The organism is Heliobacterium mobile, from assembly GCF_009720735.1.
Taxonomy (GTDB): Bacteria; Bacillota; Desulfitobacteriia; order Heliobacteriales; family Heliobacteriaceae; genus Heliobacterium; species Heliobacterium mobile.
The window spans coordinates 1-115,343 of the sequence record NZ_WNKU01000005.1; the positions used below are offsets into that span (position 1 = coordinate 1).

At 49.7% G+C, this 115,343-nt stretch carries 112 protein-coding genes, 2 tRNA genes, 1 rRNA gene, 1 other RNA gene and 1 pseudogene (1 of these 117 running past the window's edge); 77 read left to right on the forward strand and 40 right to left on the reverse strand.

All coding sequences use genetic code 11. The features are described 5' to 3' along the window. Both GJ688_RS06030 and GJ688_RS06035 read left to right on the forward strand, forming a co-directional pair. A 23S ribosomal RNA gene (locus tag GJ688_RS06030) occupies nucleotides 1-181 on the forward strand; the annotation flags it as partial. Between the two features lie 4 nt (nucleotides 182-185). Beyond that, nucleotides 186-326 carry a hypothetical protein gene (locus tag GJ688_RS06035; protein ID WP_155475656.1) on the forward strand — a complete coding sequence of 47 codons (141 nt, stop codon included), beginning with the start codon at nucleotides 186-188 and terminating at the stop codon, nucleotides 324-326. A gap of 116 nt (nucleotides 327-442) precedes the next feature. On the opposite strand, the gene uvsE is transcribed toward GJ688_RS06035, so the two are convergent. Then, a complete protein-coding gene (gene uvsE, locus GJ688_RS06040; RefSeq protein WP_155475657.1) occupies nucleotides 443-1,375 on the reverse strand; it encodes a UV DNA damage repair endonuclease UvsE in 933 nt (310 codons plus the stop codon). 289 nt (nucleotides 1,376-1,664) lie between these two features. Between uvsE and GJ688_RS06045 the strand changes: the two genes are divergently transcribed. The 3 genes from GJ688_RS06045 (at nucleotide 1,665) to GJ688_RS06055 (ending at nucleotide 5,691) form a co-directional block, all read left to right on the forward strand. Beyond that, nucleotides 1,665-2,084 carry a type II toxin-antitoxin system PemK/MazF family toxin gene (locus tag GJ688_RS06045; protein ID WP_155475658.1) on the forward strand — a complete coding sequence of 140 codons (420 nt, stop codon included), beginning with the start codon at nucleotides 1,665-1,667 and terminating at the stop codon, nucleotides 2,082-2,084. A 200-nt stretch (nucleotides 2,085-2,284) separates the two neighbouring features. After that, nucleotides 2,285-3,667 carry a sensor domain-containing diguanylate cyclase gene (locus GJ688_RS06050; RefSeq protein WP_155475659.1) on the forward strand — a complete coding sequence of 461 codons (1,383 nt, stop codon included), beginning with the start codon at nucleotides 2,285-2,287 and terminating at the stop codon, nucleotides 3,665-3,667. Nucleotides 3,668-4,038: 371 nt separating this feature from the next. Continuing rightward, entirely contained in the window at nucleotides 4,039-5,691 is a 1,653-nt protein-coding gene (locus GJ688_RS06055; RefSeq protein ID WP_155475660.1) for a YcdB/YcdC domain-containing protein, read from the forward strand. Between the two features lie 199 nt (nucleotides 5,692-5,890). Here the strand turns inward: GJ688_RS06055 and GJ688_RS21290 are convergent, their stop codons facing one another. Next, on the reverse strand, nucleotides 5,891-6,727 hold the full coding sequence (locus tag GJ688_RS21290; protein ID WP_155475661.1) for a methyl-accepting chemotaxis protein: 837 nt from the start codon (nucleotides 6,725-6,727) through the stop codon (nucleotides 5,891-5,893). A gap of 581 nt (nucleotides 6,728-7,308) precedes the next feature. Here GJ688_RS21290 and GJ688_RS06065 point away from each other — a divergent pair. The 3 genes from GJ688_RS06065 (at nucleotide 7,309) to GJ688_RS06075 (ending at nucleotide 9,475) form a co-directional block, all read left to right on the forward strand. Then, nucleotides 7,309-7,596 (forward strand): SpoVG family protein, encoded by a 288-nt coding sequence (locus GJ688_RS06065; RefSeq protein ID WP_170291723.1) that lies wholly within the window; start codon nucleotides 7,309-7,311, stop codon nucleotides 7,594-7,596. Continuing rightward, nucleotides 7,571-7,855 carry a SpoVG family protein gene (locus GJ688_RS06070; protein ID WP_155475663.1) on the forward strand — a complete coding sequence of 95 codons (285 nt, stop codon included), beginning with the start codon at nucleotides 7,571-7,573 and terminating at the stop codon, nucleotides 7,853-7,855. The genes GJ688_RS06065 and GJ688_RS06070 overlap by 26 nt, the downstream gene beginning before the upstream one ends. Before the next feature lie 93 nt (nucleotides 7,856-7,948). Next, the gene (locus GJ688_RS06075; RefSeq protein ID WP_170291724.1) at nucleotides 7,949-9,475 is read left to right on the forward strand and encodes an aldo/keto reductase; all 1,527 of its coding nucleotides are present in this window, start codon (nucleotides 7,949-7,951) and stop codon (nucleotides 9,473-9,475) included. 131 nt (nucleotides 9,476-9,606) lie between these two features. Here GJ688_RS06075 and GJ688_RS06080 read toward each other — a convergent pair whose 3' ends face one another. Continuing rightward, nucleotides 9,607-10,029: a hypothetical protein gene (locus GJ688_RS06080; RefSeq protein ID WP_155475665.1), complete on the reverse strand. Its 423-nt coding sequence runs from the start codon at nucleotides 10,027-10,029 to the stop codon at nucleotides 9,607-9,609. Between the two features lie 322 nt (nucleotides 10,030-10,351). On the opposite strand from GJ688_RS06080, the gene GJ688_RS06085 reads away from it, so the two are divergent. From GJ688_RS06085 to GJ688_RS06095, 3 genes are all read left to right on the forward strand, one after another. Beyond that, nucleotides 10,352-11,134: a carbon-nitrogen family hydrolase gene (locus tag GJ688_RS06085; protein WP_155475666.1), complete on the forward strand. Its 783-nt coding sequence runs from the start codon at nucleotides 10,352-10,354 to the stop codon at nucleotides 11,132-11,134. Nucleotides 11,135-11,224: 90 nt separating this feature from the next. Then, nucleotides 11,225-12,181: a phosphodiester glycosidase family protein gene (locus GJ688_RS06090; RefSeq protein ID WP_328597328.1), complete on the forward strand. Its 957-nt coding sequence runs from the start codon at nucleotides 11,225-11,227 to the stop codon at nucleotides 12,179-12,181. Nucleotides 12,182-12,195: 14 nt separating this feature from the next. Further along, nucleotides 12,196-13,359 (forward strand): hypothetical protein, encoded by a 1,164-nt coding sequence (locus tag GJ688_RS06095; RefSeq protein WP_155475668.1) that lies wholly within the window; start codon nucleotides 12,196-12,198, stop codon nucleotides 13,357-13,359. Here GJ688_RS06095 and GJ688_RS06100 read toward each other — a convergent pair. Beyond that, entirely contained in the window at nucleotides 13,309-14,139 is an 831-nt protein-coding gene (locus tag GJ688_RS06100) for a type III pantothenate kinase (RefSeq protein WP_155475669.1), read from the reverse strand. The two genes, GJ688_RS06095 and GJ688_RS06100, sit on opposite strands and share 51 nt — an antisense overlap. A gap of 162 nt (nucleotides 14,140-14,301) precedes the next feature. On the opposite strand from GJ688_RS06100, the gene GJ688_RS06105 reads away from it, so the two are divergent. The 9 genes from GJ688_RS06105 (at nucleotide 14,302) to GJ688_RS06145 (ending at nucleotide 23,320) form a co-directional block, all read left to right on the forward strand. Then, complete coding sequence (locus GJ688_RS06105; protein WP_155475670.1) at nucleotides 14,302-15,078, forward strand: MBL fold metallo-hydrolase; 777 nt, start codon at nucleotides 14,302-14,304, stop codon at nucleotides 15,076-15,078. Between the two features lie 232 nt (nucleotides 15,079-15,310). Continuing rightward, a complete protein-coding gene (locus GJ688_RS06110) occupies nucleotides 15,311-16,222 on the forward strand; it encodes a copper amine oxidase N-terminal domain-containing protein (RefSeq protein WP_155475671.1) in 912 nt (303 codons plus the stop codon). Between the two features lie 267 nt (nucleotides 16,223-16,489). Continuing rightward, on the forward strand, nucleotides 16,490-17,635 hold the full coding sequence (locus GJ688_RS06115; RefSeq protein WP_235910816.1) for an ABC transporter permease: 1,146 nt from the start codon (nucleotides 16,490-16,492) through the stop codon (nucleotides 17,633-17,635). Between the two features lie 71 nt (nucleotides 17,636-17,706). After that, on the forward strand, nucleotides 17,707-17,913 hold the full coding sequence (locus tag GJ688_RS06120; RefSeq protein ID WP_155475672.1) for a 4Fe-4S binding protein: 207 nt from the start codon (nucleotides 17,707-17,709) through the stop codon (nucleotides 17,911-17,913). A 31-nt stretch (nucleotides 17,914-17,944) separates the two neighbouring features. Continuing rightward, on the forward strand, nucleotides 17,945-19,042 hold the full coding sequence (locus GJ688_RS06125) for a 3-methyl-2-oxobutanoate dehydrogenase subunit VorB (protein ID WP_155475673.1): 1,098 nt from the start codon (nucleotides 17,945-17,947) through the stop codon (nucleotides 19,040-19,042). Further along, nucleotides 19,043-19,792, forward strand: coding sequence for a thiamine pyrophosphate-dependent enzyme (locus GJ688_RS06130; RefSeq protein ID WP_155475674.1), 750 nt, complete (start codon nucleotides 19,043-19,045; stop codon nucleotides 19,790-19,792). Nucleotide 19,793: 1 nt separating this feature from the next. Continuing rightward, on the forward strand, nucleotides 19,794-20,348 hold the full coding sequence (locus tag GJ688_RS06135; protein WP_155475675.1) for a 2-oxoacid:acceptor oxidoreductase family protein: 555 nt from the start codon (nucleotides 19,794-19,796) through the stop codon (nucleotides 20,346-20,348). Between the two features lie 482 nt (nucleotides 20,349-20,830). Further along, nucleotides 20,831-22,612, forward strand: a complete 1,782-nt coding sequence (locus GJ688_RS06140) for an L-lactate permease (RefSeq protein WP_155475676.1) — start codon at nucleotides 20,831-20,833, stop codon at nucleotides 22,610-22,612. A gap of 21 nt (nucleotides 22,613-22,633) precedes the next feature. Further along, nucleotides 22,634-23,320: a FadR/GntR family transcriptional regulator gene (locus GJ688_RS06145; RefSeq protein ID WP_155475677.1), complete on the forward strand. Its 687-nt coding sequence runs from the start codon at nucleotides 22,634-22,636 to the stop codon at nucleotides 23,318-23,320. 133 nt (nucleotides 23,321-23,453) lie between these two features. Here the strand turns inward: GJ688_RS06145 and GJ688_RS06150 are convergent, their stop codons facing one another. Next, nucleotides 23,454-23,612 (reverse strand): hypothetical protein, encoded by a 159-nt coding sequence (locus GJ688_RS06150; RefSeq protein ID WP_155475678.1) that lies wholly within the window; start codon nucleotides 23,610-23,612, stop codon nucleotides 23,454-23,456. 17 nt (nucleotides 23,613-23,629) lie between these two features. Continuing rightward, nucleotides 23,630-24,985: an MFS transporter gene (locus GJ688_RS06155; protein WP_155475679.1), complete on the reverse strand. Its 1,356-nt coding sequence runs from the start codon at nucleotides 24,983-24,985 to the stop codon at nucleotides 23,630-23,632. Nucleotides 24,986-25,263: 278 nt separating this feature from the next. On the opposite strand from GJ688_RS06155, the gene GJ688_RS06160 reads away from it, so the two are divergent. Genes GJ688_RS06160 through GJ688_RS06175 form a run of 4 tightly spaced genes read left to right on the forward strand, consistent with a single transcriptional unit; the run spans nucleotide 25,264 to nucleotide 30,707 of the window. After that, nucleotides 25,264-25,824, forward strand: coding sequence for a LutC/YkgG family protein (locus GJ688_RS06160; RefSeq protein WP_170291726.1), 561 nt, complete (start codon nucleotides 25,264-25,266; stop codon nucleotides 25,822-25,824). Between the two features lies 1 nt (nucleotide 25,825). After that, nucleotides 25,826-27,991: an L-lactate dehydrogenase (quinone) large subunit LdhH gene (gene ldhH, locus GJ688_RS06165; RefSeq protein ID WP_155475681.1), complete on the forward strand. Its 2,166-nt coding sequence runs from the start codon at nucleotides 25,826-25,828 to the stop codon at nucleotides 27,989-27,991. Between the two features lie 18 nt (nucleotides 27,992-28,009). Further along, on the forward strand, nucleotides 28,010-29,398 hold the full coding sequence (locus tag GJ688_RS06170) for an FAD-binding oxidoreductase (protein WP_155475682.1): 1,389 nt from the start codon (nucleotides 28,010-28,012) through the stop codon (nucleotides 29,396-29,398). Nucleotide 29,399: 1 nt separating this feature from the next. Next, a complete protein-coding gene (locus GJ688_RS06175; RefSeq protein WP_155475683.1) occupies nucleotides 29,400-30,707 on the forward strand; it encodes a (Fe-S)-binding protein in 1,308 nt (435 codons plus the stop codon). A gap of 172 nt (nucleotides 30,708-30,879) precedes the next feature. On the opposite strand, the gene GJ688_RS06180 is transcribed toward GJ688_RS06175, so the two are convergent. From GJ688_RS06180 to GJ688_RS06190, 3 genes are all read right to left on the reverse strand, one after another. Next, complete coding sequence (locus tag GJ688_RS06180) at nucleotides 30,880-31,512, reverse strand: peroxiredoxin family protein (RefSeq protein ID WP_155475684.1); 633 nt, start codon at nucleotides 31,510-31,512, stop codon at nucleotides 30,880-30,882. 262 nt (nucleotides 31,513-31,774) lie between these two features. Then, nucleotides 31,775-33,535, reverse strand: coding sequence for an L-lactate permease (locus GJ688_RS06185; RefSeq protein WP_155475685.1), 1,761 nt, complete (start codon nucleotides 33,533-33,535; stop codon nucleotides 31,775-31,777). Between the two features lie 462 nt (nucleotides 33,536-33,997). Then, nucleotides 33,998-34,903, reverse strand: coding sequence for an NAD(P)/FAD-dependent oxidoreductase (locus GJ688_RS06190; protein ID WP_170291727.1), 906 nt, complete (start codon nucleotides 34,901-34,903; stop codon nucleotides 33,998-34,000). Nucleotides 34,904-35,111: 208 nt separating this feature from the next. On the opposite strand from GJ688_RS06190, the gene GJ688_RS06195 reads away from it, so the two are divergent. The 13 genes from GJ688_RS06195 (at nucleotide 35,112) to GJ688_RS06255 (ending at nucleotide 49,113) form a co-directional block, all read left to right on the forward strand. Continuing rightward, nucleotides 35,112-35,480 carry a hypothetical protein gene (locus GJ688_RS06195; RefSeq protein WP_170291728.1) on the forward strand — a complete coding sequence of 123 codons (369 nt, stop codon included), beginning with the start codon at nucleotides 35,112-35,114 and terminating at the stop codon, nucleotides 35,478-35,480. 480 nt (nucleotides 35,481-35,960) lie between these two features. Beyond that, a complete protein-coding gene (locus GJ688_RS06200; RefSeq protein WP_155475687.1) occupies nucleotides 35,961-36,578 on the forward strand; it encodes a succinate dehydrogenase in 618 nt (205 codons plus the stop codon). A gap of 21 nt (nucleotides 36,579-36,599) precedes the next feature. Further along, complete coding sequence (gene sdhA, locus GJ688_RS06205; RefSeq protein WP_155475688.1) at nucleotides 36,600-38,351, forward strand: succinate dehydrogenase flavoprotein subunit; 1,752 nt, start codon at nucleotides 36,600-36,602, stop codon at nucleotides 38,349-38,351. Nucleotides 38,352-38,353: 2 nt separating this feature from the next. After that, nucleotides 38,354-39,100 (forward strand): succinate dehydrogenase iron-sulfur subunit, encoded by a 747-nt coding sequence (sdhB, locus tag GJ688_RS06210; protein WP_155475689.1) that lies wholly within the window; start codon nucleotides 38,354-38,356, stop codon nucleotides 39,098-39,100. 313 nt (nucleotides 39,101-39,413) lie between these two features. Further along, on the forward strand, nucleotides 39,414-40,541 hold the full coding sequence (gene sucC / locus GJ688_RS06215) for an ADP-forming succinate--CoA ligase subunit beta (protein ID WP_170291729.1): 1,128 nt from the start codon (nucleotides 39,414-39,416) through the stop codon (nucleotides 40,539-40,541). 2 nt (nucleotides 40,542-40,543) lie between these two features. Then, nucleotides 40,544-41,413, forward strand: coding sequence for a succinate--CoA ligase subunit alpha (gene sucD, locus GJ688_RS06220; protein WP_155475690.1), 870 nt, complete (start codon nucleotides 40,544-40,546; stop codon nucleotides 41,411-41,413). A 137-nt stretch (nucleotides 41,414-41,550) separates the two neighbouring features. After that, a complete protein-coding gene (locus GJ688_RS06225; protein ID WP_170291730.1) occupies nucleotides 41,551-43,224 on the forward strand; it encodes an acyl-CoA mutase large subunit family protein in 1,674 nt (557 codons plus the stop codon). Nucleotides 43,225-43,244: 20 nt separating this feature from the next. After that, entirely contained in the window at nucleotides 43,245-43,649 is a 405-nt protein-coding gene (locus tag GJ688_RS06230) for a cobalamin B12-binding domain-containing protein (protein ID WP_155475692.1), read from the forward strand. Nucleotide 43,650: 1 nt separating this feature from the next. After that, on the forward strand, nucleotides 43,651-44,070 hold the full coding sequence (mce, locus tag GJ688_RS06235) for a methylmalonyl-CoA epimerase (RefSeq protein ID WP_155475693.1): 420 nt from the start codon (nucleotides 43,651-43,653) through the stop codon (nucleotides 44,068-44,070). A 66-nt stretch (nucleotides 44,071-44,136) separates the two neighbouring features. Beyond that, entirely contained in the window at nucleotides 44,137-45,672 is a 1,536-nt protein-coding gene (locus tag GJ688_RS06240) for an acyl-CoA carboxylase subunit beta (RefSeq protein ID WP_155475694.1), read from the forward strand. Between the two features lie 317 nt (nucleotides 45,673-45,989). Beyond that, nucleotides 45,990-46,400, forward strand: coding sequence for a biotin/lipoyl-containing protein (locus GJ688_RS06245; RefSeq protein ID WP_170291754.1), 411 nt, complete (start codon nucleotides 45,990-45,992; stop codon nucleotides 46,398-46,400). A 49-nt stretch (nucleotides 46,401-46,449) separates the two neighbouring features. Beyond that, nucleotides 46,450-47,862 carry a pyruvate carboxylase subunit B gene (locus GJ688_RS06250; RefSeq protein ID WP_155475695.1) on the forward strand — a complete coding sequence of 471 codons (1,413 nt, stop codon included), beginning with the start codon at nucleotides 46,450-46,452 and terminating at the stop codon, nucleotides 47,860-47,862. A 330-nt stretch (nucleotides 47,863-48,192) separates the two neighbouring features. Next, the gene (locus GJ688_RS06255; protein WP_155475696.1) at nucleotides 48,193-49,113 is read left to right on the forward strand and encodes a L,D-transpeptidase; all 921 of its coding nucleotides are present in this window, start codon (nucleotides 48,193-48,195) and stop codon (nucleotides 49,111-49,113) included. A 391-nt stretch (nucleotides 49,114-49,504) separates the two neighbouring features. Here GJ688_RS06255 and GJ688_RS06260 read toward each other — a convergent pair whose 3' ends face one another. Then, the gene (locus GJ688_RS06260) at nucleotides 49,505-49,642 is read right to left on the reverse strand and encodes a hypothetical protein (RefSeq protein WP_155475697.1); all 138 of its coding nucleotides are present in this window, start codon (nucleotides 49,640-49,642) and stop codon (nucleotides 49,505-49,507) included. Here GJ688_RS06260 and GJ688_RS06265 point away from each other — a divergent pair. The 8 genes from GJ688_RS06265 to GJ688_RS06300 all read left to right on the forward strand — a co-directional run bounded on the left by GJ688_RS06265 (nucleotide 49,617) and on the right by GJ688_RS06300 (nucleotide 58,625). Further along, nucleotides 49,617-50,096: a cytochrome-c peroxidase gene (locus GJ688_RS06265; RefSeq protein ID WP_407928939.1), complete on the forward strand. Its 480-nt coding sequence runs from the start codon at nucleotides 49,617-49,619 to the stop codon at nucleotides 50,094-50,096. The two genes, GJ688_RS06260 and GJ688_RS06265, sit on opposite strands and share 26 nt — an antisense overlap. A gap of 26 nt (nucleotides 50,097-50,122) precedes the next feature. Continuing rightward, entirely contained in the window at nucleotides 50,123-51,862 is a 1,740-nt protein-coding gene (locus GJ688_RS06270) for a methyl-accepting chemotaxis protein (protein WP_155475698.1), read from the forward strand. A 252-nt stretch (nucleotides 51,863-52,114) separates the two neighbouring features. Next, the gene (locus GJ688_RS06275) at nucleotides 52,115-53,533 is read left to right on the forward strand and encodes a circularly permuted type 2 ATP-grasp protein (RefSeq protein ID WP_155475699.1); all 1,419 of its coding nucleotides are present in this window, start codon (nucleotides 52,115-52,117) and stop codon (nucleotides 53,531-53,533) included. Between the two features lie 46 nt (nucleotides 53,534-53,579). After that, on the forward strand, nucleotides 53,580-54,497 hold the full coding sequence (locus GJ688_RS06280; protein WP_155475700.1) for an alpha-E domain-containing protein: 918 nt from the start codon (nucleotides 53,580-53,582) through the stop codon (nucleotides 54,495-54,497). Further along, entirely contained in the window at nucleotides 54,494-55,342 is an 849-nt protein-coding gene (locus GJ688_RS06285) for a transglutaminase family protein (protein ID WP_155475701.1), read from the forward strand. The genes GJ688_RS06280 and GJ688_RS06285 overlap by 4 nt, the downstream gene beginning before the upstream one ends. Before the next feature lie 2 nt (nucleotides 55,343-55,344). Continuing rightward, nucleotides 55,345-56,352 (forward strand): M14 family metallopeptidase, encoded by a 1,008-nt coding sequence (locus tag GJ688_RS06290; RefSeq protein WP_155475702.1) that lies wholly within the window; start codon nucleotides 55,345-55,347, stop codon nucleotides 56,350-56,352. Next, complete coding sequence (locus GJ688_RS06295; protein ID WP_170291731.1) at nucleotides 56,345-57,328, forward strand: M14 family metallopeptidase; 984 nt, start codon at nucleotides 56,345-56,347, stop codon at nucleotides 57,326-57,328. The genes GJ688_RS06290 and GJ688_RS06295 overlap by 8 nt, the downstream gene beginning before the upstream one ends. Nucleotides 57,329-57,458: 130 nt before the next feature. Continuing rightward, a complete protein-coding gene (locus tag GJ688_RS06300; protein WP_155475809.1) occupies nucleotides 57,459-58,625 on the forward strand; it encodes a THUMP domain-containing class I SAM-dependent RNA methyltransferase in 1,167 nt (388 codons plus the stop codon). An 86-nt stretch (nucleotides 58,626-58,711) separates the two neighbouring features. Here the strand turns inward: GJ688_RS06300 and GJ688_RS06305 are convergent, their stop codons facing one another. Both GJ688_RS06305 and GJ688_RS20265 read right to left on the reverse strand, forming a co-directional pair. Then, complete coding sequence (locus GJ688_RS06305) at nucleotides 58,712-60,646, reverse strand: SLC13 family permease (RefSeq protein ID WP_155475704.1); 1,935 nt, start codon at nucleotides 60,644-60,646, stop codon at nucleotides 58,712-58,714. A 186-nt stretch (nucleotides 60,647-60,832) separates the two neighbouring features. Further along, on the reverse strand, nucleotides 60,833-60,991 hold the full coding sequence (locus tag GJ688_RS20265; protein WP_170291732.1) for a hypothetical protein: 159 nt from the start codon (nucleotides 60,989-60,991) through the stop codon (nucleotides 60,833-60,835). A 183-nt stretch (nucleotides 60,992-61,174) separates the two neighbouring features. Between GJ688_RS20265 and GJ688_RS20270 the strand changes: the two genes are divergently transcribed. The 4 genes from GJ688_RS20270 (at nucleotide 61,175) to GJ688_RS06320 (ending at nucleotide 65,446) form a co-directional block, all read left to right on the forward strand. Then, a complete protein-coding gene (locus GJ688_RS20270) occupies nucleotides 61,175-61,351 on the forward strand; it encodes a hypothetical protein (protein ID WP_170291733.1) in 177 nt (58 codons plus the stop codon). Nucleotides 61,352-61,417: 66 nt separating this feature from the next. Next, nucleotides 61,418-63,577, forward strand: coding sequence for a Tex family protein (locus GJ688_RS06310; protein WP_155475705.1), 2,160 nt, complete (start codon nucleotides 61,418-61,420; stop codon nucleotides 63,575-63,577). Nucleotides 63,578-64,084: 507 nt separating this feature from the next. Beyond that, the gene (locus GJ688_RS06315) at nucleotides 64,085-64,450 is read left to right on the forward strand and encodes a methylglyoxal synthase (RefSeq protein WP_155475706.1); all 366 of its coding nucleotides are present in this window, start codon (nucleotides 64,085-64,087) and stop codon (nucleotides 64,448-64,450) included. Nucleotides 64,451-64,630: 180 nt separating this feature from the next. Further along, on the forward strand, nucleotides 64,631-65,446 hold the full coding sequence (locus GJ688_RS06320) for a methyl-accepting chemotaxis protein (RefSeq protein WP_155475707.1): 816 nt from the start codon (nucleotides 64,631-64,633) through the stop codon (nucleotides 65,444-65,446). Between the two features lie 69 nt (nucleotides 65,447-65,515). On the opposite strand, the gene sfsA is transcribed toward GJ688_RS06320, so the two are convergent. Further along, nucleotides 65,516-66,670: a DNA/RNA nuclease SfsA gene (gene sfsA, locus GJ688_RS06325; RefSeq protein ID WP_155475708.1), complete on the reverse strand. Its 1,155-nt coding sequence runs from the start codon at nucleotides 66,668-66,670 to the stop codon at nucleotides 65,516-65,518. A gap of 231 nt (nucleotides 66,671-66,901) precedes the next feature. On the opposite strand from sfsA, the pseudogene GJ688_RS06330 reads away from it, so the two are divergent. Then, nucleotides 66,902-67,024, forward strand: a pseudogene (locus GJ688_RS06330) (methylglyoxal synthase); the annotation flags it as partial. A 262-nt stretch (nucleotides 67,025-67,286) separates the two neighbouring features. Here GJ688_RS06330 and GJ688_RS06335 read toward each other — a convergent pair. The 4 genes from GJ688_RS06335 to GJ688_RS06350 form a co-directional block, all read right to left on the reverse strand. Then, nucleotides 67,287-67,625: a hypothetical protein gene (locus GJ688_RS06335; RefSeq protein WP_155475709.1), complete on the reverse strand. Its 339-nt coding sequence runs from the start codon at nucleotides 67,623-67,625 to the stop codon at nucleotides 67,287-67,289. 209 nt (nucleotides 67,626-67,834) lie between these two features. Next, complete coding sequence (locus GJ688_RS06340; protein WP_155475710.1) at nucleotides 67,835-68,689, reverse strand: ATP-binding protein; 855 nt, start codon at nucleotides 68,687-68,689, stop codon at nucleotides 67,835-67,837. Nucleotides 68,690-69,562: 873 nt separating this feature from the next. Further along, nucleotides 69,563-69,648, reverse strand: a tRNA-Tyr gene (locus tag GJ688_RS06345). Between the two features lies 1 nt (nucleotide 69,649). After that, nucleotides 69,650-69,726: transfer RNA gene (locus GJ688_RS06350), tRNA-Pro, on the reverse strand. Between the two features lie 136 nt (nucleotides 69,727-69,862). On the opposite strand from GJ688_RS06350, the gene GJ688_RS06355 reads away from it, so the two are divergent. Both GJ688_RS06355 and GJ688_RS06360 read left to right on the forward strand, forming a co-directional pair. Then, nucleotides 69,863-70,060, forward strand: a complete 198-nt coding sequence (locus tag GJ688_RS06355) for a hypothetical protein (RefSeq protein ID WP_155475711.1) — start codon at nucleotides 69,863-69,865, stop codon at nucleotides 70,058-70,060. Between the two features lie 650 nt (nucleotides 70,061-70,710). Then, complete coding sequence (locus GJ688_RS06360) at nucleotides 70,711-72,372, forward strand: sigma-54-dependent transcriptional regulator (protein WP_170291734.1); 1,662 nt, start codon at nucleotides 70,711-70,713, stop codon at nucleotides 72,370-72,372. Here the strand turns inward: GJ688_RS06360 and GJ688_RS06365 are convergent. The 8 genes from GJ688_RS06365 to GJ688_RS06395 form a co-directional block, all read right to left on the reverse strand. Beyond that, nucleotides 72,369-72,920: an isoprenylcysteine carboxyl methyltransferase family protein gene (locus GJ688_RS06365; protein ID WP_155475713.1), complete on the reverse strand. Its 552-nt coding sequence runs from the start codon at nucleotides 72,918-72,920 to the stop codon at nucleotides 72,369-72,371. The genes GJ688_RS06360 and GJ688_RS06365 overlap by 4 nt on opposite strands. A 25-nt stretch (nucleotides 72,921-72,945) precedes the next feature. Continuing rightward, nucleotides 72,946-74,025 (reverse strand): type III polyketide synthase, encoded by a 1,080-nt coding sequence (locus tag GJ688_RS06370; protein ID WP_155475714.1) that lies wholly within the window; start codon nucleotides 74,023-74,025, stop codon nucleotides 72,946-72,948. Between the two features lie 125 nt (nucleotides 74,026-74,150). Beyond that, an RNA gene (gene rnpB / locus GJ688_RS06375) (RNase P RNA component class B) lies at nucleotides 74,151-74,511 on the reverse strand. Between the two features lie 118 nt (nucleotides 74,512-74,629). Then, entirely contained in the window at nucleotides 74,630-75,907 is a 1,278-nt protein-coding gene (locus GJ688_RS06380) for a metallophosphoesterase (RefSeq protein ID WP_155475715.1), read from the reverse strand. 112 nt (nucleotides 75,908-76,019) lie between these two features. Continuing rightward, a complete protein-coding gene (locus tag GJ688_RS06385; protein WP_155475716.1) occupies nucleotides 76,020-76,727 on the reverse strand; it encodes a 3'-5' exonuclease in 708 nt (235 codons plus the stop codon). 31 nt (nucleotides 76,728-76,758) lie between these two features. Continuing rightward, the gene (locus GJ688_RS06390; RefSeq protein WP_155475717.1) at nucleotides 76,759-78,654 is read right to left on the reverse strand and encodes a DUF294 nucleotidyltransferase-like domain-containing protein; all 1,896 of its coding nucleotides are present in this window, start codon (nucleotides 78,652-78,654) and stop codon (nucleotides 76,759-76,761) included. A gap of 138 nt (nucleotides 78,655-78,792) precedes the next feature. Beyond that, a complete protein-coding gene (locus GJ688_RS20275) occupies nucleotides 78,793-78,969 on the reverse strand; it encodes a hypothetical protein (RefSeq protein ID WP_170291735.1) in 177 nt (58 codons plus the stop codon). A 68-nt stretch (nucleotides 78,970-79,037) separates the two neighbouring features. Next, a complete protein-coding gene (locus GJ688_RS06395) occupies nucleotides 79,038-79,916 on the reverse strand; it encodes a GerMN domain-containing protein (protein WP_155475718.1) in 879 nt (292 codons plus the stop codon). Nucleotides 79,917-80,029: 113 nt separating this feature from the next. Between GJ688_RS06395 and GJ688_RS06400 the strand changes: the two genes are divergently transcribed. From GJ688_RS06400 to GJ688_RS06410, 3 genes are all read left to right on the forward strand, one after another. Continuing rightward, nucleotides 80,030-80,806, forward strand: a complete 777-nt coding sequence (locus GJ688_RS06400; protein ID WP_155475719.1) for an epoxyqueuosine reductase — start codon at nucleotides 80,030-80,032, stop codon at nucleotides 80,804-80,806. 72 nt (nucleotides 80,807-80,878) lie between these two features. Beyond that, nucleotides 80,879-82,174, forward strand: coding sequence for a globin-coupled sensor protein (locus tag GJ688_RS06405; RefSeq protein ID WP_155475720.1), 1,296 nt, complete (start codon nucleotides 80,879-80,881; stop codon nucleotides 82,172-82,174). 260 nt (nucleotides 82,175-82,434) lie between these two features. Next, on the forward strand, nucleotides 82,435-83,658 hold the full coding sequence (locus GJ688_RS06410; protein ID WP_170291736.1) for a CapA family protein: 1,224 nt from the start codon (nucleotides 82,435-82,437) through the stop codon (nucleotides 83,656-83,658). Here GJ688_RS06410 and GJ688_RS06415 read toward each other — a convergent pair. Then, nucleotides 83,655-84,590, reverse strand: coding sequence for a hypothetical protein (locus tag GJ688_RS06415; RefSeq protein ID WP_155475722.1), 936 nt, complete (start codon nucleotides 84,588-84,590; stop codon nucleotides 83,655-83,657). The two genes, GJ688_RS06410 and GJ688_RS06415, sit on opposite strands and share 4 nt — an antisense overlap. 32 nt (nucleotides 84,591-84,622) lie before the next feature. Continuing rightward, nucleotides 84,623-86,566 (reverse strand): M1 family metallopeptidase, encoded by a 1,944-nt coding sequence (locus tag GJ688_RS06420; protein WP_155475723.1) that lies wholly within the window; start codon nucleotides 86,564-86,566, stop codon nucleotides 84,623-84,625. Between the two features lie 160 nt (nucleotides 86,567-86,726). On the opposite strand from GJ688_RS06420, the gene GJ688_RS20975 reads away from it, so the two are divergent. Both GJ688_RS20975 and GJ688_RS06425 read left to right on the forward strand, forming a co-directional pair. After that, on the forward strand, nucleotides 86,727-86,849 hold the full coding sequence (locus tag GJ688_RS20975; RefSeq protein WP_268892036.1) for a hypothetical protein: 123 nt from the start codon (nucleotides 86,727-86,729) through the stop codon (nucleotides 86,847-86,849). Between the two features lie 223 nt (nucleotides 86,850-87,072). Then, a complete protein-coding gene (locus GJ688_RS06425) occupies nucleotides 87,073-87,372 on the forward strand; it encodes a hypothetical protein (RefSeq protein ID WP_155475724.1) in 300 nt (99 codons plus the stop codon). Nucleotides 87,373-87,709: 337 nt separating this feature from the next. On the opposite strand, the gene GJ688_RS06430 is transcribed toward GJ688_RS06425, so the two are convergent. After that, entirely contained in the window at nucleotides 87,710-87,934 is a 225-nt protein-coding gene (locus GJ688_RS06430) for a hypothetical protein (protein WP_155475725.1), read from the reverse strand. Between the two features lie 262 nt (nucleotides 87,935-88,196). Between GJ688_RS06430 and GJ688_RS06435 the strand changes: the two genes are divergently transcribed. Then, a complete protein-coding gene (locus GJ688_RS06435) occupies nucleotides 88,197-88,394 on the forward strand; it encodes a hypothetical protein (RefSeq protein WP_155475726.1) in 198 nt (65 codons plus the stop codon). A 179-nt stretch (nucleotides 88,395-88,573) separates the two neighbouring features. On the opposite strand, the gene GJ688_RS06440 is transcribed toward GJ688_RS06435, so the two are convergent. From GJ688_RS06440 to GJ688_RS06465, 6 genes are all read right to left on the reverse strand, one after another. Continuing rightward, the gene (locus GJ688_RS06440) at nucleotides 88,574-89,722 is read right to left on the reverse strand and encodes an ABC transporter permease (protein ID WP_155475727.1); all 1,149 of its coding nucleotides are present in this window, start codon (nucleotides 89,720-89,722) and stop codon (nucleotides 88,574-88,576) included. Then, a complete protein-coding gene (locus GJ688_RS06445) occupies nucleotides 89,722-90,408 on the reverse strand; it encodes an ABC transporter ATP-binding protein (RefSeq protein ID WP_328597325.1) in 687 nt (228 codons plus the stop codon). The genes GJ688_RS06440 and GJ688_RS06445 overlap by 1 nt, the downstream gene beginning before the upstream one ends. A gap of 31 nt (nucleotides 90,409-90,439) precedes the next feature. Then, nucleotides 90,440-91,594, reverse strand: a complete 1,155-nt coding sequence (locus GJ688_RS06450) for an ABC transporter permease (protein WP_170291737.1) — start codon at nucleotides 91,592-91,594, stop codon at nucleotides 90,440-90,442. 63 nt (nucleotides 91,595-91,657) lie between these two features. Continuing rightward, nucleotides 91,658-92,236, reverse strand: a complete 579-nt coding sequence (locus GJ688_RS06455; protein ID WP_155475729.1) for a DUF2318 domain-containing protein — start codon at nucleotides 92,234-92,236, stop codon at nucleotides 91,658-91,660. 104 nt (nucleotides 92,237-92,340) lie between these two features. Next, nucleotides 92,341-93,696 (reverse strand): sensor histidine kinase, encoded by a 1,356-nt coding sequence (locus GJ688_RS06460; protein ID WP_155475730.1) that lies wholly within the window; start codon nucleotides 93,694-93,696, stop codon nucleotides 92,341-92,343. Further along, nucleotides 93,693-94,400 (reverse strand): response regulator transcription factor, encoded by a 708-nt coding sequence (locus tag GJ688_RS06465; protein WP_155475731.1) that lies wholly within the window; start codon nucleotides 94,398-94,400, stop codon nucleotides 93,693-93,695. The genes GJ688_RS06460 and GJ688_RS06465 overlap by 4 nt, the downstream gene beginning before the upstream one ends. Before the next feature lie 103 nt (nucleotides 94,401-94,503). On the opposite strand from GJ688_RS06465, the gene GJ688_RS06470 reads away from it, so the two are divergent. The 5 genes from GJ688_RS06470 to GJ688_RS06490 all read left to right on the forward strand — a co-directional run bounded on the left by GJ688_RS06470 (nucleotide 94,504) and on the right by GJ688_RS06490 (nucleotide 100,755). Beyond that, nucleotides 94,504-94,962, forward strand: coding sequence for a hypothetical protein (locus GJ688_RS06470; RefSeq protein WP_155475732.1), 459 nt, complete (start codon nucleotides 94,504-94,506; stop codon nucleotides 94,960-94,962). 74 nt (nucleotides 94,963-95,036) lie between these two features. After that, on the forward strand, nucleotides 95,037-95,909 hold the full coding sequence (locus GJ688_RS06475; protein WP_155475733.1) for a YitT family protein: 873 nt from the start codon (nucleotides 95,037-95,039) through the stop codon (nucleotides 95,907-95,909). Nucleotides 95,910-96,087: 178 nt separating this feature from the next. Then, complete coding sequence (locus tag GJ688_RS06480; protein ID WP_155475734.1) at nucleotides 96,088-97,320, forward strand: HD-GYP domain-containing protein; 1,233 nt, start codon at nucleotides 96,088-96,090, stop codon at nucleotides 97,318-97,320. Between the two features lie 167 nt (nucleotides 97,321-97,487). Then, nucleotides 97,488-98,537: a hypothetical protein gene (locus tag GJ688_RS06485; RefSeq protein WP_170291738.1), complete on the forward strand. Its 1,050-nt coding sequence runs from the start codon at nucleotides 97,488-97,490 to the stop codon at nucleotides 98,535-98,537. A gap of 223 nt (nucleotides 98,538-98,760) precedes the next feature. After that, on the forward strand, nucleotides 98,761-100,755 hold the full coding sequence (locus GJ688_RS06490; protein WP_170291739.1) for a methyl-accepting chemotaxis protein: 1,995 nt from the start codon (nucleotides 98,761-98,763) through the stop codon (nucleotides 100,753-100,755). Between the two features lie 16 nt (nucleotides 100,756-100,771). On the opposite strand, the gene GJ688_RS06495 is transcribed toward GJ688_RS06490, so the two are convergent. The 6 genes from GJ688_RS06495 to GJ688_RS06520 form a co-directional block, all read right to left on the reverse strand. Beyond that, nucleotides 100,772-100,939, reverse strand: coding sequence for a hypothetical protein (locus GJ688_RS06495; protein ID WP_155475737.1), 168 nt, complete (start codon nucleotides 100,937-100,939; stop codon nucleotides 100,772-100,774). 39 nt (nucleotides 100,940-100,978) lie between these two features. Further along, nucleotides 100,979-101,239 (reverse strand): hypothetical protein, encoded by a 261-nt coding sequence (locus tag GJ688_RS06500; protein ID WP_207708767.1) that lies wholly within the window; start codon nucleotides 101,237-101,239, stop codon nucleotides 100,979-100,981. Nucleotides 101,240-101,249: 10 nt separating this feature from the next. Beyond that, complete coding sequence (locus GJ688_RS06505; RefSeq protein ID WP_155475739.1) at nucleotides 101,250-102,455, reverse strand: ABC transporter permease; 1,206 nt, start codon at nucleotides 102,453-102,455, stop codon at nucleotides 101,250-101,252. Then, a complete protein-coding gene (locus GJ688_RS06510) occupies nucleotides 102,452-103,123 on the reverse strand; it encodes an ABC transporter ATP-binding protein (protein ID WP_328597326.1) in 672 nt (223 codons plus the stop codon). Before GJ688_RS06510 ends, GJ688_RS06505 begins: the two co-directional genes overlap by 4 nt. Before the next feature lie 65 nt (nucleotides 103,124-103,188). After that, on the reverse strand, nucleotides 103,189-104,076 hold the full coding sequence (locus tag GJ688_RS06515) for an efflux RND transporter periplasmic adaptor subunit (RefSeq protein ID WP_170291740.1): 888 nt from the start codon (nucleotides 104,074-104,076) through the stop codon (nucleotides 103,189-103,191). A gap of 90 nt (nucleotides 104,077-104,166) precedes the next feature. Continuing rightward, complete coding sequence (locus tag GJ688_RS06520) at nucleotides 104,167-105,345, reverse strand: class I SAM-dependent methyltransferase (RefSeq protein WP_170291741.1); 1,179 nt, start codon at nucleotides 105,343-105,345, stop codon at nucleotides 104,167-104,169. Between the two features lie 188 nt (nucleotides 105,346-105,533). Between GJ688_RS06520 and rd the strand changes: the two genes are divergently transcribed. The 14 genes from rd to GJ688_RS06590 all read left to right on the forward strand — a co-directional run. Continuing rightward, nucleotides 105,534-105,692, forward strand: a complete 159-nt coding sequence (gene rd / locus GJ688_RS06525) for a rubredoxin (protein WP_155475811.1) — start codon at nucleotides 105,534-105,536, stop codon at nucleotides 105,690-105,692. 215 nt (nucleotides 105,693-105,907) lie between these two features. Further along, nucleotides 105,908-106,327 (forward strand): ferritin-like domain-containing protein, encoded by a 420-nt coding sequence (locus tag GJ688_RS06530; protein WP_155475743.1) that lies wholly within the window; start codon nucleotides 105,908-105,910, stop codon nucleotides 106,325-106,327. A 318-nt stretch (nucleotides 106,328-106,645) separates the two neighbouring features. Continuing rightward, nucleotides 106,646-107,497, forward strand: a complete 852-nt coding sequence (locus GJ688_RS06535) for a PHP domain-containing protein (protein ID WP_155475744.1) — start codon at nucleotides 106,646-106,648, stop codon at nucleotides 107,495-107,497. Continuing rightward, the gene (gene queD / locus GJ688_RS06540) at nucleotides 107,490-107,882 is read left to right on the forward strand and encodes a 6-carboxytetrahydropterin synthase QueD (protein ID WP_155475745.1); all 393 of its coding nucleotides are present in this window, start codon (nucleotides 107,490-107,492) and stop codon (nucleotides 107,880-107,882) included. Before GJ688_RS06535 ends, queD begins: the two co-directional genes overlap by 8 nt. A 21-nt stretch (nucleotides 107,883-107,903) precedes the next feature. After that, nucleotides 107,904-108,491, forward strand: a complete 588-nt coding sequence (locus GJ688_RS06545; RefSeq protein ID WP_155475746.1) for a hypothetical protein — start codon at nucleotides 107,904-107,906, stop codon at nucleotides 108,489-108,491. Then, on the forward strand, nucleotides 108,491-109,198 hold the full coding sequence (locus tag GJ688_RS06550) for a YkgJ family cysteine cluster protein (RefSeq protein ID WP_155475747.1): 708 nt from the start codon (nucleotides 108,491-108,493) through the stop codon (nucleotides 109,196-109,198). The genes GJ688_RS06545 and GJ688_RS06550 overlap by 1 nt, the downstream gene beginning before the upstream one ends. Before the next feature lie 80 nt (nucleotides 109,199-109,278). Then, complete coding sequence (locus GJ688_RS06555; protein WP_170291742.1) at nucleotides 109,279-109,629, forward strand: STAS domain-containing protein; 351 nt, start codon at nucleotides 109,279-109,281, stop codon at nucleotides 109,627-109,629. Between the two features lie 9 nt (nucleotides 109,630-109,638). Continuing rightward, nucleotides 109,639-110,250, forward strand: a complete 612-nt coding sequence (locus GJ688_RS06560; protein ID WP_155475749.1) for a chemotaxis protein CheC — start codon at nucleotides 109,639-109,641, stop codon at nucleotides 110,248-110,250. A 192-nt stretch (nucleotides 110,251-110,442) separates the two neighbouring features. Beyond that, the gene (locus tag GJ688_RS06565; RefSeq protein ID WP_170291743.1) at nucleotides 110,443-110,778 is read left to right on the forward strand and encodes an STAS domain-containing protein; all 336 of its coding nucleotides are present in this window, start codon (nucleotides 110,443-110,445) and stop codon (nucleotides 110,776-110,778) included. Between the two features lie 13 nt (nucleotides 110,779-110,791). Continuing rightward, entirely contained in the window at nucleotides 110,792-112,495 is a 1,704-nt protein-coding gene (locus tag GJ688_RS06570; protein ID WP_155475751.1) for a methyl-accepting chemotaxis protein, read from the forward strand. Between the two features lie 52 nt (nucleotides 112,496-112,547). Next, on the forward strand, nucleotides 112,548-112,781 hold the full coding sequence (locus GJ688_RS06575) for a DUF1858 domain-containing protein (RefSeq protein WP_155475752.1): 234 nt from the start codon (nucleotides 112,548-112,550) through the stop codon (nucleotides 112,779-112,781). 192 nt (nucleotides 112,782-112,973) lie between these two features. Then, nucleotides 112,974-113,630 carry a phosphate propanoyltransferase gene (pduL, locus tag GJ688_RS06580; protein ID WP_155475753.1) on the forward strand — a complete coding sequence of 219 codons (657 nt, stop codon included), beginning with the start codon at nucleotides 112,974-112,976 and terminating at the stop codon, nucleotides 113,628-113,630. 137 nt (nucleotides 113,631-113,767) lie between these two features. Then, a complete protein-coding gene (locus GJ688_RS06585; protein ID WP_155475812.1) occupies nucleotides 113,768-114,817 on the forward strand; it encodes an HD-GYP domain-containing protein in 1,050 nt (349 codons plus the stop codon). A 71-nt stretch (nucleotides 114,818-114,888) separates the two neighbouring features. Then, nucleotides 114,889-115,343, forward strand: the 5' portion of a protein-coding gene (locus tag GJ688_RS06590; RefSeq protein WP_155475754.1) for a YitT family protein. 397 nt of this gene lie beyond the right edge of the window; only the first 455 of its 852 coding nucleotides appear in the window; it begins with the start codon at nucleotides 114,889-114,891; the stop codon falls past the right edge of the window.

Below are 115,343 nucleotides of genomic sequence, written 5' to 3' on the forward strand. Positions count from 1 at the left end.
GTAGCTATGTCGGGAGCGGATAAGCGCTGAAAGCATCTAAGCGCGAAACCGACCCAAAGATGAGACTTCCCACTACGGAAGTAGGTAAGACCCCAGGAAGATGACCTGGTCGATCGGCCCGAGATGTACACGCCGTGAGGCGTTCAGTCGACGGGTACGAATCGGTCGAGGACTTGACCTTAACCATGCGCAAATACTATGTTCCAGAAAAATTTATTTTGATGCAGCGGGACTGGGTGACCTCAGTCGTCGGCGGCTTGGCCGCTGGTAATGACGTGGGAACCGTCCGTAGCTGGAAGCAAAATAAATCTTTCGCCTCTGTGTAGTTTTGATGGAATACAAAAGCCTACTGTATGAAAAACATACGGTAGGCTTTTTTTGTTAACGTTTAAGACAATGTGCCCCCGACAATTGAAAGTCTACTTTTGGATATAAAAAGTGATTAGCTGCAAAGCTGTTTTAAAAGTTGGAGAACCGCCAGATCCTTAGCTTTTGATTCTACCATAATATCGCAAGCGGTTCCCTGCGAAAGTTCAAGGGCAGTCTGAAAATCTATCAGCGAAAGATAATCTGCATGGTTACGATCAGTTTCACCAGTTCTCCCGGTACTCACGTGGATTTTTGGTCTTTTGTCGCCCCATGTGCCCAGGGCTGTCTGAAAAGCTTCTGTCATTCCATTTTCCTTCCACTCCGAGGTGCCAGCCAGGTTATGGCATCGGTGGTGGTGGAGATCGAACACCACGGGTATACCTAGCGAATTGGCCACATCGAACGCATCTTGGGCATGAAAGGTCTTGTCGTCGTTTTCAATGCGAAGTAGTTTCTGTGCCAATGGAGAGAGGCGGGAAAAGTTCTGGACAAAGCGCTCCTTTGCCGACCTTTTATCTCCGTAAACTCCGCCAATATGCAAGATTATATCGGTGATGCCGCTGAGTTCACAGAGGAGCCCATGATACTCCAATTCTGCCAACGCAGCCATTACGACCGTCTCGTTGGGGGAGTTAAGAACAGTATATTGCCCGGGATGGACGCTAAGTCGAATCTGATGTTTTTGGGATAGCCGTCGCAACTCCTGCAGTTCTCTCAATATCGCCAGATCTTGATGCCACTCTGTTGACCAAGGAAGGTCAATACAACCAGCTAGAGGGATAGTGTCACTAGAGATGCGCAGGAGGCCAATGCCCATCTCCTCATGCCAGGGCAACAAACGCTGGTACCCTCGAATATTACCCAAGGAAACGGCTTTCGCTGCAGCGAAGGCTTCCTTTTCATCGGATTGAAGCAGTGACAGGTACTTTGTTTTTGTAAGCTTACGTTGTTTTACTGGGAGGGTTAAGTTCACACAAGCGTAACCAATTCGTGTATTATTAAGCATTAAAGCGCTCCTGTTTAAAATAATCAAAAAATCATTGAAAGCTGCCGAAATAATAGAACGAACCGACCTTATTCTCTGTGATGAATTATATCAACTATAAAGGCGCCTTGCAAAAAGAGATCGCTTACACAAAAACGACAGCCCTTATAAGCCGTTTTGTCGCGGATACAGCAGCAACAAACAATGGAGATGGTGCTGTAATGAATAAAGCAATACGCTATTTGGCAAGATTAATACAGAGGACCAGAAAATATATAGAAAAGAATCTTAAAAGAAAAGTAAATTTATCATGGAAAAGAAACAATTTGATCGATATGACGTATGTTATGTGAATTTTCCCCAGGATTCTAGTACATCGGTCACAATCTTTGGCGTACATAGAGCTGTGATATTATCTGGTGGAAAATATTTATATAGCGTTGTACCTGTTACCTCGTTATTCGATAAGACAAACAAACGAAAACAGTTACTGGATTTCGATATTGTGTTGTTAAAAGAACAGTACCAAGATATTACCGTAGTAAAGGATAGCATAATTCGCCTTAGCCAAATAAAGACTGTCGATAAGGAGTTTATCATCGGTAAAGTTGGTCGGTTAAAAGAGGAAGACCAGATTGGAGTGGAATTGAATTTAGTAGAAATGTTTGGATTAAGCGGTGTGCTGAACGCATTAATTGATCTGAATTGGAAATTTGAAAGGGTATCGTAGAAAAGGGTTTTGTTTCTGGAATCGTTTCGTAGAAGAAAAGATTTTTATTCACACGGGAAAAAGCGGAAGAAATTTGATTATGTGAGGGAAAAGAGGTAATTCGATTTAATGTTGCAAATTAGGACTATATCAATAAATAAACTATGTTAAAATGGTATTAATCACTTGACTAGTTTAGGATTAGTTTGGGGGTCCGGTAAATGGACTATTCGCTTTTATCTAAAGACGAATTAGTTATACGACTTAAAAGAACCAAAGCGGAGCTAAGCCGATCCAAAGCTCTAATAGATATTTATTGTCATATCATTGATAGACTAAATTGTGGCATTGTTGTCCATGATTTAGATTCAACGATAAGGTTTTGCAACCCTGCAGCCTCTGATATGCTTGGATTAACAAAAGAAGACATCCGTTCTAAAAGAGTATCCGAACTAAGCTGGGAGTTTATCACAACAGATGGAAAAACAATGAATATAGCTGACTACCCGGTCAGCATCGTATTAGAGCAGAAAAGAGCCATTGAAAATATAGTTGTCGGATTATGTTGTAAAAGTAAGAATAATCCAAAATGGCTATTGATAAATGCCTTTCCGATTCTCCATAACCATGACCTGATTCATGTTATGGTGACCTTCGTAGATATAACCGAGTACCGGCGTTTATTGGAGGAAATACGTGAAACTGAAAGCAAGCTTAGCAAAATAATCAATTCGACACCTGTTGGTATCTGCATTACCAACGAACATGGGGTCTATGAAGAAGTAAACCCAGCTTACTGTTTGATTTATGGTTATAACAAAGAAGAATTGATAGGGAGAAGCGTTACCATTGTTTGCCCAGAGGATATTCGTGAAACGGTTATATTAGCACATGATGATATCATATCGAGTAAAAGTGAACTAGCAAGCGAATGGGAAGTGGTAAGAAAAGGCGGAAGGGTAATTTCCATTTACTCCCACACTACTTCAATTTGTGGCACAGACGGGAGACCCAAAAATGTAACTTTTGTAATTGACATAACCGCTAGAAAGAAATTCGAAGAAGAACTAAAGCTAAAAAACCGTTTATTACAAAAGCAAGCCATTACGGATAGTCTTACCGGATTTTTAAATCATGGGGCCATATTTAATGCCCTTGAAGTAGAGAGCCTTCGAGCTCTGGATAGTCAAAAAAGCCTTTGTATATTGATGTTAAATATCGATAACTTAATGAAGATCAACGATGAATACGGTCATATTGCTGGCGACAGTATCTTAATGAGCGTTTCACAAGTTCTCAATTCAGTAGTACGGAAAGATGACCTCATCGGTCGATATGATGGAAAACAGTTTTTAATCATTTTTCCGAACACCAGCTTAGAGGAAGCTGTATTCTTTTCGGAAAGGATACAGTTAAAAGTCCAGGAATTGGATATCGAATATGATATTGGCGTTTCAGTTAGTGGAGGACTAGTTCAACTGACTGACGAATCATCCTTAGAACTGGTTAGAAAAGCAGAAGATTTGTTACATAAGGCTAAAAAAGCAGGAAATAGTCAAATCCTCTGTTTGACAGAAAACGTTTACAAGTCGGTGTCATTATAAACGGATTAAAGCAGTTCGGTCTAAAAGGCCGAATTGCTATTTTTTTAACGAGATATTAAATGTTCTCTACAAATTCAAAGGATCGACACATTACATCTTTAAGATAAATCATGGGTGATGGCAAGCCGTTTATCCAAGAAAATATGGATACCTTTTTGGAGCACTAAGGCAGTCCTTGGTTCGGTTGAGTGGAAATTCAGGGAATATAGGGTTTAAATTACGTTAATTTACAATAAACAAGGAATTTTAAAAAAACCCGCGAAGTATTATGCGTATTACTTATGGCTTTATCCGCAAGTCGGGACGTTATTCCGCGTTTCACTGTTAAATTTTTCCTAGATTGTAGTTAAACATAATAAGGAGTTGGTTTAGTGAAAATCCCAGGAAGCCTGAAAATCGCATCCTTAGTATTAGCCGCAAATCTTTGTTTTGTTCCAATTTGTCTAGCCAATGACGGAGTCAATACTCCACCGAAAAGTCAAGAAGCGGTGGAGCTTAAAAACTATAGAGTATCCCAAGAAATTGAATCCAAAGCTGAAAAAGTGATTAGTGAAGTACGAAAATTCATTCCGGAGATGAAACAGCTAAATCTGTCTTATAAAGGTGTCATCGCCTTACCCGAGGACTACAGTACACATCAAGAAAGTACAATCCTTGCCTACGTGTTTACGAACAGAAAATCGGCAACTTTTTCTGAAATAAATGAGTTAGGAACGGAACTCGGTATCGGTTTGACATTCGATGTAAACACAGGTTCTTTGATTAACATTCGTGTTCTGAATCCTGGTTGGACCTCGAATAAGGTTCCCTCTGAAAAAGTGGCAAAGAATATAGCCTCCGATTTCCTAAAAGTCATAATGGGAGACTGGACAAAAGATTATCGCATGAACAATGAAGTCAGCTACATGGATAATACAATTTCCATATCTTTTAACGCGCTTTACAAAGGTATTCCCGTTCAAAGATGCGGAATACAAATAAGTATGGACGCAGAAGGTCATATCTACGATTACACAAATTCAGCTATGCCAGTCACTGCTGTTTTCCCGGAACCATCCAAAGCAATTTCGCTAAAACAGGCCGAAGACATACACAAAAAAATACAATCGATGAGACTTGTTTACGATACAATTATTTCTTACCGTCCTAATGAGTCTCCAACGAAGTCGAAACCACAACTACTATATGTGCCTCAATATTACGGAGCAATTGATGCCTTAAGTGGATTACCATTTAATCTTGACGGGACGGAGCCTATTGAAAATCCGAATGTTACGATAATAGACGAAGGTACTCCAATAATTGTAAAAAATGAAGAAGATGCTGCACAGCTACTGGGAAAATGGGGGATAGATTTATCGGGTCTAGAAATAAGAAAGCCATCTATAAGTCGTCAGCAAAATAACCAAGAAATTATAAGTTACACTGGGGTACCTGTAGCCCAAAGTGAAGTCACTTCGGGACGTTGGGTACATCTTGATGTAATATCGAGTACAGGGCAGGTAGTCGGATTCGGTATTCAGAATGACGAACAACGGAATCGCCCCTTTGTAATTGCCGAGGAAGAAGCAAGAAAAAAGGCGCTACAATTTTTTACTGATTTGAAACCAGAAATAGGCGAGTTTCAAGTAACGGGATTCATTGATTCTCAACAACCCGATTGGGTGGATAACAAAAAACTTGATCCTATGATGGAACCAAAATACCGTTACGATTTCACGGTATTAAAAGATGGGATACCCCTTCTCTTCCATTCCTATTTCGTTGAAATAGATGGAATCACCGGTAATGTTAGCGGCTTTTCTAATCCGGATTCGTCACCTACAGCATTACCTAACCTAACCGGAATTATTACGCCAGAAAAAGCGAAGGCGGAATTCATCAAACATACTTCACTTAATTTAACGTATTTCTGGCCCCGATACTATAATTTATTTGCACCGAATCCAAAACTAGTATACATGCAGGAAAGAACAGAAGGCCTAATTGGGATAGATGCAAAAACCGGAGAGCCTGTCAAATAAACATAAGAAAGAACAGCCTAGGACTTTACATCCTGGGCTGTTTTTTTATATGAGACTCTTTACCGAGGGCTATCCCAGGTAGAAATGTAATTTAATTATCTTCACGATATACTCTAACGGTCGAGCTAAGACTAGCTTTTTGTTGTATCGGTTATTTCTTTTTCGACATAGCCTACGTTTTGGGGCGTTTGAATTTTTTTCAATCGACAAGCTTCTTTGTTGCTTCGGCTATTTTATCGGTGCTTTCCTGAATAGTACAAATCGTAGCTGATAATTCTTCGATCGAAGCAGTTTGTTTATGTGTAAAGTCTCCAAGCTCCTCTAATCGGGTAGCTACCTCTTGTAATGAGCTAATCATCTTTGTCAACCCAGTGGACATTTCTGACACGCTAGTATTTGTATTGTGGGCGAGTTTCCGTACTTCTTCTGCAACTACGGAAAAGCCTTTTCCTGCGTCACCAGCTCTGGCAGCCTCGATCGCGGCGTTAAGAGCGAGTAAATTTGTTTGGTCTGAAATTTTTTTTATTAACGAGATTACGTCACGTACTGTCCCTAAATCATTTTTTATTTTTACGGTTTGATCTACCATTTCACTCATGGCCTCGTTAAATTTAACTGCACCAGAAGCGATAAGGTCGCTTGAGTATGTTGTATGTATTAAAGCTGAATATAACTTTTCAGTGTTTTCTTTTAGTTCTTCGTAGGCAACAATGGGAGCGGTCATCCCGATAGCTCCGACTACGGTATTATTCTGGTCAAATAGGGGCAATCCAATCGAAGTATAAGGAACACCGAATGGAGACTGCTCCTTAGAAAAGGATTTCTTAACCCTTGATTTTTTTATAATTGCCTCTCTTAATACTGTTGTATCGGGGAAATTTTGACCAGGCTGAATACTCATTTTTATGGAACCTTCAAATTTTCCCACGATAGCTTCCAAATCAGAAACTAAAATAGATGTAGAAGAGTTAAACATCTTGAATATTATTTCAGCGGATTTAATCGCATCTTGTAAGGCACAAGACAACTCCGACATTTCTCTTCAACCTCCAAATAGGACGATCTACTATTTGCTTATCCTGAGGTAAAATAAAAACCAATAAACACCATGATAAATTATACCATGATTCTGCGGAGAAGCGAACAAATTGAGTTATATCCAAACTTTTTTTCGTAACCCTGTGCTTAACTGAGTACAAGAGATAAGTTGCAATCGGGGGAGAATAACTGACGTCGCTTGGCGTTGCGTATTTATTCTTTGGAACAAATTGACTTAAATTATGTTATAATAAAAAATAAGAAAAATGTAAAAATATGCATAAATTCATTGAGCAGGTGTATCTTTAAGTGGACATGAACCTTGTCTGCTACAGCATAGCGGAACGACATAATGCCAGAATCGAAGTTGAGACAAGCTCTGAAGGGACAACGTTCTATGTGAAATTTCCAATAAAAATCGATACAAGGAATACACAGTGAACGAATGCAGCCTGAGAACCTTTATATGAAAATACGCTGTATAATCTTTGTTTAATAAGTAAATTTAATTAACTGTTGACACATTATTGCAATTGTAATTACAATGATTTACGTAGGATGATACCGGGGGGCTGGTCGATGAATATAACCGATATTCAAATTACGCAGATGCAGTTAGATCGAATTCGGGCTATCGTATCGATCACATTAGATGATGCGTTAGTGATAAACGGGATCAGGATTATCGAGGGTTCGAAGGGACTGGATGTAGAGATGCCCCGCCGTAAGCCCTCGGGAGATGGAATACGTTATGTCGCCCATCCCATAACGAATAAAGCATGGGACGAATTGACAAAGAGTATTATCCATGAGTTTGAAAAGACTTCAAGAGGTGAGTTCTTTGAAGGTCACAGATGTAACGATTAGAAAATCTTTTGAGGACAGCGACCTAGAAGCCATAGTTTCCGTTACCTTTAACGATTATTTTGTTGTCCACGATATAAAAATAATAAAAGAACAAAACAATTATTATATTGAAATGCCGAAGCATAAGAGAGCCGATGGACAGTTAGTGAATATTGCCTCGCCGACCAATCCAACGGTAATGCAAGAGATTACAAAGGCAATAATCCGGGCATACCAAGAAAATGCTGTAAGCGAAGATAGCATGGCGAAACAAGATTAACAGGAAAATGAAAAGGGGTTAACACAGTCGGTGTGGTAAAATAAGGACGTAGAAATGATCGAAGTCCTGAACCGTCTGAAGAGAGGAATACCTATGCAAAAAGGAGCGGCAACTTCGGAAGGCACAAGTCGGTACGCCCACCGCCATCCATCCCTTACATACCGGACGCTGGGAGCGACGGGGCTATTGGTCAGTGAGGCCGGTGTTGGTGCCTATCGCATCGACAATTCTGATGAAGAACATAAAAAGGCGCTCTATAAAGCCCTGCTATCAGGAATAAATCTGATTGACACGAGCAGTAACTACGGTGATGGTTGTTCGGAGGAGCTCATTGGTGAAGTGTTGAACCGTTTAGAGCAGGAAAATCGCTTGCACCGCGATGAAGTCCTCATTGTCACCAAGGCGGGCTACTTGCAGGGGAAGAATTTACGCCTTAGCCGGCAACGAGAAGCTCAAGGCCGCTCTTTTGCCGAATTAGTTCCCTTTGATCCCGATTTAGCCCATTGTATCCATCCCGAATTTCTCGAGGAACAATTGACAGGCAGCTTGAACCGGCTTCAGGTCTCAACGGTCGATCTGTTCTTGTTGCACAACCCCGAGTATTACTTAAAATGGGCAAGGCATGAGGGAATTCCTTTTGGTGAGGCCCGCCGGGAATATCTGCGGCGAATCAAGACCGCTTTTCGGTACCTAGAGGATGAATTCAAGCGAGGCCGCATCGGAGCTTACGGAATTAGTTCCAATTCCTTTCCGCTGCCGGCGTCCGATTATGAACATACGCCTTTAGAGGAGATATGGCATAGCGCTTGCGCGATTTCCTTGGACCATCATTTTCGGGTCATTCAATTTCCCCTCAACTTGATTGAGCGGGGCGGTGTAACTGAGAAAAACCAGTCCGGAAGGAGCAGCGTTCTTTGCTTCGCTCGAGAAAAGGGACTAGCTGTGCTAACGAATCGACCTCTCAACGCTTTTATCGGCAACCAACTGCTGCGTTTAGCTGAAGTGGATATAGAAGAGGAAAAAACCGCCGATGACGTGAAACGCTGTCTGGCTCACTTGGGTCGTCTGGAGGAGTATTTGGCTCTTCAGATATTATCGGTGCATAAAATGGCCATTGGGAAAGCCAACGATATTCAAGCCAAACTGTCCGCCAGTGAAATGCTGGATGAACAATGGCTTCGATTTACGAATCCTATCCAATGGGAAGAGGCACAAGTGCGCTATATCGTCCCGACGATCCAAGACGGCATGGATCTGCTTTTAACCCATAAGTGGCACCGCCGCCCGCCGGAAATTGTGGATTGGGCCAATGAATATGCCGAAGCGCTAAACCAGGCTTTTGAGACGATTACCGCTGTCCTTCAAGCGAGGACAGCTGAAAAAACGACGAAGATCAAAAAGCGCCTGGAAGCGGTGGAGCCTGATTGGACTGGAACAGATACCATCAGCCAGGCTGCCTTGCGGGTTCTTCGGTCTACGGAAGGCGTCACAACGGTGCTCGTAGGTATGCGAAGACGGGAGTATGTCGATGATGTGCTTACAGAACTGAACCGTCCCATAACCGTAAAGGACCGGGGAGCCTCTTGGAAACATCTTGACTCATTATCGGAACTGGCCTAATGCGGTTTCGGGCAGAAATAAAGCAAGGATCCATGGTAAAAACATCTCCATGGATTCTTGCTTCTTTTTAAAGGACCTATCACATAGTAGAGCTAACGCTCGCTAACCGAGTGCTGTTTTTGTTCTATCTGTCAGACAATCTCCATGGTCTGCGCAAAGACCTTGGGCAGACACTGGCATTCTCTATGGAGAGGAGGCAGGGATTCAATTATGTATAGTAGCTTTTGGCAGTCTGGCTTTTTGAGATTCAGTGCGTTGCCGGTTTCATTGAAGTGGTGGCCTACAGCGTCTACGGCCGGCCTGGGGAAACGAGTCGAGAAGAAAAAGTGTTCATTGTATATCCAAGTTCCCAGTTCCATCGTAAAGGCATGATCGGAAGAGGATTCGATATGAAAGGTGACATGGGCGAGGTAGCCGTTTGGGAAGCGAAGAAAGACGGCCTCATAGCAGGGATAGACGTGGTTTTGCTCGATATAGCCATAATACCTTTCCGGCAACATGTCCCGAAGAACAGAAGGTTTCTCGCGGCATAAGCGCTTCCAAAACTCGACCATGCATATCCCTCCTTGTGAGAATGTTCATATTTAGTGTACCTTTTGATGAAGGAAAATACAATAAGTGATAGTCCTCAAATACACATTTTTTTGAGAACTTCAGAGTTGGGGAACTATTATAAATGTTATTACCTTAGTTTTTGTTTTCCCCATCAACGATCAAATTTGATATGGAGGGCGCCGTGGTATAATGGGGGAAATGTCCTCGATAAGAGCAGACGATATGACAGGAAAGACCAATTCGCAGTAGATAAGCAACCAAAACTGGAAAATTTTGTTGATAAGTCTGTGGGTATTGTGGATAAGTAGCGAGGGGGATGGCATGAAAGTCGGACTATTGCAGTTTAATGTCTTGGCCGGAAACCGAAAGTCGAATGAAGAGACCGTATCTCGTTATATGGTGGAAGCGATAGAACATAAACCGGATGTTTTATTGTTACCGGAGATGTGGACCGGTGGCTACGATCTGCCGAATCTGGCTGCTTTCGCCGATGACACTCAGGGAGAACCGACGGGGGCTTTCTTGCGCCACTGGGCCCAACAGGTGGGTGCCACCATCGTCGGCGGTTCGACACCAGTTGCCAGTGGGGAGCGTTTTACTAACGCTATGTTTGCCTATAACGCCATGGGCGAACGCTTGTTGAGCTACGAGAAAGTACATCTCTTCGGGCTGATGGGGGAAGATCGCTACATGGCTGCCGGGCAGCAGGCAGGGAACTTTCAGATCGACAGTGTCCCCTGTGCTGCCATCATCTGCTATGATCTACGCTTTCCTGAATGGATTCGCAAGACGGTCCTCCATGGATGCCACATCCTTTTTGTACCGGCCCAGTGGCCCATGTCTCGTCTCGATCATTGGCGCATCCTCCTGCAAGCCCGGGCCATTGAAAACCAGTGCTACGTCATCGCATGCAACCGGACGGGCAGGGACGAAAAAGGCGTCCTTTTTGCCGGTCACTCCATGGTCGTCGATCCCTGGGGCAAAGTCCTAGCCGATGCTGGTGAACCGGAAGGCTGGCTTTGGGTAGAGATCGATCTGGCTCAAGTGGAAAAAGTGCGGAACAAAATCCCCGTTTTTAGGGACAGAAGACCGAATTTATACTAAAATTTCCGTTGCCCGTCCTGCTTGCGCACCGTATAATCTAAAATGGATGGATCATGCGTAGAATTAGCGGGGGGGACCTCATTGAAGTTTGTGAAGATGCTTGCCCTCTTTATCGGAGTCAATCTGATGGTGGGTATTTTTTTTGGACCGTTGATGATTTTTTACGGCCCCATTCCTTCATTGCGGCAGATGGCCCTGGGCTCACTGATGGTATCGCGCCATGACTTTATCGCCCAGTGGTTTCTATCGCCCGAGAAAATCCAGGAGATACTCGGTCAACCATTGGAGGATCTTCGTTCTAACCCCAATATGGGGGTTCAATTGGCTTTTGCCAACGGCAAGGGGTCTGACCGGATCGATGTTGAGGACATCCAGGGCAAACGTTTCACGGGCAAGGTCATGATCATCCACGATCCGAAACGGGTGAAGGTGGCCCTTTCCTCGAAGATGGGAGAAGCCGGGGAGACGGTGCCTGAAATCGCCACTCATGAAGGGGCGGTAGCCGCGATCAACGGCGGTGGCTTTATCGATCCCAACGGTCAAGGCAACGGTGCCTATCCGGACGGTGTTACCGTCAGCAAGGGGCAGTTTATTTCCGTCATCCAAGAAGATCAAAAGGAAAACATCGTAGGCCTAACGAAAAAAGGCATTCTTATCGTGGGACGCTATTCGGCCCGGGAACTGCGCAACATGGACGTGTCTGACGTGGTAACCTTCGGACCGGCACTAGTCATCAATAGCAAACCGACGATCACCCAAGGGGACGGGGGCTACGGGATTGCTCCTCGTACCGCTATCGGACAAAAAGCGGACGGCTCGATCATCTTCATGACGATCGACGGGCGGCAAGTCGGTTCTATCGGCGCCACATTACGGGAAGTACAGGATCTGATGATTCAGTACGGCGCGGTTACAGCAGGCAACTTAGACGGTGGGGCGTCGACGACAATGGTCTATAACGGCAAGGTCATCAACCAGCCATCGAGTGTCTTTGGGATTCGCTACATTCCCACGGCCTTTGTGGTCATGCCCAGTAAACGGATCTAGGGAGGAACGTGGGGATGAAAAAAACCATCGGCGTTATGGCCTTGTCAGCCCTTTTGCTTCAAGGCGGTATTCTTTTTGGTCTTGAATACTGGACTGCTTCCGCCTATAACACGACCGATCATGCCTCGACACCAGCGAAAAGCCAATGGCGTAAGCTCCACATCGATACGTCTTTGAATGATGCGAAGCAGGTTAGCCTGTCCTACCAAGGGGAATATGTCGCTTGGAATTCGGAAGACAGCTTTACCGTCTGGGATATTCATCAGGAAAGACCTATATACCAAGAAAAGATGCCTCCAGGGCAAAAAATTGACTATATTCAATGGCTGACTGATCGAAATCGCCTCTTGCTGGTGACGGAACAATCGGCGGCTCCTGTAAACCTTCCTGCGGCAACACAGTCAAAGGGCAAGTCGGCCAATCAAGTTTTGGCTGACGCGATGGATACGGTGGATAAACGACCCCTCCCAAAAGCTCCTTCGGTGAAACAGTTGGAAATCTCCTTTCTGAACTGTGACGGCACTCAGCGCATGATCTCCACACGCATCCGTGGACTGACCATGGGCGAAGAGGTCAAAGAAGCTACCGTATCGAGTCAGTCCAATTTGCTCTACCTTACGCTGGGAAACGATCGAATGACCACAGGGCTTTATCGGGTCGATATTCAACATGACGCCATGAAAGTCAACCAGCGGCAGTATACTAACATCGAGCGGTTGACCGTAAACCCGGCGCTGGGTCATATTTTCGCCGAGTTTTGGAATGAAACGACGAATAAACCCTTGGTGCAGGGAATCAAAGGCATGCAGTTGATCAACCCGGCCCAACAGCCCTTAAACTATTTGCTGGTTGGTGTTGACCGCAAAAATAACCTCTACCTTGGCGAAGGCAACGGTCATCAGGTAGAAAACATTTGGCTTTGGAACGGCAAAAAACTGGACAAAGAACGGCAATTGCCCGAAACAGTACACCGTGACAGGATTGTCATCGGGCCCGACGGGCAATTGGCTATCATCGATGAGCCTGCTTCGGTGCTAAAAGTCTACCCGAACGGTTCTGACTCACCTTCGACCTATTCTTTTGATGCCGGTGCCAAACTGATTCACAGCGACAACCACTTCGTGGGCTTACTCAAGACCGGCGCCAATGGCGGGGACTTGTGGTTGCTTAGCTTTTAAGGCATTGGGCCGGTTGCGCTCGTACAAAATCCGCAAACCTTCTAAAGTGAGAGCGGGATGAATATGATCGACATGGGCGCAGCCGCGGCCGATTAATTCGCCGAAGCCGCCTGTAGCAACGACTTGAACTGGGGGATCTGTATCCCCCAGTTCTTCTTTAAATCGGCAGACCAGTCCGTCGACCATTCCCACATACCCATAATAGATGCCCGACTGCATCCCTTCGACGGTGTTTTTCCCGATGGCTTGATGCGGTTGGGCGATTTCAACCCGGGGGAGCTTGGCTGCTTGAGCCACCAGCGCTTCCACCGATATACCGATGCCTGGGCAGATGACACCGCCGAGAAAATCGCCCTTTCCGTTGACGGCGCAAACTGTCGTCGCCGTCCCTAGGTCCACGATAATCACGGGACCCCCGTAGATGTGATAGGCACCGACCGCGTTGACGATGCGGTCTGGTCCCAGGCCACGAGGATCGTCGATCTTGATATTTAATCCAGTTTTGATACCAGGCTGAACAAGCAAAGGATGGATGCCCCAATACTTTCGGAACATATTGACGAGGATCGGGTTGACTGGGGGCACGACAGAGGAAATGGCCACATGAGAAATGGAGTTAGGCGAGATTTCTCTCGCTTCCATCGCTTCGACCATAAGGATGCGGTATTCATCGACTGTTTTGCGGCGGTCTGTCGTCAGGCGCCATGTATCTGTCCGGTCATCACCGTTATAGATGGCGGCCACGATGTTCGTATTTCCAATATCTAAAACAAGCAGCAATGAAAAGTCCTCCTAGTGAAAATCTCGATCATGGATTTGTCCAAGAACTAGTCTACAGGGATTTTTTTTTTATGGCAATGCTTCTGTACCAGGGCAGGATTCTGCAGAAGTTTTCACGAAAATGGGAAAACTACCGTTACTGAGTGAAAGGAGTCTCAAAACATGTTTCGGATCACCTTTTTCGGTACGGGCAACGGGTTAAGTTATCCTAATCGGGAAAACACCTTTTTTCTAGTGCAACATTTACCTGGCGGGACGAGTTATCTGATCGACTGTGGCGGGTCTCCTTGGGCAAAACTTGTCAAAACAGGGGTGCGCCCAGAAGAACTAGGTGCCCTCTTGATCACCCATGCTCACCCCGACCACATCTACGGGTTACCTGCCTTGATTCAAAGCCTCTGGTTGGCTGGCAGAACGAAACCGCTGCCCATCTACTGCCCAGCCGGCGCGAAAAAAACGGTCGTTGGTTTGCTCGAACTTTTTGATCTTCCGCAAAAGCCCAACATGTTTGACATTCAAATCACTGAACAGCCACTGGACGGGGAGGTGCAAGCCTTTACGCAAGGATCGCTGACGGTAAAAACTTTTCCCGCCCTACACGGTATCCCTACCATGGGGACCGCCTTTTATGAGGCTACAAACAAGGGGCAAGTAAAGGTCATCTATTCAGCAGACACTGTCTACAATCCCCTTTTGGAAAGCCTTGCGAAAGACGCCACTTGCCTCATTCATGAATGCAACGGCGCCGACCAGGCGCAAGGGAAGCATTCTTCCCTTCATGATGTGATCCGTTTGAAGGAACAAGCCCAACCCCATCAGGTGGTGCTTGTTCACCTGACCGAGGGGGAGAACTACGAGCAACTGATGAGACAATATGAACTCAAGCAACCTTACTTTATGCTGGCCGAAGACGGCATGAGTCTCCGCGTTTCTCTATAAACTTTTGTTTCCCGGGAATGACCGCTTTTGCTATACTACGTTGGAATTAAGAAAAGATGAATTAATAGGTACATTCAATTGTAACGACGCTGAGTATGACCGGATCTTTAAAAAATCCGGTTTTTTTACGGACCAAATGGAATTTAATGGAATAATATCCCTTATAAATGTGTATTAATAGAAAGGGAATTGGTAGCGTTGAGATTTTGAGTATGTCTTTTGGAGGCTTCACATGAGAAGAGCGATTGCAAGATATACTTTGGGAGTAGCTGCTATGGCGTTGTTATGTACAATAGCCCTTTCTTCCAGTGAGGCCCGGAATGCCACATTTCTAGATAAAAAGACCTCGATTTATGAGCCGATTATCATCTTGAATGGACTGCCGATGATCTTTGAGCCTGCCGTTCAACTGGAACGAGGATATATCCTCGCGCCGCTGCGACCCTTGGCTGAGGCCTTAGGCGCCGAAGTGACTTATGAAAAGGAAAAACGCAGAGCCATCGTTCGCCGGGAGAACCTATGCCTGGAAGTTCAAGCGAACTCGCCTGAAGAAAAATGGCGGCCCCGGGAGAAAGGGTTGCGTGTCTCTGGGACTATCGTCGATGATCGTATGCTTGTTCCTGTACAATGGTTGGCGAGCCACCTGGCAGATGGTTGGCTCTACGATGAGAAGAACCAAAGGGCTCTCTTGCGGGGCGGAACCCCTTGGCGTGATGAGGATTATATCGCCTTTGCACGCTGGGCCGAGATTCTTCGCCTAAGGGTGAAAGCGTCCGAGGAGCGGGCATCCTTATCCCAACGGGGCCTAGAACCATCGCCGCCGATAAAAAAGGAAAAAGACCTGGAACGTTTTCTCGGTGCCTATTGGTCTTCAGAAGAGATCAAAAAAATGTGGGAAAATAGCCATGAAGCACCTTCAATGGTGTCAGACGAGAAGACGGAGCCCGAGTTCGATCCCACAAATGTACTGCGTTGGCGGGTAATCAGCCGCTCTCCCGAAGAAGTGCAGGTAGAGACGGTTTTCCCGCTGCAAGGGGGATTTGTGTCGAGGGAACAAAAAGTGCTCTACATCATACAGCCTGACGAAAAGGGTGCCTTCAAGATCAAAGAGCGCCAAATGAGCGGAACTGTCGATTCGGTATAATGCTGTCCCTAAATAGAGTTGAACATCAAAATTAAAAGAGGAAAAGAAGCGTCCGCCGAAAGTGTAGCCGGGACGCTTCTTTTCTTTTTTAAAGGCATCTTAATGAACGATTATCCGAAATCCAAAGTAATCACCAAGTCCACAAACTATCACTAAATTCACAATGAAATAGGCAAGATACCTATAGAACATTAAGGTTAAAAACCACTTATTATTTCAATCACCCGAAGCCTTTGATTAATAGGAAGGGAAGGGGAACATCTAGATTTGGAACGAAAAGTTTTTGCTTGGACCCCTTTTTGGTCAATCCTGCGCAAGGAATTTGTCCATCTTCGACGGGACCGGATGAGTTTAGCCATGGCAGTAGGTATCCCCTTGTTGATGCTTTTCCTTTTCGGCTACGGTATCAACACGGACATTCGCCATCTCCCGACGATTGTTTGGGATCAATCTTTCAGCGAAGAGAGCCAAAATGTGATACAATGTTTTATAAACTCTACTTATTTCTCTATACAAGGTCAAGCCCAAAGCTACGATGACATACGGAAAGCTTTGGCAACAGGTCGAAGCCGCGTAGCTATCGTCATCCCGCCTGATTATTCCCTGAGACTGCAGAATGGACAAAGAGCGGCTGTTGAGGTTCTCATTGACGGGTCAGAACCACAGTCGACACAGCAAGCCATGCATGTGGCCCAAGGGGTGATACACTCCCGGGGAGCTTCGCTGTTTGGCCGGAAGTTGGGGAAAGAAGTCGCTCTCGATGAAGTTTTACCCTTGGAAGCCGAGGTAGGTGTTTGGTATAATCCGGAATTGAAAACTCATCTTTTTACCATCCCTGCACTGATCGGACTTATTATGCAAAATGTGACCATGACGTTGACCGCTTTTGCCCTCGTCAGAGAAAAAGAACGAGGAACGATGGAACAGCTGATTTGCACCCCGATACGCCCGGCTGAACTGATTCTGGGCAAGCTCATCCCTTACGTGGTCGTTGGAATGGTCACCTTTGCTCTCGTACTTGCCGCCGGTACCTATTGGTTTGCTGTCCCTGTCCGGGGAAGCCTTTCCTTGCTTGTTTCCCTGGCCTTTCTATTTATTCTTACTTCTTTGAGCATCGGAATGCTCATGTCTACCTTCAGTGAAAATCAATTACAGGCGATGCAGATGGCCTTTGCCTTTATCCTTCCCAGTATACTGCTGTCCGGTTTTGTTTTTCCGAGGGAGACCATGCCACCATTTATCCGAATTTTGGGAAACTTTATTCCCTTAACCGATTTTTTGGTTATCTTACGAGGGATTTTCTTAAAAGAAGTTGGCTTCGATTATCTCTACGGAGAAGTGCTGACCTTGACAGGGTTCACAGCACTGCTCTTTACCTTAGCCCTTTTGCGATTTCGAAAACGGGTGAGCTAGGATAGTTCTTTTCAAAAACAAGCAATCCTCATGTCGATAAACTATAGCAGAATTGGGAGGTGTACTCACTGATGGCAAGAGCAATATTTCAGGAAGACCGCTGTAAAGGCTGTGGCCTATGTACGGCGGCCTGTCCGACGGGAATTGTCGTCCTCGATGCATCGCGGTTGAATTCGAAAGGATTCCAACCGGCTATCGTTACGGACAAGGAAAAATGCAATGGCTGTGCCTTATGCGCCCGTATGTGTCCCGATCTGGTGATCCAAGTCGAGAGATAATCGGCAACATTCGTAAAGAAAGGTGAACAAGATGACTCAAAAAGTATTGATGAAGGGGAATGAGGCTATCGCCGAAGCGGCTATCCGCGCTGGTTGCCGATTCTTCTTCGGATATCCCATTACGCCTCAGAACGAACTGTTAGAATATATGGCTCGTAACTTGCCCAAAGTGGACGGTGTCTTCCTGCAATCGGAAAGTGAGATTGGTGCTATCAATATGGTCATGGGTGCGGCTTGCACCGGTGCCCGCGTGATGACGTCTTCTTCGGGACCCGGCATCAGCCTTAAACAAGAAGGGATCTCTTACATAGCCGGTTCAGAACTTCCCGCTGTCATCGTCAATATCATGCGCACCGGCCCTGGACTTGGAGGAATTGCGCCGACACAAAGCGATTACTACCAAGCGGCCAAAGGGGGCGGCCATGGCGACTACCGTCTTATGGTGCTCGCTCCTTCTTCAGTACAGGAGATGGCCGACCTCATGTTCCTCGCCTTTGACAAGGCTGATGAATACCGGAACCCCGTCATGGTCCTCGGCGACGGCGTTCTCGGCCAAATGATGGAGCCTGTCATCTTGCCTGAACCGAAGGAAGGCAACGCTGTAGAAAAAGCATGGGCTACCACTGGGAAAGGAAACAACCCGGAGTCAAAACTGATTACTTCATTATATATTAAGCCGGAAGAGGCGGAGAAGTTCTGCGAACATCTGGCGGCGAAGTACAGGACTATGGCAGAAAAGGACACCCGTTGGGAGTCCTACCGGGCAGAAGATGCCGAGATCATCACCGTTGCCTACGGCACGGCGGCTCGCCTTTGCATGGCGGCTGTCGATATGGCCCGTGATAAAGGGATTCGTGCCGGCTTGATTCGGCCTATCACCTTGTTTCCATTCCCTTCAGCACCGATTTACGCAGCAGCTGAAAAAGGTGCTCGTTTCTTGACGGTGGAACTCAGCACAGGCCAGATGGTGGACGATGTTCGATTGGCCGTCAACGGCAAATCGACGGTAGGCTTTTACGGCCGTTCCGGCGGTATGGTGCCCGATCCCCGCGACATCCTTTCTCAGATTGAGCAGATCGAGAGCGAAAAGACCGGTACCACGGCCGCGACTGAGGGAGGAGCAGCGTAAATGGCTAAAATCGTCTTCACCAGACCGAAGAGCATGAAAGATGTGGTCACTCACTATTGTCCCGGTTGCCATCACGGCATCATTCACCGGCTCGTAGGGGAAGCCCTCGATGAATTGGAATTGGCGCCGAAAACGATAGGAGTGGCGCCAGTAGGATGCTCTGTCTTTATCTATGACTATATCGATACCGATTTCATTCAAGCATCCCATGGACGGGCTCCGGCTGTAGCGACCGGCGTCAAACGAGCTTTACCGGATAAATTTGTCTTTACCTACCAGGGAGACGGCGATCTGGCGGCTATCGGGACGGCTGAAATCATTCATGCCGCCGCACGGGGCGAGAACATCACGGTCATCTTCGTCAATAACGCCATCTATGGCATGACTGGCGGCCAGTCGGCTCCGACGACCCTCGTGGGACAATCATCGACGACGACCCCCAAAGGACGGACCTCTCAAAATGACGGCTTTCCGATTCAAGTCTGTGAGATGTTAAATACCCTGCAAGGCCCTTCTATGATCAGCCGTGTCGCCGTCCAAACGCCGGCCCAGGTGATACGGGCCAAAAAAGCGATTCGCCGAGCCTTTCAGTGCCAAGTGGAAGGACGAGGATTCTCTTTTGTCGAGGTTCTTTCCGCTTGTCCTACCAACTGGGGAATGACACCGCTCGATGCAGGCAAATGGCTGGAAGACGAAATGATTCCCTATTATCCGCTCAAAGATTTTCGGGTTCCCGAGGGGGTGCAGTGACATGGAACATCGCATGATATTCGCTGGCTTCGGCGGCCAAGGAGTTATGCTCATGGGTCAGTTGGTGGCCTATGCCGGTATGTTAGAAGGAAAACATGTGGCTTGGATTCCTTCGTACGGACCGGAAATGCGCGGCGGTACTGCCAACTGCGCTGTCACCGTGTCGGACAAACCGATCGCTTCTCCAATCGTCTATGAACCGACGGCAGCTATCGTCCTAAATCAGCCTTCACTGGAAAAGTTCGCCCCCCAACTTACTCCCGGCGGGCAATTGTTGATCAACTCATCTCTGATCAGCGGTATCAGCCCGCGGGTCGACATCAATCAGGTTTGTATGAAAGCGAACGATCTGGCCAACCAATTGGGTAACCTAAAAGTGGCCAATATGTTCCTCTTAGGGGCACTGATCGGATTGACAGGGTTTATTCATATAGAATCTGTCGTCGGGGCGTTGAAAAAAGTGTTACCTCCGCACCGTCACAACCTCTTGGAGGTAAACCGTCAGGCCTTGCAAAAAGGTTTGGAATATGTGACCTCTTGTTCCCAAGGGGCGTAATTTTATGTAAAAGATCATAAATACGAGTAAAAGATCATACATCAGAGAAGAACACGCTACCGCCTGTCGGGTAGCGTGTTCTTTTTATAGAATACGAATCAAATATTTCTAAATGAACCAACTAAGTTATCACCTTTCTAAAAATATTGAAGAATAACAAAGAAGGATCTAAAGATATCCCGTCGAAAATATATCCGTGGACAAGTGGTCTGACAACCGAGCCGATCACTGAGTAATCGTACAAGGAGGGATTAGGAAAAAGGATTACCATCTTCTGTTACCGGACGATTTCATGGACCGCTTGCCCCGTTCTTCAGGAGTCGAACCAATCCATTCTTCCGTTTCTAGATTTTTTGCGTCCCTAAAGAGAAAGAAAGACAGATAAGTATCAAGAAATTAGAGAAAGATACCACTATATTTAATGTTTTGCACACTATTGATTTATGCACACTATTTGATTAGGACGCGGAGGTAAATAGAAAATGGCATGGACACAAAATTTTAACCCCATGGGAAACCTGGGGCTATCAGCTCTTGTTGCCCTGATTCCTATTATTTTCTACGCCTGGGCGTTGGCTGTAAAGCGGATGAAAGGGCACATGGCGGGCCTTTTCACCGTGGCCATCGCTGTCGCCGTAGCGGTGCTGGGCTTTGGCATGCCCCTACAGACGACCATACTGACCACCCTCTTCGGCGCTCTCTATGGTCTTTTTCCTATCGGGTTTATTGTTGTAGCCGCAGTCTTCATGTATAACCTGATCGTTAAGTCCGGTCAATTCGAAGTGATCAAGGCGTCCATCGCATCGATCACCGATGATCGCCGTCTGCAAGTCCTCTTGATCGCCTTTTGTTTTGGTGCCTTTTTGGAAGGCGCTGCCGGCTTTGGTACACCCGTGGCCATCGCCGGGGCTATGCTGGTCGGTCTGGGCTTTAGTCCCTTGATGGCGGCCGGTTTGTCGCTCGTAGCCAATACAGCTCCTGTCGCTTACGGTGGTATCGGTATTCCCGTAATCGCCGGCGCCGGTGTAGCTGGTCTGGATCCCCTGCCGGTCAGCCAAATGATCGCGCTGCAACTGCCCGTTCTTTCGATTTTCGTTCCTTTCCTTCTCGTCTGGATATTGTCCGGATGGAAGGGCATGATCGAGGTATGGCCTGCCATCACCGTCGTCAGTATCACCTTTACCCTCGGGCAGTGGTCGGCGGCGACCTTTACCGGTCCCATGCTGGCCGATATCGTTGCTTCCATGCTTTCCCTCGTATCGCTCATCGTCTTTCTGCGCGTATGGAAACCGAAAAACATCTGGCGTTTTCCTGGGGAAAAAGCAGCTGGCCGCGCTGTTCGTAAGCTCAGCGCCGGCTCTATCATCGCTGCTTGGTCGCCCTTTGTCATCCTTACCGCCCTCATCGGCGACTGGGGCGTAAACAGCGTCAAAGCAGTCCTGGAAACGGCTACGGTTAAATTTAATTTTCCTGGCCTGACTGGCGCTATCATCGACCCGACGACCCAGAAAGCCATGGATGTTTTGTTTAAATTCAACTGGCTTTCCTCCGCTGGTACGGCAATCCTGATCGCCGCCTTTCTCACCGTGATCGTCTTACGGATGAAACTGAGTGACGGAGTGGCGGTCTTCAAAGATACGTTATACAGCCTCCGCTTCTCCCTCTTGTCGGTAGCCTCTGTCTTGGGATTTGCCTATATCGCTAACTACTCTGGCCTTTCCACGACTTTAGGCTTGGCTCTCACGGTAACGGGCCAATACTTCCCGATCTTTTCCCCCATGTTAGGCTGGATCGGCGTCTTTATCACCGGCTCAGATACCTCGGCCAACGCTCTCTTTTGCAAACTGCAAGAGGTCACAGCTATGGGGATCAACATCAACCCCATTTTGACCGTAGCGGCCAACACATCGGGCGGCGGTACCGCGAAAATGATCTCACCGCAGTCGATTGCGGTGGCCTGCGGCTCCGTCGGTATGATCGGCCGTGAATCGGAACTGTTCCGCTTCACTCTAAAGTACAGTCTCATCTTCGTAGCCGCTATGGGTGCACTGACCTATACGCAAGCTTACTTCGTTCCCGCTATGATCCCCGATGTCGTCCGTGCCGGTGCTGCCGTCGCAACGACGGCTTCTGCCGCTGTGCTGCAGCAAGGAATTATCGTACTCGCCGTAACGGCGGTTGTTCTCTTTGCTCTAGGAGCCTATGTGCTAGGCCAAACAGCCAAAAAGACAGTCGTCGAAGCAGCGAATCCTAACCATCGGTAAAAAAAGGCGGTGTAATTGAATATGGATGTCCGGTCGGTACAACCCCGAAGAATCCAGCATGAGGTCGTTGATCACATCAAAGACCTGATTGAAGAGCGTGCCCTTCAGCCTGGCGACAAGTTACCTTCGGAACGAGAACTGGCCGAGATGTTCAAAGTAAGCCGAACGGCTGTTCGCGAGGCCTCCAGTGCGCTGCAGGTATTGGGAATCGTTGAAGTGCGACGCGGCGAAGGAACATTTGTTTCAAAGCCTCGGGACTTTGGAAAAGCGGAAGCCTTGGCTCGCATCTTAGCCGCTGACCATGGTACGGAAAAAGATTTACAGGAAATGCGCATGATTGTCGAAGTGGCGGCAGCCGCTCTTGCCGCGAAGCGATGCGGAACGACCGAATTAGATCTGATCAACCATTCCATTCGGGAACTCCGCCGAGCCGTCTGGCGAAATCAATCCGGTGTTGAAGCCGATTTTCAGTTCCACTTTACCGTCATCATGGCGGCCCAAAACCCCTACCTGTTTCGCTTTATGGATTATTTCTCAGATATTATCCGTGCGAGCATTGAGAATCACTGGAAGAACAATATGACTACACGAGACGATTGCGAAGCTGTACTGAATGCACATCAGGCCATTTGCGACGCAATTCAACAAGGAGATTCCTTGAAAGCCCGTCAACTGATGCATGATCATCTCAAAAGCCCGCTAGAATAAGCACTTCTCAGAAATGACAAGGGGAAGACCGATTCAGGTCTTCCCCGGTTTACTTTTATAGTAGCTTTTTATACAGATTTAGATGATCACACTTGCTTGAAAATTGCGATGGTCTTCGCTTATACCTTTTTATCTATTGCGGCAGGTCTTTAACGGGGCTATTTGCTGGCACGGAGACCTTGGAGTCAGGCGTCAACTGAACAGTCTTCATGTTTTTCTTTGCTTGTACATTGCTATGACTTTCCGCCTGCACCGTATTGGTTGTATGAGGATCTCCTTGGATTCCTTTCACCTTCAACACCTCCGTCCTTAGTGTTCTCCCTTGTCTTCGGATTCATTAGTTGTTTCATGACGTTGACGATCATCGGGACGAAAAGCCGGAGCGAGACGAGGTCGACCGATGTTGGCTTCATTAGCGTCCAACTTACGGGGATCAGGAAGCCTCATCGCCATCATCACTGCCAAAATCTCTATGAAGGCAATCGTCCAGAAAATCCAGTTCATCGGGATAAGCTTGAGAAAAGCACCGGCTGCGATCGGGAGCAGTCCTACGGGAGAGGCGAAGAGGTTCGATAAACTGACATAGATGGGACGCTTCGCCGTAGGCGTCGTCTCCATCAGGTAATTGACGAAACCGAGCCAACCGCCTAAAACCATGCCCACACCGAGAAAACCAAGCCCCGTCCCAATAAAAGCAGCCAACCCAGCTAATCGCTGCGAAAAGAGAATCACCAGAGGGACGAGAAGATTGATAACGGTGGTTACGATGATCGTCTTACGGTTACCGACCCGATCGCTGAAATACCCGAGCAGCAATCCACCGCTCACTTGGCCGAGCACTTGGATCGTCAGCAGGATAGCAGCGGCCCATCTAGGTAAAACCCCTGCCTGCTGGACAAAAAGAATATAAAAAGGAAAGCCTAACACGTTAAATCCGGTCAATACCTGAACGACCAGCATGCGGGTGAAGAGTCGATGATCCCGTAGGTACTGCGGGATATGGCTGATCACATGGCTTACAGACAATTCCCGGGCGTTGCGACTCTGTTTCGCCGGATCCTTGGCAAAGCGGATGGCAAAAGCAGAAGCAAGCAAAAAAGTGACGGCCAATAAGAAGAGCAAGGAAAAATCGGTAGGGAATTCCCATCGCGGTGAACCCAAGATGCGTTGCACCAACAGGGTGCCGCCGAAAGCACCGAGCCCTCCGAGGGACTGCATGATCCCCATCATCTTTCCGCGATGGGACTCATCGATGGTTCGGCCGAATATATCCATCCAGGGCACTTGGCCGACGCCTTCGCCGAAAGCAAAGATGGTGAAGGAGATGAGAAATAGGGTAGCCGTCACTGAAGCAGGCCAGCTGAACCAGATGGCCAGGACCGGGATCAGCAACTGGGACCGGGTGAAGAAATGCGTTCGAAAGATAAACCGGTTTAAGTGTTCCGCTCCCGTGACCCACCCTGCCAGGAGAATTTGGGGGAGGAAAAAGCCGACGGAGCGAACTGTTGCGGCTAATCCCACGAGCAGGGGGGAGTGAGTCAGGTTGTTTAAAAAAAGAGGCACGATGATGTTGCTATCGATAAAGGCCAGTGCTGTAAAGTAAAGCGCCCCGTTGGCGGTCATAAAATAAAAGTTTCGCCGGTCAACTGCATCCCGCCATTTCAACAGGAATCGTACCCCTCTCTGATTAAAGCTCCCTCTTATGATGAATCATTCAATACCTCTTTCATTCTCCTGATTATCATGTAAAAAGGGGGACAAGAAGAGACATTTTCCTTTTGAAAAAAGCAGGATTCCTCAGGGGATCGTCGAATGTGTACCTATTAGAATGTTGGTCTGGCCATCTGAATTCTTATTTGTACTTTTTTTAACAAATGTGTATGCTTTGTAGTGGTCTGACCACCTGTCCACTATGAACATGGCAGTAAAAGGAGTTGGCAACATTGTCCACGGAAAAGCTTTTTTCCGTTTTCCAGGCTAAAGCGGAAAGCATGAGTGCGCAAGTCCACCGTGTAGGCACTTACGCAGCAGCCGGGGAACTCATCGCCGCAAAAGTGAAAGAAATGAAGGCAGAAAAAGTGCATCTCTTTCCAAGCCCGCAGTTGGAGAAAACCAACTGCCGTGCAACCTTAGCAGGAACCGGAGTAAACATCTCTGAGAAACTGGATCGGGCCGAGCTGGACGTAACAGACGTCGGTATCACTTTCGTGCCGTATGCGGTTGCGGAGACAGGATCAATTTTTCATCCTGAAGAAAATCCTCTGGGCCGAATGGTGACCATGCTGCCCCCAACCCATATTGCCATCGTTCCAACCTCAAAAATTCTCCCGACGGTAGCCGATGCGCTGGTGACCGTTGTCGCTGATTATGGGAAAGTTCCCGGATACATGTCTTTCATTTCCGGTCCTAGCCGTACTGCCGATATTGAACGGGTCTTGACGATTGGCGTTCATGGGCCCAGCCGACTGATTGTCATTCTGGTCGACGAAGGGATGGAAAAGTAAGATGTCCAACCAGGAAAAAAACCAAGACTTCAAAGCATCCATTCAGAAGGCTTTACAAGACCAGGTCATGCGGGGCGCCTTAAGCCGCTTTGCCGACGCCTATCCCACGGCCAGGAAGAATGCCTACCAAGGGGTGGACATCGAAGCACTGCGCGGCGAGATCGCCTGTTCGAAGGCAAAAAACGGCGATGACTTGGATCAATTGATTAAAATGTTCACCGAAAATGCTACCAAACGGGGAGCTAAGGTCTATTTTGCCAAAACAGCTGACGATGCCAATCGCTACATCGCCAACCTGGCTGTAGACCGAGGCGTCAAACGAATCGTAAAATCCAAGTCCATGGCCTCCGAAGAGATTCATTTGAACGATCACCTGAAAAAAGCCGGCATGATCGTCAATGAAACAGATTTAGGTGAATGGATCATCCAGTTGGCCGGCCAAAAGCCAAGCCACATGGTGATGCCCGCAATTCACCTTTCTAAAGAGCAGGTTGCCGGCTATTTCAGCAAAGAGATGAAATCGGATATTCCTCCAGATATTCCCTTGATGGTGCAAAAAGCCCGTGTCGAGTTGCGGACTAAATTCATCGAAGCCGATATGGGTATCTCCGGCGCAAACATGGCCGTTGCAGAGACAGGCTCTATCGCCACAGTGACGAATGAAGGGAACGCCCGTCTGACGACGACGCTGCCTCGAATTCACGTCGCACTTGTCGGTATTGAGAAAATCATCCGCAACATGCAAGAAGCGGCCAATATCATCAAAGCGCTGCCCAAAAGCGCTACCGGTCAGCTCATCACCAGTTACGTCACTTTCGTCACCGGTGTCACCCCTACGGAAGTAGACGGTCAGGTACAAGATAAAGAACTGCACATCGTCCTCATGGACAATGGCCGCAGTGATATGCTCAAAGATCCCGAATTCAAACAAGCCTGGCAGTGTATCCGCTGCGCCTCTTGCTTAAACGTATGTCCGGCCTACCAGATGGTTGGCGGTCACGTCTACGGTCACATCTATGCCGGCGGCATCGGTGCCATTTTAACCTTCTTCTTCAATGATCCAGAAGACGCCGAGAAACCGCAAAACCTCTGCTTGGGCTGTGGTCGCTGTACGGAAGTCTGCCCCGGTAAAATCCCTATCCCCGATCTGATCCTGAAGATGCGCCGCCGCATGGCCGAAAAGAACGGCCTGAAGATGATCCCGAAAGCTATCTTCAGTGTCGTTGCCAACCGGAAACTAATGCACAGCCTACTGCGGGTCGCTTCCATCGGCCAGTTTCCCCTGACCGGCGGCAAGCCCTATATCCGCCACTTACCTTTCTTTTTTTCAGAATTGACGAAAGAGCGCAGCTTGCCGGCCGTGGCTCCGCAGCCATTCCGTGATTTCGCCAAAGAACATGAGAAAAAGAACACCGGCAAGAAAAAGCGGGTGAACTTCTACGGCGGATGTCTCATCGACTTCTGCTACCCCCATATCGGCAAAGCCGTTTATGAAGTGTTGGAACACGCCGGATGTGAAGTTTACTTCCCCTGGGAGCAAGCTTGCTGCGGCGCCCCGGCTAAATATATGGGCGATGGAGAGACCCAAATCCGCCTGGCGAAACAAAACGTCGCCGCCATGGAAGAAGGAAACCCTGATTATATCGTTTCTGCCTGCCCCACATGTACCGTCGCACTGCTCGAAGACATCGTCGATGTACTCAAAGAGGAACCTCAGTGGCATGAACGGGCAAAAAAGGTAGCTGCCAAGGTTCGCGACTTCTCCGACCTCGTCGCTGAGCTCGGTGTCAAGACAGGTAAGAAGTCCAAGCCCTTGGCCCGGAAAAAATTCACCTATCACGACTCCTGCCACTACCGCCGCCATCTCCATCTCTCCGACGTCCCCCGCAAGCTGCTGACGGAAGTGGCCGGCATGGATCTCATCGAGATGAAAGACTGTGATCAATGCTGTGGCATGGCTGGCTCCTATCTGGTGAAATTCCCTGAGATCTCGGCGCCGATTCTCCAGAAAAAGCTGGATAACATCACGGCGACCGGCGCTGAAATGGTATGTGTCGACTGCCCCGGATGCGTCATGCAAATTGCCGGTGGTCTCGATAAAAAACGCAGCTCCGTCCAGGTAAAGCATACCGCCGAAATCTTGGCTGAGTCCCTGCGCAAAGGATAATTAAGGAGGCAGTATTATATGTCCGTTCAACAAGCGATCCGTGAGATGGAAACTCTTTTAGGCAAAGAACGGGTTCTGACCACGATCGAGGATTTGGCCTGCTACGCTTTTGATGCCACAGCAGATATGCCTTCTCATCGACCCGATGCGATCGTTCTCCCCCAAACGACGGAAGAAGTTCAAGCGATCATGCGCATCGCCAGCAAGCACAAAACGCCGATCTATCCTCGGGGAGCCGGCACCAACCTCTCCGGTGGAACGATCCCCCTCAAAGGCGGCGTCGTCGTCACCTTCCAACGGATGAACAAGATTCTCGAAATCGACGCGGAAAACTTGACGGCTACGGTCCAGCCGGGCGTGGTCATTCAATCGCTAAACACAGCCGTAGCCCCTTATGGCCTCATCTACCCTCCCGATCCGGGTACTGTCTCTACGGCAACGATGGCCGGCTCTACGGCGGAGTGCTCCGGCGGTCTGCGTGGCTTAAAATACGGCGTGACCAAGCACTATATCATGGGCCTGGAAGTTGTCCTCGCCAACGGTGAAAAATTCCGCTGCGGCGGTAAGACTGTTAAGAATGTCACCGCCTATGATCTGGTCAAGCTCTTCACCGGCTCCGAAGGTACTCTGGGCATCATCACCGAACTTATCGTCAAATTGATTCCTGCTCCCGAGTCCCGTAAGTCCATGTTGGCCATTTTTAGCGATCTTGATGATGCGGGCAAGGCCATCGCTGGGATCATTTCGGCTAAAGTCATCCCCGCCACATTGGAGATTATGGATAAAACGACGATTCAGACGGTAGAATCCTTCTCCCATGCCGGTTTGCCGACCGATGCAGAAGCGGTACTGCTCATCGAAGTGGACGGAATCCCGGAAGTCGTCGCCAAAGAAGCCGAGTCTGTGGAAGAAGTCTGCAAACGATTTAAGGGCAATGTTCGCGTCGCCGAGACTGATAAAGAGCGCGATCAGCTATGGGCCGCCCGCCGCGCCGCTCTGCCGGCGTTGGCTCAAAAATCGCCGACGACCGTTCTGGAAGATGCCACCGTGCCTCGATCCCGCATCCCTGAAATGCTGCGAGCCATCCGCCAAATCGCGAAGAAATATGACCTGCTCATTGGCACCTTCGGTCACGCCGGCGACGGTAACCTTCATCCCACCATCCTCTGTGACGAGCGCAATGAAGAACAGATGAAGCGGGTCCATAAAGCCGTCGACGAGATCTTCCGCGTTGCTGTCGACTTAGGTGGTACCCTTTCCGGTGAACACGGCATCGGTATGGCCAAAATGAAGTACCTCGAATGGGAACTGGGTGCAACTGGGGTGGACGTACTGCGTCGCATCAAAGAAGCCCTCGATCCGGAATATCTCTTGAACCCCGGAAAAATGGTAGCGGGGAGGAACTAAGATGGCTGACTACAAAACCCTGAAAAAAGCAGGGGAATTGATGCAGCAGTGTATGAAGTGCGGCAACTGCCAAGCTGTCTGCCCACTGTATATGGAAACGATGCATGAAGGCGCTGTAGCACGGGGGAAAATTCGCCTCGCTGTCGATGTGCTCGAAGGTAGATTGCAGCCGACCCATGGCCTCTTGGATAAGTTTGCTCTTTGTCTGACCTGTAAAGCTTGTGAGGCAAACTGTCCCTGTGGCGTACACTGCGTAGACATCATCCTTGCCGCCCGGGCTCAAATGGCCGAAACGGTCGGCTTGCCGATGATCAAACAATCCATTTTCAAAGGGCTCAAACTACGCCGGATGTTTAACTTCGGCTTAAAAACGGGCGCGTTGTTCCAAGGCGTTGCCCTGAAGCGTCGCAGTGAAGGTAAAGGACGGACTATGCGTGTTTCCGTCATGGGTATGGATGTCCGCCGGGTCATCCCCGACTTGGCGACCACACCGGCTCGGGACATGTTTGAAGAATATAATCCGGCCCACAGCGGTAAAGGGAAAATGCGGGCAGCCTTTTTCACAGGTTGTGTAAACAACTTTATCTATACGGATACCTGCAAAGCGATTGTGGAAGTGCTCCGGGCGAATGACGTTGATGTCATCATCCCGAAGGCGCAGCACTGTTGCGGAGCTCCCGTCTTCATCAACGGTGAACGTAATATTGGCCGTGAAATGGCCCGTCACAACATCGATGTGTTCACTGCAGCCGATCAAAAGTATAATCTCGATCATATCTTCATGGCTTGCGGGACCTGTGTCTGCTCTTTTGCAGAGCACTATCCCCATCTGTTAGAGAATGATCCTGAATACCAGCGCAAGGCCCAAGTGCTTGCTAAGAAGACGATCGACGCTAACCCCTTAGTCATCAAAGCAGGCGGCCTTGAGAAGCCTATGGGCACTATCGAAAGATCCGTCACTTATCACGACTCCTGCCACTTGGCCAGGGGTATGAAGGTGACCGCGGAGCCGCGCCAGATTCTACGATCCATTCCTGGTGTCAAGTTCTATGAGATGACCAACCCGGCCCGCTGCTGCGGCGGAGCTGGTTCCTTCAGCCTGACCCATTACGACCTGTCTAAACAGGTCACCGCGAAAAAAGCTGCTGACATCAGCCAGACGGGAGCTCAAACGGCTACCACCGGATGTCCCGGTTGCCGTATGACCATCGAGGACGGTTTGGCCCAAGCCAACTTAGCCGTCGATACGGTGCACCCGATCAAGCTGTTATACGAATCCTATAAGCTCAGTGGCGTGATCCGGGATTAAATCAAAACCGGCAATATACCATAGGATGATCTAAAAAAGATGGACTGCTAAGTAAAAGCAGTCCATCTTTTTATTTTAAGCATTTTGAGGTTTCACGTAGACGTGAGCGATGTTGGTCGAAGGGTATTGAGATTAAGCGTTTGGAGACAGAAGATGACCCAGAAGAATGCCTTTATTTTAAAAGAGCATTTAACTGTTGCGCGAAATTTTCCTTTTCCTTGGCGCCGATAAAGACCTCTCGGATAATCCCGTCTTTATCGATGAAAAATGTGGTTGGTTTAAAGTAAATTCGGTATGCTTTCGAAACGGATTGATTCGGGTCGCTATCGAGCAGCATGGGGAATTTAAGCTTTGCCTTTTCGAAGTATTTAACGCCGTCGTCAGCCTTTCGTTCCTCTTGGGTAAGGTTAACCCCTATGACGACAGCTTTGTCCTTGTATTCGGCCGCTAGAACGTCGATATCGGGCATTTCCTGACGACAGGGGGGGCACCAACTGGCCCAGAAATTAAGCATGACCGGTTTTCCCTTAAAGTCGGCTAAGGAGACTTCCTTGCCGTCGGCTGTCTTCAGCGTAAAGGCTGGAGCAGCCTTGCCGACCATGCCCATCGCAGCGTAGGGAGAGAGGGTGGAGGTGTCTTCCTCGGCGGCTTTCGAGGTAACTTCTGTCGGAGCACTCTTTTTTGAATTCTCTGAATCGGTCAGTGACGCAGCTGCTGAGCCTTCTTTAGAATTGCAGCCGCTCAGGAGCAGAGTGGAAGAGCTTAACGCGGCAAGTAGAATCCATGTCGATATTTTTTTATGCATATCGATTCAATACCTCCTGGAAAATTGGGATATTTACCGTTGTTTAAGTAGCTATTCGATCGATTACCCCTACGGGTATGATATAAGGATATAGTACTGTCTTTTTGATAACCAAGCAAGACTAAAGAACCAACTTCACGTTCTCTGCCTAAACCTATACAGAAGCAAAAAAATTCCCGCACCGTTTCCGGTGCGGGCACACACTATATTGATTTAGACGCGGGCGATACGATGAGGCTTGTCCCGCGACGGGGACCGTTAGTTAGCGCTTCGAATAAGCGCGATTGTCTTCGGTGCGGCCCATGACGGAGAAGCCGAGAATCGCAACGATGACAGCAGTGATACCGAGGAGCATCCAACCATCGGACATATTGACCGCGGCTGCAGCAACGGCGGCAGCACCTTTTTGGTACACGGGAATCATCCAATAGAGGACGGTCGACTGTAAGAATGTAATCACACACACTACCGCAAGGAAGAAGAGAGAGTGCTTTACGGTGAAACGGAAGAGATCCGATTCCTTGCCGACGAGTCCCGTAGCAGCACAAGCGACGGCGATGGACTGAGGAGAAATCATCTTACCGGTAACCCCGCCAGAGGAGTTAGCTGCGACTGTCAAGACTGGGTCGACACCGATCTTATCAGCGGTGATGCCTTGCAGCTTGCCGAAGACAGCGTTAGCGGAAGTGTCAGAGCCGGTGATGAAGACACCCAGCCAGCCGAGAATCGGTGAGAAGAAGGGGAAGAGAGCGCCGGTAGTGGCCAGAGCCATCCCCATGGTGTAAGTCATACCGGAAGAGTTACCGATGTATGCATAACCGAGAACGGAAGCGATGGTGACCATGGGGAACTTGAGTGACTTGACCGTATCCCAGAAGATACCCATCGTTTGACCGAGAGGCATCCGGACAATGAGCATGGTGATGAAGCAGGAAATCAAGATGGCCGTACCGGCGGCAGAGAGCCAGTTGAACTTGAAGACAGCAGCGATGGGTTGATTGGTAGCAGGATTGATGACAGCGTTGTGGATGACCGGGAAGGCAAACTTAATCGTGAGAGATTCCAATACGGCGTTCACCGACTTCATGCCCCAGTCACCGACCATGATGGTCAGGATGATGAATGGGCTCCAGGCTTTCAGCACTTTTTTGAAGGTCAGGCTGCTGGTGGCCTTATAAGTAGCAGCGGGCTCATCGGCAAAACGCCAAATGTTTTTAGGTTTCCAAACTTTCAGGAAAGTAACAAGGCCGATGATGGAGCAAAGGGAGGAGATGATATCGGGAAGCATGGCGCCCAGGTAGTTAGCGGACCACCATTGTCCGATAGCAAAAGCACCACCGGCGACAAGGGCTGCCGGCCAAACTTCTTTGATACCTTTCCATCCAGACATGATGTAGACAAGCCAGAAGGGAACGAAGACAGACAGGAAGGGAAGCTGGCGGCCGACCATCTGGGAGATGGCAAAATCATCAATACCAGAGACCTGACCGGCGACGATGATGGGAATCCCGATACCGCCGAAAGCGACAGGGGCTGTGTTAGCGATTAAGCAGAGACCGGCAGCATAGAGAGGATTGAAGCCGAGGCCGACGAGCATACCGGCGGAGATAGCGACGGGAGTACCGAAACCGGCTGCACCTTCTAGGAAGGCTCCGAAGGAGAAGGCGATGAGCAGCGCTTGCAGGCGGCGGTCATCGGTGATGGAGGCGATGGAGTCTTTGATGACTTCAAACTGCCCCGACTTAACGGTTAGGTTATATAGAAATACGGCAGTGATGACGATCCAGCAAATGGGGAAGAGACCGTATAAAGCACCTTGAAGGGTGGAGGCAATAGCCACTTGGGCCGGCATGCCATAGACCAGGATAGCGATGAAAACTGCGATGGTGGTGGTAGTCAGACCGGCGATATAGCCTTTCATCTTTTGAATTGCCAACGCCCAGAATAGATAGAGGATGGGAATTACAGCGATGGCAGCCGAGAGAAAGATGTTACCCATGGGATCATAAACTTGAGTCCACATGAGGAGGCCCCCTTTCAATTTTGCGAAAGTGATTGCAACAATTATCACAATCATGAGTGCACTGAAACCGGATGATAATTAATTGTGATGGCTAGATATCTTTCCGGGCCAGAGGGGTTAGGTTTGCTTATCACCTCCATCTTTCTTTCGGCTGCTGATTTTTCTACTAAGGTATTGATTTTCTAACCAGCAAACCGTAAGGTGGTCAGACCGCTTACGTTATTACTTATTCTCTGACACTTCCCAAAATCCTGCTGCACATAAGCAAAAAATTTAATTTTGTCGAAAAAAATCGAAAAAACAGCCTCTCCTCTCGTGGGATCAGCTGTTTCTCATGGTATGACCAGCAAGGATTACTCGAAAATTACGTAAATCCATTTTATATTATAATAGGAAGGGAAAAAGAGATGATTCACAAATATTCAGAGTTGACCTTTTTGTTTGACTAATAAGAGAATATAATCACAACCCTTTTGCTGGTGTGCGCTGCTGCTCATCGAGAAAACTGACGGCACTTAAGGCAGCGATCGCCCCTTGGCCGACCGCCTTGGCCAACTGATAGGGTTTACCGGTGCAATCACCGCCAGCAAAGACGCCGGGCATGTTTGTTCTCATGTGGGCATCGACGATAATGGCCCCATCTCGCGTTTCTAGACCGGGCAGAAGATTTTCTGCTTTCATCGTTTCCCGTAAAATAAAGACGCCGTCGATAGGGATTTCCTGATCGTCGGTCTGCAGCGATGCAATGCTTTCATTCCCTTTGAGTGCCAGGACCTTTCCTAGGGGGAATTCCATGTTTTTAGGATTCGTCGAAGGGGTAAAGGCCTTTGCTTCGTTCTGACCGGTTGCAGAGAGATAATACACCTTTGCTGCCAGTTCACTGAGGAACAGGGCTTCATCCCAAGCCTCCCCCTGAGTATAGTCGATCAGTGCCACCTTTTTGCCTTTATATAAGGGGCCGTCACAAGTAGCACAATAGGATACACCACGACCAAGCAACTCGTTTTCGCCGGGCAAGAGACGTTCAACGTGCACCCCCGTTGCCACAATGACTGTCCTTGACTGATAAGTGTCCCGTCCAGCCATCAATGAAAAAGTACCTTCTCCCCCGTAGATAGCACTTACCCGCGCATCCATCTGTTCAATACCCTGCTGGTGGATATGATCGAAAAAGCGATCCCTCAGTTCGCTTCCGCTGATGGCCGGAAAGCCTAAATAATTATCGACCCGTTCCGCCTTAGCTAACCACTGGCTACAGTCTTTCGTCCCCAGTATGATAAAAGACTTGTTGCGGATCTTAAGATTTAAAGCGGCGGAGAGACCGGCAGGGCCACAACCGACGATGATGCAGTCATATACCTGTGCCACGAGAAGACCTCCTTGTCAAAAGACTTATCGTTATTCTCTCCGGCAGAAGGATTCTCTTTACCTGATTTTTTGGAAATAATTCAAGCAGGGCTGAATAGGATGACGTTAAGGAAAAAGAACATTTTCTACATTGTCCCCTGCCGTTGACCGGCACCCAATGCTTCGTTATAATATTCATAAAATTTAGTCTATTGCGAGGTGAGCCCCATTGCTTCCAAGGGAAGAGACGGTTCTCCAACAGGAACTACTCATGATGCCCATAGAAGATCTCAAAGCTGAAGCTGCACGCTTGCGAGAGGAATATGCGGCCACCAAGGATATGGAGACTCAAGTTCGCCTTTCCGTAGCGATGGCAGCTCTTTATTATCGCGATCGCCAGAGTGAATACGAAAAAGAGCGAAAACTAGCAGAAACTTTTGCCAAGGTAAAGGGTACGTCAGGAAAGACATGGTTCGTTCCTCCGAAAAGTGAAACCCACCGAACTCGTGTCTACTATATCGGACGAAGCGGTAAAATGAACTCTACGTCTATCGATGAAATGCGCAACGATTTAGGTGGAACCTGGATGTCCCCCTAAAAAGGAGGCCCTCATCGAAGTTATGATGGGGGCCTTTCCTGTGAGATTTACCCGAACGTATATATTTTTTGTACCGTGTGCAGAAGTGTTTACACTTTGAAGAAATAATGTTCAATCGTTTATACATTTAATGAGCTTAGAAAAAGGGAGATAAATGCACAGAGATTAAGAAAAATGGGGGTAATTCGGTATAAATGGGCTTGTACATACGGTTGACGCAAATTGTTTACAATGCTAAACTACGCAATGAGAACAGGGACAGCCCAATTCATAACTATTTACGGGTTGGAAGGAGGAAGATTGAGAAAAAAAGTGCAAACGGTTGGTGAGAGCCTGGATGCCTTTGTGTGACCCAAGCAGAGGCGGAACCGCGGGATTTTTTTTTGGGTAGAATTTAGAATTTTGTGAATTGGGCGAAAAGGTAGAAGAAAAGAGATAATTTGTTCTTAAATACCCACGGGGGCGGAAAGGAGCAGCGGAATGTCAAACAGTAATCATTTTTTGATCCGTAAAGTTCACTCCCTGCTTGGCATCATTCCGATCGGATTGTTTTTTGCCGAGCACACAGCGATGAACTCTATGGCTATCGTCGATGGCGGCATTTGGTCGGCATGGACGAGCTTTCTCCATCACATGCCGTTTAAGATCTTCTTGGAACTGGGCTTTATCTTCTTGCCCATTGCGTTCCACGCGATCTACGGCGCCTATATTGTCTATGTTGCGAAGAACAACACCCTCCAGTACAACTACTTCCGTAACTGGATGTTCTACATTCAACGGATAACAGCCATTATTACCGTACTCTTCGTCGTATGGCACGTTTGGTCACTGAAGACGATGAACTTCTGGAGCACTGGGAGTTATATCAACTCTTTTGGCGCATACCTCTCAAGTCATCCGATCGCCTTTGTGGCTTACGTCATCGGTTTTCTCGCTGCTGCTTTTCACTTCTGCAACGGTATCTGGAGCTTCCTCGTTGCATGGGGTATCACGATTGGTCCGAAGGCTCAAAATGTGGCCTTTATCATCTGCATGGGTCTCATGGGTGTACTCTCCATCGGCGGTCTCGGAGCCCTTTACTCCTTGATGCTGCACTAATGACATTAGAGGTGGGATGAAATGGAAACGCGTATCATCGTAGTTGGTGGCGGTTTGGCGGGTCTGATGGCCGCTATCAAAATCTGCGAAGCTGGAGGGAAAGTTGACCTCTTTTCCCTTGTATCGGTGAAGCGGTCCCACTCGGTCTGCGCGCAAGGCGGGATCAACGGGGCTGTCAACACTAAAGGTGAAGGCGACTCTACCTGGGAACACACGGATGACACCATTTATGGCGGTGACTTCCTGGCGAACCAGCCTCCTGTTAAAGCCATGTGTGACGCAGCCCCCGGGATCATCTACATGATGGACCGCATGGGCGTTATGTTTAACCGTACTCCGGAAGGTCTGCTCGACTTCCGCCGCTTTGGTGGCACCAAGCACCACCGTACGGCCTTCGCAGGCGCTACCACCGGTCAGCAATTGCTCTATGCGCTGGACGAACAAGTCCGGAAGTGGGAAGCTGCCGGCCGTGTGACCAAATATGAAAACTGGGACTACCTTTCCTCGGTCATCGATGACGAAGGCATCTGCCGTGGTATCGTAGCTCAAAACATGGCTACCATGGAGATCAAAGCCTTCCGCGCTGAGGCTACCATCCTGGCCAGCGGCGGTATCGGCATGATCTTCGGTCGCTCCACGAACTCGACAATTAACACCGGTTCCCCTCAAGCCTCGGCTTATCAGCAAGGCGCGTTTTACGCCAACGGTGAAATGATTCAGGTTCACCCCACAGCTATCCCTGGTGAAGATAAACTGCGCCTCATGTCTGAGTCGGCCCGCGGTGAAGGTGGACGGGTATGGACGTATAAAGACGGCAAACCTTGGTACTTCCTCGAAGAGTGGTATCCGGCCTACGGCAACCTGGTTCCCCGGGACGTAGCGACCCGTGCCATCCACAAAGTAGTCTATGAACTGGGCCTCGGTGTCGATGGAAAAGCTCAAGTCTATCTGGACCTGTCCCACATCGATGCGAAAACGCTGGACCGCAAGCTCGGCGGCATTCTCGAAATCTACGAGAAATTCGTCGGCGACGATCCGCGCAAAGTGCCCATGAAGATCTTCCCCGGCATGCACTACACCATGGGTGGTCTCTGGACCAACTATGACGGCATGACGAACATCCCCGGACTTTTCGCATCCGGTGAAGCGGAGTACCAATATCATGGAGCTAACCGTTTGGGTGCGAACTCGCTGCTTTCGGCTATCTTCGGTGGTATGGTCTCTGGTCCGGCAACGATGAAATATGCCAAAGGGCTGAAAAAGTCCGCTGCCGATATCGCTCAATCTGTCTTCGACCGTGAGCTGAAAAAGCAACAGGCCAAGATGGACGAAATCTATCGCCTCAACGGTACCGAAAACCCCTACGTTATTCAAGCTGAGTTGGGCGATATGATGCTGCAGCACGTGACTATCGTCCGGATCAACAAAGACCTCAAAGCGACAGACAACAAGATCCAAGAGCTCATGGCTCGCTGGAAGAAGATCGGTCTGCCCGATACCGGCAAATATGCTAACCAATCGGCCATCTTCACCCGCCACGTCTGGAATATGCTTGAACTGGCCCGGGTCATTACCATCGGCGCATTGAACCGGAACGAAAGCCGCGGTGCTCACTTCAAGCCTGAATTCCCTGATCGTGACGATGCCAACTGGCTGAAGACGACCAAAGCCAAATGGACGGCTCAAGGTCCCGCCTTCGAATACGAAGACGTAGATACATCGATCATCAAACCGCGGCCTCGCCGCTATGATGTCGACAAGGGGGCGAATTAATCATGGCGGAAATGATTCGTCTGCGTGTAAAAAGACAAGACGGCCCGAACGCCGCTTCCCGCTGGGAAGAGTTTAACATCCCTTATACCAAAAACCTCAACGTCATCGCGATGTTGATGCATATTCAGAAAAACCCGGTCATGGCCAACGGTCAAAAGACCACACCCGTCGTATTCGAGTGCAACTGTCTGGAAGAGGTTTGCGGCGCTTGCAGCATGGTTGTCAACGGCAAACCTCGCCAAGCCTGCTCCTCCCTCGTCGATCAGCTTAGCCAGCCGATCACCTTGGAGCCTCTCTCCAAGTTCACTCTCATCCGCGACCTGCAAGTGGACCGGACGAGAATGTTCGAAAACCTGAAAAAAGTAAAAGCATGGATCGACATCGACGGCACCTATGACTTAGGCGCTGGTCCCCGCATGGCCGCTCGGGATCAAGAGTGGGCCTATCCTCTCTCCCGTTGCATGACTTGCGGCTGCTGTGCCGAGTCCTGCCCGAACTATAACCAGAAGTCGGCTTTCATTGGACCGGCGGCCATCTCTCAGGTTCGCCTGTTCAACGCCCATCCTACCGGAGAAATGCAGTCCCATGATCGCCTCGATGCTATCATGGGTGAGGGCGGCGTCACTGACTGCGGCAACGCGCAAAACTGCGTCCGCGTCTGCCCGAAAGAAATCCCCTTGACGACATCGATCGCCGACATGGGCCGTCAAACCGTCAAGCGCTGGATAGACCGTGCGCTCCGTTCCTAATCAACTTCTCCAAAAACTGGCCTAGTTGGGGTAATACCCCCAGCTAGGTCTTCCCTGCGCCTTTGACAAGTTAACTCCAACATATATTTCCACCAACTATTCGATTCATGCTTGCCTACAAAGTCCGTACATAATGATACAGTCAGAAATATCTCCGCCATCGCACAGATGCAGCTCTTTTCACAACCTAGACCTAGCACGTAACGCGGCAAGCTCCAAATGTCCACTGTTGTCCTTAAGGGAACGCCCTACATGAAGGGTGTATCCTTTTGGTTAATATATCAACAGCGAACTAAGGAGGGCTTATTTTACCGTGAAGTGTTTTGAGTACACGGGGAAAGAGATCTTTGCCCAATTCGGCATCCCGGTGCCGCAAGGCCGTATGGTCATGACAGCGGAAGAGGCCGAACAAGTGGCCGCAGAGATCGGTAAACCGGTGGTTATCAAATCCCAAGTTCTTTCCGGAAAACGGGGGAAAGCGGGAGGGATCAAATTCGCCGATACACCGGAAGAAGCCAAAACGGCTGCGGCTGACGTTTTGGCGATGACCGTTCAAGGACACCCAGTTCAACGGATTTTGGTGGAAGAGAAGCTAAAAATCGAATCGGAAATCTATGTGGCTATCACCATCGACGGCGCTGCGAAAGCTCCGGTCATCATCACCTCGGCCAAAGGTGGCATGGATATCGAAGAACAAGCAGAGGAAGACATCGTTAAAGTTCATTTGGATGTATTCCTTGGGCTGCAGCCTTTTCTAGCGAAAGACTTGGCTCGCCGAATTGGACTTACGGGCAATTTGGCAAAAAGCTATGCCGATATCCTACAAAAAATGTATAATATTATGGTGAGAAAAGATGCCGAATTGGTTGAAATCAACCCGCTCGTCATCTCGGAAGATCAAGTGATCGCTGCAGACGCCAAAGTGACTATCGATGACAGTGCCTTGTACCGGCAAAAGGATATTCCTTTTGTGGATGAGGACATGACAGAAGTCGAAAAGATGGCTAAAGCCGCTGGGGTCGGATCTTTCGTGGAGTTGGGTGGAAACATCGCCATCATGGCCAACGGCGCTGGAATCACCATGGGTACCTTGGATATGGTTCAACTCTTCGGCGGTCAGCCGGCCAACTTTATGGACGCCGGCGGCGGCACCGGGGTAGAAGGGACCGCTAAGGCCATCCAAATCCTGCTGGCTCAAAATCCCAAAGTGATCTTTATCAACATATTCGGCGGCATCACCCGCTGTGACGACGTGGCCAATGCTCTCGCCTACGTAAAGAAAAACATCGGCATTCCTGTACCAGTTGTCGTCCGTATGGTCGGCACCAACCAGGAAGAAGGCGTTCGGATTCTCCGGGAAGTCGGTATTGAGGCTTACCGGGAAATGAAAGAAGCCGCGCAAAAAGCCGTTGAACTTTCCAAAGCAGGGGAGGAGGCCTAATCATGGCGATACTGGTGGATGCAAGTTCCAAAGTGCTGATTCAAGGGATTACGGGTAAACAGGGGACTTTTCACTTAAAACAAATGCTCGCTTTTGGCACGGATGTGGTCGCCGGGGTGGCTCCCGGCAAAGGCGGCGGTGTACACGAAGGCGTACCGCTCTACAACACGGTGTACGAAGCTTGTGAACACCATGGGATAGACGCCTCGGTACTCTTTATTCCGGCCGCCTATTGCAAAGACGCGGCCCTGGAAGCCATCGAGGCAGGCATCAAAGTCATCATCATCATCACCGAACATATTCCTGTTCAGGATGAGTTAATCATAGTCAACCGGGCCAAACTGAAGGATGCGGTGATTATAGGACCGAATACCTTTGGGATGGCGTCCTGGAAATGTAAACTGGGGATTCTCCCTAACATCGCCTTCTCTCCTGGGCCGGTTGGTGTTGTGGCCCGTTCAGGCACCTTGACGTACGAAATCGTCGGCTCGCTGACGAATATCGGCATCGGTCAAACGAGTGTCGTCGGCCTCGGCGGAGACCGTGTTCCGGGTTCAACATTTGTGGATATGCTCAAGCGCTTTGAAGCTGATGAAGCGACCCAAGTGGTCGTTCTCGTCGGGGAAATCGGCGGTAACGCAGAAGAAGAAGCTGCCGAGTACATCAAAACGATGAGCAAGCCTGTCGTCGCATACCTGGCCGGGAAGAGCGCGCCTCCGGGCAAACGCATGGGCCATGCAGGGGCGATCATCGAGCGGGGCAAGGGCACTTACGAAGGTAAAGTACAGGCTTTGACCACCGCCGGAGCGCAAGTGGCTACATTCCCCTACGAAGTCGTAGAAAAGGTTCAGCAGTTGATCCGACGGTCCTAGAAAAAATTGCGCAGTCACAGCGGGTTATCCGTTGTGACTGCGCAGAAAAAAGAAGACTGGTCTCGGACAACAGGGGCGATCCACGGGCGAGAAGGAACCAAGTTGTTTCCTCACATCGAAAGGAGGGTTTTCGGTTCGTGTTTGATTCGGAAAAAATCGCACAAATCGGCGAAGCCAAAGCAAAATGGCAAGAAAACACCCTGGCGAAAGTGGTAAAGAAAAACCCGGAACGCCAGCCCGAGTTTAAGACTGACTCCGGCATTACGATGAACACATTATACACTCCGGAAGACGTAGCCGACCTCGACTACGCCAATGACTTAGGGTTCCCCGGGGAATACCCCTTTACCCGTGGTGTACAGCCGAACATGTACCGTGGCCGTCATTGGACCATGCGCCAGTATGCTGGATTCGGCACAGCCGAGCAGACGAACGAGCGCTTCCGTTACCTCTTAGACCAAGGGCAAACCGGTCTGTCCTGCGCTTTTGACCTGCCGACCCAAATCGGCTACGACTCTGACGACGACCTTTCCCAAGGGGAAATCGGTAAAGTCGGCGTTGCCATCGATACCATGGCAGACATGGAAATCCTCTTCAACAGCATCCCTCTGGATAAAGTCTCTACGTCCATGACCATCAACGCACCTGCTGCTGTGTTGCTGGCCATGTACATCGCTGTTGCTGAAAAGCAGGGTGTTTCCTCCGATAAAATCTCCGGTACCATCCAGAACGATATCTTGAAAGAGTATATCGCTCGCGGTACCTATATTTTCCCTCCCGCACCTTCCATGCGCCTGATTACGGACATCTTTGCGTACTGTGCCGAGAAAGTTCCTAACTGGAACACCATCTCCATCTCGGGCTATCACATCCGTGAAGCCGGTTCTAGCGCGGCCCAAGAAATCGCCTTCACCTTGGCTGACGGTGTCGCTTACGTCCAAGCAGCTATCAACGCCGGTTTGGATGTAGACAAGTTCGCCCCCCGACTCTCCTTCTTCTTTAACTCCCACATGAACTTCTTCGAAGAAATCGCTAAATTCCGCGCCGCTCGCCGCATCTGGGCCAAGATCATGAAGGAGCGTTTTGGAGCTAAGAACCCCCGCTCTTGGGCGCTTCGCTTCCACACCCAGACCGCCGGCAGTACCTTGACGGCACAACAACCGAACGTCAACATCATGCGCGTCGCTTTCCAAGCCTTGGCGGCAGCTCTCGGCGGCACCCAATCCCTGCACACCAACTCCAAAGACGAAGCCCTGGCTCTCCCCAACGAAGAGTCTGTGCTTATCGCCTTGCGGACACAGCAGGTGGTTGGTTACGAGATCAACGCAGCCGATGTAGTTGATCCGCTCGGTGGTTCCTACTATGTAGAATCGCTGACGAATCAACTGGAAGCCAAAGCGATGGAATATATTCAAAAAATCGATGACCTGGGCGGGGCTCCCAACGCGATCGAATACATGCAGCGTGAAATCCAAGCCAGCGCTTACCGCTACCAGAAATCGGTTGAAAATGGCGAAACGATCGTCATCGGCGTCAACAAGTTCCAGATGAAAGAAGAGCCGCCCAAAGGCCTGTTGAAAGTCGATCCGGCTCTCGGCGAGTCTCAAAAGGCGAAGCTGAAAAATGTCAAAGAATCTCGGGACAACGCCGCTGTCGAAGCTGCTTTGGCTCGCGTGAAAGCAGCCGCCGAAGGTAACGAAAACCTCATGCCGCCCATTATTGAAGCCGTGAAAGTCTATGCTTCCCTCGGCGAAATCTGTGGTGTGCTGCGGAACGTATTCGGCGAATATCGTCAACAAATCATTTTCTAGTAGAGGAGGGTCGCTGAAACATGGAAAAGAAACCGATTCGCGTAGTTGTGGCTAAACCGGGACTTGACGGTCATGACCGTGGCGCCAAAGTGGTCGCCCAAGCTCTGCGGGACGCAGGGATGGAAGTCATCTATACAGGACTTCGTCAGACACCAGCTCAAATCGTGGAAGTGGCCATCCAGGAAGACGCTCAAGTGGTCGCGCTCAGCTCACTTTCCGGCGCTCATATGGCCCTGTTCCCACAGGTGGTCAAGGGTCTGCAGGCCGAAGGCCTCAATGACGTCCTCGTCCTCGGCGGCGGCGTAATCCCCGATGATGACATCCCCGGACTGAAAGAAGCTGGTGTAGCTGAGATCTTCACGCCCGGTACCGACACCCGGGACATCGTGAAGTATATCGAAGCTCACTTCAACGGGGGAAAATAAGATGGCTGAAATTCTGCACATTGACCATATCGGTATCGCTGTGAAAGACCTGAAGGCGGCTATCGCCTTTTACGAGAACGTGATCGGCATCAAGTGTACCTCCGTCGAAGAAGTACCGGAACAAAAGGTGCGTGTCGCTTTCCTTCCTTCCGGTGATGCAGAAGTGGAACTGCTCGAGTCCACCGATCCTGAAGGACCCATCGCCAAATTCATCGAGAAAAACGGTGAGGGCATCCAGCACGTGGCTTACCGCGTCGACGACTTGGAAGCCAAGCTGGCCGAACTGAAAGAGGCTGGTGTACGCCTCATCGATGAGAAACCTCGTCGCGGTGCTGGCGGTGCCGACATCGCCTTTCTCCATCCGAAAGGCACCTTCGGCCATCTGGTGGAACTTTGCCAACGTCCCGGCAAATTGAAATAGGCTCCTCGTAAAACCACATAAATTAATCAAAACAGGCGTATTGAAGATTTGGGAGGGATCAATCCCTTGAGCATGCAAGAACGTTTGGCGCAACTGGAAAAGTATCGCGAAAAAATCAAACAGGGCGGCGGTAAAAAACGGATTGAAAAACAACATGAATCCGGTAAGTTAACCGCCCGGGAACGGATCGAAGCATTTTTGGATCCCGGATCCTTCACCGAAATCGGTGTCTTCGTCGGCGAAAGCAACTTTGACAAACTGGAAAACCCTGGTGAGGGCGTCGTTGTCGGTCACGGTACCGTCGATGGTCGCTTAGTATATGTATACGCCCAAGACTTCACCGTTTCTGGGGGCTCCTTGTCCAAAGCTCATGCTGACAAGATCTGCAAAGTGATGGACCTGGCCTTGAAAAACGGCGCACCTTGCATCGGCATGAATGACTCTGGTGGCGCTCGGATTCAACAAGGTGTGGATGCGTTGGAAGGATACGGAAACATCTTCTACCGCAACACCATTTCCTCCGGCGTCGTGCCCCAACTTTCTGCCATTCTCGGCCCTTGTGCCGGCGGTGCCGTCTATTCGCCTGCCCTGACCGACTTCATCTTCATGGTCGATGGCATCTCCCGCATGTTCATCACCGGACCGCAAGTCATCAAGGCAGTTACCGGCGAAGACGTATCACCGGAAGAACTGGGCGGCGCTCTGACCCACAACCAAAAGTCTGGTGTGGCCCACTTCATGGCTGAAAGCGAACTGGAATGCTTTGAGCAAATGAGAACCCTCCTGTCCTACCTGCCCTCAAACAACATGGAAGAACCGCCCATGGCCGATCCGGTCGGTCCGGAAGGCGAACCGGAAGAAATCATGACCATCGTTCCCGATAATCCGAATCAGGGTTATGACATCCGGGAAGTTCTCGTGCGCATTGTTGACGCCGGTTCCTTCTTTGAAGTTCAACCGCTCTTCGCACCAAACGGCATCACCGCTTTTGCCCGCATAAACGGCCGTCCCGTCGGTATCCTGGCTAACCAGCCGAGAGTGCTCGCCGGTTGCCTGGACATCGATGTCTCCGACAAACTGGCTCGTTTTGTCCGCTTCTGCAACGCCTTCAATATTCCCCTGCTGACTTTTGAAGACGTACCGGGCTTCCTGCCTGGAACCAATCAGGAATACGGCGGCATCATTCGCCACGGCGCCAAGATGCTCTATGCTTATTCGGAAGCTTCCGTTCCGAAAATCACCATCATCCTGCGCAAAGCCTACGGCGGTGCCTATCTGGCTATGTGTGCCAAGCCTCTTGGCGCCGATATGGTCTTCGCTTGGCCGACAGCCGAAATCGCCGTTATGGGTCCCGATGGCGCTGCGAACATCATCTACCGCAAAGAGATCGAAGCAGCGGAAGATCCCATCGCCAAGCGCAAAGAGATGGCTGATCGCTACCGCGACGAAGTCTCCAATCCATTTATCGCCTGTGCTCGCGGCTATGTGGAAGACATCCTCGATCCGCGGGAAACTCGCAGTCGCTTGATCGCCGCCTTGGACGCCCTGGCAACCAAACGCGAGAGCCGGCCGCGCAAGAAAAACGGAAACATCCCGGTCTAAGCTCCTGGAGGTGGAATCACCTCCCTTTGGGAAAGGGGTTGGGTAACGAAACCATGCTGAATCGTGATCGTATACGTCGACGTCAAGCAGCTGTCGCCGCCGTCATGTCCGCCATCGGATACCAGATGTCCAGCATGCGCAGGCGCGGAAGAATTGTCGGCAGCCAAGGAACACCTCGCTCCGCTTGGACTGGCCGAACTGACTGGAAGATTACCGGTCTTGCAGAAGCCTTGGGGCAACGAGACAATGAAACTCCAGTAGAGGAGATTGCCAGGCAGATCGCAGCTCGAATGCCTGACAGCGGGAGGGAAATATTTGTGAAAAGATTCAAGGTTCGCGTTGACAACCAAATGTTCTATGTAGAAGTCGAAGAAATTCCCGGTGAAGGTGCGATGGCTGCTGCTCCGGCTGTTGCGGCTGCTCCGGTTGCCCGTGTCGCTGCTCCGGCTCCGAAAGCCGCTCCAGCGCCGAAGGCGGCTGCGGCTCCCAAAGCCCCGAAAGCGGCTCCGGCTGGCGGCGGCGGAATGAACGCTCCCATGCCTGGCACCATCTTAGACGTACGGAAGAACGTCGGCGACGTCGTTAAGGCCGGCGAAACCGTATTGATCCTTGAAGCCATGAAAATGGAAAACGAAATCCAGGCTGATCGCGCAGGTACTATTGCCGAGATCCGTGTCAAAAAAGGTCAGGCAGTAAACGCTGGCGAGGTCCTGGTCGTCATTGAGTAACCGGAAAAGAGGAACATCGACCCAGCCGAAGGGCAGGAAGGAGTCGAACATGGATAAGAAACGGGTAATCAAATTCACCGATACAACACTGCGCGATAGCCACCAGTCTTTGCTCGCGACCCGGATGAAAATCGAAGATATGCTTCCAATCATCGACAAAATCGATGCCATCGGATACCACTCCCTCGAATGCTGGGGTGGCGCCACCTTCGATACGACCATGCGCTTCCTGAACGAGGATCCCTGGGAACGCCTCTGGACCATTAAGCAGCGCTGCAAGACTCCCTTGCAGATGTTGCTGCGGGGTCAGAACATCTTAGGCTACAAACACTATGCCGACGATGTTCTCGAGGCCTTCTGCAAGTACGCCTGTGAAGGCGGTATGGATATCTTCCGGATTTTTGACGCCCTCAACGACGCCCGCAACATGGAAAAAGCCATGGAGTACGTGAAAAAGTACGGCGGTCATGTGCAAGGGGTGCTCTGCTACACCATCAGTGAATTCCATACCGTCAAATACTACGTTGAACTCGCTAAGAAATTGGCGGAGCGGGGTGCCGATTCGATCTGTATCAAAGATATGGCCGGCATCCTCGCCCCCGGCCCCGCTTACGAGATCGTCAAAGAGGTCAAAGAAGCGGTCGGCCTGCCCATCCAGGTCCATACCCACTATACCTCCGGGATGGGCGCTATGATGTATGTCAAAGCGATTGAGGCTGGTGCCGACGTCGTCGATACAGCCATCTCCTCCATGTCTCTGTCCACTTCGCAACCGGCTTGCGAAACCATGGTGGCCGCTTTGGAAAGCCTTGGTTACGAAACCAACCTGGATCTGCTCAAATTGAAGGAAATCTCCGACTTCTATAAAGATGTTCGGAAGAAATACGCCAAATTCGACCTGACTGATTACACCCCAGACACGAACGTCCTCGTCTATCAGGTTCCTGGTGGCATGATCTCCAACTTTCTCTCCCAGCTGGCCCAGCAAAACGCGCTGGATAAGTTGCCTGACGTGTTGGCCGAAGTGCCTCGTGTTCGGGAAGACTTTGGCTTCCCTCCGCTCGTCACTCCTTCCAGCCAGATCGTTGGCGCCCAAGCAGCCCTCAACGTATTGCTCGGAGAGCGCTACAAGATGGCGACCAACGAAGTCAAGCAGTACATGCGCGGCTTCTATGGTCAACCGCCTGCACCGGTGAAGGAAGAAGTACGGAAGAAAATCGTCGGTAACGACGAAGTCATCCATTGCCGTCCGGCCGATCTCATTCCTCCCGAAATGGAAGATGCGCGGAAGGCCGTTGCCGGTGTCATGCAAAAAGAGCAGGATGTCGTGTCCTATGCCATTTTCCCGAACGTGGCGATGCCCTTTTTGGAAGAACGGTTGGCTAAACAAGCGAAAGTCGATTTTAAGATTGCCAAAGAAGGCACTGACGAAAACGGCAATGTCGTAACTTATCCTGCGTAATTATGTGGTAATAATTACAGTTTCCAAGATTAAGCAAACATTATAAATGTTCTATGGCTGCCGGATGATTTCCGGCAGCTTTTTTCATTTGGGTATTCGCGATATCTGGGGTATAAATCGAGTAAATGAGACCATCGATATGTATTACCGATTAATTTTCTCTTTTGTAGTACATTTTAAAGTATTGAAAATTGAATTTTTGAGTAAAGAATAGATCTCTTCCTGTAATTTACTAATGAAATAGCTAAATCCATGTGATAGACTTGTAAAATGGCAACGAAATAGCACTATAAACACAGTGCAAATCCAGGCCGAAAGGGGAGTCATGTATTGCAGCGAAATCATCTTTACTCATTCGTTCTTTCTGGGATATTACTGCTTAGTGGATTAACTTTTCTCTCGCCACGGGCCGATGCGGCTGGCGCAAACCCAAGCCTTTATTACGTCCAAAAAGGGGACAGCCTATACCGAGTGGCTGCCCGTTACGGTATTTCCGTGGATGTACTCAAAGGTGCCAACGGTATTTACGGCGATATGATCTACACGGGGCAAGCTTTGCACATTCCGGCAGTGTCCGGTGGCCCGAATATTTACTTGGTTCAAAAGGGCGATTCCCTTTATTTTATCGCTCTCAAATATGGTATTTCTGTTGACAGCCTGAAACAAAACAACAACCTAGCTTCCAATGTAATCACTCCCGGTCAGGTGCTGGTCATCCCGCAGAAATCGCTGGGAGATATCGTAAAAGCGAAAGCTGTTGATCCCTCCACACTGACTATTTTTGTAGATAAATCTGACCATACCCTTACCGTAGTATCGAATGGTACGCCTTTGAAAGCCTATCACAACGAGTTGGGTGATGGGGGCCTTGATGATAAAGCAGTCGCAGGGGATCACAAGACACCAGAAGGTAACCTATATATTACAGAGAAACTGGTTCTCGACCCCACTGACGAGTACTTGGGTACCCGCTGGATGCGACTTAGCTATCCGAACATCGAAGATGCCGATCGGGGCTTGGCGCAGGGACTGATCGATCCACAGATCCGTAATGAAATTATCAATGCCATCAACAGTAAAACAACGCCACCGCAGCGGACCGCCTTAGGCGGCGGAGTCGGTATCCACGGCGGAACAAGACTCGATTTAGGTAAAGACTGGACCTATGGCTGTGTCGGCTTGTCGAATCAAGATGTAGAGGAGATCTATCCCCTTGTTTCTATTGGAACGCCGGTGAAAATTCAAAGATAATTGGAACTGTAAAAGAGACTCTCTGCTAAGGGGAGTCTCTCTTTTATGTGTAAGTAAAAATGAGATCTAATCCTGCTTAGCAAGAAATATATGTTATACAAAGTTTTAGTTATCATTCTTAAATCTAACCGTTTACAAGAAGATTATGGAAGAATATAAATGTAATGATCGCTTTATGAAAAATCCCGAGGAGGAGTACAAATTTATCAATCCTGGCGTTCCTTTAAGATTTAAAAAGAAAAATGAATCACTTCTTAAGGTTGACAAAGATGGAAAGGAATAAAATCGGTGAAACAGCTCAGATATTATATATTTGGGATCTGTGGATTAGTGACACTTCTCTCGCTCGTCATAGTCGGTAAAACAATGCTTAAAGTAGATGGGGTTTCGACTACGGCCTTTCCAGACCATGAGTATAGGCAACGTTTTGAACCACTAGGCCCAATCCCAGTTCCTGCGGATAACTCACTGAAGAGATCACCGCCTCGAATATTGCCAAAGCCATCGCAGCTTTTGAACGAACGATCATCGTCAATAACTCCGACTTTGACCGGTACATAGCTGGTGATGATAATGCTCTTACTCCTCAGGCGAAAAAAAGCATGGATCTGTTTATCAATAAAGCGGGTTGTTACTCTTGTCATCATGGGCCCAACCTGACGGACAATAACTACTATAACGTCGGACCGAAATCAGAAGATCTCGGTCGATACAACGTTACCCATAATGAAGCCGATTGTGGAAAATTCCGCACACCTGGTCTTCGGGGACTCAACTTCACGGGACCCTACTTGCACAATGGTTTTGAAGTAACGCTTGAAGATGTAGTACACCTGTATAATGTGGGCGGAAATGCACATCCGAATAAAGATCCCCGGCTCAAGCCTCTCGGATTGACAGAAGACGAGGAATTGGCTTTAGTAGCTTTTTTAAGATCTATGAGTGGCACACCGCCAAAGATATCCCAACCAATGATTCCTTAAACCGATAGAACGATGGAGGAACCGTCTTGATTCTGTGGAACTTCATTAAAAGCATGTATCAATGGTTTTGTAATCTGAGTATTCGATACAAGATGATTGCCCAAATGTTGTGGGGTGTTTTCTTCTTACTAGTGGTGGGTGTCGCCGGTTATTTGAACATGGAAGATATGGGCGATACGTCCGAAGAAATGTATAATGAACGACTATTACCGATCCAGTGGTTTGATAAAGTAGAAGTTGATCTGCATCAAATGGAGGCGGACATGGTACGTTTGATGCTCACCGATGACCGCCAAGAGAAAGACCGGATCATGGTCGATGTCCGTGATAAAAAACTGGAAATTGACAAACTATTGTACGATTACCGCGCGAAAAATACCGATCCGGAAATTGAAGAAAAGTTAAACTCTTTCCAATCCCAGCTTATCGCCTATCACCGGGAACGGCAGAAGATCATCGACAAGGCCGTAGGCAGACAAAAAGAGGATGCCTTTCAGTATTACAAAGCTACAGAAAATCAACTTATCCAGATCAACAAAACGATTGATGAATTATCTCTCCATAATCAAACTGTCGCAGAGCGTCTCTACCAAGAGAACGAAGCAAAACGAAGTTACGCTCATATCATGATCCTTGTAACTATCATTCTTGCTATCCTAACGAACACGTCTATCGGGATCAGCATCAGCCAAATGATCATTAAACCGCTGCGGCTATTACAAAAAGATATGGAACAAGTTGGCCGAGGGAATTTAAATATACATATTGAAACGGTCCATGAAGATGAAGTCGGTGAATTGAGTAAAACTCTTGAAAATACAGTGGCGAAGTTACGTCATTTAATCCGTCAAGTCGGGGAAACATCGCAGCATGTATACGGCCTCTCGCAACGGTTATCCCAAGAGGTACAGCATACTGGAGCATCGGCAGAACAAATCAGTATCACCATCAGTGAAGTAGCATCAGGGACGATGACACAAGCGGAACAAGCCAACGTCATTTTATCGATGATGAAAGAATCGGTAGAACAGGTGCAAGAGGGAAACTGGCAAGCGGAGAATACGCTGGCTAAAGCTGCTCAATCGACCCGAGTCGCGCACAAAGGTCAGGAAGCGATGACTGAGGCTGTTGAACATCTAAGGATCGTCGATGCCAACGTCACGGAAGCGACTCGTTCGATTCGGTATCTTGGGCAAAAGTCAGATGAAATCGGAAACATCAGCCATCTGATCACTGAAATCGCTGACCAAACGAACCTGCTTGCACTAAATGCTGCCATCGAAGCGGCAAGAGCGGGAGAGCACGGCAAAGGATTTGCGGTTGTAGCTGACGAAGTCCGAAAACTGGCTGAGCAAAGTCGGGATGCGGCTCATCAAATTACACAACTGATCAAAGATGTACAAGACAATACGACGAAAACAGTGAACGCCATGGAAGAGAACGTGGCGGCCTTTGACCGGCAAGTGTCGCTGATCCAAAATGGTGGAGAAGCTCTAAAGCACATCGTCGCCAACGTCGAATCTACCGAGGCAGATGCTCACCAGATCCGGGAAGTCTTCAACGGGTTAAAATCGAATTCAACGCAAGTATTGAGATCGATTGAAGAAATTTCAGCGATCATCGAGCAATCAGCCGCCTCTACCGAGGAAGTGTCCGCCTCCGCAGACGAGCAATCGAAGACAGTAGAAGAAATGGCGGAACAGGCAAAAAAATTAGACAAATTGGCAGCTCAACTTCAAGGTGAAGTCGAACAATTTACCCTTTGATCAAAAGCCTATGGCTCGGGAATCTCCAGTCCCGCTCCATAGGCTTTATTTTTTCAAGCGAACTCATATTTTCGGAGATATCAAGACGAAAAATGAAAAAAGGACTACGTTTCTTCGGCAAATGGTAATATAATAGAGTCAAAGGAAAACATCATTTCCAAGATTATACTTATCTAAATTCCAAAGCCAGGCAAAGAAGCCTATCAATCTAATTGATATGGTTTCTTTTTTTTCGATTATAGGAGGTGCAGCATGTTTCAAAGTCGGATTGAGAACGACTGTTACAATGAAATGTTTTCAAAGAACGATTGTATCCGGCCGCTCTATGAGAACGTCTTTCACTATTTTGAGCGATTGTCTCCACAGACGGTTACAGAGTATTACTGGAAGGCACAACACATGTTACACAATATGGGGGTAACCTTTACAGTCTATCAAGAGTCCTCCAGTTTAGAACGGACACTCCCTTTTGACATATTGCCTCGATTGATTTCTTTCGATGATTGGAACGTCATTGAGCAAGGCTGTCTTCAGCGGGTACGGGCACTGAATGCTTTTTTATACGATATCTATCATAATCAAGAGATCTTGCATGAACGCATAGTACCGCGAGAACTAGTGGTGACTCATCAAGACTACTGCTGGTCTTTGAAAGGCCTCAACATCCCTGGCAATCAATATGTGACTCTGGCGGGTATCGATATCATCCGAGATCCCTCTGGAAAATACGTCGTGCTGGAAGACAATCTCCGAGTTCCTTCGGGGATCAGCTATATTTTCGAGAACCGTCGTCTTATGGAGCGTCTATTTCCCGATCTATGCCGGACATATCCGATTCGACCGATTCTGCCCTCCTTAAGTTTTTTCGGTCGGTATTTGCACTCCCTGTCACCACGGCAACGAGCCCACCCAACGGTGGTGCTGCTCACACCAGGTAAATACAACTCCGCTTATTATGACCATATCTTTTTAGCTCAGCAAATGGGTATCCCGCTCGTCGAAGGGAACGATCTTCTGACGCTGGATAACCAGGTTTTCATGAGGACCGTCCACGGGCTGCAAAAAGTCGATGTTATCTACCGGCGAATTGATGATGATTTTTTAGATCCTCTCGTCTTCCGCCCTGACTCTGTGCTGGGTGTAGCCGGATTAATGAGCGCCTACCGCGCCGGGAATGTAGCATTGGCGAATGCACCCGGAACTGGAGTTGCCGATGATAAAGCGATTTACACTTATGTTCCACAGATGATCCGCTACTACTTAAATGAAAGGCCAATTCTGGATAACGTCACTACCTATCGTCTGGACGATCCTGATGAATGTGCTTTTGTGCTGAAAAACATCAATCAAATGGTCGTAAAAAAGACAACTGGTGCCGGTGGTTATGGTATGCTTATCGGCCCTAGAGCGACAGAAGAGGAGATTCGTGTTTTTTCCACTGCAATGATGGAAAGACCGAAGGACTACATCGCTCAACCGACCATCAACTTTTCTCAGCATCCCTCTTTCGTCGACGGGGATTTTGAAGGACGCCACATTGACTTGCGACCTTTCGTCATCGGTGGCGAAGTGGTCATTCCCGGTGGTCTTACTCGGGTCGCCTTGCCCAAAGGGTCCCTTGTGGTGAACTCATCGCAAGGAGGCGGAAGCAAGGACACTTGGGTGGTGTAAACAGTAGGCGAATAGAAATAAGAAAAAATCGAGAGGGTCGATCGTTTTGATCAACAGCCGACATGCGGATAATTTGATCTGGATGAGCCGCTTCATTGAACGAGCGGAAAACAATGCGCGAATATTAGATGTAAATATCATTCGACCCTTTGCCGGAGAGGGAGTCTTGTGGGAACCGTTGGTGGCTGTCGCCGGAAATGTAGAAGATTTTTACCGCCACTATTCTGTGGCCGATGCAGCCACAGTTTTTCAATATTTCACCTTTAGTCAAATGAACCTGAACTCCATTTACATGTGTCTTCGTCAAGCCAGGGAGAACGCCTCGGCCGTACGGGAACGATTGCCGAGAGAATTTTATGAGGAAATCAACAGTTTCTGTTTGGTAGTGCGTGCCTGTATCAATAAGGTCAATGAAAAATCGGCCTACGCCTTTCTCAACCTGATCAAACGACGATCCTTTATGTTGCAAGGGATGATAGAGGCAATTATGTCTCATGGCGAAGACGGAGCTTTTCTGCGACTAGGCCGTTATCTGGAACGAGCCGACAAGACTGCTCGTCTCCTTGACGTGGTGTACCTGCAGCCGCGATCAGACCAAGAGGATTTTTGGCTGCAAGTGCTGGAGTCAGTAAGCGCCTATGAGGCATACCGGAGTATTTGGGGTGGTCAGATCACCCAGCGGGAAGTGACGAGTTACCTCATCCAACAAGCGGAATTTCCGCGTTCTCTTATCTTCTGTGTACGTCAGGCTTTGGCGGCGGCTCGATGTGCTTTGCCCAATCGAAAAGGTGTTCCAGAACCGATTTGCCTGATGGAACGACTTGAAATGCGATTGCGTCACATTACAGTCGAAGAGATGGAGAACCGAGGAATCCATCAGTTTCTCTTGGACTTTATCGTAGAGAACAATGGAGTGGGAAACGAGATAAACCGGTTCCTCTTCGCCGAGGAGGAAGCTCTTTGACTCGTCTGCGTATCCTCCATACTACCCACTATCGATACTCCCAGCCAGTAAAAGATGGTGTCAGCAAAGCTCGCCTCATGCCCTGCGAGGATGGACGCCAGCATCTGCTGAACTTCGAACTGAATACGCATCCCTTAGCCGCCCTTTGGGAGGATCGCGACGCTTTTGGCAACGCTTTTCATACCATATGGTTTCCCAATCCCCATGCAGAATTGATCGTTGAGGCCGAATCTCTGGTGGAGACGAACGATCGTGAATCACCTACGGCTAATCGGAAGGCCATGGAAAGGACCGCACTGGTTGATGTGACACAAAGCCATGCCGAATGGCTGATGGAGACGGCCTACTGTCGTTTCTTGCCAGATGTGTGTCAGATGGCAGAGCACTTTGACTTCAAAAAGGGCGGCTGGGAAGAGATTTTACGTTTGTCTGATAGACTCTATCGGACCTTTGATTATGAAGAGAATGTGACTGCTGTACACTCATCCGTTCAAGAGATTTTAACCGTCGGAAGCGGCGTCTGCCAGGATTTTGCCCACTTAATGGCGGCCATTCTCCGGGTTTCAGGCGTCCCTGCGCGCTATGTGAGCGGATATATCCCCTGCGACGGCTCACTGCGGGGAAGCGGCGCTTCTCATGCCTGGGTAGAGACTTGGTTGCCAAGACAAGGCTGGAAGGGGATCGACCCGACAAACAACACAGCCATCACCCCTTGCTATGTAAAAATCGCTCACGGCCGCGATTATCGAGACATCATCCCCTTCAAGGGTGTCTATCGGGGTTCCGCCTCACAGGAGCTGCAAGTCACGGTCGATGTTCAAGTCATTCCACAAAGGAGGACTTAGGAATGGAACAGAAAATCCTGACGATCCATATGCCTGCCTATGATCAGTTTAGCATTCGAAAAAACGTGCTCCGCCCTGCCAAAAGCAATCCCACGGCCCGAGCGGCAATTGTGAGCGGAATTCACGGCGACGAGTTAGAAGGACTGTATACGTGCTATCTCATGAACCGATTTTTGCAAGAATTACGCGAGAAATACCCAGAACGGTTTCGGGGGCAAGTCGATATCTATCCATCGGTGAATTCTCTGGGATTAGGCAGTTTGACTCGTTCTTGGCCTTTTTTCAATGTTGACTTAAACCGCCAATTTCCCGGAAACCGGGAAGGCCATGTGCCTCTACAAGCGGCCTATGCGCTGCTTGAAGATCTAAAAGGTGCCGACTTGGTAGTGGACATCCATGCTAGCAACAGCTTTCTGCTGGAGATGCCCCAGATTCGTATGCAGGAGAGCTATGCCCCTTGTCTGCTGCCGCTGGCGGAAAAGGCCAATGTCGATATCATCTGGCTCCATGGGACTTCTACGGTGCTAGAGACGACATTAGCCACTAATTTAAATGAGTGCAATATTCCCACGTTGGTTGTGGAAATGGGCATCGGACAGCGACTCATGCCGATTTACTCAGAGCGACTCATGAAGGGGCTGATTCGCTTGCTGCAGGATTTAGACATCTTGCGCTTGTCGGAAGAGGAACTACCCTTCGTCTGCCAGCCTCGACGGATGTATGACAATGAGGTTTGGTACTTCAATGCGGAAGCATCGGGTTTGTTTGTCGCTGAACCAAGTGTCTTTGGCGAGTGGGTCAATGAAGGTGATGTGATCGGCCGGATCGTCGATCCCCTAAAAGGGAACGACTTACAAGTCATCACCAGCCCACGCCAAGGGTTGCTCTTTACCTTAAGAGAGCATCCAGTCGTCTATGAAGGCTCCCTGGTGGCCCGCTTGGTATTGCCGCCGAAACCGATGCCTATGCCGATGGAATCTGGTAGAGAGGACGGTGGTTGTCATGCTTGAGCCCATTTTGGAACTGAATATCCCTTTTCGGGAACCGATGGTTCTATATAAAAATGAATTTCGAGGCAGCGGGGATGGCCCGATCATCTCCTTAGTTGCGGGGATGCACGGTGATGAAATCAGCGCTACATACTTATTGACCCGGCTCGCTGCTTTTTTAGAGCGCGTCGTTCGGGGCATGGAACCTCATTTTAACCTTCGGGGGACGGTCCGATTGATCCCCATCGTCAATGTACCAGGCATTAACTTTGCCAGCCGCAACTGGCCCTTCGATGGGACCGACATCAACCGCATGTTTCCAGGCTACAATCTCGGTGAGACGACGCAGCGTATCGCCGACGGTGTTTTCCAAGGGACCCGTGATTCTCACTATGCCTTTGATGTACATGGTTCCAATGAGCAGTTTTATGAGATTCCTCATGTACGGGTTTTTTCCCAAAACGAAAAAGATATGGAATTGGCCCCCTATCTGCGTTGCCGATATGTGCTGAAAAGAGAACTGACGCCGCTGTACAAAACGCAGCTATCGTACCATTGGAAGGAATCCGGCATTTCAACGAGCATTCTCATGCTTGGCGTGGCTCGTCAAATCGATGATGTGATCGTGAACCATATGTACGAGGGACTCATCGATTACATGTTGGCTACAGAAATCTTGGAAGGACCGCCGCCCGCTCCGCCTCTCGAAATCCCCACCTTCGGACGGAAGAACACTCATCTGGTCCTGTCCCAGGCGGCAGGTATCTTTCGACCCTTCGTCCAAGCGGGAGCAATGCTGCGTAAAGGAGAGCCGATGGGACAAATCTTGAACATCTTAACCGGTCAGTTGGAAGAGGAGGTCCGGGCTCCCGCATCGGGATTACTGGCCAGTTTGCGGATGTATCCACTGGTCTACGAAAAGGAACTCCTGGCTCGAGTCTTCACGACCATGGATAACCCCTTGTCTACATCGGATGTCTGGTACCAGGAACAATAAAGGGGCTAGCCCTCGGGCGGCCTCTTTTCCTATTTCAGCACATCCTAAAGAGGTAAAATCCACTCCTGCGATTTTTGCTGGATAAACTTGTGTTATACTACAGTCATATGATGGAATGCAGGTGAATGATTTGGCACAAATTGAACTCATCGCGACGACCGCCTTTGGGTTAGAGGCGGTCGTCGCCCGTGAACTGCGCAACTTGGGCTATGAAGAATTGACCGTTGAGGATGGAAAAATCACCTTCACTGCCGATGAATCGGCCATCTGCCGGTGCAATCTCTGGCTGCGCTCGGCAGACCGGGTACTGATCAAGGTTGGCGCATTCCCAGCGACGACCTTTGAAGAACTATTTCAAGGGGTAAAAGCTCTTCCTTGGCCCGATTGGCTCCCGGAGGACGCCAACTTTCCTGTAGAAGGCAAGTCGGTCCGTTCCAAGCTGTTCAGCGTCTCCGACTGCCAAGCGATCACCAAAAAAGCGATCGTGGAGAAGATGAAACAAGCGTATCACCGCTCTTGGTTTGACGAGAAGGGTCCCCGGTACACGATCGAAGTGGCCTTGCTGAAAGATATGGCTACGTTGACCATCGACACGAGCGGCGCCGGTCTTCATAAACGAGGATACCGCCAACTGGTGGGACAAGCCCCGTTAAAAGAGACCTTGGCGGCGGCCATGATCCAATTAAGTCCGTGGCGCCATGACCGAGTGCTCGTCGACCCTTTCTGCGGTTCCGGCACCATTCCGATTGAAGCGGCCTTGATCGGTTTGAACCTGGCACCGGGGTTACTGCGTGAATTCGCCGCGGAAAAATGGGGCAACATCCCGGAGAAGCGCTGGAAAGAAGCCCGCGATGAAGCCCAGAGCTTGGCCCAGCGGGACCGGGAACTGCGCATCAGCGGTACCGATATCGACGAGAAGGTGCTCAGCTTAGCTCGTTATCACGCTCGCCAAGCTGGTGTAGAAGGGAAAATTCATCTACAGCGCCAGCCGATGGCTGAGCTCCGCTCCCGCTACAAATACGGCTTTATCATCTGCAATCCTCCCTATGGGGAGCGACTGGGCGAAGAAGATGAAGTGAAAAAGCTGTACCGGGAAATGGGTCAAGTCTTTGGCGCTTTAGATACATGGTCTTATCTGGTTCTGACCGCCTATCCCCAGTTTGAACGCTTTTTTGGCCGCCGGGCCGATAAAAAGCGCAAGCTCTATAACGGGCGCATCCAGTGCAACTACTATCAGTTTTACGGACCTCGCCCGCCGAAGCGGGAAGAAGGGACCGATAATAGGGTGGATGAATAAACCGAAATCGTCATCCAATGTTTTCGTAGAAAAGACGAAAGAGTGGATCTGTTCTGTGACAGATCCACTCTTCTTTATCTCCCGCTTTAATAAATCAGTCCGACCATCTCCCAGTATGGAACGGACAGACCGACAGATAGCAAGCAAATGATACAGTAGAGAAAAGCCAGATTTCGCGTTTGACGATGTTCGAACAATTTTTCTCCGGTTCCCGTTTCATCTAACATCGTCAAGTACATGATGTTTTGATGCGGCAAAAACCAAGGATTGCTAGACAATAGCAAAACAAGACCTACGACAAAAGGACTTACGTGCATGGTGTCACAAAGGGGCATGATGGTCAGCATACCGACCAGCAGTGCAGGCGTGATCGGGAGGATGAAGCGCAGCAGCATGATGTAAATGACTAGGGCCAGCAAAAAGGTTAATTGGTTGCCCATGAACATTTCTAAGAGCGGTTGTAGGTAATGGGATAAGGCCCCCGTTAACCCACTATCTTTCATGGCGTTGCCAAATCCGAGCATGGAACCGAAGGTGATGAGAAAACCCCAATCAATATCGGAGCGAATCGTCTTGTCCGTAAGCACGGAACAGCTATAAAGAATGAGGAAACTCGCTAAAGCAACCCAGGCACCATCGACATGATGCGATGATTGGGTTAGAAATCCGAGAAGAGACAGACTGATCGCCAGAAAAGAGACTTTTTCTTCCCGGGTCATAGGTCCTAACACTTTCAGTTGAGCAGCAACGATATCGGGTTTGAACTGAAGATTCTCCTTGTGCGGATATAGAAAAAGAATAGATAGGAAAGATAAAATGAGAAAGGAGATCCCCATCGGTGCAGCATCGATAAACCAGGTCCCGTATGAAATAGACTGAGCCACTTCTCGGGGGAGAAGACCGAGGATCAGGTAGCAGACAGCGGCTCCGTTCATAAACAAAAATGACATGTGACCAAAGCCGAGGAGACAACTCATCGTCAACCCAGTGGAGCCATTGCTGCAGTTCGGGAGACGCAACGTCTCTGTCAATGAAGCGACCATCGGTGCGATGAGGGATGTTCGTCCATTGGATGAAGGGATTACCGGTGTGAGCAATGTGCCGGCTATCGCCCACGCCAAGGTCTGTCCCACATAGTTCGGAGGGAAGCGTAAGACCACGTGCAATGCCAATCGGTATAGCAGTCCCGTTCGGAAAACTCCTGCTGTCAAGGCCGATACACCGAGGATGAGGAACCAAGACGTATTGGAAAAGCCGGCAAAAGCGACGGCAGGTGTCGTCGCCTTTAAAAGTACCGCCGCTAAGGGCAGAGCAAGGGCGATCGCATGGGGCGAGAAAAGGTTAAAAGACCAGAAGACCGTCGATGCCCAAATGATCTCTAACAGGGCGATATGGGACGATCTCATCCCGATGGAGTTTAACCAAAAAAATAGAAGGCTCCCTAGAATAAGGGTGAACAAAACTATGAGCAGGGGTTTTTTGCTATTGATAAGTTCGAACCAAATGGAACCACCGGCATCTAGGGGATAATCAGGAACCGCCGATAGGTGCCTTAGGTGCAGCGGATGGTTCTCTTCCGCATTATCTGCTGGAGGGCTATCATGACCGGAGCGGATCGCCAATCGTTGCGATAACAGTTTGGCCAAAGCGATGGAGAGGCTCTGATGCTTTTTTAGCAGTTCGTCAAAACGTTCTTTCGACAAACGGGCGAGACGGCATGGGGTCAGTGATTTCGCCGTCGCTGTTCGATAAACTTCGGAAAGTAAAGACTGCTCTCCAAAACAATCTTTAGGTCCATACTGGGCAAGAATCAACGGTTTCTCACCCTTTACCCGTTCACGATAAACAGTGATCAAACCTTCCTTGATTATGTATAAGGCATCCCCAGGATCACCTTCATAGAAAATCACCTGTCCTGCGGGGATATGAACTTCTTCAAATTCAGGGAGTAACTTGGCCCGATTGACGCGGTCTAAGTCTGAAAAGATGGAGATGTCTAACAAGCGCAAATCGTCGTCCAAACAGAGGGTCACCTCCGGTGCGATTCAGCAGGTTCTGAGCAGGATATATTTTTCCATAATCACCTTATAACTCTTAGGTCCAAATGTCAATCTATAACATTTATTCCAACGAAAAAGCCTTAGAATGATATTTAAAAAGCAGCAGCCCCGGCCGATGCCGAGGCTGTAATGCGATACTTGGATGATTTATTCTTCTGTGTTGTCGGCGTGGGGAACGAAGGCTTTACTGCGTTTTTTTGGTGCCTTCACGCCAGGAGCCACCTCACCGGGTTTACCGAGGCGGTCCCACAGCTCTTTCAATTCCTCAGGAGACAAAACATAGGAACGCACTTCTGTACCGTTCATCCCTGTACCGCCTTTCATGAGTCAAATTCGATAGATAAGCCATTTTAACGCGAAATAGGTTAGAAGTAAACAGGGAATTAGAGGGAGACACTTTTTGAGAGGATTTCAGCAGGCCCTTGGGATGATATAATAACAAAGATCAGGTACTATAGCTGAACGTTTTAAAGAGAAAGGAAATCACCGATGAGTGAGAACAGCAACGACAAAAATATGGATCTGATGCGTAAGATCATTGAACAGAAAAAAGCGAAAAGCGCCAGCCAGGGACATAAAAAAGGAGCTAAAGATGGACAAAGCGGACCCGTTTTTGCCCGTCCCGGCGTAAAGACCCGTAAACAGGGTGGCCTCTTTGATAAATAGGGGTGCCAGGGCGACCCTTGAGGGTATGCCGACCCTCAAGGTATTCAGCGATAAAGGAGAGGTACCTTGTTTTCTGAGATTATTGCCAAGGAACTGGGATTAAAGCAGTCTAACACGGCCAAAGCGATTGAATTGCTCGATGAGGGAAATACGATTCCCTTTATCGCCCGATACCGCAAAGAAGCCACTGGAGAAATGGATGAAAACCAGCTTCGTGAACTGGCTGACCGGCTTACGTACTTAAGAAACTTAACCCAGCGTAAGGAAGAAGTACAACGAACCATCGAAGAGCAAGGCAAGTGGTCTGCTGAATTAGCTTCTGCCCTGAATAAAGCGAAGACGCTAGCTGAGGTAGAAGATATCTATCTGCCCTACCGGCCTAAGCGTAAAACTCGCGCCAGCCAGGCTAGGGAGCGGGGGCTGGAGCCGCTGGCTCGGATCATCCGCGCTCAGGAGATCCGCCAAGGAACACCCGAAGAAGTCGCCGCATCTTACGTCAACCCGGAAAAAGAAGTGCCCGACGCAAAGGCGGCACTGCAAGGTGCCTTGGACATCATCGCCGAAGAGGTGGCTGAAGAGGCCGACATCCGCCGCTGGATCCGGGAATTCACCTTCCGAAAAGGCGTGCTGCAATCAAAAGCTGCCGACGGTTCTGTTTCAACAGCTTATGATATGTATTACGATTATCATGAGCCCGTCGCAAAAATCCCGCCGCACCGTGTCCTGGCGATCAACCGAGGTGAGCGGGAAAAGGTCTTAAAGGTGAAAATCGAGGTGGAAGGGGAGGCGGTGAGCCGCTTTCTGGAAAACCGGATCCTCAGCCGCCCATCCATCTTCTCAGGCCTCCTCAAAGATACGCTGCAAGACAGTTACAAACGCCTCTTGGCCCCAGCCATGGAGCGGGAATTGCGCAGCGAAATGACGGAAAAAGCGGAAGAGCAGGCCATGAAGGTCTTTCAGGCCAACCTGAAGAACCTGCTCATGCAGCCGCCCATCGGCCGTAGCCGTGTCCTCAGCATCGATCCGGGCTTTCGAACGGGTTGCAAATGGGCGGCCCTCTCAGAGACAGGCAGCCTAGCGGAAGTCGGCGTCATCTATCCCCATGAACCACAGAAAAAGTGGGACGATGCCAAGCGGAGCATTCGGGATGTGGTGAAAAAGTATGGCATCGAACTTATCGCCATCGGCAATGGTACGGCCAGCCGGGAGACAGAAGCGCTGGTGGCGGAGACGATCCGGGACATGGAATTGCCGGTCCAGTTTATCATCGTCAGCGAAGCCGGGGCATCGGTATACTCGGCATCTCCCTTAGCGGGCGAAGAGTTTCCTCAGTTTGACCTCTCCTTGCGCAGCGCCGTTTCCATCGGCCGCCGATTGCAAGATCCCCTAGCGGAACTGGTGAAGATCGAGCCGAAAGCACTTGGTGTAGGCCAGTATCAACACGATATGAACCAAAAGCGACTGGAAGAAACATTGGGAGCTGTCGTTGAATCCTGTGTCAATACAGTCGGCGTGGACCTGAATACAGCTTCACCATCGCTCCTGCGCTATGTAGCCGGCGTCTCGCCTCAAGTGGCCAAGAACATCGTCGCCTACCGGGAGGAAAAGGGAGCTTTCCGCAAACGAGCGGAATTGAAGAAAGTCAGCCGCCTAGGGCCGCAAGCCTTCCAACAGTGCGCTGGTTTCGTCCGTATCCCTGACGGGGACAATCCCTTGGAAAACACACCGGTTCACCCTGAGTCCTATGATGGTGCGGTCACACTACTGAAAGCCTTAGGCTTTGTCCCTGCTGACATCAAAGGGCCTCGACACAGTGAACTGAAGGCTGCCTTGAGCAAAGTCGATACGGCAACGATGTCCCAAGTGACGGGATTGGGAATTCCTACGTTGAAGGATATCATCGAGGCTCTGATGAAACCGGGACGCGACCCTCGAGAAGACCTGCCCAAACCGCGTTTTTCTTCGGACATCTTGTCTATTGAAAACCTAAAAGAAGGCATGATCCTCCAGGGGACGGTACGCAACGTCGTCGATTTTGGCGCCTTTGTCGATATCGGCGTCAAGCATGACGGCCTCGTGCACATCTCCCAGTTGGCCGACAAGTTCATCCGCCATCCCATGGAAGTGGTCGCTGTCGGTGATATTGTCACAGTCGCCGTCTTGTCTGTGGACCGCCAGCGGGAGCGGGTGGGACTGACGATGAAGGGTGTACCCCAGCAGGCATAGCCCGAATCGTTAGGTTACAACCTGTCCATAGATTAAAGGAGCAGAAGAGTCTAAACGAAATGCAACCGTTTGATAAGTAAAAGAGAAACTCCTTGATAGGAAGTCTCCTATGCAAGGAGTTTCTCTTTTCGATCTACCATTTCAGCGATGAGTCGGGATTCGGTGACTTCGGAATCCGTTTACAGACGTACGCCAGGACGATGACGCCGTCCAGACCATACGTTTCGGTGCAAAATTGTGTGTCATCAGGTGTGGTGGCGGTAATAGGGGGTCTTGAAGGAAACCGGCGAACGGGTGACTTGATCAGATATGCATTAAGATTACTATTTTTATGATAACAAGAGTTCCAACGGATTGTAAATACAATTACAATCCTTGTGTGGGAAAAATTTCTTTGTAGTGCGATGGGAAACAACCTACTATCGATAGTCCGGTTCCATATGCTAAACTAAACAAGAAAGAACCATAAGTTAAAATTAAAAGATGTTGAAATTGAAGGTGATATTCATGAAAACAGTCGCTCTTATCGCCCACGACAAGAAAAAGCAAGAAATGCTTGCCTTTGTCGAAGCTCACCTTGCGGTTTTAGCCCAATACAAGTTGATCGCGACCTCTACGACAGGGCGGTTGATTCGGGAGCATATGGGACTTGACGTTGAAACGATGTTATCGGGTCCCATGGGAGGTGACCAGCAAATCGGAGCGAAAATCGCTACCGGGGAAGTGGATATGGTGATTTTTTTGCGGGATCCCCTGACAGCCCAGCCTCACGAACCGGATATTACAGCCTTATTGCGAGTCTGCGATGTACATAATGTACCGGTCGCCACCAATGAACAGACAGCCCGCCTTTTATTTCTCAACTCGAACTAGGCAAAAAATCCGGAAGACCTAAAATAGCAGGTCTTCCGGATTTTCCACATAAAGGACTATGAAAAAAGACTATCTAAGCAACTCAAACAGGGTTCAGAAGTAAGAAGGATTATACAAAGTTTTGACTAATTATGTTTCATAAGTTGAATTAAGAACTGAGAAAGGAAAGAAGGAGACTTTATGTCGCATTTAGACAGCTTAATTATGTATGCCGAGTTATTTCAGAAATTAACTCCCTTGGACTGCTGTGTAATGGTTGCGGACACTGAGGGACGAATTGTTCGCTTTATTCAGGCACGTTCATTCTCTATGGACATTCACGAGGGGTCGATAGCTTCTTCTAAGGGCTCTGTTATAGAGTGCCTGCAAACGGGGCGAGAAATCCAAAAGGTGGTTCCGAAAGAAGTTTACGGAGTGACAGTCAAAGCGATTAGCGTTCCGATCATAGACGATAACCGAGTCGTCGGGGTCATCGCGACGGCCACCAGCTTGGTTGCGCAAGAAACGCTTCAAGCGGCTGCCCAAAATATCGCCGCTACGTCGGAGCAGATCACGGCGACCACGCAGGAAGTGGCTTCCGCAGCCAGTATGCTGGCCACCAACCTAGAAAATCTGCGCAAGTCCGGTGAAGGTGTCATTAAAGAGGTTGGAAAGACCGACGCCATCCTTAGCTTTGTCAGCGAAGTGGCCGCAAATTCAAACTTGCTCGGTCTCAACGCAGCGATTGAAGCTGCGCGGGCTGGAGAGCAAGGACGCGGTTTTGCCGTTGTAGCCGACGAAATTCGTAAGATGGCAGACAACAGTTCCAAATCAGTCAAGGATATCAGCGCCATACTAAAAAAGATTCAAGGAGAAGTCACCGGTATTGTCCGGACCCTTGGGGATACATCACAATTGGGAGAACGACAGGCGGCTGCGACTCAACAAATTTCGGCATCGATGCAACAACTGGCCGCTTCCGCAGAACATATTGAGAAGATTGCAGAAATCGTATAAGTTAAGTAATGGAAGAAAAGAGCACGCTTTGGGAGTGCTCTTTTCTTGTTTTTGGGGATAAGCCAACATTTATCTGAGTTTTTTTAAACGTTCCTCTACCCGGCCCATTCGAAACTGCTGCACTACTCCCATAAAAGTCCGGTCGTGGACTGGCGATGTTTCAAATCGAAACAGGTGGCTTGAACAGTTGCAGTCGGAACAACCAAAGCCATTGACTTCACCGGCGGCCACTTCTCGAAGAGCTTTCGCCAACTCATGTTCTAAGTCTTCCGTAGTTCGAAGGGCTAGAGCCTTACACTGGGCAGCTTTATCGCGAAGATAGTCGATGTGCCAATGAAAGTTTTTTCGTTTTCGTAAATGTCGTTCCACTCGCTGGCTCAAATTCTTGCGGGCGCTGCCCACGTAGACGTAATACCCCGGGGCCAAGGTGATCTCTCCCAACTTGCCCACCGTTAAACATAGCTCTTCAGTTAGGGTCAAGATGAGAAGATAACAGCCGCCGTCCTGGATTTCCCTGGTGAGAAAATCCCAAGGGATCTTTACGGCGCAGGTCTCATCGCCAAGGCGTAAGCCTTGCTCCCAGTTTACAGAGACAGCCTGCATCCATAACCGGTCTTTGACACTGAGAAAGGTGTGGGAAAAAGCGTAATCGGTATGGTAGTCTGGTAAAAACCAGCGGGCTCGGGGCCACTGTACGGCAAAGAGGACACCACAGTCGATCCCTTCAGTTTCCGCCAGCCGGGCCAATTCTTCCAAGTGATGGCGACCCCGCTCGGTGACGGCGTCAGGGAACATGGCCAAAGACCCTTCAAAAAGGGTACAGGACTTGACCTCGAGGTAAAAAGGCCTTCCCTGCCGCTGTAGCAAGAAATCGAAGCGATGCTTACCTGCTTTGACTTCAGGACGTACGACCTGGGCATCTTCCAGGCCGGGAATGCGTCGGTCCCGAAGGAGCAGGTGAACCATTTCGTTGGTTTTATGGGTGTGCAGCATGATTGGTTGGCCGTCACGTTCAACGCCGACGATGGTATAAGGAGTTTTTTGACCCTCGACATTTTCTATCAGATATAAGATGACGCCGGGAAAGAACAGTTCCCATAGTCGTCCAGGATTGGGCAAGTAAGCCCGGATCTCTTCTCCGTCGAGGAGACATTCTACGATAAAACGATTGGGCCGCCGGAGAAATTGGGCTGTAAGGACAGAGCCAAAAAAAGGTATAGACAACTAGAACTTCCTCCAATCAGTTTAGCTATTATTAAAAAGTACTTCCACGTAAACACAATAGATCAATGGTGAATGCTTGGGTACAAAGTCGGTCAAAGGCTGTTATTGACTTGTATACGGAGGAAATATATAGTTAATATGGAAGGTGTGACTCAAAATAGATCAAGGAGTAATTAATGAAAACAATTGTACTCATCGCCCATGACGTGAAGAAGCCAGAAATGCTTACATCCCCTAACAGCTCAACCTCATGAACCGGACATAACAGCGTTACTGCGGGTTTGTGATGTACATAATGTTCCCGTGGCCACTAATGAACGTACGGCCCATCTTTTATTGCTTAGTATAACCTAACTTTTATTTATCGGTTAGTACAAACAAAAATGATTATAATACATAACAGTAGAGACTTCACAGTTAATCAAAAGTAGATAGTTCCAATCCTGTTACGAAAAGAAGCTCCGGTTTCCCGTTGGGGATACCGGAGCTTCTAGATCATTTCAGGCTCTCTTGTTTTTTCGTCGTCAGTTTGCCGTCCTTAAAAGTGGCTTCAGCGGAAGTATTGTCGGAGTTTTTCTAAATAAATTGCTACATTCCCATGTCTACATTCCCAGCTTTACCGGTTTAGCACAATGGCACCAGCCACAAGCAGAGCGATGCCGAACAGGGTATTCCAGCTGGGGTACTGATGCAGCAGGAAAGCGCTGAAGATGACCAAACAGGTCATGTAGATACCGACTTGAGTACCGACGACGACGGCAAGGGAGCCGAAATTTTCCTGTCCTTTCGTAAAGGATACGTTCAAAAGGGTGTTCGCTATATAAACTACCGGCAAGATCATTAAGTTGTACTTTAGGGCAGGCCAAAGGGATGGTTCGATAAATTTGGCTTGGACGGTGACTGTTAGAGCGATGAGAAGACTCCCGGCAAGCAAACCGAGTAAAACTTGAATCATGAGAATAGCCTCCATCTAGATGATACGTGACCATACCCCTTGTTTTTCCGGCATGGGTTGTCGCACTAATGAGAAAACATTCTTTCTAAAAGTACAGTATAAGAATAAGACATTATGTCTAAATATATTCGCAAACCGACCTCGCTGTAGTCCGGCAGAAAGACAAAATAAGAACGACGAAGGCCTGGGGCTTTCGTCGTATCTTTTAATCATTTGTTGATGGCTTCCTTCTCTTTTGCGCTTGCTGCCGTTTCCATGACCACTTTTTCGATGATGACATCGACAGCTAATACGGAGATCCCCATGGAATCTTCCAGAATGTCATAAATCAAACGCTGCACTTTCTGACCGAGAAGATGTAAAGGCTGCCGGTAGTACCCATTGATCGGGATACGGACGATGACTCCTCCATCGCCCGATGAGACGGTGACAGTGCCTACCCCGGCGACCCCTTGAACAGCCAGAACTTGATGGTTGATACCGGAGATGAGGGCAGGTCCGGATATAGATAGGTTACCTAGCGAGGTGAAGGTAGGACGTACGACAGACTGCTCTGCCCAGGTCTTGCGTTCAGTCCCCTTTTTCTGAAAAAAGACTTTTAGCGGATTCACCAGGGCATCCTTCCAGGTCTTGGAGACTTCCAGAGCCGGTGCCGGGACCACATGGCGGCCATGCTGGGAGCGGTTAAAACGAGCTTTGCGAATTTCTTGGGTGGAAGCGATCTCATGAATGTAGATGATTTTTTCAATCGGAGGCAATTCGAGACGGGAAGCGATCCGCTCTACCATACTGTCGGAAGTACCGAGGATCAAAACACCATTTGGGGAGCGAAGGCGCAAAGCCTCTTGGGCGGCTGCTTTATGCTCAGGCTCTTGAAAGAGCGCAGTTTTGATGGCGCCCAGCCGGGTTGGCGATCGTTTCGCCGTCGTTCCAGCGAGGATTCGGTTGGCCTCGATAATCAGACCGTCATCGATAATAACTTGGCATTGCAGTTCGTCGGCCAGCCAGATGGCCCGGTGACTTTTGCCGGTGCCACTCGGTCCGACAAGAGCAAATATATGCATGACGTATACCTCAAACCAAACAAAATGATTATACACTTATTTTACCATGACGATCTTTATTTGCGCAGTGAATTCTTCAGGCGAAATTAATTATTTCCAAAAGAAGGAAATTAATTCCAAATGTCGAATACCATGGTAGATTCAGAGAGAAGGGAGGCGGTTCCGTTGGGCGAGTAAGCTTGGTGACTGCCCGCCGCGACCGTACCCTGATTGATCCACGGTTCCGTTGCAACAAGGAAATGACGTAATGTATCGACGGAACGATGCCGCTGGGCATTTTCCGAGTGAAAAGGGTATTCGTAACGGAGTGCGTCCTTAACCCGGGAATGGGGGGCCTCCATTACAAAAGAGTGCTCTTGTCTTGGAAACACGGCGTGAAAGGCAGTTCCCCGGAGGATTGGTTCTTAAAAGAGAACCGGTCGGTTTCCAGTCATCCGTCTCCTAGTGCCCATTTCGGTCCACTCCGGAACGGAATCCCGCCTGGCGGTGGGAAGGGAGTTGACAGGAATGAGAACCGAAGGCCATGGAGGGCAAATAGGTAACTTGGGGAGTAAAGTACGGTTCTGGGAAAAATAGACCGGCATGGAAGAGGTGAAACAAGGCCATTTCTTTTTGGGTGACCTATTTCCTACCACCATGATCGACAACCAAACCCGGCAAATCACGTTCCAGGAGAAGGAACCACGCCCGAAGGGGAAATGCCGGTATCGGACAACTGAATCCACGCGGTCGGCAGCCAGCGTGAACATTGTATAGGTGGAAAGGTCAGGACCGGAAGCAGGCACATCTGCTCCGGTCTTTATCATTTTAAAAGAGTCCCTATAAAGACAAAACCCGTGCCGTCTACACGGTACGGGCCTTACATTTACAAAATGGTGGAGGGGGTAGGATTCGAACCTACGAAGTCGTCAGACGGCAGATTTACAGTCTGCTCCCTTTGGCCGCTCGGGAACCCCTCCATGGTCGGAGCGACACGACTTGAACGTGCGGCCTCTACCACCCCAAGGTAGCGCTCTACCAAACTGAGCTACGCCCCGAAGACAAAGGTTAGTATAACCGATATATTTATCCCCCGTCAATAGAAAGTAATCATGTAATATCAGGAAGTGGGTCGCATATATTCCACTAGGCGGGAAAAGTAGACAGAAGGCTCAGTCTAAGGGGGCGAATGTCATGAGCGGGTTTATGTTGGAAACGATTTTGGCCGACAGGGAGATGCAAGAAGAAGTGAGCTTCTTACAACGACGAGTGGTAGAATTGGAGACTCGTGTAGGTACCTTAGAAAGTCAATTGGAGATCTTAGCCCGGCACATGGCACAGATCATGTATGAACAGTGTAACAATGACCAAGAAGACCCCACCATCACCTGAGGTGGCACCAGTGCATATGTACATACTTTTTGGGAGCCTTGTCCTCTCTGCCACCATCCTGATCATGTTGTGGGTACCCGTATTTATGTATAATCAGTCGATAGAGGAGTCCTTTTTTCTCGTCACGTATAAGTTAGGTAGCTTTTTGAGAGTATCTTTTCCAGAGCCGATAGGCACAGGATGGAGCCCATGGTTCCTCAGTGTTATCGTCTTCTTGCTTTTCATAGGTAGCGCCGTTGAGATAATTAGAGTGGTCTTTCGCAGATGGGAACGAAAAAAAGGAGCACCTCCAAAAGACACTCTGGTCATAGTCGAAGAGGAACTTCCAGATATTCAAGATAAAGGGATAGATTCAGACGAGGAAAGTCTGCCTTGTACAAGAGCAGATGATAGTTTCAATGTTCCCTTGGACGATTTGCATCGAACATTGCTTCATCGGATGTCGGTGATTCGCTGTATCACCCAGGTGATGGACGAAGAATTTGGGTTTCGATCCGATATGGCCCTGTACACCCGGATGATACGGGAACAAATCGATCAGCAGCAACAATTATTGCGGGAGGTGTCCTGGCGCGGTCGGGGGACTCCCGCATTGCCATTTACAGATGCTAGTGAAAGAACGGAGACGCCTACGGAGGAGTGGGAGACTCATGAAGGGCAACTTGATGGTGATCACGCCGGAAGATCATATGCGTTGGGTTTTGTCGCGCGGATTGAGCCGCCTCGGTTATTCCGTTCTACCAGCAGAGGGGGAAGAGGAAGCGGCGAGACAGTTGACTCAACATGAAGTTTCTTTGGCCGTCGTTGATATCGACGGCCCCGGAGCGGAAGGACTGCCTTTGCTACGAAGTCTGCAACAAGTGAAACCGCATCTGCCGCTCCTCGTGTTGACGGGAGACAGCTCTCCCCAGACAGCCTTGGCGGCTCTGCGCATGGGCGCTGTCGATTACCTGCAAAAACCTTTTGATTTGGACGAACTGCGCATCACTGTGGAAAAAGCCTTAGAATACGAGAGAGTCAACCGAGAAGTGGAGTTCCTTCGGCTAGAAACGGCCCTTCGACAGGGAGATTTCCACCTCATCGGCTCAAGTCCAGCCATGCGTTCCGTTCGGGAGATCGTCGCTCAGGTGGCTGATTCGAAGGCGACTGTTCTCGTACAGGGAGAATCGGGGGTCGGAAAGGAAGTGGTCGCTCGGGCACTGCACCATTTCAGCCGTCGTCGTGAAAAACCCTTTTTGCTTTTTCCTTGTGCTTCGATTCCTGAAACGATGATAGAGACGGAGTTGTTTGGCTGGGAGAAAGGTTCAGAAGAAGAGGGAGCAAGAGTGGGCCGGCTTGAACTGGCTCACGAAGGGACGATCTGTTTTCAGGATGTGACCCATTTATCGTTACAATTACAAAGGCGCATACTGCAAGTACTCGATGAGGGAGCTTTTTTACGAGTTGGCGGAATAAAACCTGTCGCCATCGATGTGCGTGTCATCGTTTCGAGCGGTGACGATCTTTGGCAAGCGGTTCTGGCAGGAAGGTTTCGGGAAGATCTCTACTACCGGCTAAAAGTCATCCCCATCAACCTTCCGCCTCTACGTCAGCGAAAAGAAGATATCCTTCCACTGGCCCGGCACTTTTTATCGCGCTACGATCCCCGCGGACGGTTTCAGGGATTTACCGCCGATGCACTGGCTTACCTCGAGGCCTATCACTGGCCGGGTAACGTTCGAGAACTGGCCAATCTTATCGAACGGGCAGTCATTCTGTGCCAGTGCGATTGGATATCCGTGAAAGAACTCGCCCTACCCTCGGAGATTATCCTTCAAGGAAAACAGAAGCCCGAGAAAGAGGACGAGCGACCGCTGAGGCTCCCTGTGGAGAACCGGAGGAGATCAGATACAAAAAAACAAATGAGAATGGAGCAGACGGAGGATACATTCCATGGTCCCAGTCGGGTTCGAAGGCCAGAGCGCGGTGCAAGGACAAGTCAAGCAAGAGGGGGAGAACGGGCGGAACCTTCAACTAAACTATGCTCAGATAAAGTGGTGGAACCTGCCTCTCTTGGGGAGAAAAGTCCCGTCAAGGATAGGAGCAGCCGGCTGGAAGTGTTTACGATCAACGGCGAAGGCTTTACCATAACGATTCGAGGTCAAGTTTATCTGGACAACTTGGAAAAAAGGGTCCTCGAAGAGGTACTGCAGGCTTTCGATGGGGATCAGAGTGAAACAGGCCGTTTTCTGGGCTTGACCCGATCGTCCTTAGCTGCTCGCTTACAGAAGCATCACATCACAACCTCTATGAAAAAAAAAGGAAAGATCTAATCGCTCTCCCCGGCAGGTATAAGCCGGGGTACATCATTCATGACAATACCGTAGTCGGTTGCTTCTGCTAAGGCTTTTTCTTCCGTCTGTACCCGTATCCGCAGCAAGAAGAGATTGATGAGAGAAACTATCACTGCAGTTCCATAAGCACCGAAGATTAAGGGAATGGCGAGCAACTCGATGATGACCACAAGGTAGTTGGGGTGCCTCAGAAAACGATAGGGTCCACGAACCACCACAGGAGCATCGGGTAGGATGATGATACGGGTGTTCCAAAAGCGGCCCAAACTGGAAATAGACCAGTACCGCAGGATCTGTGCCAGCGTAAAAGCAACGGCTGGGAAAAACCACCAGGTGGGAGGGGAGCTCCGACCGCCTTCCGCGATCAAGCTGACAAAAAAGAATCCGTGAAGGATGACGATATACTTGTAATGCTCTCGGCCTCGCTCATATCCGCCTTGTTGAAACATCCAGGCGGCGTTTTTTTGGGCAATCATCAGTTCTACCCATCGCTGTACCAAAAGGGTACCGGCAAACCATAGCAACATGCCGCCCGCCTCCTCAGGAGATCGCTCACCACTGCAATAGAACTAATTCGGAGGAAAAGCCGGGGCCCAAGGCTGTCATCAAACCATATTCCCCTTCGCTGACTTCGTCGGCGATTGTTTTTTCTAACACAAAAAGAACCGTTGCCGATGACATGTTGCCATAGTTGCGGAGAACTTCCCGGGCATGATAGGTCAGTTCGCTTTTAATGCCTAAGGATTCTTCATAGGCCTGAATGACTTTCATCCCGCCAGGATGAGGGATAAGGCGCGTGATGTCATTTCGTGTCAACTGTTGCGAGGCTAAAAAGCCGTCGACGGCATCGGGGATCCACTTTTGAACAAATGAGGGGATATCTCGAGAAAAGATGACTTTCAGTCCATCGTCGGTCAGTTCCCAACCCATGATATCGACCGTGTCCGGCCAAAGGGTGCTTTGTGAAGCGATCAGGCGGGGTACGCCGAACCCCGTTGCTCCTTGAGGGCGACGCAAAGAAGTATCTCCGTCGACCGTAAGCAAAAGAGCGGCCGCTCCGTCCCCAAAGAGGGATGTGGCGATGAGGTTGCTTTTCGATAAGTCGCCCCCTAAAAAGGTGAGACCGCATAATTCTACTGAAACGACCAAGACAAGACTGCCTGGATAGGCGCGAGCGAGTTCGGCACCCCTGGCTATACCGGCGGTGCCACCGGCGCAGCCTAAACCCCAAAGGGGAAGGCGGCGAATCGACGGTTTCATTTCCAAGATATTCGCGATGTGAGCGTCGATGGAGGGGGTCGATAGACCCGTTGTCGACACAAAAAGAATACAGTCGATGTCCTGGGGAGCGACATTCGCTTTTTGAAGGCACTTCTTGACTGCTTCTACGGAAAGAGAGAGGGCGTTCTCCACATAGAGACGGTTCTTTTCAGCGAAGCTGTGGCTAGTCTCATACCATTCCATGGGAACACAGAAGTGGCGAGTATCGATGTTGGCATGTTCGAAAACCGGTAAAAGTCGATCGATATCACGAAAGGCCGAAGCAAACCGCTTGCGTACAACCTGACGGACTTCATTCTGGCGAAAGACGTACTGGGGAACGGCGGTACCCACGGAAAGAATACGCGCCATGATTACCTCCTAAGCGTCTAAACGTTTCTATATGTAGTTTGCAGGTTATCCTTCGCAGCTATGGCTGGAAAAATAATAAAAGACCGGAGGTAAACACCTCTGGTCTTTTATACAAAAAAGAGTATGGCTGTAATCGAGATTCTGTCCCCGGCTGTCGCCGATGGATAGTCATTTGTCTAAGGAAGTTGCGCCTTACGGCCTGGCTTCCTTCCCGCCGAAGCGAGTGCCCCTACCCGCGGCTCAAGGCCGCCTATTTGGGTTGCACGCTAGTGGAGTTTACCCTTGCACTTCTCCGTCGCCGGAGAACATTGTTTCTGTGGCACTTTAGAGCTACTGGCATCTTCCGAAGAAGACACGTTTGCCGTCGTCAGGTCGCCCTGCCCTGGCTTGCACCAGGCACCATACTCCAGTTCCGCCAAAGCAGCCCTGGGCGTGTCTCGAATTTCCTCGACCCCTGCTGCGCAGAGACCGCGACTATCCACCATACTCTTTTTCTGTTCTATTGTAGCCGCTGACGAATCAGCGCTCAATAAGTATAGGGGATTGAGAGAAAAAAGACAAGTGGTGCATATTGGAAAGCGACATCGGAAAGTATCGGTATGCATCAACTGCTTCGCAGTACAAAGGTGACAATTTCCGATGGACAACCGAGCCGGAAGGGCATCCAATGGCCCAAGCCGCTGTTGACGAAAAGTTTATGCTCATCGTCACCGTACCAACCACGCATATACTCCATGGCCCAGGGAAAGAGAGAACGGTCACCGATCCCCACCTGTCCGCCGTGAGTATGGCCCGATAAAGTCAGCGCCACACCGGATTTTTTGGCTTCGTCAAAGCCATCGGGGTGGTGTGAAAGCAATATTTTCGGCACATCCTGAGGCGCCTGAGACAAAGCTTGGCCTAAGAGTCGCTCCCGGGTGGCCGGGCGGGATTCACCTGCTTTGGCGAAGGGATAATCGACACCAAGAAGGCACAAATCCCCATCGTTGATCGCAGCCGACTGGTTATAGAGATGACGAATGGTACTCTTCTGAAAGGCCGCAAGGACCTGATCAAGGTCACGGAAGTGTTCATGGTTTCCGAGACAATAAAAGCTGCCTAGGGGAGGAGATAAGCGTTCCGTTTTTTCAATGGCAGGTCTCAGTAATTCTAGATTATCGACAAAGTCACCAGTAATCGTGAGGATATCGGGCTTTTGCATTTGAATCATGCCGAGAGCATCGTCCAAGCGGTCTAAGGGGAAAAAGGTGCCCAAGTGAATATCAGAGACTTGAGTGATGCGAAGCCCATCCAGATTTTTAGAGAGTCCCGGAATAGTCACCGGAAATACACGGGTGATGATCCGCCGATCCCCCAAGAAGACACCGTCCAGGGATGTCGTCAAGGCGATGAAAGGAACGGCTGTGATCGTCCCTTGCAGCAGTTCACGGCGAGTGAATTTTTCCGGTTTGTGCACTTGCGGAACGGGACTGAGCGGTGAAGCTTCTCTCGGACCTGCTGGAGATCGGGAGTCATCGAACGAAGCTTCTCTGACAGGAGAAGCTTTCTTATGCAAGCCTTCCTGTTCCAGGCTGCGCTGGATTCGACTGAGTAGAAAGACCAAGGGAACGGCGAGCAAAAAGATGATCTGTGCCATGATCCAAGCAAAGGCCGGGTAATAAAGCCACCGCAGCCAGGCGTCTTGGGTCTGAAAACCGGTAGCTATGCTGTAGAGAGGCGGAAAAAGCGATGAGAAAGCGAGTATCCAAAAAAGAGTACGGCGCCAACCGGGGCGAAAAAAGGGCAACCAACGTACCAGAGCCATGTACGAAAGATAATTGACGGCGAGAAAAACGACGATGGGCAACAACCGCATCATGGAGAACAAGGGTGTATGGGGCAAAACGAAGTTCCTCCTCCCGCCGGATGTCCATTAGTATTTATCTAAATCATATCGTGAACGTATTCGAAATTCAACTAAACCGACGTACAGACAGGGACATCGGCCCAGAGGGTTACAGATGATGTTGGTCCAGTATCCGCCGGAGTTCACCAAGCGTTTTTACCGGCCGAAGCTCCTGCAGTCGCTGGAGCAGCGCTACAAACAGGTGCGCTGTCATGCGTGCATCGCCGAAGGCGGTATGGCGGGGAAGAGGGGGGATTCGGTAGGCTGGAACTAGTTGATCGAGGCTGTGGTCGGCCCGAAACGGTTCGATCACCTGAGAAAGAGTGATCGTATCCACCGTCGGGTGGTAGATTTTCGTGCGAGCTTTTTTTAGGTACTTGTTCAAAAAGCCGACATCAAAACCGACGCGATGGGCCACCAGGACGGAGCCGTCGATGAAGTCGAGAAAATCATCGAGGATTGGATAGATGGTGGGTTGATCGTAAAGCATCTCTTCCCGGATGCCGGTCAACTCTTGGGCGATAGCGGGAACTTCCCGGCAGGGATTGACGAGCCGGTCAAAGACAGGCAGGTCCTGAATGATTCCGTTTTCCACGACGACGGCGGCGATGGCGATCACATCATCATCAGGCACGCTCAGGCCTGTCGTTTCCGTATCGAAGACGACAAAAGGGATATTGCGAAGAAGTTCAAAGGGACTGATCCGTCCCTTGTTTTGTCTGCACTTCTCGACGAGAGAACCGGCGAGAGTTGACTCGATCTCCTGCTCTTTAGACGATCTCCATCCCAAAAGGCTGCGAAATGTCCGAATGACCACGGTACACCTCCGACCAGCGAATTTTTACATTCTACAGGTAACCATCCACACGAAAGGCTGAGCCGGTGAGACTCTGGATGCGAATGACCCCCTGGATGGCTTCTTTTAAGATGGACTGGTCACGCTTCGACAGTCGGTAGGGATGGATATAGTTATCGGGAACCTGCTGTTGCCGAACTTTGCGTAAGTTTTCTTGAATGCGCAGATCCAGCAGCATTACGAAACTAAACCGGATCAGTTCAACATCATCAGCGTTAAAAATTCCCCGTTCCTCTAACTTACGCAATCGGGCGAGCGTGTTCGTCTCTTGGATATTTTCACGAAGGGCGAAGACACGGATGCAGTCGATCAGATGGACCATGAGACTGCGCTTGAGATCTATTTCATCCTTATGTTCACCGGATTTTTCCGTGACGAAAGGTTTAAAAAAGCCGAGGCTCACGTGATGACGCAAGTCGTCCTTGGCTAAGTGATGCAGCCCCACAGGCAGGCGTCGGTAAGTAGCAAAGACGGCCTCATGAAGCTTTCCAGCGAGACCTTCGTCTCCAAAAACACAGCGAAAATCTAAAAAGATCGTCAATTGGCGCACGTGGTCTGGTACCGATTCTTCGATCCAGGAACCGATCTGATGATGCCATTCCTTGAAAGAACGACACCATTTGGGATTTAGGGCCATCACATTTCCTGGACAGCGGGTAAACCCGCAGGCTTCTAACCCTTGTGTGACCCGTTGGCCTAAGGACATGAAAAAATTTCGGGTCTTTTCCAACTGACCCGGAGGCACATCGGCAAAGACGATGGCGTGATCCTGGTCTGTGCGCAAGGTTTGCTCTTTTCGACCGCCAGAACCCATCGTGAGCCAACAGTAGCTGGTCGGCGGAGTCAATCCTTGTTTCGCTAATTCCTCTAAAGAGAGTTGGATGATGCGAACAGTTAGGCGATCATAGAGTTCGCCGATGACTTCGGTGATTTCGGACGACCGCGCCCGCTCCGCCATCATCGCTGTCAGCAGCTTGTCGATGACAGCCGTCGAACGGACGAGGTCTGCGATGGAACGGCCATGCTCGATCCCGTCGACAATCGACAGTGCTCCAGTGTCACGATTGCGGATCAAATCGGTCAGTGCCACGATCCCGATGAGTTTACCTTCTTCCAGGATACCTACATAGCGTTCCTTCTCCCGGATCATGGTCAAGAGAACCTGATAATAATAGGATTCGGGTGGCAAAGTGACGAGTTGGCCGTTGACGGCGTTGCGCAGCGTAGGATAATTCTCTGGATCAGCCAAGGTTTTATAGACTAAGTCCCGCTCGGTGATGATACCTACCGGTTCATCATTTTCAGTGACGACGAGTGAACCGACCCGCTTCTCGGCCATGGCACGAGCAACTTCTGTAACAGTGGTATCGATGGAGATGGTATGTACAGGGGCGTTCATGAGATCGACTGCCCGTTTGCGAAAAGGACGGGAATCCATCCCATAAGCTTCACCAGCCTGTTCAGCCACGATTTCATTGATCATGGCTCGAAAACGAGCAGCAAAAAGCCGCGAGAAGTAGGCGGAGAAGGCGGCATGCTTTTCCCAGAGTTGGTGGAGCACATCAAAGGGAATCGTCAGGCAAGCCATATCTTCCACTACTTTTACGGTGGCAGGGTAGGTCTTTTCTACCAGGCACGTTTCTCCGAAGATCTCTCGACCTCGCCGCAGCCCGATGACCGACTCCTCGCCGGCATTGTTTTGAACGATAATCTCGGCTAGCCCATTGAGAGCCAGAAAGAGATGGGGGAAAGCTTTTTGCCCTTGGTAGAAGATCACCTGCCCACGGCGGAATTGAACGAGACTCATCGCAGCGTTCAGTTCTTGCAACGCCTCATCGGGCAAACAGGTAAAGGGGTGGATAGTGCGCACTTCCTGTAAGTGGGTCATGCTGTCAATCCTCCCAAAAAAAAGTATGTTTCGAACCCATTATAGCGAATCATAGAGGTCGAGCTCAATGTACTTTTTTTGAAAATTCAATAAATAATGGACCAGTAAAAGGCTGCCGGAAAGGGGCAGCCTGAAAGATTACTCTCGCTCCAAAAGCGGTACCGCGCCAGGCTCGCGATCCGGTGCGACAGTCCGTTTGCGTGGAGCTTTTACACCGGGAGCGATTTCTCCGGGACGTCCGTATTTCTGGTAAAGCTGTTCGAGAGACTCTGGATCTAAACGATATGTGTGTAATCCCTTCGGTTTATCGGCCATGATCAGTCCTCCTCTTCAGGCTTATTTTCTCCTGTGAGGGAGGTGACCATTCTTCCAAAATTACAATTTTATGGTTTGATAGGAGCTGATGATACGGAGCGGATCGCCCAAAAAGACTTTTCACCTGCTCCGGTCGGTTGAAACAACTCGACCAGGAAATCGAGCTTGCCGTGGCGAACTTTTACTTTAGCGACACCTTGGCTGGCCCCAGAATCGTTCCGACTGACGAGCCCAAAGCTATCCTTGTCCGGCAGAAAGCCGAGGGCGATGCCCTCTAAGCGTGCCACTTCGACAGGATCTAAGCGCCAGGTCTGAAGTCCCCGGTCCACTTCCCGTTGAATCTGACCGACATTTGCCGGAGCCGGGATGGGACCTTCACGAACGGTCAATTCGTCAAAATAGTTCAAAGGACCAGAGACGTCTACATGACCGGCCAGCGATTCCACACTTTTTCCCTCAACAGTGAGTTTAATGCTTGCATAGCCCATGGTACAAAAACTGTTGACGATGGAACCGACCAACATGGATTCTCCAGCCGAACCTGTATTCAATTGGGTGATCTCTTTGGATAAATCGAGTTCCAAGGTGCGATCATGGATCGTCGCCTTGTTCAACTTCACCGCAGCGGGAACGATGCGGCTTAACTGATCGTTTTTGGGGCCTTCTACCAGCATGGCAAAGAGTTGTTTGATTTTTTCTTCCTCGCTGCCGTTGACAGCTCGTTCCACAGGCACAAGCCGATAATACTCTTTATCGGGGAAAAAAACTTGTACCGTCTGCTCGGCGGCAGCGCTGGCTTTATTGACGCCGAGGTTCGAATCGATCGGGCTGGACTCACCAGAGGTGGGGGGAGACGGTTGGGACAAACTGCATCCGTGCAGCATCAGGGACAGGGCGATGATGGCGATGCCCCAGTGGTGACGGTAGCCGTTACATACTTTATCCAATAGCCTTGCCTCCTTCCGAATGGTGCGACTTGTTCGATCAATTCGATAAACGAGTGAAATATTCCTGCCTCGTTAATAAATGGGAGAATTTTTGAAAGGGGATAGCCTTATCGATGACGAATCAAATCATGACGCAGCTATGGCAGACTTGTACAACTTTTATCGAAGCACAGCCCTGCAACTACCGTCCGCCGATTCTAGGCGCAGTCCCCATAGACAACCCTCGGGTAAAAGGATGGCTCGACACTCATCCGGAACAGGTGAAGCCCGATGAATGCCTGCCAGGCGCTCGCAGCATCATCGCCTTCTTTGTTCCTTTTTCCAAGGAGATGGTCATAGCAAACCGGAAGGCTTCCTATCCGACAGAAGCATGGGCCCAAGCCTATGTAAAGACAAACCAACTGCTGGCGGAGACAACGGCGGCAATGATGGAGCAATTAGCCGACTTGGGTATTCGGGCGATGACAGCAAAGCCGACCCATAACTTTGACGAAAAGACGCTCCTTTCTTTTTGGTCTCATAAGCATATGGCCTGGGCATGCGGATTAGGTGAATTTGGCCGCCATCATATGGTGATCACGCCGGCTGGCGTGGCAGGCCGGTTTGCCTCCCTCATCGTCGATTGTGTCTTGAACGACAGCCCCGGCATATGGGATCCTCAAAAGAAGACCTTCGGTCCAGCGGCACCTAAGCTTTGCCGGGAGGAAGCCGGTTGTCGTGCCTGTGAGGGATCTTGTCCTACCGGTGCCTTGACCACTCGTCCCTTTGATCGACAAAAATGTTATGCTTTCTTGCTGGAAGTGGACCGTACGTACCGTCACCTGCCTTTGTCCGATGTGTGCGGCTTTTGTGCCTGTGCCGGACCTTGTGCGGTAATCGAAAATCGGTGACAAACGTCCTTCCATGGGAATTGAAGCTCATGTATAATTACAGTAGTTGACTGGAGATAGGGAGGAAAAGCAATGTTTTTCGGTAAAAACTCCTCAGCACCGCCTGTACAAGTCTCACCAAACATGTCTATCAATGTATCTGGCGAAGAAGCCAGGTTGGCTCAAAAATTATTAAATCTCAGTACTCGCGACTTAGCACTGCTCGCTGAGTTACGGCCCGTCCTTGAGCCGCGCTTGGACGAGGTAGCGAACAATTTTTATAAACAGATTCTGGCCAACGCCCAGTTGAAAACATTTATTGAACAACATTCTACAGTAGACAAACTGCGCGGTACTTTTAAGGGATACTTAAAAAGCCTGTTGTCGTCGACGGTTGATGACAAGTACATTGATGGCCGTGTCCAAATCGGCCAAGTACATAACCGGATTAAACTGCCGCCGTACTGGTATATGGCTGCCTATCAGGCCTTATTCAACGCGATCCTCCCCATTCTGGAAGAAGTCAAGGATAAAAGCCGTGCCCTCGAAATCAACACGGCTTTACAGCGCTTGACCAACTTGGATCAGCAGACGGTCATGTCTGCCTATATCAACGATTATATGCACGAAATCGATAAGAAGGCGGAACTGGAAGGCGCTTTAAACGATATCCAGCAGCTTCAGGACCGTGTCAACGACTCAAGTCAGACCTTGGCAGCGACGGCTGAGCAGACGGCCGCATCGGCCGCCGAAATGGCCTCAGCGGCCCAGCGTATCGCTCATAACGCGGTACAGGCTACCCAATTCGCCAGTCAGGTAAACACGTTAGCCGACAGCGGTGAGAAGAAGATTCAACAGACCGGTCGCGCTATCGAGAATCTCGGTGATTTGATTCAAGGAATGCAGGATAAAATCAAAGCCCTGGATGAAAGCTCCGAGAAAATCGAGTCCATCGCCGGTGTCATTCAGGGGATCGCTACCCAGACGAACCTCCTTTCGCTGAATGCAGCCATTGAGGCGGCTCGCGCCGGTGAATCCGGCCGCGGCTTTACCGTTGTCGCCAACGAAGTGAAAAAACTGGCCGGCTTCTCCGAGCAATCGGTGCAGGAAATCGCCGAGATGATTCAGATTTCCCGTCAGCATACGCTGGAAGTTTCCCAAGCGATGGTTCAGACGAGCAAGGCGATGGAATCGGCTTCTCAACAGGCTCAGGAAGTCGTACGCAGCTTTGGTGACATCATCAATGCGATTGATAATAACCAAGAGAAGATCAAATCGATCGCTACAGAAATCGAGAGCCTCACAACCACATCCAAACAGATCGAAGAAGCATCGGACGAAGTGGCCCGGTCCGCCGAGGCGCTCTCCGTCATGGCCATCAATCAGTAAACGTAGAAGCACAGGTATATGCGAAAAAGCCACGGACTTTGCTCACAGGCAAAGGCGTGGCTTTTTCTTGCTTTATTCAAGCCGTATTCAACTACACCTTCAGAAAAGGTCTTCTTGTTACATTGTGCTAAATCGGGGGCGTAATGTATCCGCTCACTAAGGGTTCCGTGGTTGTTCGCTCGGTTTGCTCCGCAAGCACGCCGAACCTCTTGGTTTTTCTAAATGTAGAGATTCAAAAATTGTGGAGGGAGCACAAAACTTTGAGAAAAATAAAAACGACAGTCTCCTTACTGGTAATCCTGGCGTCTCTTGCGGGCTGTACTCCCTACAACCTCGCCACACGGCAGGAGATTCAGGCAGTAAGCCGAGCAGGAGGTAACGAAACAGACGCTTCCAAAGTCGAAAAGGGACTTACGAAAGAGCCGGTCCGGACGGTGGAGATCCTTTTAGCCGCAACGGGTGATGTTCTCATCCATGATTCGATGATCCTGGCCGGTCAGGAAGACCGAGGGTACAGCTATAAACACTTTTTCACACAGGTCAAACCCTACATCGAAAAAGCCGATATCGCTATCGCCGACTTTGAGGGGACCATGGCCGGCCCGGACAATGGGTTCTCGGGATATCCTCTTTTTAACTGCCCTGCTGAGATGGCACAAGCCTTAGCCGATACCGGCTTTGATCTCGTCACCATCGCTGGAAATCATATTCTCGACAAAGGGACCGATGGACTGATCCGGACGGTCAGCAATATTGAGCAAGCGGGCATGACCCCTGTCGGCGCTTATCGGAATGCAGAAGAACGAAAGAAAGTGACCATTAAAGAGATCAAGGGGGTGAAAATCGCCTATTTGGCCTATACATATGGCACGAACGGTATACCCGTTCCTAAAGACAAGCCTTACCTGGTCAACCTACTTGATGAAACGGCTATGGTCAAAGATGTGACGGAAGCGAAAGCCCTAGGTGCCGATTTTGTCATTGCCTCTTTGCACATGGGTGAAGAGTACCAGCGTCAGCCGGACGACGGACAAAAAAGATGGGTTCAAAAAGCTTTTGCGGCAGGTGTCGATGTGGTGTTGGCAAGTCATCCCCATGTGCTGCAGCCTTTCGAAAAACATGTCGTCAACGGGAAAGAACGCTTTGTCATTTACTCGCTGGGGAACTTTATCTCCGCCCAGAAAGGCCGCTATCGAGATGCCGGTGTCATCGTCTATGTTCCTTTGAAAAAACAGGTCGAAGGTGGGAACAGTCGCAGCGAAATCGGCGATGTCCGTTATGTACCGCTTTGGACAGACCGGTATTCACGACGGGGCCGTCAAGATTACCGCGTTTTACCGATCGGCGATGTGCTGAATAAGGGGCGGGAGAAAGAAGATCCATTGCTGACTGCCGACGATATTTTCAAACTTCAAGAAGCTTGGAGCGATACGACTTCTCATCTGGGTCAGGGCTATGTTACATCGATCGATGAACTGCCTTAATGATAGAGATCAAGCTGCCGGGCGGTAGTGAACAACGCCGCAATTCGGGTGAAGAGCAGGATAAAGATGATAGCTTGCTGGAGAAAGAGGGCCCTAATAATCCCATTAGTTCCCGCAGCGGGATAGTGGCTCAATACTTCTGTGATGACGAAAAGCAGCGCCGAGCTAAAACTGTATAAGATGATTCGAGGTACAAGCAATGGCGCCAGTCGCCGAAACATCTGCGGAACCGTTTTCAGCAGCAGGGCTAAGGTGGATTTTCCTTGTTCCGATGACTGAAATAAGATCTGCCAACGGGCCAGATCTCCCGTCAAGGTGATCAGCGAAGCTAGAAACAGTAGGACGAGGACAACATCGATGGCGATGATCGTCGCTGGCATCGGTCCCCATGCCTTTTCATCGAAAAGATTCGATGTGTATGAGTAAAGCTGCCATAAGCCGAGCCAGAGCGGCGTAAGCCAAAGGGCGAGACGGAAGCTCGCCGGGCCGTACTGGCCGACGCCGCGAAAAAAGGTTTGCCATGAACTTACGGGGCGTCCAGTCGAAGTCAAGTGGGAGCGAAGGGCGTTCCAAAGGCCGGCTTGCCAGAACGGTTGAAGAGCTAAAAAGAAGATGAAGGGAAGATAGATCAAGGAGCGCCGCAGGGAACCAGCAGCAGTCGTGGCGAAAGGAAGCATCAGATCGTGATAGAGGGAAATGCTCATTGCCTCCCAGTCTTGTGGACGACTGCCCCCGAGAAGGGATGGGTCGGTAGTTACCGTAAGGGTATAGGGGTCCGGGAGTGTATTGTAGAGATAGAGGAACAACGGGAGCAACAAGGGAATCATTACTAAAGTATTGAGCAACCAGAGGATCAAGACAACCGGCCAAAAAGAAAAAGATTGCCGAGCGCCGGTCCAAGCCCGGGAAAAAAAGGAGACCAGGACAATCACCTCCTGGTCTCATCCTATGGCTGGTCTGTAAGTTAGATTCCCGCCGATAGGATCGCCTGATAGGCAGCTGCCACAAAGAGGGTCCAGCGAAGAGCAGGCCAGATGCTCTTTTCTTGGGTCCAGAGATTGTTCAATCGGTTCGTGTCGAGCAGGTGCCGCTCATGGGGGTCGACCTGCACCGTCATCACCGGACTGTCTCCGGGTACGATCAGTTCAGTATATCGATCCGTTCCCTCGCAGTGAAAAACATGGCTTTGTCCACTGCTGTCGATCACGATAACCTCGACAGGAGCTGTCAGTTCACCGCGGCGCTCCAACCGGACTTGCCAAGCCGGCCCGGTAGGGGTCTCGATCGGTCGTACATCGCCGACAGCAAAATCCATCGAAGCGGGGAGAGATATCCATTCACGGAAATGATCCATGGTGGACTCTCCGGCTTTTTCCTGTACCACCTGTAAGAAATCTCTGGTCCCGGGATGCCGGAAGGCCCAGCGTTTGAAATAGGCGGAGAGGATGTCCTGCATTTTTTCTTCCCCGACGGTGCGCTCCAAGGTATAGAGGGAAAGAGCCGTCCGATAGTAGACCGATGCAGCGTAGGAACGTTCCGAGGCAAACTCCCAGGCCGGTAGATTGATGGGATCCAGTACGGTAGAGCCTAAAACGGTGCGGTAATCACCGGGTGCGTCGTCCCGAAGGGGCGTAGAAAAGAGAGGAATGCCTAAGAATTTGAAGGGGACGCGGGTATCGGGATAGAGCTTGGCAAGGATCTTTCCTTCTGAATAGGTTGTTAAGCCTTCATCCAGCCAGGGTTCCTCAAACTCATTCGTTGCGACGAGACCGTACCAGTATTGATGGGCTGTCTCGTGTACTAAAACCCGTTCCGGATCGGACGAGCGTTCACCGGGAAAATTGGGGGTCCCACCCGTGATCAAGGTGGGGTATTCCATGCCTCCGGCTCCTGGTGCGTCTGCCGGCGGATCGATCACCGTCAGGGTTCGGTAGGGGTAAGGCCCGTATGAGGTGCATAATTGCTCTAGGGCACCGGCGACGGCCTTTAACTGACGCTCTGCCAAAGGCAGGTGTTCCGGTTGACTGAAAAGCCGAATTTCCACAGGCGCCGTGTCTTTCGGTTCGATAGTGCAGGTTTGTAAGACAAAGCGAGGATCGGCAGCCCAGGCGAAGTCATGGACCCAAGACTGGACAAAGTGCAGCCGCTTGTGCTCACCTTCCACCACAGGCGGATCCGCTTCACAGCCGGTGGCCCCGACCACATAGGTCTTCGGGAGAGTGAGCTTCACATCATAATTGGCGAAATCGGCATAAAACTCGCTGTTGGCGTGAAACTGGTGCAGGTTGAAGCCTTCTTGTTCCCGCCCCCGCTGCCACTGGCGCTCATAAGCGGCTAGTTTCGGATACCACTGGCCGGCCATGACAAAGGGATCGGCTACACCGGAGCGGGCAAAAACGTCAGGCAGTAGGGTCTGATAGATCAGTTTCATATGCAAAACTTCACCGGGGCGCAGAGGGCGAGGCAGATCGACGGTAGCCAAGGTTCGGTCATAGGGATTCTTATCGTCAGGCTGAATGAAACGCAAAGAAGCAGTCATGTCCCGGCTGTTCGTGCCGGAAATGTATGTGATCTGAGTCAGTTCCATCTTCCCGGGTTTATTGACATCCCCTTGTACCCCGCGGTGCTGCCCCGATGACTCGTTAAAAAAGGTGGAGCCCGGTTGAAAAGCGTTCGGATATAGATGAAGGGCGATTTGCGACAGGGGCTGTGTACCGCCGTATTTCCAGGTAATATCGACTTGACCGTCGATCGTCTGCGTAGTTGGTTCATAACGGCATTCAATCTGATAGTTTAAAGGCGGAGAAATGCCGGGGACAGAAAGAGGTTCCCCCTGGGCCGCTGGCAGATTGACCGCATAAGCCAGGAGAACCGATAAGGCGACAGTCATCCATCTATGGTGCCACATCCTATCAACTCCTTGTCCCTCATAGGATGCCTGAAGGTTGGATAGAAAATCCCAAGAGACGAAGGTTTCCCAGGACCTTGACCGATTCCCATAGTGCTAAGGCAGTTATTCTCCGCATAGGGTGTGGAAACGAGGGGGGTTATGTGAGGGGGAGAGGACGGTGGGAAATCCGCTCGACGGCACCATTTTTGAATTTCTACGGGCCGGTTGGTGGTGTTTGCACATTCCCGTCATGATGATCACTTTTTATCTCGGCCATCGTTACTGGCCTAAAAAACCATGACATGTCCATGTTTCATCTTTCTATCGATTGGACAGACTGATAGAGGATTCAGAGCCTGGTGGATCCACCCGCTCTTTTCTTAAATATGGCGAACTCGGCTCTTCGGCCGGGTGCTTTTTTTATTGTTTGAAAACATTTCCATAAACCGTAACCCTAAGCCAATCCGTTTAATAAGATAATTTAGGCAACAGCCAATTTCTTATTATCGGGAGGCAGCGTGAGTATGGATTTGAACAACTTAAAAGAAGTTCTTAACCAATTCATGAATCAGGGGAATTTAAATCTTCCCATCGGTGCGGACCAGGAAAAGCAGGTTAAGGGTTTTATGGATAAGATCAAGAAACGGCAAGGTCTTAGCGATGCTGATCGGTCCCAAGCAGTGCAACTGGTCGGGCAGTTTGCCAAACATTTAGGACCTGAGCAGAGCAAACAGATCAAGGGTATGTTGGATCAATTGATGAAAACACAAAAAGTGTCCGATAAGGACAAAAAAGCACTCGATCAAATCAAGAAAATGCTCTAATTAGGCTCCCCTTGCATGGCAAGGGGTTTTATTCTTTTCTTTTTCTTTCCTAAGCAGGAATTTGCATTCAAGCAACGAATATCACATTCACATAGGTTGCAGCATAGGGTGAAGCCGATTCATCCGCAAGGATGGGAGGTGAACCCATTGATTGCTTTTATCCTGCCGAAGGGGCCTCTATGAAAATTCTCTTATTGCTCACCCTGGTCTGCCTGGTTACGGATTTTTTGGTCGGCTTACTTGTATCTAAAGAAGATGCATGAGGTGACAGCGTTGAAGGACATAAAGAAAAACACCTCTTTTACCGTTTTTAAGAGATGGTAGAAGAGGTGTTTTATTATTCTCGGGCATACTGACTGTTGCCCAGTACGGCGATGATGATGATCAAAAGCGCCAGGGAGATAAGCTGGTTCATGCGTGCTGAATAGCTATGTTTATATTTTTTTCTACCGCTTTTTCTCCTGCCGATGGACAGGATACCGGGAAGAAAGGCGGCTAGAACGACTAAGGTTAAAAGAAGACCCGAGAGAGTGCGAAAGTCTCGACTCATCGTCAATTCCATAACATCACATCTTTCGTCGATTCCGTTTCCTCTATATCAAGGTATGGTGTCTCTGCGTCGAAGGTGAGTTTGAGTTGTCGACATGTGCCAGGTTCAAAAGCAGAAGTCAGTTCAACTGGTTATCTATCGTGACGATTGTGGTTGTGTTATTATTAACTTGTTTTAAGTTCACTACATCCTGGTTTGCCTTGAAGGGTGACAGAGCAGCACGCCGTTTGTGAAATGTTCAACGATTGCTTGTTACGGAGAAAGGATGAGAACCTTGGGAACTCTGAAAGAACAGGTATACCAGATCATTCAAGAGCAAAGAGAGACGACGATGGATCAAATCATCGTGCAAATGTTTGGCGGCAGCCTGATTTCGGCAGGACAAATGGCTCAACTGGACGAAGCGGTCAACAAATTGATCGATGAGGGAAAGATCACCCGGACACTGCTGGGAATTCAGATTCAACAGTAAAACAACACTTAATCAATAGTAATTCTACCAAAAGAAAAAGCCCTTGTGCGGACTTTAGAGCAGGTCCGGCAAGGGCTTTTTTTCGCGCCGTCATATCACGTAGTACTGAGTTTTCGCTTTACTTCACCATGATTCTTAGTGTCGCTTGCGAAGCCGATAGTCCTTTCTATTTAGCCCTATTATACCTGCCGAAAAGCCTCTACCGGATCGAGGTTCGAAGCCCGGGAGGCAGGCCAGAGGCCGGAGACGAGAGCCAGCAACATAGCTGCTGTGACTCCGAAAAGGACAGATGACACCGGAAAAGATAGGGAAAGATCTTCACTACCAACCCAGGGCAATAAGAAAAAGGCCAGACCGAACCCAAAGAGAGCGCCAACTAATGCCCCGATTCCGGCGAGAACCATACCTTCCCCTAAAACGATTCTTTTTACCGACCTCTGAGAAAAGCCGAGCACATGGTAAATCCCCATTTCGGACTTTCGTTCTGCCACAGAGTTGGCAGTGGTCACAAAGAGCAGCAGTGCGGAAATCGTCATCACCATCAAACCCACCAAAAAGGTGAAGCGGCGCAGGCTCCCGGCCAACTCCAAACGGGACGACTGGGCATCGGTAGCCTTGCTGACGGTAACGGTCGGTCCGAGCAACTCTTGAATCGTCTGTACGTTATTCATCTCTGTTTGACCCGGTGGGACCTCGATGAAGGTGAGTACATCTTCTTTCCCGAGTGCCTCTTGCAGCCGCTGCAAATCGATAAACAACAGTTGGTCTTCCGGCCCGCCGGTCTCCTGCAGCGTTGTTGAAACTGTGCCCGCAAGGATTGTACCGGAAGGAAGTTTTAGGGCAAGGCTTTTGCCGGGCTTTAGTCCGAGGATTTCTGCGGCCTTCGATCCAGCTAGGAAGTCGCCCGGTTGGGGAAGAGTGCCATTCAAGTTCCATGTCGCTTTATACTTCATTTCGTCGTCCAGGCGAGCGCCTGTTAAAAGCACTTTTTTCCCCGCCACCTGTCCGGTAGTCACTAATTTAGGGAGGACCGCTCCTGTCGCTTGCATTTTTTCGACGATGTCCGCCGACAGATAGGTTTCCTTTACCGCAATATCAGGAGCGATCGTGACACCAGCAAAGGAGAAGGACACCTGCTCCCGCTTTGGAGTGATGAAAAGGGGCTGTCCCGAACGGGCGGCTGTAGATGCGGCAGCTTCGGTCGCACTATCCGATAAGGTGACTAAAGAGAAAAAGGTGGTCCAGCAGAGAATAAACCCGAGCAGGATGGGGAGTGCTTTTCCGCCTCGTCGGACGATGGAGAGGAAAATCAGACGAACAATCGTCATCAGCTTATCTCCTCCACCTTCTGCAAGCGACCGTCTTTTAGATAGGCTGCCTGAGACACGTAGCGCAAGTAATCGAGGTTATGAGTGACCATGATGATGGTCAGCCCATCTCGGTGTAGTTCTTGAAAAAGTTCCATGATTTGTTCGCCCATTTGACTATCCAAAGCCCCTGTCGGTTCGTCAGCGAGGATGAGCGGAGGTTTGTTTACGATAGCCCGGGCGATGGCCACCCGTTCCTGTTCACCGCCGGAAAGCTGATGGGGAAGACGATGCTCTTTTCCGGCAAGGCCGACTCGCTCCAACAATGCGATGGCCCTTTGCCGCTGTTCCTGAACCGCCATTTTCTTGACGGCCAGGGGAAGCATCACATTTTCCAAAGCGGTCAGGTAGGGCATGAGGTGAAACTGCTGAAAGACAAAGCCAATGTATTCCCGGCGAAAATCGGCCATCTTTTCACCGGAAAGGCCATACACATCGATATCGTCGATCCACAGGGTACCTTTGTCTGGTCGATTTAGACCGCCCAAAAGGGTCAATAAGGTACTCTTGCCAGAGCCGGATGGTCCGACCAAGGCGAGAAAAGATCCCTCTAGGACGGACAAATTGATCTCCTGCAAGGCCGTCACCCGATTTTCGCCGAGGCCGTAACCTTTACTGATTTGATCCGTTTTCAATAACACACTCACGGTAATTCCTCTCTCCCTTGACGAAAAGCCCTTACAACATTCGCATCGCTTCGACTGGATCTTTGCTTGCGCCGCGCCAAGCGGGTACGAGAGAAGCGGTCAAGCCCAGGAGAACCGTGATGCCGACCGATAGGAGGGCTTCCTTGCCGTTCCAAGGGACCGTCACATCCATCTGAACGATGATGGGCGCTGCCCAGCGAGACAAGGAGAGGCCAGCCAGATATCCTGCCGCTCCTGCCGGAATCGTGAGCAAGGCGACCTCGCTTAAGAGCATTTGCATCAAATGACTTTTGCGAAAACCAATAGAACGAAGAATGCCTAACTCCTTTGTCCGTTCTCTTATCGTGGACGATACCAGCAAAAAGACAAGGAGCATACCGGCAATAGCCGTGACCGCGCCAACGACTAGGCTTAAAGTGGTAAAACGGTCTACGATCCCTTCCCGGGCCACCAGGGTTTCCTTTAAGGCGGTCACCTGGCTGCCAGGGAGAACCGTGCCGATCTGGGCAGTAATATCATCAATAGGACAGGTGCTGCAGAGGGCGCTCACTTCGATGAAGGACAGCTTCCCTTGCATCTGCAATAGATCTTGGGCCTGCTTCCAATCCATAAACAACAGGTTGTCCTCGTCACTCCCTGTCGGTACCAACTGTCCGAAAATTCGAAACGTTTTACCGTTCAAATCGATGGACTGACCGGTGTGCCATCCCTTTTCTGCAGCCAAATTTTCACCGATGAGGATGTCGGCACCTCCACGGGGCTGATCTCCGGTGATTTTCCACCACTTCTTCATCTTGAGTTCATCGGCGAAAGAAACACCGACCACAGTCACCGGTTGACCGTCGGAGGTGATATGGCCCAAGACCTTTGGCGCTACCCGGGCGATACTTTCCGCATTCGCAATGGTTCGGATCTTTTGAAGGGCTTCATCCTGTAAGAGAGTATCCTTTTGGGATGGCGCCAGAGATATGCCGCCGTAGTTGAGGGATAATTCCTCTTGTGTCGGGATGATGCTGATGTTCGCTCCGATCAGATCGAAGGAGTCGGCCACTTCCTCACGCATCGCCTTGGACGCTGAAAAAAGGGCGACGGAAATAGATGTGGCCAAGAAAAGGCCGACCGTTAGAATGATTGCTTTTCTCCAACGTCGCTTTAAGCTGCTGCCGATGATATCCCATAAGGTCACTGCCAGACCTCCTCGTGCGAGTGGATATGAAAAAGGGCAGGTCATGCCTGCCTTGTTCCTCTACTAGATTCTTGGTTTCCAGTTTGATACGGTCTGGGCATCAAGGATCAGATTATTTCCTTCGACAGTATAAGAAAGCTGATCAGGCGGGTAGGTTTGACAACCGCCGGAAAGTCCTTTCAGCGTATCCGGATCCCAGCGGGTATCACAAGCGTTGCAGGCCAGTTGTTTCCCTTTGATCGTAAAAGTGGTGCTTTCACAAGGTTCGCACATGCTGACGGCTGCGACGACCTGTCCGCTCGGTGCGACATAAGCCATGATAGGGATCGTCTTGTTGCCACTTTTGAACTCCGTCCGGATCATGCTTTTACTTTTCACTTCGTCGAGAGGCACCACGATTTTACCGTCATTGGCGCTGACCGGAGGCAGTTTCGCCATGGCGATCATCTTCCCGGTGTAATCGACTTTAGCTCCTACGTTATAGCTGGTCTTGCTGTCGTGACTGCTGGAACTGGTAGAGGTATTCCAGAAACCGTAGGCAGCCACAGCGATGGCGACGATACCGATCACAGCGCCAACGATGAGCTTGCCAGATGAAGATTTTTGTTGAAACTGTGCTTTCTTTTCCTCGCGAGTAGTCATGAGACGCCCCCTATACCTATTGGTAATCAATTCTTATTCTCCGCCGGTATTTAGACACCGGCAGGATTGCGATGGTCTAATTTTACCGGACAGATTTGAAGAAGTTATGAAGATAGGGGAAGGGAAAAGACAACCGTCGTTCCTCGCGATGATGTGTCTGATATGGAGACATCTCCACCATGGGCGATAGCGATCGCTTTAACCAGGGCCAATCCGATACCGGATCCCCCTTTTAAACGGGTTCTAGACTTGTCCCCCCGGTAAAACCGTTCAAATACAAAGGGGATATCGGCCGGATCGATGCCGGTACCTGTATCCGAGACAGAAAGACGGGCCAAACCAAGCCCCTCTGCAGAATCTTCCCGGCTCAAGGTCACTTGAATACTTCCCCGTGGCCGGTTATATTTGATGGCATTTTCAATCAAGTTTACGACCAGTTGGGTTAGCCGCCGCTCATCACCGTTTACTATTAAACTGTCTGCACTTACTACGGTAAATAGCAAACCCTTATCGGCTATTTTCGGACGCAGACTTTCACAAATTCCCTTGACGAGGCGGCCAAAGTCGAGGGGCTGAAAATCGTAGGTCAAACCTACCTCTGCCGTGGCCAGCGATTCCAGATCGCTGACGAGATTTTTCAATCGAAGTGTCTCCTGGTAACAGGCGTCTAACAGATCGGCCGTAGGCGACCAGACTCCGTCACGGAACGCTTCTAAGTATCCCTGCAGCGTCGATATGGGGGTGCGAAGCTCATGGGCCACGTCGGCCGTTAAGGTCTTTCGCAGAGCTTCCTGATGCCGAAGGGACTCGGCGAGGTGGTTCATCGCCAGGCCCAAATCGCCGATCTCGTCCTTGCGATCGATAGTGACCTGGGACGAAAGATTTCCAGAGCGCAGTTGCAGGGCGACCTGCCGCATTTGAATCAAGGGTACGACCAGGTAGCGTCCGACGATCATGCTGATGAAAAAGGCGAGCAGACCTGTCGCCGACGTAGCCAGCCAGAAGGTTTCATTGAGTTGGCCCATAAAGGTCATTTCCTGATCGGTCAGCGTAAGTTCCGCCTCCGGATAGAGCAAGTACAGTGTCCCGAGGTAGTCGTTACCTGCATAAAGAGACGTGGAGTGATAATTCCAGGTCGTCTTTTCTGTGGATTGACCATGGGACATGGGAACAGGGCTTTCCCAAAACAGCTCGCCTGTAGGAGACTCCAGCCGGAGTTGATAACCTTCCATCATCACCTGGTGGCCATAGAAGGTTAAGGACCCCTTGGAGATAGCTCCTGTTTGTGTATATTCGGCGATCAGATTATTGGCGATCTGCTGGTAGTAGGCATAATGGCGCTGGTGTACGTAGTGTTCAAAGTTCCGCTGGACCGACCAGTTGGAAATGAGAACGGCCACGATGATGGCGGCGACAGCGACCCCGGTAAAGGCGAGCCCTAGTTTGGTCTGCAGTCTCATTTTTCTACACCGAACTTGTATCCCGTTCCGAAGACAGTCAGGATATAGCGAGGCTGCTTTGGCTGGTCTTCGATTTTTTGCCGTAAATTCTTGATGTGGGCATCAATGGTGCGGTCGTAACCATCAAAATCGTGCCCAAGAGCCTGCTCAATCAGTTGAGCCCGGGTGTAGGTGACACCGGGATGTTTCGCTAAGGTGACAAGCAGGCGGAATTCGATGGCTGTCAGGGGAATGATAGCCTTGTCCTTCAGCACCTCCTGTTTCGTCACCTTGATCACCAAACGATCGGCATCGAAGCCCATTTCTTCCATCAACGGCGCCCCATGGCTTTGGCTTCTTCGCAGCAGAGCTCGAACCCGGGCGACGACCTCTTTTGGACTGAAGGGCTTCGTCACATAATCATCGGCACCTAAGGAAAGGCCTTCGATGACATGCTGCTCTCCCGCCTTGGCAGTGAGCATAAGGATAGGGATATTGCTTTCCCGCCGGACCTGCCGGCAAATCTCCTCGCCGCTCATATCGGGAAGCATCCGGTCCAGGATGATCAAATCGGGCTTCCACTGATGAAATTCCCGTAGACCCGCCTTGCCGTCTGCCGCTTCATTGACTTGATACCCTTCTTGCTGAAGATAAGCATGAATCAATTTCAACAAGTTTAGTTCGTCATCGACGACGAGAATGCGTATGTTTTCATTTGTTAACATAGGCTCCACTCCTGTAAGGAAAAATTTTGTCGTCTGTTTATCACCAGGAACGTGGTAAAATAAACTATATGCGTTTAGAAAGCTAGAGCGGAGGAGGCAGGCCATGACAATCACTAAAGATAGATATAAAATGTATCTCTTTGGCTTGGCTCTCCTGATCGCCTTCGTCTTCATGGTCGGCGTGCCGATCTGGGGCGGTGAAGTGGCGACTCTTTCCAGAGCGGACCAAGCCGTTACCGTTGCACCATCATCGCATTGGCTCTTCGGTCATGGATCAGAGTTGCCTGCCGACTTATTTACTATCGCTCCTGACTTACGCTTTTACGAGCATGATTTGCTTAATTTTATATCCATACTAGTTCTATGCTTATTCCTGAAGCAATCGACGATACACCGAATTATCCTATGGTACATCCGCAAAAGCTTGTTAAGACCCAAAATACTACAAGCAGATACAAAAAGTAAAGTAACCACTTGGCGGTATTTGAATGTTCGAAAGGTGGTTACATCGAATGGTTATGGTTTTTCATGTTGTCAAAGTTGCCCGGCAAGGGCTTGTTGAAAACCAGAAGAAATTAAAAAATTCCTCTCTAATAAAGAAACCGAGCGATGCTTTTCAGAGAGGAGGAATAAAGCATGACACCGACACAGCACAAAAAACAGTCTCTGACGAAAATAATTAAGCGTTCCCTCTTCCTCGCTCTCGGTGCCTTGCTGGTATCGGTAGCCCTGGAGATTTTCTTAGTCCCCAACGAGATTATCGACGGAGGAGTCATCGGCATATCGATTATCTTATCGGCGGTTTTCAAGGTTCCCTTAGGCGTGTTTATCTTCGCTCTTAATCTTCCTTTTTTGATCATCGCCTATAAACAGATCGGCAAAACCTTTACCTTATCGACCCTATACAGCGTTGCCTGTCTGGCTCTCTTCGTCCACTTTATCCACGGGACTCCACTGTTGACGAAAGATTTGCTACTCGCTTCCGTCTTTGGAGGGATTATTCTCGGCATCGGTGTGGGGATCATCCTTCGCTACAGCGGTTCCCTCGACGGCACAGAGATTCTGGCCATTATTTTGACGAGGCGGATCGCTTTCTCCGTCGGGGAGATCATCATGTTTTTCAACCTGTTCATCCTCGGCAGTGCTGGTTTCGTCTTTGGCTGGGAACAAGCCATGTATTCGTTGATCGCTTATTTCGTCGCCTTTAAGACGATCGACATCGTCTTAGAAGGCTTTGATGAGTCGAAGTCAGTGACGATCATCTCTAGTAACCCCACGGAAATCGCAGAAGCGATTATGGCTCGTCTGGGACGGGGCGTTACCTACCTCTTTGGAAAAGGAGGTTTCACGGGGGAAGAAAAAGAGATCCTCTACTGTGTGGTCACCCGATTGGAAATTGCTAAGCTCCGTGAAATTGTCCTTGAAATCGATCCCGATGCCTTTGTCGCCGTGGAACACGTAGCCGAAGTCATGGGTGGTCGTTTCGCCAAAAAAGCCATTCACCCCTAAAGAGAGAGCCCCATCATCATGCCCCTCGTCATCATGACAGGGGCTTTTTTATTCCCCCATTCCCTATAATCCCCGCGGTGCGAATGTAGGCCTTTTCTAGTGAAAAACCTTAGTCATCATTGAAGTGACAGTACTTTTCAATTAAAATGTGTACAAAATCACATAGTTGGAGGGCATCATGGCCGAAACGATACCATCAAAGTTATTTTTGCCGAACCTGATTGAAGGATTTGCCTTAGCCATCGATTTGGCCGAAGGAAAACCGCTGCAACATGCCTATACGGTGACCTATATTGCCATGAATATCGCTCGTGCCCTTGATATTTCCCTTAAAGATCGCAACGTCCTCTATTATGGCTCATTGCTTCACGATATCTCTTTTTCTTCACATAGAGGCCTCTGCCCCCTATGTCACACGATGGAGGAAAGAGGTGTATCATGCTTCGTACCTGTCCTATTGGAGGCTGATCAAGCAGTTCACCGCAGTCGAGAGTTATGGGACGGTAGTGGGCCCATTGGCTTGCAAGGAGACACAATCCCCTTAACCGCACGGATTCTAACCGTCGCTATTGCCGCTGAAAAGGCCGGAGGGGAGCGACGGGATTTCTGGTCATGGCGGCAGCAAGTTCAAGACTGCCTACTGAAGCAAAATGAAAAGCTTTATGACCCGCAAATCATAGATGCACTTAAGGGTTTATTTCGAGAGCGTCGATTTAGTCTGGACTTGATGTCGCTGCATCACGATCGGATGATAGAGCCCTTTCAACCGAATGATTTTGTTCCCTCTGTAAGCGAAACTATTGACATCATGGGTAATGCCTTTGCTCTTTTTATTGACCAGAAAACCCCTTACACAGCGAACCATAGCCGTGATGTGGCACAAGTCGCCCGTGAAATCGCCAAAGCGATGGGAATGGATGAAGCAACGCAGCACAGTATTTACTTAGCAGGTTTGCTTCACGACCTAGGGAAAATTGCTATCCCTAATTCCATCTTAGAGAAGCCGGGAACATTGACAATAGAAGAATTCAACATCATCAAAAACCACCCTTATTATTCTGACTTTATCCTCAATCGAATACCCGAACTGGAAAGGATAAGTCTATGGGCGGCGGCCCACCATGAACGGCTTGATGGAACAGGATATTTTTTAGGATTACAAAAAGAAGCGATCCCCCTGGAGGCACGAATTATCGCCGTAGCCGATGTCTACGCGGCATTAGCTGTCGATCGTCCTTACCGCAAGAAGCTAGAGCCGAAAGAGATCATAGAGATCATAAAAGATATGGCCATAAAGAAACATTTAGATAGAAATGTCTCAGACACGCTCTTTAGTATTCTAGACCATAATCCATCCTTGCTCTCCCCGTCCGGTATTGTCGGGATTAGCGAATCCATATCGTCTACATAACCAGAGCATAAGTCAGGGCAAATCGACCCTTTATCTTTTACAGATTTCGTTTTCAGTTGAAAGCGTCTAGCCTTGGAAAAGATAGACTTCACCTTGCACCATAATTTTCCGTCGGTCATAGATTGTATGGAAAATTATGAACGTCTCGTTCTTCTGGAGGTGAAGTGATGGTACGGAAACAAGGCGCGCGGCGCCGAAAAAATAAACAAAAAGCTCGAGTGGGAAACCAAAAAAGCGGGATTTCCCAACAGGTCCGGCACAGGGAAAATAGGGAAGTCAGAAAGAAAAGAAATCCGAAGGGTCGGAAAAAGACGTCAAGGTCAGTAAAGGCATTAAAGGCGAAAAAAAAGCCTTCTGTGACACCTCCATGGCCGCTGGAGGAGAACGATGACACCGTAAACGAATCGGTGGAAACGAAAGCAGAGGGAGGTTCGAGTCTCAGTTCACTCTTTTCCCTCTTTGGCCTTGGAAATAAAGAACAAGAAGATGAAAAGGGAACGAACGACAAGGAATCAGGTGATATCGATAGTCCCGCTGGTTCGGACAATTCCGATGGGCCCTATAGTTCCAACAGTGACAAGGACAAAGAGAAAGAAGCTTCTCCAGTGACCAGGCAAAGAGGTATCCGAACAAAGAAATCAGCTTCAGCAACGAAAAATAGTGGTTCCAAATCAAACGCAGAAGACGATCCGATTGCCGCGACTCTTCCCGTACTCGCCAATTTATTTAACGGATTAAAAGGAGCAGAAGGGGACTCAGATCCTTCCGGTGACAGCGATTCCTTATCCCTAATTAAAAATTTGATGGCAAAAGGCCTCGATCTGAATGCTGTCGGCGGTGAGATTCAAAAGCTTAGAGGCAACGTAGAGAAGATGGAGACTGTTATGAAGGAAGCCGATGGTGCGATCGATTCCATTGTACGAACGATGGGTTATTTTGGCGTAAAGCCGAAGCGGGGCGGATGGGCTTGGAAGCGTATGCAGAAGTTGCGTCAGCAAGAGGCGCAAGCAGCCAAAGCCAACGCCGCCGGAACGGGAGCAGGAGGATTAGATCTGGGAGCCATGATGAACTTAGCTTCCATGTTTATGCCCGGTCTTGGCGGCGGAGGAGGTTCGGGCGGATCATCCGGGATTATGGGCCTGGCCAGCAGTCTCTTAAAGATGCCGGCTGCCCAGAATCTGCTCATCGATGGGATCGCTAAATTTTTGAAAAAGTAACCCACTATCAAAGGCCACCCCGAAAGGAAAGGCAAAACGATAGTCATATGAAATGAACGAGGCGGAACATGACGGCAGCTTTGAGACAGCGAGACTGTCTCTTTTTACATTAATTTTTCATATCTTGATAAGGAATAGCTTTACAGGGATCTGCGCTAGTAATTATACTAACAATATATTATTTTACATTTGTATAAACGTTTGTATCACAAGGAGGCCTACGATGATCCAGGGCTCAAAGTGGTCTTTAAGTCGTAAGATGGTGCTGTTGATTTTATTGGTACTCGTCTTACCCATCGCGACTATTGGTCTGTACCTTTATGCCAACGTGACCCATGAGATGCTGGGCATCGAAAAAGAACGAACCACCAATTCCACGCGGGCGGCCAAAAGCCTGATTGATAAAATGGGCAGCCGGTTGATGGACGCGATGAAACCGAACGCCTACTGGGAAGACAATCATAAAGCCGTCGACGACAGGGATATTGCCTGGATCGAAGAAAACATCAACGTCATGACGGGTGTGGTCTCCAATCTTCACATTATCTGTACGACCGATCTCGAAGGAAACGTGTTAAGCCAGGTCGGTGATGTAAAAGAATTTTCCAGAAAGATGGCTGTTCCGGCGATCTCCGACAGACTGAAAAAGGAGTCCAGTTTTTCCGGTCTAGTCCTCACCTCGAAAGGATTAGCGATGGTGGCCGTCTCGAAAATTACCGATGAGCAGGGTCAGGCGACGCCGACAGGCGTACTGATCTTTGGACGGATCCTCGATAACAAAGCCTTGGAAGAGATCAAAGCCACCCTGCAGGAAGATGTAGTCCTCCTGACCAGTTCAGATCTATGTTTAACTACGACGGAAGAAGTAGCGCCAGAGAAGTTAAAAGGGTATATGCCTGTACTCATGGAACCATCCGCTGTAGATGTCTTTGAATCGACAGTTAAAAATAATTTGCTAACGTCACAAGTACTCTCCCCTTTTACCGACATCGGCGGTACCCCTTTAGGAGTCATCTATATCGGTCATGTGGCTGAAGCGAACAGCCGAGTGGCCAGCCAACTAAAAGCGACTAGCCTAATGGCTGGCGCTGTGATCGCTCTCTTGCTTTTCGTCGTCATCATGCTTCTTCGCCGGCAGATCGTCAAACCGATAGACATGATGGCTGTAAATGCGAAAGAAATAGCTGACGGGACTTTAAGTCAGCCTCTCGAACCTGAACTTGTCCGACGGAACGATGAAATAGGCCAATTGGCTCAAGCTTTTGAGTTAATGCGGGCCAACCTAAGGGAACTCATTGAAGGTGTATCCAACGTATCAGCTTCCGTGGCCGGGCTATCGAAGGAACTGTCCCTGTCTGCCCAAGACACAGACAAGGCCTCGAACCAAGTGGCGCAAGCGATCAAAGAGGTGGCCGATGGTGCGGCCTATCAGTCGGAACATGTAGCATCAATCTTGAAAATGATGAAGAATACGGAAGAACAGGTGGAGATGGGGCAACAAGAAGCGTTGAAGACGGCCGAAAATGCCCTAGCTTCTACCGAGGCGGCTCATCAAGGCCAAATGGTGATGACCACGGCTATGACTGGATTAGGCCGGGTAAAAGAGACTGTCGAGGCTGCTACCCAATCAATCCAAAGACTGATGGTCCGTTCGGGAGAAATCAGCGATATTGTTACTATCATCAGCGACATCTCCAATCAGACGAACCTGCTGGCCTTAAACGCGGCGATCGAGGCAGCCCGAGCCGGAGAGCAGGGCCGGGGATTTGCTGTCGTGGCAGAGGAAGTGCGTAAATTAGCCGAAGAGTCTAAAGGATCAGCAGAGAAGATCACCCGGTTAATTCAAGACATCCTTGCTGAAACGGCAGAGACGGTCCGGGCCATGGAGTCGAACCGTGAAGCTGTTGACGGGCAGGTCGGAGTGATCCACCAGAGCGAACGTGCTTTAGTCACTATGGTTGCCAAAGTCGAACAGACAGAAGCCGACTCCCAGAAAATACGCGAGATATTTGGCACGCTGAAGGGGAATGCCATCCGCGTTCTTGACTCACTAAAAAGTGTGGCTGACATCACAGACGAATCCGCTGCCGCTTCAGAACACGTGGCTGCAGCTGCCGAAGAACAGTCGGCTACGGTGGAGACTATCGCGGAAAACTCGGTAAAGCTGGCCGCACTGGCGGAGCGGATGCGGCAAGACATAAGCAAGTTTGAACTTTAAAACCACAAGCCACCTCTTATGAGGTGGCTTGTGGTTTTCTGCGGAAGCGGATTTTACGGAAGCGGAACCCCTGTGGCCGGCGTGAAAACTTGTCCAAACTCTTATCGCCCATGATCATTCCAAGGGCAACTCCGGTGAGCAATAACCCTAGTGAGCCAAAGAGACCCCGAAACATTCTGCCCATCCTGCACACCTCCGAAGATAGTATGCAGAGGATGCGGAATTATATGAACTGCCGGGGAATTTCCAAGCGCCGGTCGCTGCCGCATTGAGGGCAGACGAATAGGTGTACACAATCATGGGAACTGGCTTGTTGAAGAACTTCTCGGCTCATGTCTCCGTCAAGTTCGTCGTCGATATCATAGGGGCTGTAGGGTTGAGCGAAATCTTCCAGCCGCCCTCGATCTTCCATGAGGGTGCTGCACCGTCGACAGGGGACGGAGATACGGGCAATTCCGTTGCAAGCGGGGCATATCCATTCCATCACATTCATCCTATTCGTAGCGCAGAGCGCTGATGGGATCCAGTCGAGATGCTTGTCGGGCAGGATAAAGACCGAAGATTAAACCGATACCGGTTGCACAGAGAATACCCAGCAGGAAGGCTTCCATAGATATGTTGCTAAACCAACTGCCGGTTGTTTTCCAACCGGCCCAGAAGATGAGGCCGTTGATGGTGACGAGAGAGAACAGGGAACCAAGTACGCCGCCGATAGCCCCTAAAAAGAGTGCCTCCAGTAAAAATTGAGCCATCACCTGATTCGGTGTTGCTCCTAAGGCCCGGCGGATACCGATCTCTCGGGTTCGTTCCCGAACGGAGACCAGCATGATGTTCATGATACCGATCCCTCCGACAGCGAGAGAGACCGAAGCAATACAGGTGAGAAAGGTTGTCAACGTTCCCAGGATCTTTTCACTGACCTTCAAAGCGTCATTTTGTGAAAAGACTTGAATGTCCTTTTGGGGATGGGTTTTCGCGAGGACCGATAAAATGCGCTCCCGGATAAGAGATACTTTCTCAGGTTCATCGGCACGCACGAAAATGACACCAATGTTGCGAAAGCCGGAGATATCCTGAACAACTGTAACTGGTGCCACGACGACTTGATCTCGGTCGTGGCCCAAGGTTCGTCCTTTTTCCTTCAACGTGCCAATCACTTGAAAGGTGGTCCCGTTAAGCCGAATCGTATGTCCTTCGGCATCGCCGTTGCCAAAAAGCTGAGCTTTAGTTTTCGCACCCAAAAGAACGACACGTCGGTGAGCCATAACTTCACTGGACTGAAAAAAGCGTCCCCCGGCCAGTTCATAGTTTTGCACCTGCAGGAAATCAGCTGTGTCGCCGTAGAGAGTGACATTGAGACTATTGTGGTTTGTCTCTGCCCGGGCTGGAATGGTTAAATTTGCATTGACTGTTTCGACGCCGTTGATCGTCTTTAATCGCTCCGCATCTCGCAATGTCAGGTTCATTTTGATGAACCCCGGCCCATGTCCTCCGTCATCTCGACCGGGCATGACCATGAGCAAGCCTGAACCCAACTCAGATATTTGCCCAGATACTTGTCGACGGACTGTATCTCCCAGAGACATGAGGGTAACTACAGCAAAAATGCCGATGACGATGCCAAGCACCGTTAGCGCTGAGCGCAGACGGTGAGCGATCAAGCCCTCGAAGGCCATCAGAATAAACTCACGCAGGTTCACACCAGTCTCCCGTCCTTTATGGTGATGATCCGGTCAGCCCAGCGGGCCACATCAGGGTCATGGGTCACCACAATGATCGTTTTCCCCTCTCGGTGCAGCGTGGAAAATAAGCGAAGAATATCTTTGCCTGTGCGTTGATCCAGGTTGCCTGTTGGTTCATCGGCGAGAATCAAAGCCGGTTCAAGAGCCAATGCCCGGGCGATACCGACGCGCTGTCGCTCGCCGCCAGAAAGTTCATTGGGACGATGGTGAAGACGGTGGCCCAATCCGACGCGCTCTAAGAGATCTTTGGACCGTTCCCGGCGATCTTCGGTAGAGACACCGCCATAGAGCATGGGGATTTCTACATTGCGCCAAGCCGTCAAGCGAGGCAGTAGATGGAAGGACTGAAAGACAAAGCCGATGGTTCGGTTGCGCACCTTGCATAAGTCCCGCTCAGCTAATTCGTCCACGTCTTGATCGGCCAACCGGTATCGTCCCCGGCTGGGTCGATCCATACAGCCGATGATGTTCATCAAGGTCGATTTACCGCTTCCCGAAGGCCCCATAATGGATAGGGCCTCTCCCGGTCGGACCTGCAAGTCGATTCCTTGCAGCACCCGAAGGATCTGAGAACCATAGGGAAAATCTTTCCCTACCCCTTGTATGTCGATGAGCGGTTGCTCCACGGCAGTCCTCCTATTTGAAGTGCTCAATTTAACCGGTTCAGGTGGTAGAAGGTTTCTCTGTACGCTCATGTTTTCGTCCTTGTTTTGGAACGAACGCTTTGACCGGATGTCAATTGCACACCATGGGGGATGATCACCCGGTCGCCTGGTTGCAGGCCTGATAAGACCTGGGCATAGTTGTCATCGCGCAGTCCCACATCGACCTTGACAGCCGCAGCCCGTCCGCCTCGGAGAGCATAGACATAGGTATCGCCCCCTGTGTCCCAGAGCGAGTCTACGCTCACCCGCACGGCATCTTCTGTCTCCTCCAGGATGACCCGACCTTCCGCTGTCATACCCACATACAATTTCACCTGTGGCGGTACACTGAGCAGGACTCGAAAACCTTTATTCCCCTCATGGTCCCGGCTCACCATTCGAGATATGTTGAGGACTTTTCCAGTGAAGGTCTCACCAGAATAACCGGTCAAGGACCACAGCACAGGTTGACCTTGACTCAGCTTCAATACATCGGTCTCGTCCACCATGGCTTGAATGACTAAGTCTGAAGGATCTGCCACCTCTGCCAAAGGGGTGCCGGGAGGGACCCAGCTACCGTTGACCACTTTCTTTTCGATCAATTGTCCTGCAATCGAACTCGTCAGAGACTGTCCGCCAACCTGTGCGACGGCTTCGTTCGCCGATACCCGCTGTCCCTCCTCGACGAGCCACTCAATCGGTCCAGGGAGTGAGGAAAAGATGGTGATCTGCCGCTTCGTCTTCACCTCACCGCTGATCCAAAGATCTTTCTGCACCGGGCCTTGATCGACAGCGACTGTTTCCACCTCCGTCGGTCCAGGCAACAAGTACCAGACTGTCAACAACAGGGCTAAAAGGACAAGCCCTCCAATCGAAGCCCGTGATGAGGGAAGCTGTTGAGGCTTGTATTTGAGCCAGATCTTGCCTACATTCACGAAAGCACCTCCTATGAAAAAGAAAATACCAAAGGACCTAAGAAAGGTACCTTTGGTATTTTTGCCTAATTTTTTCAATTCTATGAGCGACTAACGCAATCGCAGCTGATGTAATCCCAGCAGCGAATCAGTATAAATACCTTTGGACTGGATCAACACCTTGAAGATTTCCCCCATTCCGCCGGGCATGAGCAGCTTTTTCAGAGCTTGCCGTTGCCGGAACTCTTGTACGGTCATCTCTGAGGTCATGGCGAAGTCATCAGGGCGCAACAAACCGGACAAGAACCACATCTGATTCGTCAGCCCGAGATTATGCCACCCCAGTTCGGTGCCGACCCTTTGCAGGGCTGTATAATCCAGATGGGCAGTCATATCTTTTTCCCCGGCCTTGGAAAGGGGAGCGGGGTCAGCCCGATGCTGGTGATAACACATGAGGGTACCGTCCATGCGGACGTTATCGTACAGTTCCGGTGCCTGATGACCGTAATCGATCGTCAGGATGAATCCTTGCCGGAGAAGACTGTCGACGGACGAGAGCCAGTCTGTTGCGGCCATGTTTACATCTACCACCTGGCCTTCATCAAGCACGATATGCTGACCACTGATATGGCGGTCTACCCAGGAAAGCAAACGAGGATCCGATAAGGGGCCTTTTTGCCATTGAAAGGGCTCGTCCCCATCGGAGGAGTTGGTCACATATAATTCAACAAAACGGCCTTCCGTCCATTGAAGCCGGTGTACCGGTAATGCGTCAAGAAACTCGTTTGTCAGTACACAGCCGCAGATGCCTGTAGGCAGTTCTTCCGGAGAAGACCAGCCGTAGGAACCGGCAATCGCTTGGGACGGTGCTTCGTAGATGGAGTAGGGGAGGGAGATCAGACGGTCTTCCTGCTGCCGGCGAAGGGCGGGGCTGATTTCTACCAGATGATAGATGAGAGACTCCTTTAAGAGTCGACTGGAAATAGATTCCAAGATGGCCTGAGCGAGGATGCCTCGCCCGGGACCGAATTCCACAATATGAAAGGGGACGGGCCGTTCAAGTTTGTCCCACATCTCTTCCAATTGGCGGGCGATCAAGCGACCGAAGAGGGGACTGATCTCGGGTGAGGTGATAAAGTCCCCAGCCGGGCCCATCGGCGGTTCACCCGATGTGTAGTAGCCGTATTGATGATGGTAGAGAGCCAGGTTCATAAAGTCCCGAAAGGGAATGGGACCCTCTTTTTCTATCGTTGAGAATATCTCTTGTTGAAGCGGTGTAAGATGTGTCATGGTAAGCCTCCTCGGATTCATCATACCATAGGCTGGGAGACGTCTTCATAGACGAACAGAGGGAAAATGACAGTCACGATGATTGTAGCTGTTAAGAATTATAAAAAACCTCGTAAGAATAGTCGAGAGACTTGGCAAAGATTCCTTCTGTTTGTTATGATGATGCACAAGAAAGGAGTGATTTTCTGATGAAAAAATATGGTTGTCTTGTTTGCGGCTATGTTTATGATCCTGCCAAAGGCGATCCCGATCACGGTATCGCTCCTGGAACCGCTTTTGAGGATCTTCCGGCTGATTGGGTTTGCCCTCTCTGCGGGGTAAGCAAAGACGAATTTGAACCTCTATAAGCGAATACCTATGGGACCAACTGCCCTGCTGATTTCGGCGGGGCAGTTGTCTTTTTTATCGGTTCACGTATAGGTTGTGCCTTTTCAGAGGATACTTAAGGGAGTCACCGATAAGAAAAAAATTCTGAAATATGGTTGACAATCCCAAACTAAATAGCTATACTAAAAATGCATAAAATCAGTAATAGTTATTATTAACTGGAGGTAATTCAGATATGGAAATCGTCAATGAAGTAAAACTAGGCGTCACAAAAGGCACTGTCGTAGAAGACGCCGTAAATGCCAATTTCCGCGGTGAAACGCAAGAAACAGGTCTCTATCTAGCTATGGCTCGTCAAGCTCAACGGCAAGGTTATCCTGAAGTCGCCGAGGTATTGAAGCGGATCGCTTGGGAAGAAGCGGAACATGCGGCTCATTTCGCTGAACTGAATGGCATGATTTCCGAATCTACCAAAGAGAACATCGAAAAAATGCTGGCCGGAGAACTCGGCGCCAACAAAGGTAAAAAGATGGCCGCCACCGACGCGAAGAAAAACGATATCGACGCTGCCCACGATTTCTTCGATGAGTCCTCCAAAGACGAAGCCCGTCATGCTCAAATGCTCAAAGGCTTGCTCGACCGCTATTTCAAATAATCTAAAAAAGTAAAATGTCTTAGAAAGAAAACAGAGCTCACCGAGGGCTCTGTTTTTTCGTTCAAGTTTATATTTATTCCTTCCGTGAAGAGGTATTATCGTACCGATTAGCAAAATCATTAGATGTCAAGGATTACTAGCAGAAGCCCTAACGGCTTGTAGAAACGTTTATTTCCGTCGACCCTATTGCACGTTGAGTCAAAATCTGAGGTGTTATGACGGAGCGAGCGATTTGGGTGGAGCGGCGTCGTGACACCTCGATTTACCATAAATGTAGCGCTAAGCGTTTCGGAGAATCAACGAGGAAGGGGCATCTCTGTGAAAAGAATCGATCTACACACTCATTCGACGGCTTCCGACGGTACTCTCACACCGCGGGAACTTGTCCATAGAGCTCAGCGGGAAGGTGTCACTTTGATGGCACTCACCGATCATGATACGACTGACGGGGTAGAGGAAGCGAAAGCAGCTGGAACAGAATTCGGAGTTCGAATCATCGCCGGTGTGGAATTGAGCGTCAATCATAATGAACGAGAGATGCACATTTTAGGCTATAATCTGGATATCGACCATCCTGAATTGCGAGCAGGATTGAAAGAGCTTCTCGAACACCGGAGCGAACGAAACCCAAAAATTATTCAACGCTTGCGGCGGTTGGGAATTCCGATTACTATGGAAGAAGTGATGCAAGAAGCGGGAAGCCAGGTCATTGGAAGACCCCATTTCGGTCGCCTTTTGGTCAAAAAAGGAGTCGTCTCATCTGTCGAAGAAGCTTTTGAGCGATTTCTGGCCAGCGGTAGACCGGCCTATGTCAAAAAGGAACGACTTCTCCCTGAAGAGGGGCTTGAACTGATTCGTCAGGCTCAGGGGGTTCCGGTGCTCGCACACCCTGTCTTCCTAGCGGAACGAACCTATGGAGAGCTAAAGGATCTCTTAACCAGGTTGAAAGCAGCCGGATTGATGGGAATTGAAGCCTATTATCCGGAACATTCCTTTGAAGACATTCAGATGTTTGTACGACTAGCCCGAGAACTGGAGTTACAGGTCACCGGAGGCAGTGACTTTCATGGCATCAATCGGAACGCTCGTTTAGGACGGATTTTACCGGATGGGGCACCGCTCCCGCCGGATCAGTGTAAAAAAATCGAGGAGTGGATCGCCCATGTATGAACTGATCGTTCAGACCCATTTCGATGCAGCCCACTTTTTAAGAGAATACCCCGGAAAATGTGCGCAAGTTCATGGACATACGTGGCAAGTGGAAGTGACGATTGTCGGTAGGGAACTGGACAAATTGGGGATGTTGGTCGATTTCGTTGACGTAAAACGTGCCCTGACGGCGATTTGTGAACAGTTGGATCACCGGATGATCAATGAACATCCCTGCTTCCAACAGACGAATCCGACGGCGGAGAACTTGTCCCGGTTCTTCTGTGAGGAACTAGCATCATGGTTGCAAGGAAATCACCCCCATCTCCGGGTTGGTGCCGTTCGGATTTGGGAATCGCCTCGGGCATCGGTTCGATATGTTCCGGAAGAGGAATGTACCGCTTAAATCATACCAAGGAGACAGGGAATGTTAACATACGAGGAAGTCTGGGACGATCTGCTCAGTGCGCTTGATGAAGCTGGTTTGGAACCCTTCGATGTACAGAATTTTATTGAGACAGGCACATGCTTGCGGGAGTTTCGCTGTTTTTGCCAAGTTCCCGGAGCTAGCACCGGTTCCGAAATCAAAACGGAGATCGCCTTTGTCTGGGACGCGGTAATGACGGCCCATTCAGTCTATGGGCTGGAGGCCCCCCAACCGGGATTTTCGCGGTCCATGACGCCGGACTTTGCGAGACGTGACGGATTTGGCAATGCCTTGGAATTAGAGATTAAATATTATTTTCCGGCAAAAAATTTCGAGTCAGCAGGATTTTTAACCCGAACCGTACAAAACATCATTATGGCAATTGTGGATCACCAAAACTTTCCCGAAGTCAATTTTGAGATCTCAGTAGCTCCTGATCATGTGGTCACCGTTCACCGGGCTTGTGCGTTCTACCGTTGGCCTGTCCCTCTCGATACGGAACGGCTGAAACTGACGCCTCTATGTAAAGAGATCGCTCGGGTCTTACATGCCCTTCATCATTCGGGCCATTTTGAGGAATCGGTATAATGCAAAAAGTACAATTGGAACCGCGGCAGTTTCCCGACGGTTGGGGATATGACATCGTAGCCTACCTGGCCGATGCTACGATTGCTGATTACCTTCTGGCGGTGGAAGACTTTTTTGATCGTTCGAAATGGAGCGGCCTGCGCCGGAATCAAGAGTTCACGGGCTGGTCATCCTGCGAGGGATGTCCCGGTTGCTGCAGTGAACGGATCCCCCTGACCATCGGCGATGCAGTTCACTTGGCTATGACCATCCCGGAACTGGCAGACAAAGCGAAAAGGTCCGGTGGATTCAGCAGTGAAGATATCCTTCAGGCGCTGAACGTGCACGGTGATATCCAAAAAGTAGGTCGAGTCATCGATGTGACCCTGCGCCGGATGGACCAGGGCCAGTGCGGGCTCTTTGACGATGAATCGCAGCGTTGCCGTTACCATCGGTATCGCCCCATGGTCTGTCGAACCTATTTTTGCTGCCCCATCTCTCACCGTGCCGAAAAGCTCCGGCTTCGTATCGTCAACGCCGGTGAAGATGAACTAGTGAGGCAAATTCTAGGGTCATCGGGTCGACCCTTACATTTGGAACGGGGAGTTCGACCTTCCGATTATCGAGAAAGTCACTGGACTGTGGCAGGCAGCTTAATTCCGTGGGATCTGGAAGCACGGGTCCGATTGGAACCGTTTACACTAGGCCTTGGCCTTGTCAGAAAATAAATCTAATGGTATGCTAGAAAAAAGTGTAATAGTTTTAATGAATATCTCTGAATTTGCAAAAAGAAAAGGGGTTGGCGCGGGTGTTGGAGTTCGAAGCTCGTAAACTCGACTCGTGCAACATCATTGACCTAAAAGGTGAGATTGACGGGATGGGCCTGGAACGTTTTAAAAAAGCGTTGACAGGAGCCGTTTCCGAAGAGTGTGATGCTGTCGTATTGAATTTTTCTCATGTTGTATTCATCAGCAGTTCTGGTTTGGGAGCGCTTGTCTCCTTCTATAAACTACTGAAAGCGGAAGACAAGCAATTGGCAGTATACGGATTGCGGGATGTCATCCGTCAGGTTTTTGAAATCGTGCGGTTGAATAAGGTCATTTCGATTGCGGACTCCGAAGCAGATGCCCTTGCTCTGGTCAGTGCTACAAAGGAGTGAGAGCTTATCATGGATTTTCTGAGCCTTAGCCCGATGCAAATGGACGCCCTGCGGGAAGTGGGGAATGTCGGGGCGGGAAATGCGGCTACCGCGTTATCTCAGATGGTGCAAAAAGCGATTGATATGAAAGTGCCCGCCTTGGGCGTCGTGCCATTTGATCAGGTGGCCGACCGTATGGGCGGGCCGGAATCGCTCGTTGCCGGCGTATACCTACGGGTCGAAGGTAAAGCACCGGCGAATTTGCTCTTTGTGCTGCCCATCGATTCAGCAAAAGCCCTTGTGGACATGTTGATGGGTTTGCCCACAGGAACTACCGAGGAGATCGGCGAGATCCAAGAATCTGCCCTCAAAGAGGTAGGTAACATCCTGGCAGGGACCTATTTAAATGCCTTATCCATGTTCACGCAGATCACCTTTGAACAATCTGTTCCGGCATTAGCGATGGACATGGCCGCAGCCATCATCAGCGTTGTCTTGGCCACTATCGCAGAAGTGGGAGACCATGCCCTCTTGTTGAGCACCGAATTCGTCGGAGAAAGTGAAGCGATTGAAGGATCCCTGTTCTTAATTCCCGAAGAAGGTTCCTTAGAACTCATTCTCGGTTCGCTGGGGCTCGCATAATTTCATTATTACACAAAAGAAATTTTAAACTCACCGCATAGGGTGAGTTTTTTATTATGCTTTTGTTAACTTATTTTTACAAAAGGTGATAAATCTGGTGCAGGTGAAGTACAATTATATTTAGAGCGGATTTAAATCCGGCCTCAAAGACCCCTGCAATTTTTGATTTCGATAACCAGGAGGCGAAAAAACGTGTTAACCGTGCAATACCGATCTGTCGGGGAGACAGACCTGTATTTCTTAGAGGGGTCCTTTAACGCCGTCGAAGCAGCCAAGTTTCGCGAAGATGTGGTAAAGCGGATGGAACAAGGGCGAATCAAGTTGATTCTAAATCTTGGCGGGATTGACTTCATCGATTCGGCTGGGCTCGGTTTTCTTGTGTCCATTCTGAAGACGACCGTAAAAATGGGCGGTCAATTACGGTTGAGCCATTTGACACCGTTAACCCAGGAAATATTTCAGATGACAAAGCTGGATCGAGTTTTTACGGTTGACGATACGGACGAACTGTCGGTTCGTTCCATATGAGGTGACGTAGCGAATGAGAATAGGTATTCGATGGAAAGTTCTCGGGGGATATTTAGCGATCGTTACACTTATTGTTACCGTTGCAACGGTCACCTATTTTAAAACAAGCGCCATTGATGCCTCCATTAATGACTTGGAGGATCACAGTATTCCGTTATTGGTTTCCGCTGAAAAGTTGACCAGCAATACCCATCAGGAAGTGGCTTTTCTGATGGGCTACCTTGCTTTGGGTAAACCGGAAATGGTTGATCAATTTAAACAAGCCTCTGCAGAGAACCATAGACTGATTGAAGAGATGAACAAGCTGGAATCCACTGACGAAGAGCGCAATCATATACGCAATATTTCTGCTCGGTTGGGCGTTTACGAAAAAATAGCCTGGGAGGAGATCATTCCAGCTTACCGGCGGGGAGATCAATCGGCGCTCAGTCAAGGATTGAACAAGTCTTACCCCATGATTCCCGGCGTGGTCGAGGCGGTAAACAGCCTCAAAGAATTAGGCGAGCAACGGATGGGGAAGGACATAGACCGTTCTCAAGAACGGGCCTATCAAGCGATCCAGTTGAGTTGGATCCTGGCGGTGATTGCCGCTGGCCTCAGCATTGCCGCAGCGTTGCTGCTTTCGAACGGAATTACTCGACCTTTGCGTGAGCTGGCAGAAAGTGCCCACCTTGTGGCCGAGGGGGATCTTACCCAGAAGGTGGAAGTTCACTCCGGTGATGAAATCGAAGACTTGGGGCATTCTTTTAACCGGATGGTTGATGAGCTTAGAAAATTGCTGGAAAAGGTCCAACAAACTTCGAAGCAATTGGCCGCCATTTCCACAGAGATTGGCGCATCGACGGAGGAAACGACGAAAACAGTAGAGCGGGTTGCCGGTGCGATGAACGCTGTTTCGGAAGGGACGACGGAACAAGTTCAATTAGTAGATAAAGCCTTTGACGACGTCGCTAAGATGTCGGCAGCCACCCATGAGATCACAGCGATCGTCTACAGGGCCGGCCAAGCTTCCCGAAAAACATTGGAACTGGCTCAAAGCGGAAATGAAGCGGTCGAGCATACATTAGGCAAGATGCAGGAAATCTGCGACACTGTTGACCATACGGCTCACGTCATCCAAGGGCTGACCGATAAGTCCCAGGCGATCGGTCAAATCGTCGAAGCGATTACCGGTATCGCCAGCCAGACGAATCTCTTGGCCTTGAACGCCGCCATCGAAGCGGCTCGCGCCGGGGAACAAGGGCGAGGATTCGCTGTCGTCGCCGACGAGGTGCGAAAGCTGGCTGAGGAATCGGCACAAAGCGCAGAACAGATCCGCCACTTGATCGGTGAGATCCGGGCTGAGATGGATCGAGCTGTCGAGGCCATGAGCAGGGGAACAGGAAAAGTTGCGGAAGGAACAACGGTGGCAACGAAGACCGGTGAAGCCTTTCAACAGATCACCCAAAGTCTGAAGGAGACGAACGAGTTGATCGAGGAGATCGGCCAAGCGGCGGAACAGCAGGCCATTGGGTCATCGGAGCAATTGATTGTCAACGTAGTGGCTGCTGTCGAACAAATCAAGAAGCTCGCCGATGTAAACGCCGGCAGTTCCCAGGAAGTGGCCGCGGCGACAGAAGAACAAACGGCGGCCATGGAAGAGATCAATGGGACCGTCCAGCATGTAAGTCAGATCGCCGGACAATTGGCAGCCGCATTGCAACAATTTAGAACTTGATGTATAATGCCCCCAGGGGGCTCTTGATCTGCCCTTTAAGGAGGTGGACTGAATGGTAATCACTGAAACTATGGGTATTGGGGAATGCGTAAGTAAATATCCTCAGACGGTACCTGTCTTCATGAGTTTTGGTATGGGTTGCCTCGGTTGTTCGGCGGCTCGCTTTGAAAACATCGGACAGGGCGCTCGCGCTCACGGCATCGAAGTCGATAAACTCATCGCTGAACTGAACAAAGTGGCTGGCCAAGGCCAAAGCGAATGCGGTTGCGGCTGTGGATGTGAATAAGTACATCAAATGTATGAAACCCTCGTTTATCGAGGGTTTTTCTTTTTTACCGATGCCTGTCTGATAATTTAGACAGTTATAAATAGATCTTAGATATTGTCGGGATTGATTATAGGCGTTTATAATAAAGCCAGTCAAAATACTGACAGCATCCTAGACACTCTTGGTCTTGGGGAAGGAGGATTTTCTATCATGAAGTACAATATTCCGATTCAAGTGCCCGTCGGTGTGTCGAATCGCCACATCCACCTTTCCCAGGAAGATGTGGATACCCTTTTCGGAGCTGGATATCAGTTGTCAGAGATGAAGCCGCTCTGTCAACCTGGGCAGTTTGCCTGTAAAGAAGTATTGACGGTAGCTGGGGTTAAAGGTGTCCTTTCCAATGTACGGGTCCTCGGGCCGACACGAAAACAAACCCAGGTAGAGATTTCTCGGACTGATTCCTTTACATTAGGTGTTCAGCCGCCTGTTCGCGATTCCGGTGACTTAAAAGATACACCGGGCTGCGTGCTCATCGGACCCAAAGGATCGGTTATATTAAAAGAGGGCGTCATCCTGGCTTGTCGTCATCTCCATATACACAGCAAAGATGCGGAAGCCTTAGCCATTAAAGACAAAGAGCGTATCACCGTCTCCTTCGGCGGTGAACGAAGCGTGATCTTTCAAAACGTTCTCGCTCGTGTCGGCGATGCGATGGCTTTGGAGTTTCACCTCGATACGGACGAAGCCAATGCCTGTATGATAAAAAGCGGCGATGTAGCTTATCTTATCGCCAAAGAGGAATCCGGCACCGAAGTGAAGCCGATCTTGGAGGTTGAAAATCCTGTCAAAGTAGGTAAAACTGAATAGTATTAACATACTATATTGGTAAAAAAGCGGTTTTTGCATATAGCGAAAACCGCTTTTATTTTTATATAGTAATAGAGGATGCCGGACAGGAACGGCGAATTTTTTATAGCATCAGGGAGGCGAGTACTGTGCGGCAGATGGGGATTGATTATGTAAAAATCGGAGATAAGCTGGCCCGTTCTATCTTGGCCTCAGACGGGCAGATCTTACTGGGAAAGGGTGTTTTATTAACGGCTGGTTATCTTTCGAAACTGCGAGGACTCGGAATTACAGCCGTCTATATCGAAGATGAACAGTTTCAGGATTTACAAATTATCGATCCTATCAGTGACGACACCCGTCGAGAAGCCTTGCACAACGTCAAAGTGGCGACCGATGCGATCCGAAGCGGCCGAAGTATTGACGGGACAAAAGTGAAAAAAACGGTAAACTCGATCGTCGAGGAATGTATCGCCAATCAAGGCGTGCTCATGAACCTGATGGATATGCGTTCCACCGAAGACTGGCTGATCCCCCACAGTGTATCGGTCTGTATCATGGCGACCGTGCTGGGCATCGCTCGTTCTCTCGACCGCAACCGTCTGATGGAACTGGCTGTCGGTGGTCTGATGCATGATGTCGGTTTGACGAAGGTTCCGAAAGAAATCCTACAAAAAGGAGAAGATCGGCTCAGCGACGAAGAACGGGCTCTTTATGAAAAACATACCGAAGAAGGCTTTGCCCTTTTGCGACGGATTCAGGAACTGAGTGTCGTTACGGCTCATGTGGCCTACCAGCATCATGAGCGGGTCGACGGCAGCGGTTATCCCCGGCAGTTGACTGGCGATGATATCCACCTGTACGGACGGATCGTGGCCGTAGTGGATCTCTATGATAAACTGGTCAACGGTACACTCGGTGCCAAGCCTGTCTTACCTCACCAAGCTTGTGAGATGCTGATGGGACTCTCTGGCCGCTATCTCGACATGGAATTGGTGCAGCTCTTCTTAAAAAATGTAGCCACCTACCCCTCGGGGATTTCGGTGCGCCTGTCCACGGGAGAAGTGGGTGTCGTCGTCGACCAGAACAAATCGATCCCGATGCGTCCGGTCGTGCGGGTGCTGCAGGAGCGATATCGTTTTGTAGAAACGAAGGAATACAACCTGATTAAAGACACTACGGTATTCATTAAAGACGTATTGCGCTGAATTCGTTTTAGAAGACGGACGAGAGGGCAATCTATACAAGTAAGTTTCGTCTCAGATAGGATGGAAGGGAATTGAAAAGACGAATCGGTCTTTGGTTGAAAGATGCCCTGGGAATTGCTGTCGGTGCAAGCATTTTCGCTTTTGGTCTTAATTATTTCATCATTGCCAACCGGTTGGCCGAAGGCGGACTAACCGGTGTGGCGTTGATGTTCTATTATCTCTTCGGCTGGCCGGTGGGACAATCATACCTGATCATGAACATCCCCTTGTTCATCATCGGGTGGCGCCTTCTGGGCCATGAATTTGCCCTAAAGACCCTATGGGGAACGGCGGTGGCCTCTCTGGCGATCGATTTGACCGCCCAATACCAATCGCCTATGCCCAACGATATTTTGCTTGCAGCTCTGTATGGCGGCTTTTTTCTAGGCGTCGGTCTGGGCGTGATCTTCCTCTTTGGCGGTTCTACCGGCGGAGGCGATATCGTCGCTCGACTGGTCAACCACCGCTGGGGATGGCCTTTAGGCAG

Coding starts and splice junctions, on each gene's coding strand:
- GJ688_RS06585 (WP_155475812.1), top strand. CDS start 113,768: ATGGGGATTGATTATGTAAAAATCGGAGATAAGCTGGCCCGTTCTATC.
- GJ688_RS06250 (WP_155475695.1), top strand. CDS start 46,450: ATGGATAAGAAACGGGTAATCAAATTCACCGATACAACACTGCGCGAT.
- GJ688_RS06340 (WP_155475710.1), bottom strand. CDS start 68,689: ATGCATATATTTGCTCTTGTCGGACCGAGTGGCACCGGCAAAAGTCAC.
- GJ688_RS06110 (WP_155475671.1), top strand. CDS start 15,311: ATGAGAAGAGCGATTGCAAGATATACTTTGGGAGTAGCTGCTATGGCG.
- GJ688_RS06335 (WP_155475709.1), bottom strand. CDS start 67,625: ATGATTCAAGTTTTACTCGGTTTGCTTGCCGGGAGTCTTCTCATCGCT.
- GJ688_RS06520 (WP_170291741.1), bottom strand. CDS start 105,345: ATGACACATCTTACACCGCTTCAACAAGAGATATTCTCAACGATAGAA.
- GJ688_RS06550 (WP_155475747.1), top strand. CDS start 108,491: ATGCAAAAAGTACAATTGGAACCGCGGCAGTTTCCCGACGGTTGGGGA.
- GJ688_RS06170 (WP_155475682.1), top strand. CDS start 28,010: ATGTCCGTTCAACAAGCGATCCGTGAGATGGAAACTCTTTTAGGCAAA.
- GJ688_RS06425 (WP_155475724.1), top strand. CDS start 87,073: ATGGATTTGAACAACTTAAAAGAAGTTCTTAACCAATTCATGAATCAG.
- GJ688_RS06370 (WP_155475714.1), bottom strand. CDS start 74,025: ATGGCGCGTATTCTTTCCGTGGGTACCGCCGTTCCCCAGTACGTCTTT.
- GJ688_RS06400 (WP_155475719.1), top strand. CDS start 80,030: ATGACGAATCAAATCATGACGCAGCTATGGCAGACTTGTACAACTTTT.
- GJ688_RS06140 (WP_155475676.1), top strand. CDS start 20,831: ATGGCATGGACACAAAATTTTAACCCCATGGGAAACCTGGGGCTATCA.
- GJ688_RS06260 (WP_155475697.1), bottom strand. CDS start 49,642: ATGATCGTTCGTTCAAAAGCTGCGATGGCTTTGGCAATATTCGAGGCG.
- GJ688_RS06480 (WP_155475734.1), top strand. CDS start 96,088: ATGGCCGAAACGATACCATCAAAGTTATTTTTGCCGAACCTGATTGAA.
- GJ688_RS06295 (WP_170291731.1), top strand. CDS start 56,345: ATGCTTGAGCCCATTTTGGAACTGAATATCCCTTTTCGGGAACCGATG.
- GJ688_RS06465 (WP_155475731.1), bottom strand. CDS start 94,400: ATGTTAACAAATGAAAACATACGCATTCTCGTCGTCGATGACGAACTA.
- GJ688_RS06290 (WP_155475702.1), top strand. CDS start 55,345: ATGGAACAGAAAATCCTGACGATCCATATGCCTGCCTATGATCAGTTT.
- uvsE (WP_155475657.1), bottom strand. CDS start 1,375: ATGCTTAATAATACACGAATTGGTTACGCTTGTGTGAACTTAACCCTC.
- GJ688_RS06175 (WP_155475683.1), top strand. CDS start 29,400: ATGGCTGACTACAAAACCCTGAAAAAAGCAGGGGAATTGATGCAGCAG.
- GJ688_RS06570 (WP_155475751.1), top strand. CDS start 110,792: ATGAGAATAGGTATTCGATGGAAAGTTCTCGGGGGATATTTAGCGATC.
- GJ688_RS06500 (WP_207708767.1), bottom strand. CDS start 101,239: ATGGAATGGATATGCCCCGCTTGCAACGGAATTGCCCGTATCTCCGTC.
- GJ688_RS06045 (WP_155475658.1), top strand. CDS start 1,665: ATGGAAAAGAAACAATTTGATCGATATGACGTATGTTATGTGAATTTT.
- GJ688_RS06085 (WP_155475666.1), top strand. CDS start 10,352: ATGAAAGTCGGACTATTGCAGTTTAATGTCTTGGCCGGAAACCGAAAG.
- GJ688_RS06275 (WP_155475699.1), top strand. CDS start 52,115: ATGTTTCAAAGTCGGATTGAGAACGACTGTTACAATGAAATGTTTTCA.
- GJ688_RS06545 (WP_155475746.1), top strand. CDS start 107,904: ATGTTAACATACGAGGAAGTCTGGGACGATCTGCTCAGTGCGCTTGAT.
- ldhH (WP_155475681.1), top strand. CDS start 25,826: ATGTCCAACCAGGAAAAAAACCAAGACTTCAAAGCATCCATTCAGAAG.
- GJ688_RS06490 (WP_170291739.1), top strand. CDS start 98,761: ATGATCCAGGGCTCAAAGTGGTCTTTAAGTCGTAAGATGGTGCTGTTG.
- sucD (WP_155475690.1), top strand. CDS start 40,544: ATGGCGATACTGGTGGATGCAAGTTCCAAAGTGCTGATTCAAGGGATT.
- GJ688_RS06145 (WP_155475677.1), top strand. CDS start 22,634: ATGGATGTCCGGTCGGTACAACCCCGAAGAATCCAGCATGAGGTCGTT.
- GJ688_RS06455 (WP_155475729.1), bottom strand. CDS start 92,236: ATGACTACTCGCGAGGAAAAGAAAGCACAGTTTCAACAAAAATCTTCA.
- GJ688_RS06355 (WP_155475711.1), top strand. CDS start 69,863: ATGAGCGGGTTTATGTTGGAAACGATTTTGGCCGACAGGGAGATGCAA.
- GJ688_RS06125 (WP_155475673.1), top strand. CDS start 17,945: ATGACTCAAAAAGTATTGATGAAGGGGAATGAGGCTATCGCCGAAGCG.
- GJ688_RS06485 (WP_170291738.1), top strand. CDS start 97,488: ATGGTACGGAAACAAGGCGCGCGGCGCCGAAAAAATAAACAAAAAGCT.
- GJ688_RS06185 (WP_155475685.1), bottom strand. CDS start 33,535: ATGTGGACTCAAGTTTATGATCCCATGGGTAACATCTTTCTCTCGGCT.
- GJ688_RS06320 (WP_155475707.1), top strand. CDS start 64,631: ATGTCGCATTTAGACAGCTTAATTATGTATGCCGAGTTATTTCAGAAA.
- GJ688_RS06560 (WP_155475749.1), top strand. CDS start 109,639: ATGGATTTTCTGAGCCTTAGCCCGATGCAAATGGACGCCCTGCGGGAA.
- GJ688_RS06050 (WP_155475659.1), top strand. CDS start 2,285: ATGGACTATTCGCTTTTATCTAAAGACGAATTAGTTATACGACTTAAA.
- GJ688_RS06135 (WP_155475675.1), top strand. CDS start 19,794: ATGGAACATCGCATGATATTCGCTGGCTTCGGCGGCCAAGGAGTTATG.
- GJ688_RS06230 (WP_155475692.1), top strand. CDS start 43,245: ATGGAAAAGAAACCGATTCGCGTAGTTGTGGCTAAACCGGGACTTGAC.
- GJ688_RS20265 (WP_170291732.1), bottom strand. CDS start 60,991: ATGAACGGTACAGAAGTGCGTTCCTATGTTTTGTCTCCTGAGGAATTG.
- GJ688_RS06575 (WP_155475752.1), top strand. CDS start 112,548: ATGGTAATCACTGAAACTATGGGTATTGGGGAATGCGTAAGTAAATAT.
- GJ688_RS06405 (WP_155475720.1), top strand. CDS start 80,879: ATGTTTTTCGGTAAAAACTCCTCAGCACCGCCTGTACAAGTCTCACCA.
- GJ688_RS06180 (WP_155475684.1), bottom strand. CDS start 31,512: ATGCATAAAAAAATATCGACATGGATTCTACTTGCCGCGTTAAGCTCT.
- GJ688_RS06200 (WP_155475687.1), top strand. CDS start 35,961: ATGTCAAACAGTAATCATTTTTTGATCCGTAAAGTTCACTCCCTGCTT.
- GJ688_RS06035 (WP_155475656.1), top strand. CDS start 186: ATGCGCAAATACTATGTTCCAGAAAAATTTATTTTGATGCAGCGGGAC.
- GJ688_RS06440 (WP_155475727.1), bottom strand. CDS start 89,722: ATGACGATTGTTCGTCTGATTTTCCTCTCCATCGTCCGACGAGGCGGA.
- GJ688_RS06075 (WP_170291724.1), top strand. CDS start 7,949: ATGCAAAAAGGAGCGGCAACTTCGGAAGGCACAAGTCGGTACGCCCAC.
- GJ688_RS06390 (WP_155475717.1), bottom strand. CDS start 78,654: ATGACCCACTTACAGGAAGTGCGCACTATCCACCCCTTTACCTGTTTG.
- rd (WP_155475811.1), top strand. CDS start 105,534: ATGAAAAAATATGGTTGTCTTGTTTGCGGCTATGTTTATGATCCTGCC.
- queD (WP_155475745.1), top strand. CDS start 107,490: ATGTATGAACTGATCGTTCAGACCCATTTCGATGCAGCCCACTTTTTA.
- GJ688_RS06080 (WP_155475665.1), bottom strand. CDS start 10,029: ATGGTCGAGTTTTGGAAGCGCTTATGCCGCGAGAAACCTTCTGTTCTT.
- GJ688_RS06315 (WP_155475706.1), top strand. CDS start 64,085: ATGAAAACAGTCGCTCTTATCGCCCACGACAAGAAAAAGCAAGAAATG.
- GJ688_RS21290 (WP_155475661.1), bottom strand. CDS start 6,727: ATGTCGGAGTTGTCTTGTGCCTTACAAGATGCGATTAAATCCGCTGAA.
- GJ688_RS06420 (WP_155475723.1), bottom strand. CDS start 86,566: ATGTGGCACCATAGATGGATGACTGTCGCCTTATCGGTTCTCCTGGCT.
- GJ688_RS06460 (WP_155475730.1), bottom strand. CDS start 93,696: ATGAGACTGCAGACCAAACTAGGGCTCGCCTTTACCGGGGTCGCTGTC.
- GJ688_RS06120 (WP_155475672.1), top strand. CDS start 17,707: ATGGCAAGAGCAATATTTCAGGAAGACCGCTGTAAAGGCTGTGGCCTA.
- GJ688_RS06130 (WP_155475674.1), top strand. CDS start 19,043: ATGGCTAAAATCGTCTTCACCAGACCGAAGAGCATGAAAGATGTGGTC.
- GJ688_RS20275 (WP_170291735.1), bottom strand. CDS start 78,969: ATGGCCGATAAACCGAAGGGATTACACACATATCGTTTAGATCCAGAG.
- GJ688_RS06470 (WP_155475732.1), top strand. CDS start 94,504: ATGACAATCACTAAAGATAGATATAAAATGTATCTCTTTGGCTTGGCT.
- GJ688_RS06365 (WP_155475713.1), bottom strand. CDS start 72,920: ATGTTGCTATGGTTTGCCGGTACCCTTTTGGTACAGCGATGGGTAGAA.
- GJ688_RS20270 (WP_170291733.1), top strand. CDS start 61,175: ATGAGTGAGAACAGCAACGACAAAAATATGGATCTGATGCGTAAGATC.
- mce (WP_155475693.1), top strand. CDS start 43,651: ATGGCTGAAATTCTGCACATTGACCATATCGGTATCGCTGTGAAAGAC.
- sdhB (WP_155475689.1), top strand. CDS start 38,354: ATGGCGGAAATGATTCGTCTGCGTGTAAAAAGACAAGACGGCCCGAAC.
- GJ688_RS06065 (WP_170291723.1), top strand. CDS start 7,309: ATGAATATAACCGATATTCAAATTACGCAGATGCAGTTAGATCGAATT.
- sdhA (WP_155475688.1), top strand. CDS start 36,600: ATGGAAACGCGTATCATCGTAGTTGGTGGCGGTTTGGCGGGTCTGATG.
- GJ688_RS06530 (WP_155475743.1), top strand. CDS start 105,908: ATGGAAATCGTCAATGAAGTAAAACTAGGCGTCACAAAAGGCACTGTC.
- GJ688_RS06430 (WP_155475725.1), bottom strand. CDS start 87,934: ATGGAATTGACGATGAGTCGAGACTTTCGCACTCTCTCGGGTCTTCTT.
- GJ688_RS06360 (WP_170291734.1), top strand. CDS start 70,711: ATGAAGGGCAACTTGATGGTGATCACGCCGGAAGATCATATGCGTTGG.
- GJ688_RS06105 (WP_155475670.1), top strand. CDS start 14,302: ATGTTTCGGATCACCTTTTTCGGTACGGGCAACGGGTTAAGTTATCCT.
- GJ688_RS06095 (WP_155475668.1), top strand. CDS start 12,196: ATGAAAAAAACCATCGGCGTTATGGCCTTGTCAGCCCTTTTGCTTCAA.
- GJ688_RS06475 (WP_155475733.1), top strand. CDS start 95,037: ATGACACCGACACAGCACAAAAAACAGTCTCTGACGAAAATAATTAAG.
- GJ688_RS06495 (WP_155475737.1), bottom strand. CDS start 100,939: ATGGGCAGAATGTTTCGGGGTCTCTTTGGCTCACTAGGGTTATTGCTC.
- pduL (WP_155475753.1), top strand. CDS start 112,974: ATGAAGTACAATATTCCGATTCAAGTGCCCGTCGGTGTGTCGAATCGC.